Raw genomic sequence first — 115343 nt, 5'->3', positions numbered from 1 at the left:
AGCGCCAGATAGCGCTGCCGCACCCGCGCCTCCGGGTCGGTCAGGCCGCGCCGCTTGTCCGGCAGCGGGTGCAGGCACTTGCCGGTCAGCGTCCAGGAGTACGCCTCCGCGGTCGGCTCACCGCCGCGGCTGACCGTCATCTCCCCTGCGACCCGGAGCAGGTCGCCGAGGTCCACGCCCGACTCGAACTCCCGCAGACCGTCCCGTCCGAGACGATCCCTGGTCAGCATGATCTGGAGGTCGCCCGACCAGTCCCGCAGGGTCACGAAGACGACCCCGCCGTGGTCGCGCACTCGCAGCACCCGGCCCGCGACGGCCACCGCGCTGCCCGCCCCCGCCGTACGCGCCGCCGCCAGCGTGTGCGTGGGACCCGCGCTCACCGGATACGGGTCGACGCCGTCGCGCCGCATCCCCTCGACCTTGGCCAGGCGCACACGGACCTGCTCGGCGGGGCCGTGCGGGTCCACGGGGGCGTGACGGCCGCGCTCGGCCGCGGCGGCCGTCACGCTCGCCGTCGTCATCCCCGCGGCCGTCATGCTCGCCGTCGCACCGGCCACCGCCGTACCGCCCACCGCGCCCGCTCCGGTACCGCCCGCCGCGGACCGGCGGCGGCGCCGGAAGCGCAGGCTCGGGAGCTCCACGAAACCTTCGGCGATGCCCGAGGCCAGACCGATCCTGGCCATGTCCTTGCCGTCGGCGTAACACAGGAACCGCGGGTACCAGTGCGGCTGGTACTTCACGTTCGAGCGGTACATCGCCTCCAGCTGCCACCAGCGGGAGAAGAACAGCAACATCCGCCGCCACATCCGCAGGACGGGCCCCGCGCCGATCCGGGCGCCCTCCTCGAAAGCGGACCTGAACACCGCGAAGTTCAGCGAGACCCGCCGGACACCGAGCGCGCCCGCGCCCGCGGCCAGCTCGGTGACCATGAACTCCATGATCCCGTTGGGAGCCGTACGGTCCCGCCGCATCACGTCGAGCGACACCCCGTCGTGCCCCCACGGCACGAACGACAGCAGCGCGGTCACCCGCCCCTTGTCGTCCAGCGCCTCCACCAGCAGGCACTCGCCGTCCGCCGGGTCGCCGAGCCGCCCCAGCGCCATCGAGAAGCCGCGCTCGGTGTCGGTGTCCCGCCAGGCGTCCGCCAGCCGTTCGACCTCCCGCAGCTCGTCGGGCGACAGATCGTGGTGCCGCCGGATGCGGGTGGTCGCCCCGGTCCGCCGCACCCGGTGCACCGCCTGCCGGATACCGCGCATCTCGCGGCCCGCCAGGTCGAAGTCCGTCACGTCGAGAATCGCCTCGTCGCCCAGCTCCAGCGCCCCGAGCCCCGCCCGCGCGTACGCCTTCGCGCCCTCCTCGCCCGCGCCCATCACCGCCGGCACCCAGCCGTACGCCCCCGCGTGCGCCAGCCACGCGTCGATCGCCGGACCCCACGCCTCCGGGTCGCCCAGCGGATCACCGCTGGCCAGACAGACCCCCACCTCCACCCGGAACGTCACCGCGGACTTGCCGCTGGGCGAGAACACCACCGACTTGTCGCGCCGCGTCGCGAAGTAGCCCAACGAGTCCTTGTCCCCGTACCGTGCCAGCAACGCCCGGATACGGCCCTCGTCGTCACCCCGCAGCGCCGCCTCCATCCGCTGCGACCTGAACAGCGTCGCCGCCGCGCACAGCAGCGCCGCCGCGCCGAACAGGCCGAGCCAGAAATTCGTCCAGTACGGCGGCCTGCCGATGTCCGGCAGGTCGTTCACCCCGCCGACCACCTTGTTGACCGCCCACCGCAGCCGGTTCCCGCCGTCCAGCGTCCCCGGGAACAGCGTCAGCAGCCCCCACCCCAGCAGCACCCCGATCGCCAGCCCGCACCCCAGCACCAGCAGCGCCCGCCAGAACGCCCCCTTGCGCACCCGCGCCGAGAACTCGCCCCGCGCGGCGATCACCGCGCCCAGCACCGTGCCCGTGATCAGCAGCGCCGGGATCGCGCTCCAGTCGCGTACCGCGATCAGCACCAGATTCGCCACCACGGTCAGGCCGAGGAAGACCGCCACGATCCAGTACGCCACCCGTTTGCGGGCCGCCATCGCGCCGCCCAGCAGCACCAGGAACGCCGCGTACGCCAGATTCGGCGACGCCGGCACCGTCAGGATCTCCACCCACCGGCGCACCGGGTCCAGCAGGGGCCGCAACGGGGAGACGACGGCCAGGGTGGCGCAGAACAGGGCCAGGATCCCGAAGAATTCTCCGAACCAGCCCGGAATTCTGGGCGCCACCCGCCCCCACGCCACCTTCCCGGGCATCGGCTCCGCCTCTCCTCCCACGCACCTGGCGCCTTCAGCTTTCCCCAATCCGGCGGGACGCGCCTCCCCAGGCCCTAGGGGGCACCGTCCTCAGGGGTGAGGAGGGTGCCGCGGTGGCGGAGACGGGGTCCGGTGAGGAAACCCTCGGCGATGGCATTGGCGGCAGCCACCCGCGGAAGATCGGCTCTCCGCTCGAAGAGCACATAGCGGGCCTGCCAGCGCGGCGCGAACGCCGCGTAGCCCCGCTCGCGGGCGGCGACCTGCCCGAGGCGGGCCAGAAGCCGCAGCGGGGCGCGGCGCAGCCGCGAGGACAGGGCACCGCGGAAGGCGGTGAAGTTGAGGGACACGCGGGTGACCGCGTCCAGCGGAGCCGTACCGGCGGCGGCGCGCAGCAGCACCTCGGTGAGGAGGAAATCCACCGGGGCCCGCCCGGACTCCCGGTCGCGCCGGATGAGGTCGAGGGTGAGCCCGTCGGGCCCCCAGGGCACGAACGTGATCATGGCGCAGGTCCGCCCGTGCGGATCGAGGCACTCCGCCAGGAGACAGTCCCCGTCGGCCGCGTCACCGAGCCGCCCGAGCGCCACGGAGAAGCCCCGCTCGGCGGGGTGCCGCCGCCACTTGTCGGCCAGATGCGCCAGCCGCCGCAGTTCGTCCGGGGCGATCTCCCGGTGCCTGCGCAGCACCACCGAGTAGCCCGCGCCGCCGAGCACCCCGTGCGCCTGCCGCAGCGCGCTCAGCTCGGCGGAGCCCGTATCGGCGAAGACGGCGGCGAAGGAGGCCGCCTCCACCACCGCCTCGTCGCCGGACGGCAGCGCGCGGAAACCGGCCGCCTCGTACACCACGGCCGCCGCGGGCCCCGCGCTGGTGACGGCCGGGACCCAGGCGTGCCGCCGCGCCGTGTCCAGCCAGCGGTCGACGGCCCGCGGCCAGGCGGCCCGGTCGCCGACGAGGTCACCGGAGGCGAGCGCGACCCCGTTCACCACGCGGTAGAGGACGGCCGCGTCCCGCTCCGGGGTCCAGGACACCGCCTTGTCGCGGCGCAGCGCGAAGTAGCCGAGCGAGTCGCCCCGCCCGTACACCCGCAGCAGCGCCCGCAGCCGCCGCTCGTCCGCGGGCAGCAGCCGGTCCCGGCCGCGCGGCGAGCGGAAGAAGGCGAGCAGGATGAGCAGCATCAGAGCGACGCTCAGGACGTTGATCGCCAGGTCCGTCCAGCCGGGCACCCGGATCTCGGGCAGGTCGAAGAGACCGGACACCGTCAGCACCCGCACCAGCGTGTACCGCGTACTGGCCCCCCACTGGCGCGGCGGCAGCTCGTCCGTCGCGTGCACCAGCAGCGTGCCGAGGCCGATCGCCACCGCGCCGCCGACGACGAAGGTCGTCAGCCCCAGAGCCACGTTGCCCCGCTCGCCGCGCACGTTGAACACCGTCCTGGACACCAGCAGCGCGAACAGCACCAGCCCGGTCACCCCCAGCGACACCCAGTTGAACGGATGCCCGCGCGTCACCGGCAGCGCCGCCACACCGGCCAGGCACAGCAGCGTGTATCCGCCGGTCAGCACGGTCGTGACGATCCAGGCGGCCCGCTTGCGGCGGCGCAGGCTCACCGACAGCACCAGCGCGAGCACCGCGCCGGTGAAACCGGGGCTGACCAGGAAGGCGGCGAAGAACTCGCCGTTCGAGGCGGCCCGCACCCGGTTGCGGAACGGCGCGATCACCCCGGTCACCGCGTTGACCACGCACACCACCCGCAGATACCAGACGGTGAAGGCCGCCCCCGGCTGCCGCAACGGCCGCAGCACGTGGGCCAGCAGCGTCTCGATCCTGGACGGCGGCAGCTCCACGATCGTCGGCCGCCGCGCGGGTTTGCGCACGGGCGTCGCCGACGGCAGCGGCGCGCCCGCCACCGCGTCCATCATGGCCGTCTTCATCACGACCATCCGCCGGTGGATCCGGTCCTCGCGCCGCTCGGCCCTGGCCATCCGGCGCGGCCGGGAGGTGTACCGCCAGCGCGCCCACGGACTGGCCGGGCGGGCCAGCCGCAGCGCGCCGACGATCGCCAGCACCGGCACCATCACCCCGAGCAGCCCCGTCCACACCTTGCCCTTGGACAGGCACACCACCACGAAGCCGATCAGCACCCCGGCGCTCAGATACTGCTGGTACGACTCCCCGACGACGAATCCGCCCAGCGGGGCCTGGCCGATCAGCAGCAGCCCGATCACCGACACCGCGAGGATCACCGCGTCGACCGACTGGCGGCCCTGCTCGCTCCAGTAGACGTCCTTCAGGTGCAGCACCAGCGCGAACTCGTCCAGCACCAGGCCGCAGCCGATCCCGAAGACCAGCGCGAGCACGTCGTGCACCGCCGGGCCGCCGCGTACGGCGAACGACCCGATGCCGCCGATCAGCATCATCGCCTGGCCGAACACCACATGGTGGATGTGCAGGCCGCCGGGCTGCACATTGCCCGGCCACCACTTCACCCCGCGCCGGATCATCCGCACGCTGAACCGGATGAAGAGGAAGGAGCCGATCAGTCCGACCAGCAGCAGGAAGAGCGGCTCACGGCCGGTGTCCGCGATCCGCGTCCGGTACGCGTCGGCCAGCCAGTCCACCATGGCTCCAGGGTCGTCGTGGTGCGGGCCGTCGGCCACCCGGACGGCGCGTCCGCATGCCTGGACGTTCATACGAAGAAGGCCCCCCGCTTCCGCGAGGGGCCTTCGACCGTCTGTGCGCCGCCAGGGACTCGAACCCCGGACCCGCTGATTAAGAGTCAGCTGCTCTAACCAACTGAGCTAGCGGCGCCTGCTGACGTCGTAGACCTTAGCATCCGGCCACGGGGAGCGGAAATCGATATGACTCAGGCCGTTCCAGGGGTGCTGACCAGGGCGGGAACGGTCTTCGCGGGCGCCGACCTGGCCGCCCGCACACACGCCCAGAGCACCACGTCCGCGCCCGGCAGCCAGGGGTGCCGGGTGTCGGGCGCCACCAGCCAGCGGGACATCCCTGCCCCCGGATCGCAACCGGCGTCCCGGTCGGCCTCGGCGCCGTCCGGGGGCGCGTACAGCGGGGGTACGGTCACCGCGTCGCCGGTGCCGTGACAGAGCATCGGCGGCACCGCCTCGCCCCACTCCTCCCAGTCCAGCAGGTACGGGAGCCGCTGCGCCGTACCCGGCGCGACGAGCAGCAGCAGCCGCCCGCGGTGCACGGCCACCGGGCCGCTGCCGGGGCCCGACGCCCATAACTGCTCCAGAACTCTGCGGCCGAACAGCGCCGACAGGTTCACCACGTCGAACGCCGTACCGCACGGCAGCACGCTCGGCGCCGTGGGACGGGCCGACCACAGTGCCCGCACGCTGCGCGGGAAGGCGCTGGCCGAGGCCAGCCACTCGGCGCCCTCCGGGGTGACGTACGACGTGTGCCGACGCCGCTGGGCTTCGGTGACGACCTCGGTGACGGCATGCGTCACGGCCGCGATGCTTCCGGTCCCTTGCCATTCGTCCATGGCATCTACAGGTACCGGCCGCTTCCGGCGCGGTCGGCGGAATCGGACGAATTCGGGACAGGAGGGTGGGAGAGGGAGTACCTTGCCGCGACGCATATGCGGGGCACAGTTGCGGCGGCCCCCGGCGGCGTGACGGTCACGGCAGCCGCCCGGGGGGCCGGAAGCGCCCGCGGACACGCCCTAGGGGGCGCCGCCGCCCGCGATCAGGCCCTCGCCGTACTCGACCATCCGCTTCGCGTAGTCCTCGGTCCACCCCGCGCGCTCGGCCAGACCCGCGTACGTCAGCCGGTCGAAGCGGCGCGGATCGGTGAGCTGCGCGGCGGCTATCGCCTGGAAGTCCGTGGCCCGGTCGGCGGCTGTACGGAAAGCCGTCGCCAGCTCCGTCGCCCGCGCCAGCATCCGCCCCGGATCGTCCATCGACTCCAGGTCGAAGAAGTGCTCCGGATCCTCCACCGTCGCGGCAGGCTCGAAGCTCAGCGACGCGGGCCGCCTGGGCCGCGGCGCCGCCTCCCGCGACCCACCGCCCTGCGCGCTCTGAGCCGACTGCGGCTCTGACATACGGCTACCTCCGGAATCGATCACGCACACCATTGTCCCGCGCCCACGCAAGACCCCCTCCATCCGGGTGAGCGACCGCGCTCACGGCCGCCAGCTCACCCGGTGTTCCGCGAGGTGCGCCAGGACCGCGTGGTTGGCCTCCCAGCCGTCGGGGAACTTGACCGTGACACCGAGCTGGACCGGCTCGGAGGACGGGTGCTCGTCGAGGAGTTCGGCCACGCCCGCGCGGCACACCACGATGCACGCGTGCCGGTGCCGGGAGGCCAGCACGCACAGCCGCCCGGTCTCCAGATGGAACGCCGTGGCGTCGGGCCGGCCGGACAGCGGGTGCAGCACCACGGTCACGTCGAACTCGCGGCCCTGGAGACGGTTCGCGGTGTCCACCGTGACCCCGGCGACGCCGACGTCGCCCAGCGCGGCGCGCACCGCCGCCGCCTGGTCCCGGTGCGCGGTGCCGACCGCGATCCGGTCCGCGGTCAGCGGCGCCGGGCCGGGATCGGGCGCGGAGTACGTCAGACCCCCGCGGTCCAGCAGCCGCCGCACCACCACGGCCACCGCGCGTACCGCCTCAGGGTCGGTGCGCGGGGTGTGCCGGGCGGGCAGCTCCAGCAGCCCCCAGCCGCTGGCCGCCGCCTCGTCCAGGACGCGGTCGGGCCCGCCGCCGTCGCCCGGCACCCCGAACACCAGCCGCCGGTCGCCGTGGTCCGTACCGCTCCTGAACGGGGTGTACGGGTAGAAGGCGCGCGACACCAGGGGCGCCGCCGACGCGGGCAGCCGCCAGGACACCGGCAGCCGGTGCTGCGGCAGCCCCGGATTGTGCGCGAGCAGCGTCACCACCGCGCTCGCCGACGGGTCGTAGCTCAGCCCCGCCCACTGCTCCGCGCCGACCACGCTGAACGGGTCCAACTGCCCGGGGTCGCCCACGAACAGCGCCCGCTCGAAGAGCCCCGCCACTTGCAGCAGCGCGTCCGACCGCATCTGGTACGCCTCGTCCACGATGGCGTGCCGCCACGGCTCGGTGTCCTTCACGTACGCCCACTTCGCCGCGGTCGCGATCACCACCTCGCAGGCCCGCAGATCCGCCACCGAACTGGACTTCATCAGCGCCGGGTGCCGGTCGAGCGCCTTGTCCGGCGGCGACTCGGCGCCGTGCAGCCGGCCCACCGGCAGGTCGGGCTCGGCGGTGGCGAGCCGGTCCGCGAGGTCGTCGACCTGCGCGTTGGTCTGCGCGACGATCATCAACGACTCGCCCGCCGCCGCCAGTTCGCGTGCCGCGCGCACCACGAGCGTCGACTTGCCCGCGCCGGGCGGCGAGTCGACCACGACCCCGCGGGCGGTGCCGTGCAGCGTGCTCTCCAAGATGGCGGCCGTCGCCTCGGCGGCGGCCCTGCCCGCGTCGAACCCGTCCTTTCGGTCCCACCTCTCCGGTACGTGTCCGTCCGTGTCCGGGCCGTCGGCTCGCACGGGCTGCGTCACAGGTAGTCCTCCGCGGTCACGAGGTCGGGCGGGTCAGCGGTCGGCGGTGTGCCGGGCGGCGTCCCGGCGTCGGGCGGGCCGCCGTGCGTCCACGGTGTCTGCTCCGGCTCCGGCAGGCCGGGGCCGCCGCGCGGATCGTGCTCGAAGAAGGTGAAGTCCACCCGGTCACCGGCCCCCGGCACCGACCCCTCCTTCGGCGTCCGCCCGCTCCCCATCCCCCCGGTGAGCCGCACCACCACCACGAAGCGGCCTTCCGGCCCGGTCGCAGGCGCGCCGTCCGTCCCGGCGTCGACGCTGCCGTCCGCCCCGAGGCCAAGCGCGCCCCCTGGCCTGGCAGCCCTGTCGGTCTGCGCACCGGCCGCGTGGCCGCCTTCCGGCCCGGTCGGGACATGGGGTTGCGACCCGGTCGCGTGGCCGTCTTCCGGTTCGGTCGGGCCGTGGGGCCGCGCCCCGGTCGTCAGGGCGCCCCCGGCGTGCCTCGCGGGGGCGAACTCCGGGGCCACCGAGACCACTTCGGCGCTCTGCGCGGACTTGGCGCCCGGCACGGAGCGGTACGCCTTGGTGCCGGGCTCGGCCTGGGGGAGGTCGTGGGTGCGGATGGTCAGGAGGGGGCGGGGCATGGGCCGCTTGCCCTCGGAGTACGTCATCTCGACGCCGACGACCTCGCCCGCGAACGCCTCGCCCGCCAGCCGCCGGGCCGCCATCGTCAGGGGGTCGTCCAGCGCCTCCTGCGCGGAGACCCGCGCCTGGGCGGTCTCGCGGCCCGCGAGCTTCTGCGCGGCGGCGATGGCGCCGTCCCGCTTGGGCTGCGGCGGCTCACCCGCGCGCAGCCGGTCGCGGTGCCCGGTGAACGACCAGCGGTCGCGCTTCCACCGGTCGGCCACATGCGCGCCCTCGGGCAGCGCCCGCAGCAGGTCGAGGCCGCGCCACACGTCGTCCCAGGTCGGCCGGAGCTGGGAGCCGACCAGCCGCCGTACCTCCGCCTCGGCGGCGGCCAGCTCCGCGGCGGCCCCGGCCGGGTCGGCCTCCGCCGCCGTACGCGCCGCGTCGTAGCGGGCCATCGCGGGGGCCAGCACACGGTTGTCGAAGACCGGGTCGGTCGCGGGACCCGCGGGCGGGCTCAGCAGCAGCCCGTCGGCGGCGCGGTCGGTCTGCGCGCGCTCGGCGGCGACCGCCCCGTCCAGCCCGTCCGGCGGGTCGATCCAGCCGAGCAGGCCGCCCAGGTGCTGGTCCTCCATCGAGCTCTGCCCGGTCGCCCAGTGCCGGGTCAGCAACTCCGTCATGGCCACGAGCAGCGCGCTCCCCGGCGTACGCGCCCGCTCCCCGTAATGCGTCAGCCAGCGGCCGAGCAGCGGCACCGGCACCGGGACGGGGTGCGGCGCGTCCGGGTCCTCGACCGTCCGCAGGAACCGCGTGGACCGGCCGAGCAGGCGTACGTACTCCAGCGCCGCGCTGTTCGGCACCACGATCTGCGGCGCGTCCGCGCAGACCTCCGACTCCTCACGGTTGCGGGTGGCGGGCTCCACCTCGACGTCGTCCGCGTACGCGTCCATCAACGGCAGTACGGCGCCCGCGAGTCCGGCGAAGAAGCCGAAGCGCAGCTCCCGGTCCAGCGGCTGCGGCACCACCAGCAACTCGGGCGCCGCCCGGTCCGTGCCCACCATCGCGCCCAGCGGCGCGCCCGCCTCACCGGCCGTCGTCAACGGCACCAGCACCAGCGGCCGTTCGGCAAGGTGCCGGTGGCGTACGGTCGCCGCGGGCACGGCCCGGCCCGTCGCGACGGCTTCGGCCCGCGCGAGCGTGTTCATCAACGACATGCGGCACCGTCCCGTACGGCGTCGTCCGGTACGCCGTCCCGTACGGCCGCCTGGGCGGGCAGCGCGGGTGCCTCTTCCCGGGCGGACAGCGCCTCGGCCCGCAGGGCCGCCGCCCGGCGCAGCGCCGCCACCGCCGGGTCGGCCGGGTCACCGGCCTCACCGTGCGCGGCCGACAGCACAGCCTCCACCGTCGTCAGAGTGCCCAGTTCGCCGCGCAGACTGCGGCCGAGCGACTCCACGCAGCCGTCCGCCCGCGACCGGTCACGGCAGTGGTACGCCAGCTCGCAGGTCGACAGGCACTCGGGCGCGTACGCGGCGGGCACCGCGTCCACGGCGGCGGTCAGGTCGATCCGCGGCCGGGTCGGCGTACTGCCGTCCGCGCCGTACCCCAGGTCGAAGGTGGTGCCCTCGGGGAGGGCCGCCGCGATCTCCTCGATCCGGGTCAGCCGGGTCAACTGCCGCCGGGTGACCGAGAGCTGCTTGCGGACGTCGACCCACTCGGCGGTCGGCAGATTCGAGAAGTCCTTCGGGCAGACCAGCAGGACGTCGGGCCGGGTCCGGCCGGCCGCCACCTCGTCGAGCGCGAGCACGTACACCGCGGACTGCCGGGCCGCCGCGCCGACCTTCAGCGCGTCCGCGCCGCCGTCCAGGATCGGGAAGGACTTGATCTCCACCACCGTCCAGGACCCGTCGGGCCGCACCGCCACCGCGTCCGGCTCCAGATACGCCAGCGACCCCGCGACCTCAAGTGCCAGCAGCGGATGGTCGAGCAGCGTCCAGGAACCGGCCGGTGCCTCGGCGAGCGCCAGCCGCGTACGGGCCGCCCGGCCCTCGGGCCCTGCCGCCGACAGATCGGGGACTTCGGCGGACTCCGGAATCCCCGCCGCCGTCTCCGCGGCGCCCAGCAGCCGCAGCAACTCGGCGCAGCCGTCCCGTTTGACGCGGGCCTCGAAGGCGTGGCCGCGCGAGAAGGCGAAGCGGGACTGGCCGAACCGGGCGGGCGCGCCCAGCACTTCGGCGACCGCGCCCTTGTCGACCCCGGCGGCGTCCAGCAGCGCGCGGCGGCGGCAGCCGGGGTTGGCGGCCAGCGCGGCCAGCGCCCGTGCGTCGAGCGGCCGTGGCGCGGTGTCGGGGCCGCGCAGCGCGGCCAGCCGTTCCCGCAACGAGTGGTGGTGGTGCGTAGTGCTCACCCGCGAAAGTGTGGCACTCGGCTACGACATCCGGCTCTGTCCGGCGTGTTCGCCCGCCGCACGCGGGTCGTCGGCGTCGTCCGGCCCGTCCGCGCCGGGCGGTACGGACACGGTTCGCGGCTTCGGTACGGAGGCGCCGCCACCGGGTGCCGGAATGCTCGCGGCGACACCGCTGACGCCTGTGGCATGCGTGCTGTTGGACACCTGCGTGCCGTTGGACACGTGCGTGCCGTTGGAGACCTGCGCGGTATTGGCGACGTGCGCGGCGACCACCGCGGACGACGAACCGGACACCGGCTCCGTCTCCTCGGCCGTCGGCCTGCCCGTGGCTTCCTTCACGCGCGCCAGCAGCCGGTCGGCGATCCGCAGCGCGGGCTTCGCCAGCAGATAGCCCAGGCCCATCACGGCGACACCGGCCACCGCGTCCAGCAGATAGTGGTTGGCGGTGCCCATCACGACACACGCCGTCGTCACCGGGTAGAGCACGCCCAGGGTGCGCACCACCCTGTTCCGCCCGTAACGCCACAGGATGATCCCGCACCACAGCGACCAGCCCACGTGGAGGCTGGGCATTGCCGCGTACTGGTTGGTGAGATGTCCCATACCGCGCGGCGCGCTCGCGTCGGTGCCCCACCAGCCGTAGGAGCCGTACTGCGCCATCGTGTCGATGAAGCCGTGCCCGCCGCCGATCAGCCGCGGCGGCGCGGTGGGCGCCACGGTGAAGCCGACCAGACCGATCAGCGTCGAGATCATCAGCCACGTGCGCGCCACCCGGTAGTGCGTCGGGCGGCGGCGCCACAGCCAGATCAGGATGGTCGGCGTCACCACATAGTGCAGCGACGCGTACGCGAAGTCCGCGGGCACGCCCAGGAAGGCGTGCTGCGTGAAGAGCTTGTTGAACCAGCGCTCCGGATCGATGTGCAGGAGCTGCTCGAAGTGCAGGATGTCCGCGCCGTGTTCGACGGCGTCGTCCACATCCCCCCTGACCAGCAGGCGGGCGCCGGAGTAGAGCGCGTAAATCACCGCGATGAGCGGCAGCTCGGTCCACCAGCGCAGCTTGCCCCGGTAGGCGGCGGCGCGCGGCGCGGTGGCGGTGATCGTCATGCGGGCGTCTCTCCAGGTTCTCCGAAGGCCGCGGGCGGGCGGTCATGGTCTTGGCGCGTACCCTCTACCGTACGACGTACGCTAAACGCCACGTACACCGGCCCAGAACTACGGAAGAAACTCCGACATCGTACGGTGTTCAACGTTCCGTAGCAGGGGTATGTGCAGTCGAGGACGCCCGGTCCGCTCTCCGGGTTGCCTTCCTCGGCGTATTCCTCGACGTGTTGGCGACGTTCCGGCCTCGGCGTACCCCGTCGCGCGAGGCATCCAAGCGTGACTGTTGTACGACTGAAGTACGACTGAGTACGAGAAACAAGAGAATCGGATGTCCGTCACCCAGCCGGTCCGCTCCCCACGGCGCCGCGCTCCCCGCAACTCGCTCAACCCCGACCGTATCCTCGACGCCGCGATCACCCTCCTCGACCGCGACGGCGCCGAGGCGTTCACCATGCGCGCGCTCGCCCAGGAACTCGGCGTCGGCACCATGGCGGTCTACTCCCACTTCCGGGGCAAGGACGAGATCAGCGACGCCGTGGCACAGCGTCTGATGGACACGATAGAGCTTCCGCCCACCGGCACGGGCGACCCGCGAGGTGAGCTGCGGGAGGTCTGCCGCGGCGTCTACGGGCTCTTCACCGAGCACCCCTCCGCGCTCCAGCTCCTCACCATCAGGCCGCTGCGCGGCGACGACGCCATAGCCGTCATCGACCGCATGCTCGACCTGCTCAGGCGCGCCGGGCTCGGCCGCGCCGACGCGGCCCACGCGCACGTGGCCCTCATGCAGTACACCGTCGGCTCCGCCCTGTGGAACACCCGGCGGGCCCGTGCCCTGTGCGAGGACGGGGTACGCGACCGGGTCCGCGCCAAGATCGACGCCCTGCCGCCCGACGTCTACCCCGCCCTCGTGAGCCTCGCGCCCGAACTCCTCTGCGCCCAGGACCAGGGGTCCGCGCAGTACGAATTCGGCCTAGAAGGGCTGCTGGAAGGTCTGCTCGGCGGCGGCCAGGGGCTCTGAGGGCGCTCACGGCGGGGCCGTGAGCGATGATGGGGGGCCCGTTTCCTAGGAAAGGCACCGCCGCATGGCTCCGCGCATTCTTCTGGTCAGACACGGCCAGACGGAATGGTCCCTGTCCGGGCGGCACACCGGCCGTACCGACATCCCCCTCACCGAGGAGGGGCGGCGCACCGCCCGGATCCTCGGCGAGCGGCTCGCGCGCGGGCCCTGGAACGGACTTCCCGACGTCGAGGTCCGCACGAGTCCGCTGCTGCGGGCCGCCGAGACCTGTGACCTCACCGGGTTCGGCGGCGCCGCCAAGGAGTGGGACGCGCTGGTCGAATGGGACTACGGCGACTACGAGGGCCTGACGCCCGCCCAGCTCCAGGACCTGCGGCCCGGCTTCACCATCTGGCGCGACGGCGTGCCGGGCGGCGAGGCGCTGGCCGAGGTCGCCGCGCGCGCCGACCAGGTCGTCTCCTGGGCGCGGTCCGCCGAGCGCGATGTCCTCGTCTTCGCCCACGGGCACTTCCTGCGCGTCCTCGGGGCCCGCTGGCTCGACCTCGCCCCGTCCTTCGCCGGCGCCCTCCGCCTCGACCCCGCCTCCCTGTCCATCCTCGGCTGGGCCTACGGCGCCCCGGCGATCGAACGCTGGAACGACACGGGTCACTTGGCGTGAGGCCCTGACCGCGCCCCGCACCGTCCCCTCCGCGTCCCCTCCGCGTGCTCGGCCTCCTCCGCGTCCTCGGCCTCCTCGGCTCAGGAGGCGGGTGTCGGCAGGGGGCGGCCGAGGGGGAAGGACCGCAGGAGGGCGGTGTAGAGGGCGGGCTGGTCGTGGGAGATGGCGTGGCCCGCGTCCTTGACGCGCACGATGCGGGAGTCCGGGAGGGTCTGCCGGTACTCCTCGGTCACGGCGGGCTTGATGCAGTCGCAGCTTCCCCGCATGACCAGGGACGGAACGTGGATCGCGCGCAGCCTCGGGCGCGGGTCGGGGAGCTGCTCGAAGTCCTTTGACGGTCATCTGATTGCTGGAGAAGCCCTGGGGGTTGGCGTGCGCCTCCGAGGCCGCGGCGTCCGCGCAGGAGGTGGTGTCCCTGCCGAGCAGGGCCACCTCGTGCATCCAGTGGCGAGTTCGCCGCCGCCCACCAGGGCGTGCGCGGCGCGCGCGTTGATCTGGAGCAGCAGACTGGCGGCGATCAGCCGCGGCTTGCTGTCCAGCCGGTCACGGGCCGCCCGTTGGGCCGGTGTCAGGTGGTCCCAGGGGTCTCCCGCCGCGGAGCCGGGGAATTCGTGGCCCCACAGCGCCCCGGGCGAGGTGAACACGGCCTTGGCGACGTGCGTGCCGTGCGCCAGCAGGTACTGGGCGGCCGGCGAACCGGCCCACGACTGGCCGACGACGATGATCCGGTCCGCCCCGATCGTGCGGCGGATCGCGTCGAGGTCCGCGACCTGGCGCGCCACCGTGTACCCGGTGACGTCGAAGAGCCGGGTGGAGCGTCCGGCGCCCACCTGGTCGTACGAGTAGCCGGAGAGGCCGGTGGAGCGTCCGGCGCCCACCTGGTCGTACGAGTAGACGTCGAAGCCGTCCGCGGCCAACTCCCGGCCGCCGGTGGGGATGCCCTCCGACGGGGTGCCGGGGCCGCCGTGCAGGAAGACGACCGGCGTCGGCCTCGGAGTGCCGACGGCGGGTGCGTGCACATAGGCGAACCGTGAGCCGGTCGGCAGATTCCAGGATCTGACGTCCGCCGGGACCGGGCCGAGGCGGAGGTCGGCATCGGGCGGAAGACCGTACCGGCGGCGAGCGCGCAGACGCCGAGGAGCAGGACGCCGGTGAGGACGCAGGTCGCCCGGCCGCCCTTGCCGAGCAGGGCGAACGCCCCTCGGTCGAGCGCCGCGGCCGTCCCTGCGTTGACCACCAGGCCGCACAGGGCGAGCAGCGGGACGTTCGCGGTCGCGAGCGCCGCCGCGAAGAAACCGGCGGTCGCGGTGACGGGCGTCAGCGCCACCGTGACGACGAGGAGGACGCCGCCGAGTATGCGGCGCGCGAGCGGGGGAAGCGGGGGAAGCGCGGGAAGCGGGGGAAGTCTCAGTGCCATGTCGCCGAGGCTAGGTACGCGCGGGTCACCCGGTCGTCGTGCGCCCGGACGACCGGCGCGCGGCGAAATCCGCTGGTCGGCGGGGTGCCGACCCCCGCCGCGCGACGGGGGCCCCGCACGGCGTCCACGACCCGTTCCGGCTCGGCGTCCTTGAGTAGGAAGCCGACGGCCCCGGCGCGCAGCGCGGCGAAGCGTACTCGTCGAGGTCGAAGCTGGTGAGCACGATCGTGCGGGTGGCGGGGGCGCCCGCGACGATCCGGGCCGTGCCCGCCCGCCCACCCGTGCGGGTGGTTGTTCGTCTGCGGGTGCCGCTTGTGCGTGGGTCGGTGCCGGTCCGGGGTACCTCCTCGAAATGCGGCTGCCTGGTGCCTGTGTATCCGGTGCCGTTCTTGTCACCGCATTTCTGCGGGGGCACCCCGGCCCGTCCCCTTCCGGTACGTCGGCGTCCGCCTGCCGGTGGGGGTTGCCGGGGGTGGGGGGTTCTTTCGGCGGGCCGCCCTGCGCCGGTGCGCCCTCCCGGTGGGCTCCACCAAGCCCCCCGCACGCAAGGCCCGTACCCCACTCACCTGATCCACCTGGCGGACAGTCGGTCGACGCCGGGGGCCCGGACCACCTCCCTCCCTCTCGCTCCCGTCCGCGCAGGTCCCGCACCTCACCCACCCTGTCGGACGGTTGGGTGGCGCAAGGCTCGACCTTTGCCCGCGCCCCCCTTCGCCCACCCCGGAGGGCGCCCCGGGCGGCGCAGGTCCCGCACCCCCTTCCGCCACCCCGCCGGACGTCGGCGGCGCAGGTCCCGCACCTCACCCACCCACCCCCTTCCGCCACCCCGCCGGGAGGTCGGTCGCGCAGGGTCCGGCTCCCACCACCCCCCTGCGCCACCCCGCCGGAGGGGGTGGCGTGAGGGGCCCGACCCCCACCCACTCACCCCCTTTCGCCCACTCCGACTGGACGTCGGCGGCGCAGGTCCCGCACCCCACCCACCCCCTTCCGCCACCCCGCCGGGCGGTCGGGTGGCGCAAGGCCCGGCTCCCACCCACCCCCCTCCGCCACCCCCACGGACCGTCGGGCGCCGGCGGACCGGAGGGGACGGGCCGGGGTGCCCCCGCAGATTTGCGTGCCGACAGGGCGTGGATGGATGCACAGGAGCAGGCAGCACGCAGCTCGAGGAGGTGCCCCGGGCCGGGACCGACCAGGCACAGGCGGCACCCGCAGACGAAGAAAGCACCCGCACGGGTGGGCGGGTGGGCAGGGAGGAGAAACACCACAGGAGGCGAGCCGAGAGATATTCGTTGACACGAATATGCTTCGTGGGGAATACTCAAGGCATGGACGCACTCCTCACCGCCTTGGCGGACCCGGCGCGGTGGCGCCTCGTGAGCCTGCTCGCAGAGCACCCCCGCTCAGTGGGCGTGCTCGCACAGCTCGCCGAGGCCCGCCAGCCGCAGACGACAAAGCACCTCCAGACGCTGGAACGCGCAGGCGTCGTGGTGTCGCAGCGCTCCGGCCAGCGCCGGATCTACGCGCTGCGCGCGGCCCCGCTGAGGGACCTGGCGGCGGCACTGAACCTGCTGGCGCACACGGCGGATTCGGCGGACACGGCGGACACGGCGGAAGGGCAAGGACCGGCCGGGACACGGGCGACGTACGACCGGTACGGCCTGAGCCTGAGGGCGGAGCGCATGGCGGCGGAGGGAGACGGCTGGGCGGACGGAAGGACGTTCGGGTTCGAGCGGGCGCTGGCCGGCAGCCCCGAAGTGGTCTGGCGGCACCTGACGGAATCGGCGCTGCTGGCGCGGTGGTGGGCGCCGGAGGACCTCCGGGTCTCGGAGCTGGTGTTCGAGGCGCGGCCGGGCGGCCGGGTCGTCCTGGAGTACCGGGACGCCGAGGACGCGGACGGCTCCGACGGCGTGGTCGGCCGCGCGGAGGGCGCGGTCGACGACGTGCGGCCGGGCGAGCGCCTCGCGTACCAGCTCTCGCCGCTGCTGCCGGACGGCGCCACGGCGTTCACCTCGCACGTGACGCTCGACCTGCGTCCGACGCCCACCGGCACCCACCTCGACGTCGGTTACCGCATCAGCGACAGCACGACCGACTCGGCCGACTTCGTCGCGGGCGTCGAGATCGGCTTCGGACAGAGCCTCGACAAGCTCGCGGCGGCACTCGCGGCCACATCGCGGGACAACGACACAAGGAGCACGAAATGACGGAGCAGACCGCAAGCCGCAGGGTCGTCACCAATATGAGCCTGTCCCTCGACGGGCACTACGCGGGTCCGGGCGACGCCCGGGACATGGGGTGGGTGATGCCGTACGCGATCACCGATGTCGCGCGCGACCACCTGGCGAGGCTGTGGGGCTCGGCGACGACGGCCCTGCTCGGGCGGGTCAATGCCGAAGGGTTCCTGGGCTTCTGGCCCACCGTCATCGGAATGGAGGGTGCGGACCCGCGCGACGAGGGCTTCGCGAAGTGGCTGGTGGACAGCGAGAAGGTGGTCCTCTCGTCCACCCTCACGGAGTCCCCGTGGGAGCGAACGATAATCGTGGACAAGCCGACCGCCGAAGTGGTCGCGGACCTCAAGGAGACCGAGGGCGGCGACATCCTGGTGCTGTCCAGCGCGAGTGTGATCAAGGCGCTGCTCGCCGCCGACCAGGTCGACCGGCTGGCGCTCAACGTCTTCCCGGTCTTCCTCGGCGGCGGACCGCGCCTCTTCGAGGACGGGCTGCCGGCCGGGCAGTGGTCGCTGGTCAGCCAGGCGGCGGGCGAGCACGGGACGCTGTCCCTCGTCTACGACCGGGTCCGCTGAGGTGCCGCGTGCTACGCCACCAGCATCGCGCGGATGCGGGAGGAGCGGACCTGTCCGAGGAGGCGCAGCGCGCGCGAGCGTGCCGCCTGGGCCTCCTCGCGTTGGCCGGACGCGGCCAGATTGAGGGCGAGTTCGGCCTCGTACAGGGCGATGTTCCGGGTGAAGTGCGGGTCCTGGAGGCGGACGGCCTCGCGGGCGGCGGCTGCGGCGCGGGAGTGGGCGCCGAGGGCGGACCATGCCTGGGCGGCGAGGCCGGAGAGTTCGGCTTCGCCGAAGAAGGTCATCCAGGCGGGGTCGGCGTCGCGGGGGCCGGAGGCGAAGAGGGAGTGGGCGCGGGAGAGGGCGAGTTCGCAGCCGCGCCGGTCGCCGAGCCCGGCGCGTCCCCCGGCCTCGCGCAGGGCGAGCAGGGAGAGCAGCCGGGGCGAGCCGGAAAAGCGGGCGAGGAGTTGGGCGGCCTGGGCGGCGCGGACGGCCTCGCGGGGGCGTCCGGCGTCGCGGGCGAGGAAGGCGGTGTTGCAGAAGGCGTGGGCCTCCAGCGCGGAGTCCCCGGCCATCCGGGCGGTGGCCAGCGCCTCGGCGTAGTACGAGCGGGCCTCGGTGAGTCGCCCGGAGTCGTGGGCCAACCAGCCGACGGAGATGGCCAGTTCACCGGCGCCGGAGGCGAGCCCGGCGGCGACGGCGGGCCCGTGGCTGCTCTCGTCCAGGAGCCGGTAGGCGGTGCGCAGGGCGTCCCCGGCGTCGTCGTAGAGGCCGTCGGCGCCGTGCCGGTCGTCGTGCAGCCGGATCTGCCGGACGGACTCGTGGACGGCGCGTACCTCGGAGGAACCGGCGCGGCCGGTCGTACGGCCTCGGTCCCGGCCGCCCTGCGCGGGCACCAGCGTGCTGGCGAGGGCGGCGGAGCCACCGGTCATGAATGCGCGACGCAGCACGTCGCTCTCCTCGTACGTCGGATCGGGAAGGCCGGCGGAAGCCGTGGGGCCAGAAGGGCCGGTGGGGGAGGGCGGGACGGAGAGGGCGGGCGGACCGGCGGCGGCGCCGGACCCGGGGGAGCGGCGGGCGCGGCCCCGTACCGCCCGGCGGGGTGCGAAGCCCATGTCCGCCGAGGTCAGGTCGGGGAACAGATGACGGAAGACCCGCTGGTAGGCGTAGTTGGGGCAGCGGATCTCCCCGCTCTCCAGCCGCCCGATGTACCGCGCGTCGCAGCTCACGTGCTCGCCGATCTCGCGGGCGGCGCGCCGTACCGCCGCCGCGAATTCGCCCGGCGACCGGTCGCCGCGCAACTGACGGAAGGCGGTGTTGGGCGTGTACGGGGAAGCGGACGCGGCGGCGGACGACTCGGTGGTGCGGGGGAGAGGGGGCAGGGGGAACGACGTCATGACGGACTCCCGGACGGACGGTGCCGCTCGGCGGCGGGGACGACCGTACCGGGGAATCGGGACCGCGAAATACTCAATTTGCCTACAAAACGGATATCTCACGCGCTATCCGCCATGAAACGCCACCCCTTACGGCGTCATTCACGCGTAGCCGTTGACGCCGGGGCGCGTTGATACGGGTGTGGTGCCGATCCCATCGTGAGCGTGAGGAGAGTTGCCTTGTTGGACACCAGCGGGTCACACACGTCGGGTCCGAGCACGGAGAGCAGCCAACTGCCGCCGCCGTGCGACCTGGTCACCGTGCCGACCAGGCAGGGTCTCGAAGCGGTCGACATCCTGCGGCTGAGCAGCGGAGTCGGTCCCGTACTGCACGACAACTCCGGGCACAGCCTCGGCTTCCTCGTTCCGCCCGGCACCGCGGACTGCTGGGACGTCCCCGGCAGCTCGTGTACCAGCACCGACGGCCGCGGTCTGGTCATCGGTGACGAGCCGCCCGTGGAGGACACCGGCTGGCTCGTGCCGCCGCACACCGACACGGTCGTCACCGACCCGGCCGTACTGCGCGCGGCCCTCGGCATGGCGGCCCGCACCATCGAGCTGGCCGACGGCTTCTGCCCCTCCGCGGACCACCACCGCCCGGCCGAGTCGGCCCTGCGGACCGCGGACGCGACGCCGGGGTACCGCTAGGGCCTGTCCGGCAGATCAGGAACGGCCCCTCCGGCCTCCCCGCCCCTGACCCGCCCGACCGTCGGCCGTCCCCGATAATCGGGGGATGGCAGGCAAGCGGCAGAGCGGCGGCAGGGCGCGTACCCCGGACACGGTCGAGGCACAGGTGGGCGGCGGACTCGCCGCGCTCGTGCCCGACCGGGCGCGCCCCGGCGGCTGGACGCTGCTGATCGACGGCGCCCCGCAGTCGCATGTGGACCTCGCGGACCCCGCGCACCTGGACTTCTCCTACCAGCGCAGGCTCGGCCACCTGATCGACCTGGCCGCGCCGCCCGGCCGCCCGTTGCAGGTCCTGCACCTGGGCGGCGGCGCCCTGACGCTGGCCCGCTACACCGCGCACACCCGCCCGCGCTCCACCCAGCAGGTCGTGGAACTGGACACCGCGCTGGTCGAGTTGGTCCGGGCCGAACTGCCCTGGGACCGCGGCTGGCGGATCAAGGTACGCGGCGGCGACGCGCGCGCGGGCCTGGCCAAACTGCCCGACGGCTGGGCCGACCTGGTCATCGCCGACGTCTTCGGCGGCGCCCGTACCCCCGCCCACCTCACCAGCGCCGAATTCCTCACCGAGGTCCGCCGGGTGCTGCGGCCCGACGGGCACTACGCCGCCAACCTCGCCGACGGCGGGCGGCTGGACTTCCTGCGCGCGCAGATCGCCACCGTACGGGCCGCCTTCGCCGAGGTCTGCCTGGCCGCGGACCCCGCCGTGCTGCGCGGCAAGAGATTCGGCAATCTCATCCTCTACGCCGCCGACCACCCCCTGCCGGTCGCCGAACTGACCCGCAGGGTCGCCACCGACCCGCACCCCGGCCGGGTCGAACACGGCCGCGAGCTGGCGGACTTCGCGGGCGGCGCGCCCGTCGTCACGGACGCCACGGCCGCCGACTCCCCGGCGCCACCGCCCGGCGTCTTCACGTAAACCCGCGGCCTGCCCCGTACCGGCGGGCCGGGCGTCAGTCCTCGAAGGCCTGGACCGTCGGCGCGTGGCCGTTCCAGGTGCAGAAGACGGAGGACGAGCCGCTGCCGGAGGTCTCGGTGAAGGTCACCCGCAGCCAGCCGTCTTGCGTCCAGACCTGCATCTGCCAGCCCGGATTGGGCGTCGCGGAGACCAGCGACGCCGAGTCGGGGCCCAGGTCGAGGGCGACCCGGCCGCCCTCCACGGTGTAGCTGTGCACATGGCCGGTGTCGCCGCTCGCCGTGGCGGTCGCCTTCGGCGTGCCCGGCGGCGTCTTCGGCGGCACCTTGGCCTTGCCGGTGACCGGGGGCGGGGCCGTCGCCCTGGTGTGCGTGGTGGTCGGCGTCGCGGGCGGCGTCGGCTTCGGGCGGTGCGTGGAGGACACGACCGGCGGGTCCCCGTCCGAGATCGGCAGGGCGCGGGGCGGGTCGTACGCCGTACGCAGCACCGAGTGCACGCCGAACCACGACAAGGTCACGGCCGCCGCGGTCGCCAGCGCCCAGGCGCCGACATGGAACAGTCCTCTGTGCACGCGCGCCATACTGCCGCACCCGCCCGCCGCCCGGAACACGTACCGGAACGCCCGGCTCAACACCGGGCTCACCACCGGGTTCGGCACCGGGTCCGACAGCGGGCCCAGCGCCTGGCCGAAGCACCGCCGTCCGCGAGACCGTCCGCCCCGCCGCGCGTCCGATGCGCCCCTTTACGCACCCCGGTACGCACCCCGTACGCACCTCGGATCGTCGGGCGGGCCGGTGCCCGGTCCCCCGGATGGGCTAGGTTGCGGCGCATGGCAAGTGTGCTCGTGGTCGAGGACGACCAGTTCGTGCGGTCCGCCCTCATTCGGCACCTCACCGAGGCGTCCCACACGGTACGCAGCGTGGGGACGGCTCTTGAGGCGTTGCGGGAGGTCGCGCAGGTCGGCTTCGACGTGGTCATCCTCGACCTCGGCCTGCCCGACCTCGACGGGTCCGAGGCGCTGAAGATGCTGCGCGGCCTCAGCGACGTACCGGTGATCATCGCGACCGCGCGGGACGACGAGGCCGAGGTCGTACGGCTGCTCAACGCCGGGGCCGACGACTACCTGATCAAGCCGTTCTCCGTCGAGCACCTGTCGGCGCGGCTCTCCGCCGTCCTGCGGCGCGCCCGCAGCCGGTCCGCCGCGCCCACCGCGGACGCCCTGATCCACGTCGGCGGCCTGCACATCGACGTACGCCGCCGCCAAGCGGTCCTGGACGGCGCCGTCCTCGACCTGACCCGCCGCGAATTCGACCTGCTGGCCTTCCTCGCCGCCCGGCCCGGCGTCGTCGTCGCCCGCCGCGAACTGCTCGCCGAGGTCTGGCAGCAGTCGTACGGCGACGACCAGACCATCGACGTCCACCTGTCGTGGCTGCGTCGCAAGCTCGGCGAGACCGCGGCCAGCCCGCGCTATCTGCACACCCTGCGCGGCGTCGGCGTCAAACTCGAACCGCCCGCCGCCCTGCCGCCCACCGCGATACCGCCCGCCCCCGCGGTGCCGCCGTCATGAGATGGGCGCTGATCAAGGTGAGCCTGGCGGTGACGGCGATGGTCGTCATCGCCTTCGCCGTACCGCTCGGCCTGGTCGTCAAGGAACTGGCCCGCGACCGCGCGCTCACCAACGCCGAACGCCAGGCCGCCGCGATCGGGCCCGCCCTCGCCATCACCACCGACCGGGGTGAGCTGGAACGCGCCATCGCCAGCACCCAGGCGGGCGCCGAGTCCCGGATCGCGCTGCGCATACCGGCCACCGCGCAGTCCGCGGCCGTCGGCATCGGCACCCCGCACGCCACCGACGCCGCGCTGCACACCGCCTCGGCGTACGGCGAGGCCGCGACCGTACGCGTCCCCGGCGGATACGCGCTGCTCCAGCCGACCGCCGTCAGCTCGGGGACGGTCGCGGTCGTCGAGGTGTTCGTGCCCGACGACGACATCAACCGCGGTGTCCCCACCGCCTGGCTGGTGCTGGCCGCCGTCGGAATCGGCCTGATCGTCGGCTCGGTCGCCATCGCCGACCGGCTCGGCACCCGCATGGTCCGCCCCGCGGCCCGGCTCGCGGGCGCCGCGCAGCGCCTCGGTGAAGGCGACCTGGCGGTACGGGTTCCCGAGGCCGGTCCCAGCGAACTGCGGTCCGCCGCCGCCGCGTTCAACGCCATGGCCGACCAGGTGGTCGAACTCCTCGCCAGCGAAAGGGAGTTGGCGGCCGATCTGTCGCACCGGCTGCGTACCCCGCTCACCGTGCTGCGGCTCAACACCGCGTCCCTCGGTGAAGGTCCGGCCGCCGACCAGACCCGCGCGGCCGTCGCCCAGCTCGAACGCGAGGTCGACCAGATCATCCGCGCCGCCCGCGAACAGCGCGGCGCCCACACCGCGACCGGCGCCGCCGGGTGCGACGCCGCCGAGGTCATCCGCGAACGGATGGCCTTCTGGTCCGCGCTCGCCGAGGACGAGGGCCGCGAGGTCCGCTCCGCGGGGGCCGACCGGCCGGTACGGGTCCCCGTCGCCCGCGCCGAACTGGCCGCCGCCCTCGACGCCATGCTCGGCAACGTCTTCCGCCACACCCCGGAGGGCACCGCCTTCGCCGTCGACGTCCACCGCGGCGACGACGCCGTCATCGTCCTCGTCTCCGACGCCGGACCCGGCGTCGCCGACCCGGCCGCCGCCCTGCGCCGCGGCCATGGCGCGGGCGGCCAGGGCTCCACCGGCCTCGGCCTCGACATCGTCCGCCGCGTCGCCGAATCCACCGGCGGCGACCTCGCCGTCGGCCGCAGCGTCCTCGGCGGCGCCGAGATCCGCCTCTGGCTCGCCCTCTCCGCCCACACCTCCACCCCCCACCCCACCCACCGCCGCACCCCCCTCAACCGCCACCGCTGAGCCCGCAGCGCCCGGCAAACCCAGCCCGCCCGGCTGATCCGGCGTGCCAGAAGCCAAATTCAGCCCGCCGACGACTGTGGGGGCACCTCCCAGCGTGAGCTGGGGGCGACGAGCCCCGCCGGCGATGAGGCCCCACCTTTAACGGCTCCCTTGCGCTGCCTTAAGCGCGCCATAAGAACCCCGTCCGCACCCCGGACCAGCCAATTTGTCCGCGCGGGACGCGCTAGCGTGCCAACGCGTCCCCCTCCCCCCAACCCCCAAGAGGCAGGCTCGAACATGGCAACAACGCACCGCCGTCGCCCCAGCCGGAAGGTCCAACTGATTGGCGGTCTCACCGCCGTCGCCGCCGTAGCCGGAGGCGCCTTCGCACTGGCGGGATCGGCGAGTGCCGCGTCGGTCGGGGCGGTGTACTCCAAGACCAGTGGGTGGGACGGTGGTTACACCGGCCAGTACGAGATCACGAACTCCGCGAGCAGCGCCCTCACCGGCTGGACGCTGAAGTTCGACCTGCCTGCGGGAACGAAGATCAGCTCGCTGTGGAACGGCAGTTACCAGGTGTCGGGCCAGACGGTCACCGTCACCGCGGAGAGCTGGAACGGCACGATCGCCCCCAGCGGCAGAGTCGACGTCGGCTTCGTGACGAGCGCGTCCGGCGCCGCGGGCGACCCCGTCAACTGCCTGATCAACAACGCGAAGTGCTCGGTCTCCGACGGCCCCACGCAGACCCCGACGGGCCACCCGACGCAGACCGCGACCGCGACCGCGACGGCGACGCCGACCCAGAAGCCCACGCAGACCCCGACGCAGACCCCCACCCAGAGCCCGACGCCCACCGCCACCCCGACCTCGGGCGGCGGCGGAGGCGGCGGCACCACCGCGTCCAGCGGCTTCGCCCCCTACGTCGACACCTCCCTCTACCCGGCGTACGACCTCGTCGCCGCGTCGAAGGCCAATGGCGTCAAGGAGTTCAACCTCGCCTTCCTCGTGTCCGGCGGCGGCTGCGTCCCCAAGTGGGGCGGCGTCACCGACCTGGGCGGTGACGCGGTGGCCGCGCAGATCGGCGCGCTGCGGGCGGCCGGCGGCGACGTACGCGTCTCGTTCGGCGGCGCCAACGGTACGGAGCTGGCCTCGGCGTGCTCCTCGGCGTCGGACCTGGCGGCGGCGTACGGCAAAGCCATCGACCAGTTCAAGCTCACGAAGGTCGACTTCGACGTGGAGGGCGGCGCGCTGCCGGACACCGCGGCCAACACCCGCCGCGCGCAGGCCATCGCCCAACTCCAGAAAAGCCACAGCGGACTTGAGGTCTCGTACACGCTGCCCGCCATGCCGACCGGGCTCACGCAGGACGGCATCAACCTGCTGAGCAACGCCAAGAGCAACGGGGTGGACATCCACGCCGTCAACATCATGGCGATGGACTACGGCTCCTCGTTCAGCGGCGACATGGGCCAGTACGCGATCGACGGCGCGACCGCCACGCAGGCGCAGGTCAAGAGCGTGCTCGGGATCTCCGACGCCGCCGCGTGGAAGAAGATCGCGGTGACGCCGATGATCGGCGTCAACGACGTCGCCACGGAGATCTTCACCGTCGAGGACGCCACGCAGTTGGTGACCTTCGCCAAGTCCAAGGGCCTGGCGTGGCTGTCGATGTGGTCCGCGACCCGCGACAAGCAGTGCGCGGGCGGCGCGCAGAGCTGGGCCGACGCCTCGTGCAGCTCGATCGTGCAGAGCGCGGGCGCATTCTCCAAGGCGTTCGCCGCGTACACCGGCTGACGGCACGTCACCTGTGAACGCCCCCTGAATCGTGCCTCTCCCACCCCCACGGGAGAGGAGCGCGGAGCGGTACGGACAGCACCCTCGAGCTGTCCGTACCGCTCCTTTTCCGTTCCCTCAGGAAGCCCCGTCCTCCTCCGCGACTCCCTGAAGGACGTTCTCGCGGGCGACGGCCGCGTACCAGTGGGCGCTCTGCTTGGGGATGCGGCGCTGTGTGCCGAAGTCGACGTAGACCGCGCCGAACCGCTTGCTGTAGCCGTACGCCCACTCGAAGTTGTCCATCAGCGACCACAGGAAGTAGCCGCGTACGTCCACGCCGTCGGCGATCGTGCGGTGGATCGCCGCCAGGTGGCTGCGCAGATACGCGATCCGCTCCGGGTCGTTGACCGTGCCCTCGGGCGAGATGTAGTCGTCGTAGGCGGCGCCGTTCTCGGTGACCATCATCGGCAGCCCCGGGTGCTCGCGCGCCACCCGGTGGATCAGGTCGTACAGACCAGTGGCGTCCACCGCCCAGCTCATCGCGGTGGTCTCGCCGGGCGGCAGGTGGAAGGCGACGTGCTCGGAGCCGGGCCACGGCGAGTGGTCGCTGGCGCCGTGCCCGTCGTTGCGGGGCACGTCGGGTCCGTCGGCGCGCTGCTTGCCGTCCGAAACCAGCGTCGGCGTGTAGTAGTTGATGCCGAGCAGGTCGATCGGCCGGGAGATCTCCGCGAGGTCGCCCTCCCGTACCAGCGACTCCCAGTCCACCAAGTGGGCCGTGTCCGCGAGGAGATCGGCCGGGTAGTCGCCGCCGAGGATCGGGCCGAGGAAGACCCGGTTGCCGACCGCGTCGATCCGGCGGGCCGCGTCGAGGTCGCCCGGCGAGGTGGTCAGCGGGCGGATCTGGTGCAGATTGAGGGTGATCGAGGTCTGCGCGGCGGCGGGCAGCGCGGAGCGCAGGACCCCGATCGCCTTGCCGTGCGCGAGGTTGAGGTGGTGGACGGCCCGCAGCGCCGACTCCGGCTCGGTGCGGCCCGGCGCGTGCACGCCGGAACCGTAGCCGAGGAAGGCCGAGCACCAGGGCTCGTTGAGGGTCGTCCAGTACGGCACCCGGTCGCCGATCGCGCCGGCCACCAGCGCCGCGTAGTCGGCGAACCGCTCGGCGGTGTCGCGTACCGTCCAGCCGCCGACGTCCTCCAGATCCTGCGGCAGGTCCCAGTGGTAGAGGGTGGCCACCGGCGTGATGCCGCGGTCGAGCAGCTCGTCGGTGAGCGAGCGGTAGAAGTCGAGGCCGCGCTGGACGGCCGGGCCGCGCCCGGTCGGCTGCACGCGCGACCAGGAGACGGAGAACCGATAGGCGCCCAGGCCCAGGTCGGACATGAGCGCGACGTCGTCGCGGAAGCGGTGGTAGTGGTCGGCCGCGATGTCACCCGTGTCCCCGTTGTGGACGCGGCCGGGAGTGTGGCTGAAGGTGTCCCAGATCGAAGGGGTGCGGCCGTCCTCGGCCGCGGCGCCCTCGATCTGGTAGGCGGCGGTGGCCGCCCCCCAGACGAAGCCGGGGGGAAAGCGGAGCGAGGCCGAGACATTGGCGCTCTCGGCGCTCTCGGAGCGGACAGCGGTCATAACGGGGGACTCCAGGGGAATCAGGGGTAAGCGGGGGAGGGGGCCAACAGGGCGGTGTTCAGGGGGAGTTCAGGGGAGGCATGGGGGAGTTCGTGAAGGGTTCAGCTCTTGACGGCACCTGCCGTGATGCCGCCGACGATGTGCTTGCCGAGGACCGCGAAGACCAGCAGCAGCGGCAGCGTGGCGACCAGCGCGCCCGTCACCACGATCGAGTGGTCGATGGTGTGGTCGCCGGAACCCAGACCGGCCAGCGCGACCTGAACCGTCGGGTTCTGCTGGTTGAGCGCGATGAACGGCCAGAAGAAGTCGTTCCACGACTGCACGAACACCAGCATTCCCAGCACGGCCATCGCGGGCCGCGCCACCGGGAACACCACGTGCCAGATGATCCGCAGACTGTGCGCGCCGTCCACCCGCGCCGCCTCGACCAGTTCGATCGGCAGCGCCTCGGACAGGAACTGCCGCATGAAGAACACGCCGAAGGCGGCCACCAGCGACGGCAGGATGACGGACTGGATGTGCCCGACCCAGCCCAGGTTGGTGATGATCTGGTAGAGCGGGATCACGCTGAGCTGCGGCGGGATCGTCATCGTCGCGACCACCAGCATCAGCAGCGCGTTACGGCCGCGGAACTGGAGCTTGGCGAAGGCGAATCCGGCGAGCGTCGCGAACATCACCGTGCTGAACGACACGAAGCCCGCCACGATCGTGGAGTTGATCAGCGCCTTGCCCATGTCGACCTGGTCCCACACGATGTGCAGGTTGTCGATCAGATGGCTGCCGGGCAGCAGGGGCATCGGCGGCGTGACGATCTCGGCGTCCGTGCGCGACGCCGCCACCACCGTCCAGTACAGCGGGAACAGCGAGATCAGCGCCGCGACGACGAGGATCACGTACGCGACCGGGCCGGCGTGCTCCTGCTTGCCCGCCCCGCTCCCGCGCAGGAACCGGCGACGCGGGGGCCTGGGCGGCGGTACGGCGGTGGACCGCCGCGACGGCGCGGCCCCGAACGCTTGCGTTTCGGTTGTCTGTGCCATGAGGTCAGCCCCCGAGCTTCCGGCGGTTGGCCCGCACGATCAACAGTTGGACGGCGCCGATGAGCAGCAGGATCAGCAGCATCACCCAGGCCACGGCGGAGGCCTGGCCCAGCGCGCCGGTCGCCCAGCCCTTCTCGTACATGTAGAGGCTCAGCGTCTGGTACTGATGCGCGGAGCCGCCGCTGACGCCGACACCGCCGCCGTAGATCAGCGGCTCACCGAAGAGCTGCGTGGCGCCGATCGTCGAGACCACGATGGTGAAGAGAATCGTCGGCCGGATCGAGGGGATCGTGACGCTGATGAACTGCCGCCAGCGCGAGGCACCGTCGAGCGCCGCCGCCTCGTACAGGTCGGACGGCACGGCCTGCATCGCGGCCAGGTAGATCAGCGCGTTGTAGCCGGTCCAGCGCCAGGTGACGATCGCCGAAATGGCGATCTGCGCGGGCCACTTGGACGACTGCCAGTCGAGGTTGTGCACCCCGAAGTGGGCGAGGATCTGGTTGACCATCCCGTAGTCGGGATTGAAGAGCTGGACGAAGACCAGCGACGCCGCCGCGATCGAGGTGGCGTACGGCGCGAGCACCGCGACCCGGAAGAAGCCGCGCGCCCTGAGCTTGAAGTTCAGCAGGTGCGCGAGGCCGAGCGCCATCAGGAGCTGCGGCACGGTCGAGATCACCGCGAGCGAGAAGGTGTTGCGCAGCGCGTTCCAGAAGAACTCGCTGTCCCACAGACGGGTGTAGTTCCGGAAACCGACCCAACTGGCGTCGCCGCCGAGCTGCACCTGGTTGAAGGAGAGGTAGCCGGTGTAGATCAGCGGAAAGAGGCCGAAGGCCGCGAAGCAGATGAAGAACGGGGCGATGTACGCGTACGGCGACGCCTTGGTGTCCAGCCGGTACAGCCTGGAACGCCAGCCCGGGGGGCGGTGGGCGCCCTTGCCGGGCGAGCGGGGGGCGGCGGGCCGGGACGACGGAGGACTGCCGTCGGACGTCGCCCTGACGGAGGTGGCCACGAGTGGCGTCCTTCCCGTAGGGGTTCGGGCGAGGGTTGTGCGGTGACTGGAGGAGGGCCGCGGTCGTCCGGGGTGGTCCGGCCGCGGATGCGGGGGCGGTACGAGGTGCGGGGAGACGAGGTGCGGGCCGCCCGGCAGGTGGGAGACACTGCCGGGCGGCCCCGTCCGCGCTACTGGTCGATCTTGTCCTTGACCAGCGCCTTCACGTTCGACCACGCCTTGTCGGCCGAGGTGCCGTGCTGCTCCATGTCGAGGATTCCGTTGTCGGTGATGAAGGTCTTCACCTGACCGTCGTACTGGCCGATGGGCGCGGGCTGGATGCTCTTCGCGGTGGCCGAGTAGATCTTGCCGACGGGGGTGTCACCGAAGTACGGGTTCGTCGCGTTCTGGACGGCCGGGTCGGCGAGACCCGCCTTGGTCGACGGGATGTTGCCGTTCTTCGCGAAGACCTTCGCCTGCTGGGCGGGCGCGGTCAGCCAGGCGGCCAGCGCGGTCGCCTCCGCTATGTGCTTGCCGGCCTTGGGCACCGACAGGAACGAACCGCCCCAGTTGCCGGCCTGCGGCGGCGCGGCGATGTCCCACTTGCCCTGGTTGGCGGGACCGGCCGAGTCCTTGATGATGCCGATCATCCAGCTCGGGCAGGCCACGGTCGCGAACTTGGAGTTCTTGAACGCCGCGTTCCAGGTGTTGGCGTCGAACTGCCGCAGCTTGTCGGTCAGTCCGTCCTTGACGGCCTCGGTCGCCAGGTCCCACGCCGTCTTCACACCGGGGCTGGTGTCGTAGATCAGCTTGCCGGACGCGTCGGAGTACTGCGTGGTCTGGCTGGAGACCACCGCGTTGAACAGGCCACTGCCGGAGTCGGTGAAGGCCACGCCCGAGGGCGCGTTCGCCTTGAACTCCTTGCCGACGGCCAGGAACTTCGACCAGTCGCCGGCCCACTTGGCCGCGACCGCGTCGCGGTCGTCGGGCAGACCCGCGGCCTTGAAGAGGTCCTTGCGGTAGCAGACCGCCATCGGGCCGATGTCGGTGCCGAGGCCGATCACCGAACCGTCGGTGGTGGTGGCCTGCTTCTCCTTGTAGTCCAGCCAGTCGCCGACGTTGACGCCCTTGGCCTTGCCCAGGTCCACGAACTTCGACGCCAGCGTCGGGCCGGTGGCCTCGGCGATGTAGCCGATCTCGATCGCCTGGATGTCGGAGAGGCCGCTGCCCTGGGACAGGTGGAGCTTCAGGGCGTCCCAGTACTGCTGCCCGTCGGCGACGTTGTCCTCGACGATCGTGATGTTGGGGTGCAGCTTGTGGTACTCGGAGAAGAGGGCCGCGCCCGTCTTGTCGTCGTAGCCGAACGATCCGAAGTCACCGACGTGCAGCGTGATCTTCTCGGTCGAGGAGGCGGTGCTCCCGTTGCCCGAGTCCTTGCTCTTGCTGTCGCTGCTGCATCCGGTGATCAGGGTCGCGCAGGTCGCGAGACCCGCGACCGCGATGACTGCGGCCTTGCGGGTTCTGCCGGAAGTGCGCATTCCACTCTCCTTGTCAGGGTGGGTCTGGCGTGCGGTGGTGCGAGTGAGGGTGTGGGAGCGCTCCCACTAAGCTTGCCGGAACAATCCGGCCTCGGAGGGGTCAGTGTCAAGATGTGAAGTCGATTTCGTTGCCGGAACGTGTCCGGACCGGACCGATGGTCACTTCTTGAACGGATCGGACGCCGCGGGGCGGGTACGGTGAACACAGCGTGGGAGCGCTCTCAAGAGATCCTGCTGTCCAGAGCGGGCCGGGCGCTAAGGTGGCGCCACAGTGGAGCACAGGAGGCGGAAGTGGCCATGAACGGGCGGCACAGCGGACGGCCCACCTTGGAAGAGGTGGCTGTACGCGCCGGGGTGGGACGCGGCACGGTCTCGCGCGTCATCAACGGGTCGCCGCGGGTCAGCGACCGCGCGAAGGCCGCGGTCGAGGCCGCCATCGCCGAACTGGGGTACGTGCCCAACCGCGCGGCCCGCGCGCTGGCCGGAAATCGCACCGACGCGATCGCTCTGGTCATCCCCGAGCCGGAGACGCGGCTCTTCGCCGAGCCGTACTTCTCCGACATCATCCGGGGGATCGGGGCGGAGCTGGCCGACACCGACATGCAGCTCCTGCTCACGCTGATCCGTACGCCCAAGGAGCGGGCCCGTTTCGGCCAGTACCTGGCCGCGCACCGCGTGGACGGCGTCCTGCTGGTCTCCGTCCACGAGGACGATCCGCTGCCCGACCTTCTCGAACAGCTCGACATGCCCGCCGTTCTGAACGGGCGGCGCAGTGACCTCGAGTCCGTCTCGTACGTGGACGCCGACAACGTCGGCGGCGCGCGTGCCGCCGTCGCCCACCTCTTCGCCCGCGGGCGGCGGGCGGTCGCGACGATCACCGGGCCGCCGGACATGTACGTGGCCCGGTGTCGCCTCGACGGGTATCGGCAGGCCGTGGAGGCGGCGGGGGTTTCCGCCGGGGGCTCCACTGGGGGCTCCTCGGGGGGCTCCTCGAACTCGGAGCTTGTCGCCCGGGGCGACTTCACCGAGGAGGGCGGGCGGCGGGCCATGCGCGAACTGCTCGCGCGGCGGCCGGACATCGACGCCGTTTTCGCCGCCTCCGACCTCATGGCGGCCGGCGCGCGGCAGGTGCTGCGCGAGTCCGGGCGGATTGTGCCGACCGATGTCGCGCTCGTCGGCTTCGAGGACTCGGCCATCGCACGCCACATGGATCCGGCGCTCACCAGTGTTCGGCAGCCGACGGAGGAGATGGGGCGCACGATGGCCCGGGTGCTTCTTGAGGAGATCGCCGAGCGGGATTCGGTACGACGCCATGTCGTTCTGGCCACCGAGCTCATTCAACGCGACTCCGTTTAGGGCTCGTTGTCTTGTCTTTCCCGCCCGCCCACCCGTGCGGGTGTTTTTTCGTCTGCGGGTGCCGCTTGTGCCTGGTCGGTGCCGGTCCGGGGTACCTCCTCGAAATGCGGCTGCCTGGTCCCGTGCATCCGGCACCGTTCCTGTCACCGCATTTCTGCGGGGGCACCCCGGCCCGTCCCCTTCCGGTACGTCGGCGTCCGCCTGTCCGGTGGGGGTTTCCGGGGGAGGGGGTTCTTTCGGCGGGCCGCCCTGCGCCGGTGTCCCTTCCCGGTGAGTCGGGGGCGCTCGGGTCCTTCCTCCAAGTGCCCGACGAAGCCCCTGCCAACCACCCAGCACCCGCACTCCCGCCCCTCCCGCCAGACGGTCGGGCGCCGCAGGTCCCGAACCTCACCCACCCCCTGTCGCCCGCCCGGCTGGACGTCAGGTGCCACAGGGCACGCACCCCCTCCCCCCTCCTCCGCCACCACAGCGGACCGTCGGGCGCCGACGGGCGTGGAGGGGGCGGGCCGGGGTGCCCCCGCAGGGGGACGAACGGAAAGAGGCTGGACGTTTTCGAAGTGGGTGCACGTTCGTCGCCCGAGCAGGTGCCCCGGGCCGGGACCGACCAGGCACAAGCGGCACCCGCAGACGAAGAAAGCACCCGCACGGCATGGGGGGTCCCCCCGCCGGAGGTAGGGGGAGGGCGGGAAAGACAGGACGGAGGAAGGACAGGACGTGAAGAAGCGGACGGCGGTTTACGGGGAAACGGCGCGGATTTCATGAACGACCGCGAACTGCTGCATTTCGACGCGCACTTCGAGAATATCCTGACCGACGGCCACCGCCTGTACTTCGGGGATTACGGCCTGGCGGTGTCGACAAGGTTCGAACTGTCGTCGGCGGAGGCCGAGTTCTACGAGCGGCACCGGACGTACGACCAGGATTACATCCGTACGCACTTGGTGCGCTGGCTGAAGCGCAATACGGGGAAGGTCCCGGCTCCGGTGCTGGCCCGGCACGGGCAGTTGGCCGAGGAGATGGGGGAGTGGCACAGGGCGTTGCAGACGGAGAGCCGGGAGGCGCCGTATCCGGTTCAGTCGGCGGGCCGCCATCTGACGCGGTAGTCGACGCCGTCGGGGCGGTAGCGGGGGCCGGGGGTGGAGCGCCACTGGGCGGTCAGGACGCGCGGGTCGGCGGGGGTGTCGCGGTGGGGGAGGAGCAGTGCGGTGAGTTCGTCGTAGCGGGCGTCGACGCCGCCCGTGCCGGGGTGGGTGTCGGGCTCGGCCGTACCGGCCTCGTAGCGGGCGTGCCAGGCCGCGAAGAGGGCCCACCGCTCGCGCTCCAGGGCGAGTTGGGCGGCGCCGACGGGCCACACGGCGTAGGTGTCCTCGTACACGAGCCGGAAGTAGTGCGGCTCCCCGTCGATCTCGGCGAGGCCGAAAATCGGGGCGTCGTATCGGTCCAATTCGGCAAAGACCCGCTCGAATCCTTCGCCGATCAGCTCCTGTTCATCCCAGATCTCGGCCATGAACGGAGGCTACGACCTCGGGCCGCCGAGGCGCGTACGTTTCTTGAACGCGGGTCCTCGGACGCGCTCTCAGAACGCGCTGCGGACCCCGTTCACCGTCGCCACAGGCGGCGCCACACCGGCACTTTCGGCGCGGCGCGGGAGGGCGACGACAGCACCACGCGGTCCGGTGTGGGTGGGGCGGGGACGGCCGCGTCCGGGACGTCGGGCAGCTCCAACTCCGGTACGGCGAGGTGGTGGTGAGGGCGCTCCTGGCGGTGGCCGGAGGACGCGGCGGGGCGGTCGCACCAGGCGATGAGGAGTTCGCCGTGGACGTCGGCGGCCTCCCGCACCTGGTCGCGTACGTACGCGTACAACTCGCCGAGTGTGATCAGCCCGTCGCGGTCGCCGTCCGCCTCGCCCGTCCGCAAGCCGTGGGCCAGTGCGTGGGTGAGTCCGGACGGAGCGGCGGCGCCCGAGGCGGTGATGACGGTCCGCCCCCGCCCGCCGAGGTGATCGGCGGTGTCCGCGTCGGAGCAGTCGAGCCACAGGACGATCCGCCGTGAACCGCAGCCGTCCAGCAGCCCGTTGAGGCGGCGCGCGGCGACACCGGCGATGAGCGGCTCACCGTCCGCGCCGCGCGCGCCGGGCGCCGAGACGTGCAGCAGCAGAAGGTCGTCCTCCGCGCGGTCGGCGAGGAAGGCCGTCAGGGCCTGCTCGGCGGGCTCGTCCAGGAGTGTCGTGACGTCGAAGCCGCCGATGCCGGGGTCGCGCAGCGCGTCGGCCAACGCGGCGGCCTCGGCGAGGCGTTCGGGCTCGGGGGCGCGCGGTCGGTCCTCCTCCGGGTCCTGACGCCCGGCACCGGCGATGATCAGCGCGCTCCGCCTGTTCGGCATGTGTTCCGCTCCCCTGGCCGACAAGGCTCTCAGGCTAGGGGCGCGGCCACCGCTCGGGCGCCCGCCGTGCACCGAATACGTTCAGGAATACGCTCCCGGAGACGTTTCGCGACGGCGTTCGCCGCTTTCGGCTCAGGCCGCGTCCTCGGGCGCGGTCGGGCGGACGGCGAGGATCTGGTCGACGCCCATGCGGTTCTCCCCGAAGGACAGGGCGCTGCCGATGAGGTAGAGCCGCCACACGCGGGCGGTCTCCTCGCCGACGAGGGCGACGAATTCGGCCCAGCGGTCCTCCAGCGTCCGGTGCCAGGCCAGGATGGTGCGGACGTAGTGCTCGCGCATCGCGGTGACGGACCGCACTTCGAGACCGGCCTGTTCGAGCAGGCCGACGGTCTCGCCGAGCGGGCGCATGTGCAGGTCGGCGGCGATGTAGGTCTCGATGAAGGCGCCGCCGCCCGGCGCGTTCCGGCCGCGTGACATCTGCTGGACCATCACCCGGCCGCCCGGCCTGAGCCGGTCGTGCAGGGCCGCGGCGAAGGCCGGGTACTCGGCGTCACCGACGTGCTCGCCCATCTCGATGGTGGCCACGGCGTCGTAGCCGCCGCCCGTCTGCCGGGGGCTGTCGCACGGCGGTGGCGCGGCGGCGTGCGGGCCTCGGCGGGATTGTCGTACCCCTCGGATACGTTGCCGTCATGGCTGAATTCGTACTGGTCGCAGGGGCGTGGCTCGGCGCGTGGGCGTGGGACGAGGTGGTGCCCGAGCTGCGGGCGGCCGGGCACGGCGTCCATCCGCTGACGCTGTCGGGGCTCGCCGAGAAGCGGGGCGCCGCGCCGGACGCCGGGCAGCGGACGCATGTCGAGGACATCGTGGCCGAGGTGGAACGGCTCGATTTGCGGAATGTGGTCCTGGTCGGGCACAGCTACTCGGGGATTCCGGTCGGCCAGGCCGCCGGGCGGATCGGCGACCGGCTGGCCCGTATGGTCCTGGTCGACTCCGAAGTGCCGGTCGAGGGCGGGTCGTTCGCGTCCGGCTGGTGGGAGGGGCAGGCCAGATTCGAGGCGATCCTGGCCGAGGGGGACGGCTTCTGGCCGCCGCCCGCCGCCGGGGAGTTCGAGGGCCAGGGCCTGACCGACGAGCAGATCGCCCGGCTCGTCGCGGGCGCGACCCCGCACCCGGCTCCCTCGCTCACCGAGCCCGCCGCGCTGTCCCGCCCGCTCGCCGACCTCCCGACGACGTACATCAAGTGCCTTCTGGACGGCCCGGAGCCGAACAGCGACGTGGCCGCGCTTCTGGACGGCAAGCAGTGGCGGCTGGTGGAGATGAACACCGGGCACTGGCCGATGTTCTCCGAGCCGCGCCAACTCGCCGCGATCCTCGGGGCCGAGACCGCCGCCTGATCCCTGCCGGGCGCGCGTGGGCCTCGGGCCCGCGCGTGTGTCGGGCCCGAGGCGCTGCGGGTCCGTCCTACGTCTGCGGCACCATCACGTCCGCCGGGATACGGCGGCGGACGTCCGCGAGCAGATTCCGCATCGCCATGCGGAAGACCTCGGCCTGGTGCTCGCCGAGGAACGAGGTGTGCCCGAAGACCTCCATGACCACCTGCCCGTGCAGGCGGCCCCACGCCTCCATGAGGAGAGCGACCGCCGCCGGGGGCAGCTCTCCCGGGCCCTCCGGCGGCAGCCGGCCCAGGTGCGCCAGGAGCCGGGGCGGGAGCGCGGGGACGTCGGCCGCCGCGAGCTGCGCCGTACTGAAGCCGTGGAACAGTTCGCGCTGGAAGAGCGCGCTCATCCGGCGGTTGGCCTGGGTGGTGATGCCGTCGTGCGGGGCCGCGTACCCCCGCGGCGGTGTCCCGTAGAGGAGTTGGTACCGCTCGGGGTGGGCGATGGCCCAGTGGCGGTAGCCCTCGGCCGCGACCACCAGGCGCGGCAGGTCCGGCCAGTCCGCCGCGGCTCGGTCGAGCGCGGCACGTACGGCGGCGGTCACGTTTCGCGGGCGTCGGGGTCGTCGCCGACGGGCAGGCTTCCGCCGCCGGGCCGGTCAGCGTCAACCTCGGCCGCCCCGACGGGCAGCGGATCAGCGTGACCAGCTCCCTGACGCCGAGGCCGGACGCGGCCCAGGACCTGGTCGGCGCGGTACGGGACCTCGCGCCGCCCGCCGGAACGCACCCGTTGGTGGGCGGCACCGACGCCGAACTGGTCGACACCAGGCACTCCATCCTCAGCGAGGGCGAGCCGGCCTCCGGTCCCGATCTGGACCGCGAGCCGGTCGCCTCGCAGGGGTGATCAAGCGGGCCCCGCGGCCCCGATGCGTGTGACGGACTCCGCCCCTCCCCGGGCGGGGGCCGTGACGCGTGCCCGGCCCCGTCCGCCGCCCCCTACCCGGCGGATCTGTGTGCGATGCCTTGACGCCCCCGCCGTTCCGCCCGACACTCCATTCGCACGCAGCTCTGAGAGCGCTCTCAGGAATCCTGATATGTCATGCCCGCATCACGCATATCGAGTACGGCATCACGGACGGCGGCTCACGCACGAGCACGACGGACCACGCGCCACGCACCACGGCTCACGCTTAGCTCCCCGCCCCCACGGCAGCTGTCCCCCCACGACCGAAAGGCAGCACCTGCCCATGACGACATCCCCTCCATCCGCCGCCCGCCGCTTCATCAGCGGACGTCCCACGGCCGTGCTCAGCGCCCTGCTCCTCCTTGTGACCGGCATCACCGGCCTTGTGCTGTCCGGCGGTTCGGCGTCGGCGGCCGTCCCCGGACCCGCGGCGGGCTGGACGACCGTGTTCAGCGACGACTTCAACGGGGCGGCGGGCAGCGGCCTCAACCGGTCCAACTGGCTCTACGACATCGGCACGAGCTACCCCGGCGGCGCGGGCAACTGGGGCACCGGCGAGATCGAGACCTCCACCGACTCGACGCAGAACGTCTACCAGGACGGCTCCGGCCACATGGTGATCAAGCCGATCAAGGACGCCTCGGGACACTGGACTTCGGGCCGCGTGGAGACCCAGCGCACCGACTTCGCGGCCCCCGCGGGCGGTCAGCTCGAAATCAGCGCTTCGATCCAGCAGCCCAACCCCCAGAGCGGGCTCGGCTATTGGCCCGCCTTCTGGGCGATGGGCGCCGCCGCCCGCCCGGTCAGCGCCACCAACTGGCCCAGCATCGGCGAGATCGACATCATGGAGGACGTCAACGCCCTCAGTAAGCACTCCACCACCTTCCACTGCGGGCAGTGGGCGGGTGAGTGCCACGACCCCGACGGCATCACCAGCGACCTCCAGCCGTGCGCCGGTTGCCAGACCGGCTTCCACAAGTACTCGGCCGTCATCGACCGCACCAACACCTCCGCCGAGCAGCTCCGCTTCTACCTCGACGGCAATCTCACCTTCACCGTCAACGAGAACCAGGTCTCCGTCGCCACCTGGCAGGCCGCCGTCGACCACGGCTTCTTCGCCATCTTCGACGTCGCCATCGGCGGCTCCTACCCCAACAAGGTCTGCGGCTGCACCTCCCCGTCCGCCGACATCAGCTCCGGCGCGGGCATGAGCGTCGACTGGTTCGCCGTGTACCAGACGACCGGCGGCAGCAGCGGCACGGTCGGCGGCACGAACAACGGCGGTACGTCGTCCGGTACGAGCACGGGTACGAGTTCCGGCACTAGCTCCGGCACTAGCTCCGGTACGAGTTCCGGCACCAGCTCCGGTTCGAGCGCGGGCAGCTCGGGCGGCAGCACCACCACGCCCGACTACACCGCCGGTGTCACCTCCACCAGTTCCACGCAGGCCCGCATCTCCTTCACCCCGACCACCCCGGCCGCCTACGTCGACGTCCACTACCTCGTCAACGGCGCGGGTCAGCAGAATTTCCGCATGACCAACTCCTCCGGCACCTGGACCCAGACCGTCAACGGCCTCTCCACCGGCAGCGTTCTCACGTACTGGTTCACGTACGAGAAGAACGGCCCCCAGTACGACTCGCCGCACTACACCTTCACCCAGGGGTCCTGACCCCGGCTGGCGTGTGCCTGCTTCGGCTGTGCCTGCTTCGGCGGGGCCGCCCGGACACCGTGTCCGCGCGGCCCCGCTGGCGTTCGCGGGCGAGGTGCGCCAGGCGAATATGCCAGGTCAAGGAGTGGTTGACGCGCATAGACAAGGTCGGGCAGTCTCATGAGTCTGTGAACCCCCCATGGGAGGCGTGATGTTGAGACGGTACGTCCGTGCATTACTCGCAATTGTCATGCTTGCGTCAGCTATCCTCGTCGGAACCGCCGTGACGGCGGGCAGCGCCCATGCGGCCGGCTGCTACTCCTGGGGCCGCACCCTCAGCCAGGGCGCGAGCGGTGAGGACGTCCGCCAGCTCCAGATCCGGATCGCCGGATACCCCGGCTACGGCGCGGTGCTGGCGACCGACGGCCAGTTCGGGCCGGCGACCAAGTCCGCCGTCGTGCGTTTCCAGCAGGCGTACGGCCTCACGGCGGACGGCATCGCCGGGCCGCAGACCTTCGCGAAGATCGGCGCGCTCCAGGACACCGACTGCACCCCGATCCACTTCACCTTCGGCGAGATGAACCGCTGCAACACCACCTGGGCGGGCGGCGCGGTCAGTGCGGCCACCGCCCGTGACAACGCCCTGCGGCTCATGTGGAAGCTGGAGGCGCTGCGCCACGCGCTGGGCGACCAGCCGCTCAACACGAGCAGCGGCTTCCGCTCCGCCTCGTGCAACAGCGCCGTCGGCGGGGCGGCGAACAGCAACCACATGTACGGCCGTGCCGTCGACCTGATCGGCTCGCCGAGCTACTGCCGCATCGTGCAGGAGGCCCGCTACCACGGCTTCAACGAGATCCTCGGCCCCGGCTACCCGGGCCACAGCACCCACGCCCATCTCGGCGACCAGAGCTCCCGTTACTGGAGCGCCTCCTCCTGCGGAATCTGATTCCCGCGCCCCGTGGCCGACGCTCCCCCCTCCGCCTCGGCCACGGGGTTCCGCACCGCCCGGCGAGTGTCAGTGGTCGCGTTTACGCTGACACCGAAAGAGCGGGGCAGGGGCGGGACGAAGGGGTGGGGATCGCAGATGGGCGGCGACAGTTGGAGCCGGGCCGGGGCGTATCAGCCGGATCTGGCGGCGGCGTTCCGGGCCGAGCAGGAGCGCGAACTCTCCGAGGACGACCACGGGTTCGGGACCATGACGATGGCCGAGCGCTGGGAGGACCCGGACTGGCAGGAGTACATCATGACCGGCGGTACGGCCTCCGTACTCGACCAGATCGAGGTCGTCGCACCCGACAACGACGAAGAGGGGCCGTTCATGCGCCCCTTGACCGACGCGGAGATCCGCGCCTGGTGCCCCGGCGGCCGTCCCACCGAGGCCGAGTGGACCGCCGCGCTGACGGACCGCGGCGACCTCTACCCCGACCGCGCGGCGGGCAACTGCACCGTCCTCTACGACGCCGACGGCAAGCCGGTCTCGATCGGCTACTGGGGCGTCACGGCGGACTGACCGCGGCGGGCCGTGGCGGGGCGGGGGCCGGGCCGGGGCCGGCTCGGGCAGGACGGCCTATCCGGGCAGGACGGCCTGTCCGGGCCTCCGGACGGAGAACTCGTTGCCGTCGGGGTCGAGGAGCAGGACGTCGGCTCCGGCGTCGGTCTCCGCGGCCTCGGGGCGCGTGGCGCCCAGGGCGAGGAGGCGGTCGACCTCGGCGGAGCGGTCGGCGCCGGCGGGGAGGGCCAGTTCGAAGAAGAGGCGGTTGGCGCCGGTCTTGGGGGCGACGGGCGGGCCGCCCCAGGTGATCTTCGTACCGCCCTCGGGGGACTGGATCGCGGTCTCCTCGTCCTGGTCCCAGACCAGGGGCCACCGCAGGGCCTCGCTCCAGAAGTAGCCGACCTCGCGGGTGCCGTCGCAGGCCAGGGCGCCGATGACGCCGGTGTCGGCGAGGAATGTGTTGCCTGGCTCGATGACGCAGAATTCGTTGCCGTCAGGATCGGCGAGCACGACGTGCCCCTCTTCGGGGAGTTGGCCGATGTCGATGTGCTGTCCGCCCAGTTCCAGCGCCCTGGCCACCGTCTGCCGCTGCTCCTCGGCGGAGGCGCTCGTCAGGTCGAAGTGCGCTTGATTCTGGCGGGCCTTGGGCTCCTGGCTCGGCAGGAAGCGGATACGGAAGCCGCCGGTCGCCCCGTCCGCGGCGGGCGGCACGATCGCGACACCGCCCTGCGCGTCCTCTTCCTCACCGGAGGTCACCTCCCAGCCCAGCACCCCGGACCAGAACCTCGCCAGCCCCGTCGGCCGCGTCGCGTTGAAACAGATCGCGAACAGTTCACTGCTCATACCCCGTACCTCTCCGATCCCTCGACGTCCGAGCCGCACCCTAGACACGCCCGTCCGCCCCCGCACCTGAGTTCCGCCCCGGGCGGCGACGCCGAGCCCCGGCCCGGAGGAGCCCCACCGGCCCACCGGTCCAATGGCCCACCCGCGCGTCAGGAACTCAGGTGCTCGTGCAGCATCTTCCACACCCCGTCCCGCTTCACGATCACGTTCGTGCCCCGTCCCTCCCCTGACCGGGGCTGACCGTCCACCACCCCCGTCCAGGAGAAGCGGTACCGGCACACGGCGTGGTCGGCGCCCAGCACGACCCACTCAAGATCCCTGATCGCGTACACCTCGTCCCGGATCGCCTCGAAGGTCCGCTCGACCGCCCCCGCGATTTCCTCCAGACCCCGGTACGAACCATCGGAGAACCAGTAGACGGCGTCCGGGACGATCAACGGCACCACGCGTGCGATGTCGTGACTGTTGTTGGCCTGCTCGTACCGCGCCATGAACGCCGTGAGCTCGGCTGCGGGATTCGACATGCGCCGGGCTCAGGCGGCCGGGAGGGCGGTGGCAGTGGTGTCGGCGGTGGTGTCGGCGGCGGTGTTGGCAGTGGCGGTGGCGTCGGTGTCGGCGAGCAGGATCGCGGCGACGGCGTCCGGGGCCTCGTGCATGGCGTCGTGGCCGGTCGGGAGGTCGTGGACCTGCCAGGCGGGGTCGGCCTGGAGGCGGGCGCGGAGGCCGGCGAAGGGTGTCCGGTTCTCCCAGCCCGAGCAGTAGACGAACTCGCGGCGGGGGACGCGGGCGACCGCGCCGGTGAGCCGGATCGTCTGGAGGAAGGCGGCGAGGGGATGGGGGCGGCGGCGGGGATCGCCGCCGTCCGGCGGCCGGACGGAGTAGCCGGTGGCCGCGGCGCCGGCGGCGAACACCTCCCGGAAGTGGTCGTTCGTCGACGACCAGCACGAATCACCGTCGCGCGGTACGTAGGCGTCGAGGTGCACCAGCCGGGAGATCCGGCCCTCGGCGCGGTCGGCCGCGGCGGCGACCACCATCCCGGCGTAGCTGTGGCCGACGAGCGTCGCGCCGGTGACGCTGTGGCGGTCCAGGCACCGCAGCACGTCGTCGGCGTGCGTGTCGAGACCGGCGGTCGCGACCGTCGCGCTGTCGTCGTCCGGCCGCAGACCGGTCAGGGTCAGGGCGTGCACGGTGTGCCCGGCGCGCTCCAGCAGCGGGACCACCGCCTCGAACGACCAGGAGCCCTTCCACGCGCCGGGTACGAGGACGAACGTCGCCATGTGCTTCTCCTTCGCCGGGGGACACGCGGCCCGGTCGGGCGCTCGGCGCGCCGCGGGACCACTTCGTACAGAGCCAGTCTCACGGGGTCACGCGGTGGCGTGGTACCGCTACGATGCCAAGTCATGCCCGTTCGCCGCCAACCCCGCCAGGCCGCCGGTGTGACGTCCCACGTGTGGCCGTCCGGCGGGCGCCACCTCTGGCCGTCCGGCGAGGCGAGCGAGGTGCGGTCGCACGCACGCGGGCACCTGGTGTACGCGGCCAGCGGCGTCCTGGCGGTCCACACCGAGCGCGGCACGTCGATCGTGCCCGCCGACCGGGTCGCCTGGACCCCGGCGGGGTTCACGCACCACCACCGCGCCCACGGCGTCACCGACATGCGGATCGTCTTCCTCACGCCGTCCCTCGCCCGGCTCCTGCCCGGCCACCCCGCCGTGTTCCTCGCCTCCGGCCTCGCCCGCGAGGTCCTGCTCGCCCTGACCGGACCCCGCGCGCACGACGCCGACGTGCCCGCGCACAGCCCCGCCGCGCGCTCCCGCCTTCTGCGCGTCCTCGTCGACGACCTCCAGGAAGCGCACGAACAGCCCCTGCACCTGCCGCAGCCCGCGGACGACCGGCTGCGAGCCGTCGCCCGGATCCTCTACGAGAATCCGGCGGACAACTCCACGCTGGCCGAACTCGGCAGGACGATCGGCGCCAGCCCCCGCACCCTCAGCCGGCTCTTCCACGACGAACTCGCCATGACCTTCTACGAGTGGCGCACCCAACTGCGCATCCACCACGCGCTCGTGCTCCTCGCCGACGGCCGCGACACCCTCCGCACCGCCGCCGCCTGCGGATGGGCCAACCCCAGCAGCTTCATCGCCGCCTTCACCGCCGTCCTCGGCACAACCCCCGGCCGCTACCGGACCAACCGCCCCGCCCCCAGGCCGCCTTCGGCGTCGTGAAGCGGAGACTCGTCATCGCGACCAAGGTCGTCGCCACGGCTCGATTCCGGTCCTGGCTCGTCACTCAGGCCCAGGGGCGCGCCCACGGCGGCATCGCCGTGGCCCCCGCTGTCGCGCCTGCGGCTGTCAGGGCTTGATGACGACGGAGCGCACGATCTTGTCGGCGAAGGTCTGCCGCTTTTCGTCCCACAGCGGCCACAGATAGCCGAGCCCGCAGCAGACGGCGTCGAGGATGTGCAGGAGCCAGCGGCCGAAGGCCCTCCCGAAGCCGAGGACTTGCCCGTCGGCCTCGCGTAGGAGGTGGATGCCGACGGCCTTTTTGCCGGGGGTCTGCCCGGTGGTGCCCGCCACGTAGCTCAGACCGATGGCAATCAGGAGGACGAGAAGCGCGCCCCACTGGGCGGCTGCCGGCGTGCTGCCCAGCGAGTACCAGACGATGCGTTCGGGCACGTACATGATGATGCCGTCGATCAGTGCCGCCGCTACCCGTCGGCCCCACGACGCCAGTGGCGGCATCCCGCCCGCCGGCACCTGCCCGTACACAGTCTGATCCGTAGGCCCCCCACGGGGATATTCCGGCAACCCATTTCCCGAGCCCGGTTGTTGCGGCGCAAGCACCCCGCCCACACCCGTTCCACCGCTACTTCCACCGCCCGACGGCGACGCCCCTCTGTCATCCATGGCCCGGAGTAAAGCAGATCATGCGAACGAGTGATCGCCCCCTCCGCATGGAATGACTCCCTCCGGATATGCCCGTGATCTCCATCGTCCGCCCACCCGCCAGAAGACCCCTTTATGCACCCTTGACCTGAGCATGTACATCACATGTAAGTTCTGCGAACTTGTGGGAATTCTGTGGCTCCGGGTGGGGACTTTGGGGCTGGGGTGGGGAGAGCTCTGTGGTGAGCAGACATGCGCGCAGGTCGTTGATTGCTGCCGTGGCGGCGGTAATGGTGACGGGCGGCCTCGCGCCGTTGGGTGCGGGCGGGCAGGCGTTCGCCGCTCCTCCTTCGCAGACAGCGGAGAAGTCCCCGCAGGGAAAGGCCGCTTCGGCCCTCACCGAGGACGCCGCGAAGGCACAGGCCGCGTCGTCCGGGGCAGATGTGGAGATCACGTCGCTGCGGTCGGAGTCGAGCGAGACGTACGCCACGGCCGATGGCCAGTTCGAGGTGGTGGAGCATGTCCGGCCGGTGCGTGCCCGGATTCGCGGCGGGTGGCAGCCGGTTGACAACACTCTGACCGCGACGGCGCAGGGAACGGTGGTCCCGAACGCGACGACCGTGGGGATCACCTTCTCCGGCGGCGGCAGCAGCCCGTTGGTGTCGCTGGACAACGCGGGCAAGAAGCTGGCGTACACGTGGCCCGCGCTGCTCCCCGTGCCGACGCTCGACGGTGACACGGCCACGTACAAGAACGTTTTCCCTGACGTCGATCTGCAGATGCGTGCCGATGTGGACGGCTTCCACCAGGTGCTGGTCGTGCGCACGGCCGAAGCCGCGAAGAACCCTGCACTCACTCAACTCAAGCTGGGAGTGCAGGGGCAGGGGCTGCGCCTGGCCGAATCGGTCGGCGGTGGCCTGGAAGCTACCGACGAGGCGGGCGGAGGTGTCGCATTCGAGGCCCCCCAGCCGCTGATGTGGGATTCGGCACGTCCTTCCGGCGCTCAGACACCGTCCAGGACCGCGAACGGGCGGGCTGGCGCTTCGAGTGAGGCGGGGGCAACCGACGATCTCGGTCCCGGAGACGCCTCGAACATCGCCCCGATCGATGTCGAGGTGTCTGCCGACGGGAGCGAACTGCATCTGACACCCGACCAGAACATGCTGGCCGACGCGGGCACCCGCTTCCCGGTGTTCATCGACCCGCAGACGTACACGCCGAAGGCGTCGTCGTGGACGATGGTCTCGCGGTACTGGGCGTCCTCACCGCAGTGGCGGTTCAACGGGGACTCCGACGCGGGTGTCGGCTACTGCGGCTGGGACTACTGCGCCCCGTACGACCTGAAGCGGCTGTTCTACCAGTTCTCCACGTCGAAGTTCATCGGCAAGACGATCGTCAAGGCCACTTTCGTCGGGCATGAGACGCACTCGGCGAGCTGCGACAAACGCGTGGTCGAGCTGTGGCGGACCAAGCCGATCAGCTCGTCGACGACGTGGAACACGCAGCTCGCCAGCGGATTCTGGGCAGACGCACTCGGCACGGCCGATGTCGCCAAGGGCGGCGGTTCGGGATGCCCGGCCGGTGACGTGGAGTTCGAGGCCACGGACGGTGTGAAGTACGCGGTCTCTCACGGCTCTTCCACGGCCACGTTCGGTCTCAAGGCGACGGAAGAGGGGGACAAGTACGCGTGGAAACGGTTCTCCGACGACGCGTTCCTGCGGGTGAAGTACAACAAGCCGCCGACGCAGATCAAGATGTCGCAGTTGTCGATGAATCCGGGCGGGACGTGCAATCCGCTCGGGAGCTCCACGCGGTTTGTGCCCACGGTCTCGGCGGTGAACGTCACCGACCCCGACGGAGACCACGTCGCCGTTCAGTTCGCGCTTCTGTGGGATGCGAGCAGAGGTACGAACCGGACGACGCACTGGACGTCAGCGTGGACGACGGCCAAGGCCTCGGGCTCCAGTTTCTCGATCGCCCTCCCCTCGACCATCCCGGAGAACCTCAAGATCGGGTGGACGGTACGTGTGGCGGACTACGACGAGGAAAATCGGTACAGCTACTCCCCCTGGTCGTACGACGGGGCCGCGACCGCTTGCTACTTCGTCTACGACACCAGCGCACCGGCAAGCCCGACGATCACCTCCGGCGACTACCCGCCGATCAACGTCAACGATCCGCTGGACCCGAGCTATGACGGTGTCGGCCGGTATGGCACCTTCACCATCTCCTCTCCCACCGACAGCAGCACCACGAAGTACTGGTACGGGGTGAACGAAGAGCCGTCATCGGCCAACGTGATCACCACCACCGCGGGCGCGGCCAAGACGATCAAGTTCCGCCCCACGAAATCCGGTGTCAACATCGTCTATGCCTCCACACTCGACTCGTTGGGCAACAAGCGCGCGCCGACGTCGTACATGTTCAAGGTGAAGGCCGGCCAGCCGGCCAGGGCCGCGTGGAAGTTGGACGACCCAGCCGGTGCGACCGCCGCCGAAGGCAGTGGCGGAGAGCGGACGCTCGACATCGCGGGCAACCCCACGCTGGGTGTTCCGGGCGCCGTGGGCAATGCGGTCACGTTCGACGGGATCGACGACTACCTGCACTCCGACATCCCCACGGTGAACACGTCGTACGGGTTCTCGGTCGCCGCGTGGGTGAATCTGTCCACGATGCCGGGCTCGTCGGCAGTAGTGGCCGCGCAGCCGGGCAACAAGAGTCCAGGGTTCGAGCTGTACTACAACAAGACGGCCGATCGCTGGGCGTTCAACCAGTACACGGCCGACACGACTTCAGCGACACCAGTAGAAGCGGCGCAGGCCGCCGGCGGCGGCGTCCATCCGGGTGAGTGGGTTCACCTGGCGGGTGTCTACGACTCGGCGGCCGACCTGATGACCCTCTACGTCAACGGAGTCGCGGCGGGTACGAAGGCGTACGCCACCCCATGGGACGCCCGCCGAGGACTGCAGATCGGCGCGGGCTCCCACAGCGGAAGCCCGACCTCCTTCTTCCCCGGGTCCATCGATGACGTACGGATCTACGACAAGCCCCTGGTACAGAACGACGTCACCAGGCTGGCCAACAAGCAGCCGCTGGACACCGGACGCCCAGCCCGAGCCGTCTTCTCCCTCGACGAGGGAGCGACGCAGGACGACGGCGCTGCCACCACGGTGATCAGCGGACACGCAGACGTGCAGGCCGCCACGTACAAGGGCGGGGCGACGCCCGGTCAACCAGGTGTCTACGGCAACGCACTGACGCTCGACGGAGTCGACGACTACGCGGCCACTACGTTCCCGCACGTCAACGCAGTCGACAGTATGTCCGTGGTGGCGTGGGCGAAGCTCTCGGTCAAGCCCGACCACGGCGCGGTCGTCGTGACCCAGGCAGGGTCCTCACGTCCGAGTTTCGAGATCTACTACTCCAACGCACTCGGCTGGACGTTCGGCCAGTTCACCACGGACGCTCCCAGCGCCACACTGGTCCGGGCCGCACAAGGCGACACAACGAAATCCCCGGCCGGTGTGTGGACGCAGTTGGTCGGCACCTACGACGGTGTCGCCGATGAGATGCAGTTGTACGTGAACGGCGTCCATGTGACCACCACCAGCTTCGCCACCCCCTTCTACAGCACTGGCGGCGTACAGATCGGTGCGAGTTCATTCGACCATGTCGCGGGGGACTTCTTCCCCGGACAGATCGATGACGTCCAGCTCTTCGACCGGGCGCTGTCCGGTCCCGAGGTGTCCGACCTGTACCGGTCCAGGCCGATCGTGGCAGGCCGGTGGAAGCTGGACGCCGTCTCGGGCAGCCCCGCTGTCTCTCCCGACGATCTGCCCACAGCAGCGGACCGGCACCCGCTGAATCTGGGTACCGGGGCGAGTATCGACACCAGCAGCATGGTGGGAACAGGCAGTCTGCTGCTTGACGGTTCGAGCAACGGCTACGCCTCCACCACGGCGTCACCGATCCACACCAACACCAGCTTCACCGTCAGCGCCTGGGTCAAAGGACCGCGGCCGACATCGCCACGGACCGTGCTGAGCCAGGCGGGTGTGAAGAACTCCGCCTTCGCCGTGCGCTACGTCCCTGACCCGGACGACCCGAACGCCGGGCGATGGCAGTTGGACATGGCCACCACAGACGACAGCGCCGCGAAACACTCTCTCGCAGAGCACACCAATTTCCAGGACGACGGCTGGAGCAACATCACCGTGGTCTACGACGCCTTCGCTGCGCAGATGCGCCTGTACGTCGACGGCGGACTGCGTCAGTCGGTGTGTGCGGACGACGACGGGGACGGCACGCAGAACGACCCGACGTGTACGACGAAGGTGTCCTGGAACTCCGACGCGCATCCCTTCGACGCGACCAAGGGACTGCAGATCGGACGCTCCCTGAACGGCGGCACCTTCGGCGAGAACTGGTCGGGCGCGATCGACGACGTGTGGGTCTTCCAAGGCGCCGCCAACGACGAGCAGATCGCAATCCTGGCTAATGGAAACGCGATCCCCACCAATCCCGGCCCCTGACCGGCCATGGCGGGGTGGCCGCACCAACTGTGCGGCCACCCTGCTGAGCAGTCCCAGTACCACCCTTTTGACCACGACCTTTCGGCGGACTGCCCCGAACCGGGGCGAGGGGGCATGGCTTGTGCGGCCCAGGACGGATTTCATGATGAAGCGGGCAAGGACAGCGACGACTTCTGCGGGCATGAGACGACGGATTCGCCGCAGGATCGCCGCAGTCGTCTCCGGCGCCCTGATCGCCACCCTGTTGCAAGGGGCGGTCCTCCCTGTGGCGGAAGCCGACGACATGCCGGGGATTCCGGCGTCGGAGAAGGCACTCAGCGGCCACGACGTGAAGATGGCACCCCGCCAGACCAAGGGTGCGCCTGGCATCCCCCAGTGGACGCCGAAACAGAACTGGCCGAAGGCCAGTACCGCGCAGGTGACACTCCCCGCCCCGGGAAAGACCGCCACCGCCGTCCGCGCCGGAAGCACCGCGGTGGCGCTCACCACCGCGACCGCACAGACCGCCCGGGCGAAGACGGCGAGTACGCCCCTGGAAGGCGCCGCCACCGTACGAGTGCTTGACCATCAGGCCGCCCAGCGGGCCGGCGTGGACGGCATGCTCTTCTCTGTCAGCCGCCAGAACGCAGCCCGCGGGAACGCGGTGGGACTGACCGTGGACTACAGCGCCTTCTCCCAGGCCTACGGAGGCGGTTACGCCGCCCGGGTCCGACTGGTGCAGCTCCCGGCCTGCGCGGCCACCACGCCTGAAGAGCCGTCCTGCTCCACGCGTACTCCCGTTCCGGCCCGTAACGACCCGGCTGCCCACAGCCTTACCGCGGCATCGGTAGGCGTGCCTGCCGCGGGCCAGTCGCTGCTGCTCGCCGTGGCCACCGGGACATCGAGCGATCACGGTGACTACAAGGCGACGCCGCTGTCGTCGTCCGCGACGTGGAACGCCAACCTGAACACTGGTGACTTCACCTGGTCCTATCCGATGCCCACACCGGATGTGCCAGGAAAATTCACTCCGACTGTCAAGCTCGCCTACTCCTCCGACTCTTTGGACGGACGTACGTCCAACTCCAACAATCAGGCGTCCTGGGCCGGCGACGGTTTCAACCTCTGGTCCGGTTCGATCGAGCGCAGTTACAAGCCATGCGCCGACGACAACGTGAAGAACGCCGACGGGAAGGCTCCCGGAGACCTGTGCTGGGCCTATGACAACGCGACGCTCTCCTTCAACGGGCACGCAGGAGAGCTCATCGCAACGGGAACCAACACCTTCCGTCTCAAGGGCGACGACGGCACCAAGATCGACCGCATCTACGGTGACACGAACAACGTCCGGGCCAACGGGGCTCGCAACGACGAGTACTGGAAGGTGACGACCACCGACGGTACCCGCTACTACTTCGGCTACAACCGGCTCCCCGGCTGGGCCACCGGCAACGCAGTCACCAACTCGGCCTGGACCGTGCCGGTCTACGGCGACGACTCCGGTGAGCCCTGCAACGCGGCCACATTCGCCAACTCCTGGTGCCAGCAAGGCTGGCGCTGGAATCTCGACTACGCGGTCGACGTCCACGGCAACGCCATCGCCTACTTCTACAACAAGGAGACCAACACCTACGCCCGCAACCTGAAGCCCGCCGACGAAACCGCGTACGACCGCGGCGGCAGCCTCGACCACATCGAGTACGGGCTACGGGACAGTTCCGTCTACTCCGCCAAGGCACTCGCCCGTGTCGACTTCGCCTCAGCCGAGCGCTGCATCCCCGAAACCGGCGTCACCTGCGACGCGGGCACGATCAACGACAAGTCGTTCTACTGGTACGACACCCCGTGGGACCTGAACTGCGCCGCGGGCGCGGACTGCACGAAGTCCGCGTCCCCCACGTTCTGGACCCGCAAGCGCCTCACCGACGTCACCACCCAAGTCCTCAAGCCGGACAGCAGTGGCTACAACCCCATCGACACCTGGCACCTGGACCAGGGCTGGGGCATGGCCGACATCGACTACCAACTGCTCCTCAAGTCGGTCAAGCACACCGGCAAGTCGGCCACGCCGGACATCCCGCTGCCGCCGGTCACCTTCGGATACGACCAGCGCACCAACCGCCTCAAACAACCCGGCGACGACACGGCACCGTTCATCAAGGAGCGGCTGGCCACAGTCGTCGACGAATCCGGCGGACAACTCGACGTCACCTACTCCGCGGCCACCTGCGACGCCGCCCACCTGCCGACGCCGGCGTCCAACACCACCCGCTGTTTCCCGGTCTACTTCACCAAGCAGGGCGACACGGATCCCACTCTGCAGTGGTTCAACAAATACGTCGTCGACACCGTCGTCCGGACCGACCGCACCAAATCGTCGCCGGACATGGTCACCCGCTACTCCTACCTCGACGGGGCGGCCTGGCACTACGACGACGATGAAGGGCTCACCAAGGAGAAGTACAAGACCTGGTCGACCTGGCGCGGCTACGGCCACGTCCGGGTCCAGACCGGCGGTCAGGACCCGGTCGGTATGAAGACCCAGACCGACCACTACTTCCTGCGAGGCATGGACGGCGACAAGGGCGACACCAACCCGGTCACCGTCTCCGACGACCACGGCGGCACCATCACCGACAGCGACCCCGTGGCGGGCTTCGAGTACAAGACCGAGCAGTACAGCGCGCCGGGCGGCAAGGTCTTGTCGAAGACCGTCAACACCCCCTGGTTCCACGAGACGGCCAAGCGGGTGCGGGACTGGGGCACGACCACGGCCGACCTCACCGGTACCGCGAACACTCGCACCTGGGCCTCGCTGGACAACGGCGCGGGAACCACCTGGCGGCAGACCTACAAGGTCAACAGCTTCGAGAACACCGCCGGGCGCGTCGTCAAGACCGATGACTTCGGTGACGAAAGCACTCCCGCCGACGATCAGTGCACCCGCGTCACCTACGCGGACAACACCAGCGTGTGGCTGCTCACCGCCGTCGCGCGCAGCGAGACCGTTGCCGTCAACTGCTCCGCCACCCCGAACCGGGCCAAGGACGTTCTCTCCGATGTCCGCACGGCCTACGACGGACTCGACTACGGTGTCGCGCCCACCAAGGGCGACGCCACCCACATGGCATCCCTGAAGAGCCATGACGGCAGCAAAGCTACCTACCTTGAGGCCGGCACCACATACGACAGCACCTACGGTCGGCCTCTGACCGCGACGGACCTCACCGGTACTGTCACCGCCACCGAAACCACGAGCCCGGTCCGTACCAACCGCACTGACGGTCGGACGATGACCACGGCCTACGCCCCGGCGACAGGCTTTCCGACGACCGTAACCGTGACCTCGCCGCCAGCGGTGCCAGGCACGGCATCGACCTCACAGGCGACGAAGACCACCTACGACACGCTGCGCGGCCTGGCCACAACGGTGTCGGACACCAACACCAAGCGCACCGACATGACATACGACGCGCTCGGCCGCAGCCTGAAGGTCTGGCTGCCCAACCGGTCCAAGGCCAACAGCGACATCCCGAACTACCAGTTCGTCTACACCATCACCGACACCAAACCGATCTCGGTCGCCACCAAAACGCTCAAGAGCGACGCCGGGCAGCAGACCTCCTACGCCCTCTACGACGGATTCCTGCAGCCCCGGCAGACCCAGGCGCCCGGCCCGAACGGCGGACGCCTGGTCACCGACACCTTCTATGACGAGCGCGGCCAGGCAGTCATGACCTTCGCTCCGTACTACAACACCAGCGCGCCTTCCACAGAACTGCTGAAGCTCGATGACGCTCTCGGTGTCGAGACCCAGACCCGCAACACCTACGACGGCCTGGGCCGCGTCGTCCAGACCCAGCAGGTTTCGGGCAACAGCGGCGGCGGTGGCATTCTGGCAACCACCAGCACCACGTACGGCGGCGACCGCATTACGGTCACGCCGCCGAGGGGAGCCACTCCGACCACCACGGTGGTCGACGCACGCGGCCGAACCACCGACCTGCTCCAGTACCACGCAGCCACCCCCACCGGAGCGGCCGACACGACCCATTACGGCTACACGCCCGCCGGGAAGCTGGAGAAGATCACCGACCCGTCGGGCACTGTCTGGTCCTACGGATACGACCAGCGTGGCAACCAGACCGGTGCGCACGACCCGGACAAGGGTGACACCTCCTCGGTCTTTGACGACCGCAACCAGCTCGTCTCCACCACCGATGCCAGTCACCAGACGATCACGCATGTGTACGACGGCCTGGGCCGCGAGACCGAGACCCACGACGGCGCGGCGACCGGAACCCTGCTGACCAAGCACGTCTGGGACCCGTCCGACTACAAAGGCCAGCTCGCCTCCGCCACCCGCTACGTCGGCGGAGCCACCGGGACCGCGTACACCACCACGTACAACATCTACGACTCCCTCTACCGGCCCAACCGGATCACCACCACCATCCCCTCCGTCACCGGCGAGGAAACACTGGCCGGGTCATACCAGACCAACGTCAAGTACAACGCCAACGGGACCGTTCAGTCGACCGGCTACCCCGCAGCGGGCTCGCTGCCTGCCGACACTCTGGCTCCCACGTACAACGACGTCCTACGTCCGACCAAGGTGACCGGAACCGGCGGCACGACGTACCTCACCGATGCCGTCTACAGCTTCACGGGCAAGCCGCTCCAGTACACCTACCAAAGCGGCGGCAAGAAGACCCAGGTCACCAACACCTACCAGTGGGGCACACAGCGCCTGGCCAACGCGCGCGTCGACCGTGAGGACGTGCCCGGCACCGACAAGTCCTCCACCTACGGCTACGACGAAGCCGGGAACGTCACCTCAATCAACGACATCTCGCGCGACGGCACCGACAATCAGTGCTTCACCTACGACTACCTCAGCCGTCTCACCGAGACCTGGGCCCAAACGGCCGCCACCTGCGGCGACCCCAGCGCCGCGCTTCTCGGCGGACCGGCCCCCTACTGGCAGTCGTACACCTACGACCTCAGCGGCAACCGCAAGACCGAAACACTCCACGACCCCAACGGGGTGACGGCCAACGACGTCCACCGCGCCTACATCAATCCGAGCGCGACAGCGGCGCGGCCGCACACTCTCAGCGAAGTCGACACCACCGGAGCGACTGGAACAGCGGCCGACTACTACACCTACGACGCCACAGGTAATACCGCCACCCGCACTATCGGCGGCGACAAGCAGACCTTGATCTGGGACGCCGAGGGCCACCTCACCAAGGTCACCGAGGACGACGGAAACGGCGGCACCAAGACCGTCGTCTCCTACGTCTACGACGCCGACGGCAACCGCCTGATCACTCGCACCGCCACCGACACCACCGTCTACCTCGGCTCCACCGAGATCACCCTGACCAAGGGTGCCACCAAGGCCAAGGCCACCCGCTATTACGACCTCGGCGGCGGCACCCAGGCGATCCGCACCGACGACAACAAACTCAGCTTCCTCATCGGCGACCACCTCGGCACTTCCCAACTGGCCATCTCCGCGACCGACCTGGCCATGCAGCAGCGCCGTTCCACTCCCTTCGGCGGCGCCCGCGGCACCCCGCCGGCCAACTGGCCCGGCAGCAAGGGCTTCATCGGCGGCACCATCGACCAGGGCACCGGCCTCACCCACCTAGGCGCCCGCGACTACGACCCCACCACCGGCCGCTTCATCAGCGCCGACCCCATCCTCGACACCGCCGACCCGCAGCAGATGAACGGCTACAGCTACAGCAACAACAGCCCGGTCACCTACAGCGACCCCAGCGGCCTCCGTACCGACTGCGGCAGCAGCAGCCGCGACGGCGCCGCCTGCCCCAAGAACGACCAAAACGGCAACGGCCTGCCCGACAACGGCAAACAAACCGGAAACAGCCCCGCTCCCGTAACGACGAGCGCGGACACGGACACGTCCTCCTGCGACCAGGACTGCCAGCGTATGAGGGACGCCTACAAGTGCGGTGTCCTCGGCTGCCAGGCAACACACAACCTTGGCGAATGGTGCCAGCACAACGAAGTCCTGTGCTACGCGCTCTCCAAGTCCGAAGGGTTCAACCGCACGATACAGAAAATCTGGGACACCGAGAAGGAAATACTCGGGATCTCTGGCTTTGAGTCATGCAGAAACGGAGACCTCCTAGCCTGCGCGGAACTCCAGGCGAGCGTCGTATTCCAGAGCAAGCTGAGAGTCCTTGCGGCAGCGCTTCGCGAGGGCAACAAGTACACCGGTGGCACTCTAGGATGCCTGACGAACAGCTTCTCGCCGTCCACCCTCGTGCTCATGAAAGACGGCAAACTCAAGCCGATCAAGGACATCAAGCCCGGCGACGAGGTCGAAGCGGCAGACCCGAAAACCGGAAAACACATCGGCACCCGCCGCGTAACCGCCAGACTCGTCCACCACGACGACGACCTGACCGACGTCACAGTCCAGGCCTCGACCGGCGAGACAAAGACGCTTCACACCACTTCCCGCCACCCCTTCTGGGACGACACCAGCCACACCTGGGTGGAGGCAGGTCAGCTCACACCAGGCCATGTCCTCAACACGGAGGACAACAAGCACACCCGCATCCTCTCTGTCGCCGGCCGGCCCGGCGCCGCCGCGATGTACAACCTCACCATCGAACAGCTCCACACGTACTATGTACTCGCAGGGGATACCCCGGTCCTCGTTCACAATTCCAACTGTGGCTGGGATATGACCAAGATCGACGAAAAGTATGACAAGCACGTGCTTGGGGAGGGTAAGCGGCCCGGCGAAAGCGCTGACATGCCGGAATATGAGCACCCGGTAAACGGCGTAGATGGGTTCGACCGCTATAATCAGGATGCGTGCGCATTGATGTGCGGGCCTAAGGGTGAGGGTGTGAGAGAGGTAGTGCGCTCGGGGGATGGCGCAATCCTGCGGCTCGACACGACAACCGGCAGGCTGGGAATTATGCAAAACGGAAAAATTACGAACTTCTTCCGCCCGGATGATCCTCTGAAATACATGGAGGCCGAAAGTGGGCGGTGAGATCCAGAGGTTCGACGAGTGCTTCTCGGAAGTCTTCTCTCGTCAGGGGTGGCGAATCCCCATGCTGCCTGGAGAGGCTGAAGCGCGCTGGAGTTCATTTGTAAAAGACTGTGTCGACGGATACCCCTGGGACGTTGAGGACTACTTCAATGACCTGTCGCTTAGGTCCGCGCTTGCCAAGGCACTTCCCGAGCTGGAGTCCGCAGGTCACGGGCATGCTCGTGAGCTTGGAAAGTCGATCGCAGAGTCAGATGAGATCCTCAAAGCGGTACTGGTTCGAGATTCCTTTCCAGGATTTTCGGAGGGTGATTGGTGGTTGCGGCGTACGCCAATTTACGCCGCCAGGAGATTCTGTGCAGAGTTTCACGAGTCTCATGGAGTGGAAATCGCTTCCAGGTCTAGGTATGACAATGATGTGGATGAAATGTCACGCATGGCTACTGAGGGGGCTTCCGCCTCATCGATCTGCTTCATCGTGCGAAGCGATTCCTGGTATGTATCGCTCAGGTCTGGACTCTTCCTGCGTGCGTGTCGCGATGCCTTGTCGCTAAGTCGGGACGGTCGCAAGACTGTCTGGAAATGGCTCATGGGCGAGATTTCGGACGATGAACTCCGTGAAACATTTGACAACTTCTAGCAGCGGGATTTATTCTCTGCTTCGGCCTTGCTGTGCGATATTTGATAGGGCCTCACAGTTGTTGCCATAGACTCAAGAGTCATAGCGGTTTGAGGTAATTAGAAGCCCCGCCGGGATGGTATCCGGCGGGGCTTCTTGGGGTCTTGACGGCAGTAGTTGACGGCAACGTCAGCGGACGGGTGCTGCACAAAGCGGCGGGTCGTCGTTGTCTCCTGGCCCGATCAGGGGCTCGGCGGGGTTGCGGAGGACGTGGCCGAGGAGGTCGATGGCGTCGCGTTGGAGGCGGAGTCGGACGTGGGCGTAGACGGTGGCGGTGACGCCGATGTGGGCGTGTCCCAGGAGTTCCTTGATGACGACGAGTTCGACGCCCTGTTCGAGGAGCAGGGTCGCCGTCGAGTGCCGAAGGTCATGGAAGCGGATGCGGCGGAGGCTGGCCCGGCGGAGCAGAGTGTTGAAGTGCCGGGTAAGGGTGGCTCCCTCGATCGGGTTGCCGTCGGGCCGGGTGAAGACGTAGCCGCTTGCCTTCCAGTTCGTCCCTGCCGCTTCGCGCTCGCGGGCCTGCCGGTTGCGGTGCTGTTCAAGGGAGCGCAGGCACGGCGTCGGCAGGGCGATGCGCCGTTCGGAACTCTTGGTCTTGGTCGGGAGGGCGGTCAGGCCTCCAGAGGTGGTGCGCTGGAGGGTGCGGCGGATGCTGGCGGTTCCGCCGGCCAGGTCGAGGTCTTCCCAGCGCAGGCCGAGGAGTTCGCCCTTGCGGAGCCCGGTTCGCAGGGCGAGCTCGAACAGCGCGCTCAGCCGGTGCCCGTGGGTGGCTGCGAGGAACGCGCGGGCTTCCGGGGCGGTGAGGGGTTCGAAGCGGCGGGGGCGTGGTGTGCCCATGCGGACGTTGCGAGCCACGTTTCGCGGGATCTCCTCCTCGCGCACCGCGTGCTCCAGGGCCGACTTGAGGACGGAGTGCACGTAGGCCAGCGTCAGCGGGGAGAGCCGCTTGTGGCAGCACTTCCCGAGAGCGCAGCAACGCGGCTGGCGGCTGGCCTGCGCGTCGGGCTTTCGGCGGGCGTCGATGCCGCGTACGCAGCACTGGCAGACGGTCCGAAGTCCGTTCAGCCAGGTGCGGACGTCCTTGGCGGTGAGCTTCGCGAGCTTCTTGCGGCCCAGCCCGGGGACGAGGTAGTGATCCACGACGGCGGTGTATCTGGTGTGGGTGGTCTCGCGTAGCTGGTGGACGGCGACGTTGTCCAGCCAATAGGTCAGGTATGCTGCCAGGCTGCCCTGGACGGAGACGGCGGGGACTCCGCGGTTGCTTGCCGCGATCTTCTCCGTGAGCTGAGCCAGCGCTTCCTTCCGCGTGGCGCCGTAGACGCGGATGCGCTTGCGGGTGTTGCTGGGGGCGAGGACGTATCCGGCGGCTTCCCAGCGGCCGTCCTTGCGCTGGTAGACGGTCCCGTCGCCGTTGGCGCGCACGCGGCGGGATGCGGGGGTGTCGCGGGGTGTGGTCATCAGGCGGCTTCCTGTTCGAGGCGGGTACGGATGAAGTCGGTGAGAGCGTGGGTGGGGATGCGGCGGGCGCGGCCGAGGGTGATCGAGGCGAGCTGGCCGGAGCGGAGCAGGTCATAGACGGCGGAGCGGCCGAGCTGGAGACGGGCCATGACCTGGGGCACCGTGAGCAGGTCCAGCACTGGTGCCGCCTCCGCGTGGAGGACGGCGAGCGGGGGCGAGGCCATCAACAGCCCCCTTCGGCCGAGAACTGCCGTTCCAGTTCCTTGCTGTGCCACACGTGGGCGGCGAGGAGTGCGGCGCCGGGGCTGTAGCCCGAGCCGAGGTAGTTCCAGTGGCCGACGACGAGGGTGGTCGTCGGGTCGGGTTCGGGCAGGCCGGCGTGGGCGCGGGCCTGCGTGGTGCGCCAGACGCGGCGGGCGGCGCGCAGCGCGCCGAGGGTGGTGGAGTAGCGGCGGGATTTGGTGGAGAAGTGGCCCCGGAAGCCCAGCATGTGCGCCCACTTCCAGAGCTTGAGGTCGGCGAACTCCGGGCGTTTTCCCAGCTCCCAGCAGGTGCGAATCATCTGCCGCACGTGACGTGCGACGGCGAGGCGTGGCAGCGGGCGGGCCTGCCCGGTGCCGCCACAGGCGGTGCACGGGAGTGGGGTTCCGTGGGGCAGGAGGGTGGCGCCGCGTCCCTGGCAGGGGCGGCAGAACAGGGCGCGGTCGAGGGCGCCGGAGGCATCGGCGGACTTGGTGGCGTACTTGGCCACGTAGGCGGCCACGGCCTGGTCTGTGAGTTCGGCGTCGGTGCCGAAGGAGGCGATCTCGCGTACGTCGAGCTGTTCGCCCCAGGCGAGTTCGCGTTCCCCGACCACGTCCGACTCGACCGTGACACGGACTCGGGCCGTAGCGGCCCGGATGGCGTCGGTGAGCACAGCGACAGCGGCGTACGGAGGCGGGGGCTGGGTGCTGCCATCCGGGCCGTCGAGCCGGATGACAGCGTGGAAGTGGACCAGGCCCCGCTTCTGGTACTCGGCGACCTTCGCGAAGGACACACGCAGCACGGCCCGGGCGGCCTTCTGCGTCATGCCGAGCCGGACGGCAATCTCCCGGCGCAGGTAGATCGTGAAGCGCGCCCACAGCGCGGAGGCGTGGGCGTTGAACAGCACCGCGCCCGCGTAGTCGTACGTCGCTGGGTTCAGTGGCGCCCCCAGCAGCGGGTCCGTGGGTTCGTGGAGCTTGCGGCAGCGGCACGGCCGGACATCGCCGCCCAGGGTGGTGGGGCGGTTGTGGACGGGGCCGAAGGAGGGGGCGGTCAGCGTGGCGAAGACGCGGGGGTGGGTGCGGACGGTGTCGGGTACGGTCTTGCCGCCGGTCAGGCCGACGCGGATGAGGTGGTAGGTGTCGGCGGGCAGCGGGTGGCGCGGCGATTGCCGCACGTGGTGAGCAGACTGCCCGTGGGTTCCGCGGAGGAGGCGTAGGAGCGCAGAACTTCGCCGGTCGTGGTGTCGACGGTGGCGGTGTGGCCAGTCAGGCGAACGGGTTCGGTGCAGCCGCCGAGGCGTTCGATCTGCTGCTGTACGCGGTCGAAGTCGGGCTGGTTGACCAGGTGGAGCAGGTCCCGCACGGCGGGGCTTGCCACCTGGTGCAGGTCCAGGGTGACCATCCGGGCGTGTCCCTTCAGTTCGGGTGGGTGGCCCCGAGCAGCAACCAGCCGGTTAGGGAGGCGTGTTGGTGCTGCTCGGAGCATGACGAACCAGGCCCGTGGGCGGGCGTGGTTTCAGCGAGGGGGATTCGGCCGGCGAGGGCCGGGGCTCAGAGGTGAGCGAGCGCGGCGGTGGCGACCGGCAGGGCGACGCCCATGCGGGTCCCCAGTTGGGCGGCGGTGATGGGCTGGCCGTGCTCGGCGTGGTGGGTGTCCGCGATGCGGCGGGCGGCGTTGAGCAGGGCGGCGGGCAGGGCCGGGCGGGAGGCGGTCGCGTTTGTCTTGGCGATGGCGACCGGGGCGGTGGCCTGGGCCGGAGCGGGGTTGGGCTCCAGTGCTTCGATGGTCGGGGTGACCGGAGCTGGATCAGGGGCCGGGGCGGGTTCGGTGACCGGTGCATGGGTTGGGGATGGTGCGGCAGGGGCGAAGACCCCAGCGGGCACCGCCTCAGCGGCGGGGATGTGGACGGGTTCGGTGGCGACGTTCAGGGGTGGCTGGGTGAGGGTGTGAAACTGGGCCAGGAACGAGGGGCCGACGCGGCCCCAGCCCAGCAGCAGGAGCGGTGCGACGGTGTCCAGGCAGGCGCGTCCGTAGCGTCCGGTCAGCAGTGGCTCGGCGGTGTTCAGTGCGAGGGTGAGCAGCCCGCACAGGTGCAGCAGGCGGGTACCGGCCTTCAACTCGTTCTCGGGGACGCCGTGCAGGGCGAGGAATCGCAGCGCGACCAGGAGTCCGACGACCGACAGGTCCACCATCGGCGCGACCAGTGGCGCGATCGGGTGGGGTACGCCGAGCCGCAGGGCGAGCGCCCACACGTTGCCGAAGGAGAAAACGAAGGCCAGGGCCGCGATGACCGCCATGACCACGGTCACGGTGCGCCGGGTGAACCGTTCCTCGGTCATGTGTGGGGCCTCCTTCCGGGGTGGGGGTCGGGGATGATCACGGACGGCGCTTGGCCAGGGGCACGACGGTGCCGTCCTTCGGCGCGGTGCCGGCCCAGTAGCGCGGGCCGGGGACGGATTCCAGGTACAGGGCTGGATCGATGGCAAGGTGGGCAGTCGCTTGCGCGATGCGGGCCGCGTCGGCGTCCGGCACGTAGGGGGTGCGGATGCGGGTGAAGCCGGGGCGGCCCTGCATCGCCATGACGGCGACGCCGACGTAGGCGGGGTCCTGCAAGGTGACCGGGCTGGCGTCGGGCCAGTTTCGGATGTCGTCCCCGAGTGCGGCCACGGCGGCTTCCGCCGTCTTCTGGGCGAAGGAGAGCCCGATAGGGCACACGTCGCGGATGAAGGTGGGGATCGCGTCGCCGGTCACTTTCTGGCTGACCAGGATGACCAGGAAGCCGACGCTGCGGCCCTTCTTGACCAGGTCTTCGACCAGACGCGCGTTGTCCGCCGTCAGCGCCGCCAGGCGCTTGGTCTGCGGGTCGTTGCCCTTGTAGTCGCGGAAGTAGGTGTGGGCCTCGTCGATGATCAGCACGGTCAGCGGCCAGACCTCCGAGGGACCGACGTGCCACATGTTCTTCACACCGAGCACGTCCCGGATCGCCGAGGACCGGGTACGCCGCAGCGCGACCAGGCGCTTGAACAGGGCGTTCGCCTCGTCCAGATCGTCACCGACGAACGCGAACAGACGGGTCCGCAGGTCGGCGTAGTCACCCTCATGGGCGGCCGACACCTTCCCGTCGGCCACCGCGAACTGCACCGCCCGCGAAGGCGCGAGGTCGCAGACGAGCCGGTTGATCAGCGAGGTCTTGCCCGCGCCAGGGGTACCGGCCACGGTCACACCGGGCACATTGGCCAGCGAGACGCACACGGGGGCGGCGTACTCGTCCACGCCCAGCTCCCACCGCGACAGGTCCGTGTGCGGGCGGCCGGTGGGACGGTGCTCGGTCTGCGTGACCAGCGGATCGAGGCGAACGCCCCGGATCACCACCCGGCCGGGGCCGTCCGGCAGCACGGAAACCCGCGTGCACCGCCACGAGTCGGCCAGGAACCGGGCCGCGCGCTGGAACTCCTCCAGGCCGACCTTCGGCAGGCATTTGGCCCGCACGACCACACCGAACTGATCAGCCGTCACCTTGATCTTCGGAGTCAGCACCCGCGGCGGAGGCGTCGTGCCCTTCTGTACGGTCAGTTGCCCCAGCAGGCCGGGGGTCTTGTCGGTGACGGTCAGGCCCGCCATCCGCGCCAGGCGCATCCAGCCGCAGCGCACCCGCACGGCCTGCCGGATACTGGCCCGGGTTCCCCGGTCGGCGCGCACGTAGCGCACCAGGCCCAGCAGCAGCCAGCCCGCCAGCAGCGCTATGGCGACCGGCAGTAAGTCCGGCGCGTGGGCGGTCACGGTGCCCATGTCACGCCCCCGGCTTCGCTCAGAAGACGGAAGACGTCGCACAGGTCGAGGGCCGTCGCGTCGGCCGGGCTCAAACCCAGCACGTCGAGCACGGCCCCCGACACGGAGCACGACAGAACGTTCTCGGTACCCGGAAGGGACCGCAGCGGATAGGTCTCCCGCTCCGGGACGTGGCCTTCGAAGCGGATCACTTGGCCGCCTCCGTCGCCAGCTCCAGGCGCGCGGCACGGTAGGCAACGCCGTCGGAGAGCTGCCCGTTGAAGATCCGCGCCCACGGCGTCGCGAACAACTCCACCGGCCGCACCATCGCACCCGGCTTCAGCCCGGTAGGCAGGCCCGTCTCCGGGACCGTGATCTTCAGGACCTCGGCCCGGCCGTCTTCCATCAGCATCACGGTCACCGTGTACAGCGACGCCCCGGTCTCCCGGTCGGTGGCGACCTCTCCGGTCTGCTGGTCCTTGATCTTCAGCACCGGCTCGGTGTGGCAATCTCCGAGGAGTCCACCGAGCTCCGGTTCGTGCCGCCGGACGAGATCGAGCACCGGCCGATGCACCACACCCAACGACTCAGGCTCCAGCACTTCCTGGAACAGCGTGAGAAGCCGTACCTGGGCTGAACCGTCTGACGGCAGTAGCGACGGCAACAACCCCGCACAACCACGGACGCCCACGCACTTCACCGGACCAGCAAACCGCACTTGACCTGCGAGAAAGCAGGTCGAAGGCTTCGCGTAGCACACGTACTATGTACTCGCAGGGGCGACGCCGGTTCTCGTTCACAACAGCAACTGCGCTATATCCTCTGCCTCGGAAGCCGCCTTTAAGGCTGCCGAGAATCCTGCGGGCATCTTTATCAAGAACAAGCATCTCTCGTCCTTTGAGGGGCGCTACGCCAAGTTCAATACAGATGATGTATCGGAAGCGCAATCATGGGTCGCCGAAGCGCTTAGATCCGGAGGTGCGAGCTTCAAGCCGAACGGCCTTGATGGCACCTTCAAGATGGAAGTGGACATGCAGCGCACCATCGGAACTAAAGGCCAGACGGGAATCAGGATAATTGTGGCCAACGACGGACGAGTGATCAACGCCTTACCGTTCAATGCGGGATGATTTAAATGAGGATTCTCTATGACGCGATCAATTCGAGTGATCTGAAAGGGTCGACGATCGCGGACTATCTCGTGAACATCGAGGCCTCTATTAAGGTGGTCGATGGGTGTGACGTGATCTACGAGGAGCCTTATTTCCCCGTGGCGGAGTTGGCACGCGATCTTGCCCGTTGGGTATCGCTGGGTGAGAGGCGGGCTCCGGACTTCCTCTTCGCTTCGCTATCCTTCGATGAGCTGGGTGCGGTCCGTATCCTTGGCAGCGGATCAGGCTGGACGGTGGGATCAATGTTCACGCCAGAGGTGAAGAGTTCGCCCGTTTCGTGGGACGAGCTCGCCGCGTGTATCAATGAGTTCGTTACGGATGTGCGACAGGATGTCCTTGAGTTGGGTATCAGCCCGGACTTCATTGGATTATAGAGGCTGATCAAATGGGCCACTCAAGGGGGAATCGAACTTGAGGTAAGGAAGAGATCTTGAGTTCGCGCTCGTGAATTGCAGTCCCGTCGGGCAAGTGCCTGACGGGACTGCGTAAGCCTCTGACGGCAGTAGTTGACGGCAACGTCAGCGGACGAGGGCGCGCATGATGGCGCTTCGTCACTCTGGCTCTGGGCGATGGTCGGCACGATGCGGCGTCCGCGGGCTTGGCCGCGGCTGAGCGGTGTGCCGTGTCCCTCGGTGATCAAATGGTGTTTCGATCCGATTCGGCCACGGTCGACCGGACTCGGTCCCGTCCGGCTCCCCCTTGTATGGCTCGCACGGGGCTGGAGTCGACCACGGCACGCGACCAGTCGAGACGGGCCGCCGCGTTGAGTTCGGCCAGCAGCACTTCGTGCAGCTGCTGCCAGACGCCGGCCTTGTTCCAGTCCCGCAGTCGCCGGCAGCCGGTCATGCCCGAACCGAAGGCCAACTCCCTGGGCAGGTAATCCCACTGGATGCCGGTATGCAGCACGAAGAGGATGCCGCACAGCACCTTCCGGTCCGGCAGCGGCTTGCGTCCAGGGTGCCGAAACCGGCCTTCCTTGCGCGGCAGCAGCGGCTCGATCCGCTCCCACAGGTCATCCGACACGATCCACGGCGAAGCCCCATGCGGCCCGGACAACGCCCAACCCCTGGCGCGGACACCGTCAGCAGGACCGATCCACCTCATTGTGTTAGCCGTTGTGAGCGAAGGCCATCGACCGAAAGTTGTCGCGGATCTCCGTCAGGGGGGCACGGTCGCGGGTGTAGTAGAGCTTGTTGGTGAGGAGGATGGCCCAGCGTTCGTGGGCAGGGGAGATCCATAGAGCGGTGCCCGTGAAGCCGTAGTGGACCCAGGTGTCGTCGGTGGGGGTGGTGCCGGGGGCGGGGTGCCAGAAGAGGCCGCGGGCGGGGGTGAGGGCGCCGGTGTGGAGGCGGAGGGAGTCTTTGGTCCAGGTGGGGCCGAAGGCGGCTTGGGTGGGGTTGAGCATGTGGCGGGCGAAGGCTGAGATGTCGGCGGCGGTGGAGAAGACGCCGGCGATGCCGCAGGTGCCGCCGAGGAGGCGGGCGGAGAAGTCGTGGGCGGTGCCCTTGAGGTGGCGGCCGGTTTCGTCGTCCCATTCGGTCGGGGCGCTGCGGGCGATGTTTTCCGGGGTGAGCGGGCCGAAGGTGGTCTCAGCCATGCCCAAGGGTTGCCAGACCTGGGTGGTCGCGAGCTGGTCGAGGGGCTGGCCGCTGAGGTATTCGGCGAGGTAGCCGAGGACGAGGGCGGCGCGGTCGGTGTACTCGACCGCCTCGCCGGGCGGCCGGTGGAGGGCTTCGTGGAGGACGCCGTCGCGAATGTCCTGCGGGTCGGTGCCGTAGAGGTTGCGCAGGTTGGCGCGCAGGGGAAGCCCCGCGGTGTGGGCGAGCAGGTGGTGGGCGGTGGCGTCGCCGAGCGGGTGGCCGGTGACCTCGGGCCAGAAAGTGCCGAGTGGGGCGTCGAGCTGGAGTTTGCCGCTCTCGACGAGGATGCCGGTGGTGGACCAGACGGCGAGGATCTTGGTGAGGCTGGCGATGTCGAAGACCGTGTCGAGCCGCATCGGCTGGTCCGGTTCGCCGGGGTCGAGAAGCCCGACGGCTCCGCTCGCCGTGGTGCCGTGTGGGTCACCGACGGCCCAGACGGCTCCCGGGTAGACCTTGTCGCGTACGCCGTCGTCCAGGAGCTGGTGGATGCGGCCGGTGTCGAGCGTCATGGTCTCCCCGTCGAGTGCCGGTGGTTGCCCTCCGGCCAGCGTAGTGAGGCCGTCGTGGGCGAACGGTGTGCCACGGCGGTGGTCAGCCGAGCTGGTAGCCGAGTGCGGTCAAGGCGGAGGCGGTCGTGCTCAGCGGGTAGCGGGCGGCGTTCGCGTAGCCGTCCTCGCGCAAGGCGTCGACCATCCCTGGGGTCGTACGGAGCCGGTTGATGTCGCGGGCGAGTGCGGTCGGATTCGTGAAATCGGCGGCCAGCCCTGATGCCGCCAGCGACTCGTTGAGGCCGGGCACGGGCTGGTAGATGACGGGAAGGCCGCAGGCTTGGGCCTCCAGCGCTACGAGGCCCATCGCTTCGAGCGTGGAGGAGGGCATGACGAGGGCGTCGTAGTCGGGGAAGGTTTTCCACAGTTGGGGGCGGCGGAGCCAGCCGAGGTAGGTGACGTGTACGCCGAGCTCGTGGAGGAGCGGTGCCGCGGCGCGGAACGGTGTGGGCGGTGCCGCGACGCTCAGTTCGACGTCGGGGATCACGGCGAGAGCATGGAGCAGGTTCTCCACGCCCTTCTCCGGCGTGAGACGCCCCGCGTAGAGCAGGCGTAAATGGCTCGCACGAGCCGTTCGCGGTGCCTCCGGCGGTGTGGCGAGGAGAGCGTCCGGGACACCCCACGGGCTGTGTTCGATCTTCGTCCGGGCAAAAGGGGCGAGAGTGAGCAGCCGGTCGGCCATCGCCGTGGTCGGGATCACGATCACGTCCGCCGCATCGGCACAGTGCTGGAGTACCGCGCGTTGGTCGGTGTACTTCTCCGCGTACAGGAGGTCCGTGCCGTGGACCAAGGCGACGCGCCGCGCCGTCGGGAGTGCAGCGAGCAGGGCCGGTGAGGCGCCGAAAGCGAGGTGGTGCAGGTGGAGCGTGCTGATGTCCGCAGGGTTGACAGCATCTTCGATCGCGCGACTCAGAGCCCGGACGTACGGGGAAAGCCAGGTCCTTCGACGCACTTGCCGGATACGTCCAGGCTCCGCAGTCCTTGCGGGAGCGCCGTCTCCCCAGTCCTCGCCGCCAGCATGAATGCCCGTGCCGGAATCAGAGGACGGTGCCCGGTGTAGAGGTCGAGGAAGAGCTCGCCGGACATGGAGTAGGACGCGCGAGGCGCCGGATTCTTTCCACCGCCCCCGAAAGGGCTGGGCTTCAAGAATCCGGCGCCTCACACGCCCCTAGAGGCATGGACACACGACATGCGGCCGACTCGGCCGACTCGGCCGAAGTCCTCGCCGACTTCGCACCAGGCGCAGCTGTCACGCATCACCGGGACCGCGGCGGGTCCCGTATCCGGTCAGGCGGTGACCAGGGTCAGCCCGTAGCGGCTCAGGATCGGGTTGACCGGCTGGAACCAGGTCTGGCCGCCGCTGGTGCAGTTGCCCCAGCCGCCGGAGGTGACGCCCTGGGCCTGGTCGCCGGTGATGAACGAGCCGCCGGAGTCGCCCGGTTCGGCGCAGACGTTGGTGCCGGTCAGGCTGTAGACCGCGCCCTGGGCGTAGTTGACGGTGTCGCCCTGGGACAGGACGGTGCCGCAGTGCCAGTGGGTGGTGGAGCCGGAGCGGCAGATGGACGAGCCGACCGGGGCGACGTTGGAGCCGCGGACCAGGACGTCGCTGACGGTGCCCCAGCCGAGGACGACCGGGACGGTCCACCAGCCGTTGCCGATGGAGATGTAGGAGTAGTCGTTGCCGGGGAAGGTGGAGCCGACGAAGGTGCCCATCGCCGAGCCGTCCCAGCCGGCCACGGAGCTGCCCGGCGTGCCGCAGTGCCCGGCGCTGACGAAGCCGCCGACCACCGAGAAGCCTATGGAGCAGCGGGTGTTGCCGTTGATGTAGTACGGGTCACCGCCGACGGTCCCGGCCGAGAAGGTGCTGGGCGCGGGGGAGTTGTCGGCCTTGACGGTCAGCAGCCCGGCGGCGCGGGCGGGCGCGAGGAAGGCCGCCACGTCCGCGCGGTTCTCCGCGCCCGCCTGTACGTCGGCGACGACGCGGTTGGTCGTGACGTCGACGCGCCAGCTCCGCACCGCGGCGGGCGCACCGGCCGTCGACTTGGCCGCGGTGTCGAGCCCGGCCTTGGCCGAGTCCAGCGCGGCCGCGGTGTGCGCGACCTTCACCGTCGAAGCGCCGGTCGCGCGTACGGCCTTGGTCGCGGCGCTGTCGGTCACCCCCACCACCAGCTTGCCGGAGGCGGCGTCGAACCACTCGCCGCCGAACGCCTTTCCGGCCGCGCGCCGGGCGGTGGGCGCCAGCGTGGTCGCCGTCGCCTCGGCCTTCAGCCGCGCGGTCGCCTGCGTCTGGGTCAGCCCCAGGTCCCGCTGCATGGCGCTCACCAGTCCCGGCGACAACGGTTCCGAGGCCGACGCCGAGGTCACCGGCGCCAGCCCCAACGCCCCTACTCCCAAAGCCACTACGGCGGACAGACACCAGCCCGTACGAGTCATACGTCGCATCGACGCGCTCCTTTGCACCTTCTCGCGAGCGAGAAATCGTGGGGGGACAACACACTCGAACAGCGCCCGACAGCCCAGCGCGCCCAACCGCACGAGAGCGCTCTCACCACCGGCCGTCCCCCACCATCAAACGATGTCGAGCACATGTCAACACCGCCTCAGACGTAACACCCGTTTCGTCCACGGATATCCGGAGGTAAAACATCCGCCATGGCGAGATATCCGAGTCGCAAAGAAGCCGGGCCCGCGCGCCGCCGGCCCTGACACGCCACGGGACTTGGACCCGCCGCCGACCTCGACCCGGACGCGCGTCCGGACCCGGACCTGGACCCGCCGCCGGTCCCGGACCCGGACGCGCCGCCGGGGGCGGCCGACGGCCATTAACGGCCGCCGCCCGCCCCCGGCTTGTGGGGGGAGGAGAAAAGAACGGTGAGAAGGAAGGAGCGGCAGCCGGTGCTACCAGCCCACCGCGATCTCCATCCACTGCGGGTTCTGGAGCGAGGCGTACGCGGCCTGCCCGGCCACGTCGTCGTACGGGAACCCGTAGGCGAGGTGGTTGATCGCGTGGTCGTGCCAGAACTTGGCGTACCAGTTGGCCGGGTCGCCGCCCGTGTAGAACTTGGTCGGGTCCTCCCACTGGCTGGACGGGAGGTTGGCGGTGTGCCGGTTGAGCGCGGCGCACATGCCGGGGTTGCCCGCCAGCGAGCCCGCGCAGCCGAAGATGTTGGACGTGGGCTCGTTGACACCGACCGAATTGGCGTACGCCGTGAAGTAGTTGGCGTTCGCGCCGCCCGCGCGGAAGCTCGGGTCGCTTCCCGGCGCGATGATCCGGTACGGGGCCTGGGTCTGGGCCAGCACCTTGAACTGCTGCGGTACGGCGGCCTGGAACTGCGCGAAGGTCGCCTCCCGGCTCTGGTTGAACAGATCCTGGCTGTCACCGAGCTGGACGTCCTGGCCGTCGTGCGTGTGCAGCCGGATGGCCAGCGGCAGGCCCCAGGCGTCGACCCGGGTGGTGTTCCCGTTGAAGACGTTGGCGCCGATGGTGAACTCGATGAAGTCGTAGTACTGGCTGTTCGGCGAGCCGAGGTAGAAGTACATCCGGCCCGAGGAGTTCGCCGGCATGTCGAAGTACGGCTGCTCGGCGATCGAGTGGACCGTGCCGTTGAAGCTCCAGTACACCTGGCTGTCCGGGTACTGGCCGTTGGTCCGGTTGAGGATCTTCAGTTCCATCACATTGTGCGCGGCCGGAATGTCGTCCGTCGTGCCCCAGAAGCTGTCACTGGGCGGTGTGGTGGGGGGAGTCGTGGTGCCGCCGCCCGTGGTGTTGACGGTCAGCTCCCACAGCGAGTAGCCGTACGCGGTGGCGCGGGCGGTGCCGTTGACCCGCAGGTAGCGGCCGGTGCCGGTGACGTTGAGCGCCTGGACGCCGCCGGTCCCGGTGGTGGTGGAGTAGATGTTCGTCCAGCCGCCGGTACCGCTGTCGGACACCTGGATCTGGAAGCCGGTGGCGTACGCCGCCTCCCAGTTGAGGCCGACCTTGCAGATGGTCTGCGAGGAGCCGAGGTCGACCTGGAGCCACTGCGGATCGCCGAAGGCGCTGGACCAGCGGGTGCCGGTGTTGCCGTCGACCGCCGCCGAGGCGGGGGTGGTCGCGTTCTCGGTGGAGGACGCGGTGGCCGGGTGGTTCAGCGCGGCGTTGGCCGTACCGCAGGCGGCGGGCGGCGTCGTACCGCCGTTGCCGTACACCTGGAACTCCCACAGGGAGTAGCCGTACTGGGTGGCGCGGACCGTGCCGTAGACCCTGACATAGCGCCCGGAACCGTTTACGGTCAGCGTTTGATTGCCGCCCGTGCCGGTGGTGGTGGAGTAGATGTCGGTCCAGGTCGTGCCGTTGGCCGACGTCTGGATCTTGAAGGATTTCGCGTACGCCGCCTCCCAGTTGAGGGCGACGGAGGTGATCGTCTGCGAGGAGCCGAGGTCGACCTGGAGCCACTGCGGATCGGCGGCGGCGCTCGACCAGCGGGTGCCGGTGTTGCCGTCCACGGCGGCCGACGCGGGCGTGCCCGCGTTCTCCGTCGAGGACGCGGTGGCCGGCTTGCCCTGGGAGAGCAGGGTGTCCGCGGCGCGGGCCGGGGACTGGGTCCAGACGAGCGCCAGGCTCGCCAGCAGTGCCGCGAGGACGGTGAAGATCAGTACCGGCCGGCGCCCGCCGCGCCATGGCCGCTGGCGCACCGACAGGGTAGTGCTGCCTGACATGTGTTCTCCTCAACCGGGTGGGGGTCCGTGATGGAGGCCGGAGGGAGCCGGAGTTGAGAGCGCTCTCCCGGCGAGGTGATGTTTACAAGCGCCGAACAGCCGCGTCAATGAGTTGTTCAATAATGGTCAGTTGGCCCCTTGCCCGATTTCGAGAACCGAACGCGAGCGGACGCCGAACCCGCAGCTCACACCCCGCGCGCCGTCGCTCGCGCCGCGCACTCCCGCGCGGCGCGAAGGAGCGGCCCCGCACACGCCATCCATGCGCGGGACCGCTCCGGCTCGTCACGTCACCGGGTTACCCCAGCGACGCCAGGTGATCGCGCAGCCCGATCCCGTACGCCGTCGGCGTCCCGTCGTATGCCGAGATCAGCGACGGTCCCGAGGAGCAGTCCCAGTTGTTCCAGGTCCACCCCAGGTACGACAGCTTGTGCGCGTCCAGCCAGTTCATGAACTGGTCGATGAAGCCGTGCGAGCAGGTGTTCTCGCCGATCTCACCGGCCACCAGCGGGACCTGCGCCGCGACCGGCGCGACCTGGGAGTCCCAGCAGGCCGCCGAGGAGCAGGTGTTGAAGTTGTAGACGTGGAGCGAGGCACCCAGATTTCCCGTCGGGTCCGTGGGCTTGTGCGCCAGCCAGCCGGTCAGGTCGTTGGAGTACGCCAGACCGCCCGCCAGGATCACGTTCTGCGCGCCGGTGCCGCGTACCGCGTTGATCATCGACTGCATGCCGGCCACCTGGTAGCCGATCCCCGGGCAGGTGCCGCCGTCCCGCCAGCAGGTCCACGCCTGCTCGGTGGTGGAGGTGGCACGGTCCGGGTAGGGCTCGTTGAACAGGTCGAAGACCACCGAGGTGTTGTTCTTGAACGCGTTGGCCACCCCGGTCCAGAACGGGATCGCGTACTGCGCGTCCGGCATCGGCTTCTGGCAGGTCGCGTTGACGTCCGAGCAGCCCGCCGAGTTGCCGGTGTACGTGCCGTGGCTCCAGTGCAGCTCCACGATCGGCGTGATGCCGTGCGCGACCAGCCGGTTGACCCAGCCGGTGATCGCCGAGATGTAGTTGGCGCCGCCGTACGCGGCGGGCACGTATGAAAGGCCCTGCCAGCAGTCCTCGTTGAGCGGGACGCGGACCGCTGTGACGTGCCAGCTCTTGATCGCGTCGATCGCCGCGTCGTCCACCGGGCCGTCGAAGACGCCGTAGCCCTGCGCGCACATGAACTCGGTGCCGGAGCGGTTGACGCCGTGCAGCACGACGTTCTTGCCGGTGGAGTCGACGAGCTGGTTGCCGGAGACGTGCAGCTTGGGCGGCGCGGTGTCACCACCGGGCGGAGTCGTCGGCGGTGTTGTGGGCGGTGTGGTCGGGGGCGTGGTGGGGGGAGTCGTGGGCGGGGTCGTCGGGGGCGTGGTGGGCGGCGTCGTGCCGTCCACATTGCACGTGGTCCCGTTGAGCTTGAAGACCGTCGGCGCCGGGTTGGAGCCCGACCAGTTGGCCAGGAATCCGGCGCTCACCGAACCGCCCGTGGCGATCGTCCCGTTGTACGACATCGAGGCGACGCTGACGGTCTTGCCGGACTGGGTCCAGGTGCCGTTCCAGCCCTGGGTTACCTTCTGGCTGCCGGGGAAGTCGAAGCTCAGATTCCAACTGGTCGTGGCGGCGGCGTTGTTGGTGATCACCACATCGCCCTGGAATCCGGCGTCCCACTGGCTGGTCACCGAGTAGGCCACCGAACATGCGGGGGCGGCACCCGACGCGGTAGCGCCCAGCGCGGCGGGTAGTAGCGCGGCGGCGGTCGCGGCCGTCGTGACGGCCGCGATCCCGAATGCCGCGGTGCGCGTGGGTCGTCGCATGTGCGACTCCTCGTAAGTGGGGGGATCGAGAAGTGGACGCGCTCCCACTGGTCCGCCGCAGACCATAGCGGCAAGTCGGCGAGGGCGGTAGGGGTTCGGTGACGACCGTGTCGACTTCTGTAGCGACTCCCCGGTGATAGCGGCATGAACATGCCGTTCTGCTTCACCTCTTGACAGTGCGCTCACAGCGCCTTGATTGTGGGAGCGCTCCCACTGGTTCAGATGTTTCCATCCCCCCACAGAACCGCGAGGAGGGCTTCTCGCATGCCCAGAGGAAGACCGTTCAGCAAGCGGATCCGCAGGCTGGTGACGGCTTTCGCCGTCGCGCTGTCCCTGCCGCTCGCCCTGACCGTGGCCGGCGGCGGAACCGTCGCCCACGCGGACACTCTCCAGTGCAGCGTCGACTACTCGGCCAACGACTGGGGTTCGGGCTTCACCGCCAACGCCACCATCACCAACCGCGGTACGGCCGCGATCGACGGCTGGACACTGACGTACGCCTACGCCGGCAACCAGACGCTCCAGAGCGGCTGGAACGGCACCTGGTCGCAGACCGGGAAGAACGTCACCGTCAAATCGCTCGACTGGAACAAGACGATCGCGCCGAACGCCGGTGTGACCACGAGCGCCAACTTCAACTACAGCGGTACGAACGCGGCGCCGACCGCTTTCGCCGTCAACGGCACCGTATGCGGGGGCGCTCACCAGCCACCGCTCACCGTGCTCACCAGCCCGTCGGCCGGGGCGACGTACACCGCCGGCGCCAGCATCCCGCTGGCGGCCACCGCGGTCGCGGCGGACTCGGCGACCGTCAGCAAGGTGGAGTTCTGGAGCGACACCACGCTGCTGGGCACCGACACCACCTCGCCGTACACCTTCACCTGGCCCGCGGTCGCGGCCGGTGACTACTCGGTCTACGCCAAGGCGTACGACAGTCTGGGCGCGTCCGGCGAATCGACCCCGGTGGGCGTGCACGTGGCCGCCGGGCCCTCGATCGTCGCCTCGCCCACCCAGGTCTCTGTCACGCAGGGCGGCACCGGCACCTTCGGTGTCAAGCTGTCCGGCGCGCCGTCGGCCAATGTCACGGTCGCCGTCGCGCGTACCTCGGGGAACACCTCGCTGACCGTGAAGTCCGGCGCCAGCCTGACCTTCACCCCCGCCAACTGGAGCACGGCGCAGACGGTCACCGTCGCCGCCGCGGCCACCGGCAGCGGGGCGGCGACCTTCTCCGCGACCGCCACCGGCTTCGCCAAGGCCGACGTCACGGTGACGGAGGTGACGGGCACCAGCGGCACGTACGACTCCCGCTTCCTGAACCTCTACGGCAAGATCACCGACCCGGCCAACGGCTACTTCTCCCCGCAGGGCATCCCCTACCACTCGGTGGAGACCCTGATCGTGGAGGCGCCGGACTACGGGCACGAGACGACGTCGGAGGCGTACTCGTACCTGATCTGGCTCCAGGCGATGTACGGCCGGATCACCCAGGACTGGAGCAAGTTCAACGGGGCCTGGGCGCTGATGGAGAAGTACATGATCCCCACCTCCGCCGACCAGCCCACGACCAGCTCCTACGACCCGAGCAAGCCCGCCACGTACGCGCCGGAGCACCCGCTGCCCTCGGACTACCCGTCCAAGCTCGACACGAGCGTCCCGGTCGGTCAGGACCCGATCGCGAACGAGCTGAAGTCGGCGTACGGCACGTCCGACATCTACGGCATGCACTGGCTCCAGGACGTGGACAACACCTACGGCTTCGGTGACACGCCCGGTGGCGGCTGCGAGCTGGGCCCGACGGCGGCCGGTCCCTCGTACATCAACACCTTCCAGCGCGGCGCGCAGGAGTCGGTGTGGGAGACGGTGCCGCAGCCGACCTGCGACGCCTTCAAGTACGGCGGCACCAACGGCTATCTGGACCTGTTCACCGGTGACTCGTCGTACGCCAAGCAGTGGAAGTACACCGACGCCCCGGACGCCGACGCGCGCGCGATCCAGGCCGCCTACTGGGCGGACACCTGGGCCAAGGCGCAGGGCAAGGGCGCCGATGTGGCGACCACGGTCGCCAAGGCCGGAAAGATGGGCGACTACCTGCGGTACTCGTTCTTCGACAAGTACTTCAAGAAGATCGGCAACTGCACGAGTCCGTCCTGCCCGGCGGGCACCGGCAAGGACAGCGAGCACTACCTGCTGTCCTGGTACTACGCCTGGGGCGGTTCCAGCGGTACGGGCGGCGGCTGGTCCTGGCGGATCGGTGACGGCGCCTCGCACTTCGGCTACCAGAACCCGCTGGCGGCCTACGCGTTGACCACCGACCCGGCGATGGCCCCCAAGTCGGCCACCGGCAAGCAGGACTGGTCGACCAGCCTCACCCGGCAGTTGGAGTTCTACACCTGGCTCCAGTCCAAGGAGGGCGGCATCGCGGGCGGTGCCACCAATAGCTGGGACGGCGCCTACGCCCAGCCCCCGGCCGGCACGCCGACCTTCTACGGGATGGCGTACGACTGGGAGCCCGTCTACCACGACCCGCCGTCGAACCAGTGGTTCGGCATGCAGGCGTGGTCGATGGAGCGCGTCGCCGAGTACTACCAGCAGACCGGTGACGCCAAGGCCAAGGCGGTGCTCGACAAGTGGGTGACCTGGGCGATCTCCCAGACCACCATCAACCCCGACGGCACCTTCAAGATCCCGTCCGACCTGGCCTGGACCGGCGCTCCCGACACCTGGAACGCCGCCTCGCCGGGTGCCAACGCCAACCTGCACGTCACGGTCACGGCCTACGGCAACGACCTCGGTGTCGCCGCCGCCCTGGCCAAGACCCTGTCGTACTACGGCGCCAAGTCCGGGAACGCCGCCGCCAAGACCACGGCCAAGGCGCTGCTGGACGGCATGTGGAGCAACAACCAGGACGCCCTGGGCATCGCGGTGCCGGAGACCCGTACGGACTTCTCCCGCTTCAACGACCCGGTCTACGTCCCGTCCACCTTCTCCGGCGCCATGCCGAACGGCGACAAGATCAACTCCAGCTCGACCTTCCTGGAGCTGCGTTCCTTCTACAAGAACGACCCCAACTGGTCCAAGATCGCCACCTACCTCGGCGGAGGAGCCGCCCCGACCTTCACCTACCACCGCTTCTGGGCCCAGGCGGACATCGCGCTGGCGATGGGCTCGTACGCGCTGCTCTTCAACGAGTGAGGCGGCGTACGACCACCCCTGATGTGACGTGAGTCACGCGAGAGGCCCGGACCGCTTCCGCGGACCGGGCCTCTCGTATGGGGTGAGTGACGGGACTTGAACCCGCGGCCACCTGGACCACAACCAGGTGCTCTACCAACTGAGCTACACCCACCATGTCCGGCGCTTTCAGGCGCCGACCTGAAGAAGTGTACAGGGTGCGGGGGCGTGCTCGCGCATCCCTTTTGGCGAGCTTTCGCGTCCGCTCTCCGCGGCCTTTCCCGGCCGCTCAGCAGGGCCTTCCGGCCGCGCTACTCCGCGGGCAGGACGTGCTTGGCCGCGATGGCCCGCACGGTGTCGGTGTCCGGCCCCGGCTGGGGGACGAAGACCGCCTCGCGGTAGTAGCGCAGCTCCGCGATCGACTCGCGGATGTCGGCCAGCGCCCGGTGGTTGCCGTTCTTCTCCGGGCTGTTGAAGTACGCGCGCGGGTACCAGCGGCGGGCCAGTTCCTTGATCGAGGAGACGTCCACGATCCGGTAGTGCAGGTGCTGCTCCAGGGTCCCCATGTCGCGCGCGAGGAAGCCGCGGTCGGTGGAGACCGAATTCCCGCACAGCGGCGCCTTGCGCGGCTCGGCCACATGCTCGCGCACGTACCCCAGCACGATCTTCTCGGCCTCTTCGAGCGTGATCCCGCCGGGCAGCTCCTCCAGCAGACCGGAGGAGGTGTGCATCTCCCGCACGATGTCCGGCATGGTCACGAGCGCCTCGTCGGGCGGTCGGATGACCACGTCCACCCCGTCCCCGAGCACATTCAGCTCGGAGTCCGTGACGAGCGCGGCCACCTCGATCAGCGCGTCGTGGGCCAGCGACAGCCCGGTCATCTCACAGTCGATCCACACCATCCGGTCGTTCATACGCCTCACCCTACGGGGCGATCCCGTGAGCCGGGCAGTGCGGCGCCCAGGCCGCGTGAGGCGCGCAGTCGGCCCCGGGACGCGCTCTCGGCCGCGTCGGCCCTGCTGCCGGGCTGCTCGGGCACACGGGCGGCGACGTAGGCGTCACTGTCCGTCTTGCCGGGCGCGGCCAGGATCTGGGAGACCGGGCCGCGCCGGGGCGGCGGCAGGTCGGGTGCGGGCGGCGTGCGGTCCGGCTCGTCCTGCGGCCTGCGGGCGCGGTAGGCCGCCCGGTAGGACGCGGGGGAGGAGCCGAGCTGCCGCCGGAAGTGCCCGCGCAGTGCGACGGGCGAGCGGAAGCCGCAGCGGCCCGCCACCTCGTCGACCGAGTAGTCCGACGTCTCCAGCAGCCGCTGCGCCTGGAGCACCCGTTGGGTGATCAGCCACTGCAACGGCGCGCTGCCGGTGAGCGAGCGGAACCGCCGGTCGAACGTCCGACGGCTCATGTACGCGCGCGCGGCCAGCGCCTCGACGTCGAACTGCTCGTGAAGATGCTCCAGCGCCCAGGCGACGACCTCGGCCAGCGGGTCGGCGCCGATCTCCTCGGGTAAAGACCGGTCGAGGTGTCGCTGACCGGTCTGCCAGTCCGCCCGGCGGGGCGGTACGACCAGGCGTCTGGCCAGCGCGGCCGCGGCCTCGCCGCCATGGTCGGTGCGCACCACGTGCAGGCACAGGTCGATCCCGGCGGCGGTACCCGCGGAGGTGAGGACGTCCCCGTCGTCCACGAACAGTTCCCTGGGGTCCACGTGCACCGAGGGATACCGTTTGGCGAGCGTGGGCGCGTACATCCAGTGCGTGGTGGCCGGGCGGCCGTCCAGCAGCCCGGCGGCGGCCAGCACGAAGGCGCCGGTGCACAGTCCGATGATCCGGGCACCCTCCTCGTGGGCGCGGCGGATCGCGTCCAGCGCCTCGGGCGGCGGTGCCTGGGAGATCGAGCGCCAGGTGGGCACGACGACCGTGCCGGCCCTGGAGAGTGCCTCCAGGCCGTAGGGCGCGGTCAGTTCGAGTCCGCCGGTGGTCCGCAGCGGGCCGTCCTCCCCGGCGCAGACCAGCAGCCGGTAGCGGGGCACGCCCGCGTCCTGCCGGTCTATGCCGAAGACCGAGAGCGGTATGGAGCTCTCGAAGATCGGTCCGCCGCTGAAGAGCAGCACAGCGACGACTTCCGGTCGGCGTCGCGCGGAAAGTTTACGAATGGCGCGAGGCGATGCCGATGGTGCTTGCGACGGACTGTCCGCCGCCGTAACGGAACTGGACTCCTGGCTCATGGAGCTCAAGCCCCCCTCGAATCGACGCGTCGTCCCCTCGGTCCTGCATGTTTTCCCCCATGAGGCCACCCATGATCAAATCTACTGTGTCAGGTGGGGCGTTAGTGACTAGTTCACCATCTGACGCTAAGTCGACAAGACAACGTGGCGTAAAGCATTCGATCACGAAGCGTTTCACTCGCTGAGCCCGCTGGGAAGTACGCCTCCCGCCACACGGGCCACCAAACGCCCCCTCCGCGTCTTTGGGCATCGTAGAACCGCAGGTGGTGGGGGTGTTAATGATCCGGAAGCCCAATCGGCGCGCAAGGAAGAGAAGTTGGCCGAAAAACGTCGTTCGGCGGGCCGGTGTGCGTAAAGGGCGCCGGGTGGTGCGCCCATCGCGTGCGGGGAGCGGTGCGCGGCGCGCGGCCGACCCGCGCGCCTGCCGGAGCCCGAACACGTCGTTCACGTGCGCCGGAGGTGTCCGGCGCACCGGTCCGAGGTCCCTCCGACGGGGTTCCGAGGCGTTCCGGAAGAGCCACGGACGGGTGATCCCGATGCGCCCCCACGGTGCGCCGGTGCGCTGAACCGTGCCGCCGGTTGGCGTGATGGCGTTGCGCTCTGGGCCCGGCTCCGGCATTCTTCCGGAAACTCCGGGTACCTGCCGGGTACGACAGGGCTCTGGAGCCCCGGCAAGCCTGTGCAGGCGGTCTCCGCGGCCGTACTCTGGAGTCAGTGGGACGGGAAGTGGCGAACTGGCCGAAACCGGCTGGTTCCGGCGGCCCGCCCCGCACGTACCGTCCTTGTCCGCCGCTCGGCGCGTCAGCGCCGCCCTCGCCGAGAATCCGCATCATGGCCGGTCATGAGTTTCCCGAGCCCGCCGACGGCAGGCCGCTCGCCGAGTCGGCGGCGCTGCCCGAGCAGGCCCCAGCGCTGCGGCACGCCTGCGATCCTGCCTTCCGGCACGGGGTCGTGGTGGGCTTCGACGGTTCCCTCTCCAGCGAGCGCGCCCTGTCCTACGCCATCGGCATGGCCCGCAGGACGCACTCCGCGCTGATCATCGTGCATGTCGCCAACCGGCTTCCGGCCACCGTGTGGGCGGGCTGCGAACCGCCGGTCTTCGTGGACGTGCCCGACCACCGCACCGAAGTCCTCGGCCTCGAACTGGCCTGCGCGGACCACCTCGCCGAGATCTCCTGGGTGTTGGTGGAGCGCGGCGGCGACATCTGCCACGAGTTGGAGGAGGTCGGCCGGGAGTACGAGGCCGACGCCATCGTGGTGGGCGGTACGCACGGCCTGGTCGGCCGGATCTTCGGCTCGGTCGCCGGGCGGCTCGCGCGGCGGGCGCAGCGGCCCGTGGTGGTCATTCCGTAGGGCGCGGCGGGGCGAGGCGGCCGTTCGCACGTCCCGCGCGGGATCGTTCCGTACGGGATTGTTGTGCGTGGAATCGTTCTGTGGGGAATTGTTCCGTGCGGATTCGTCCCGTGTGGAATTGCCTCGTGCGGATTCGTCCCGTGCGGACATTTACGAAGGCCCCCGCCGGGCTGGCGGGGGCCTTCGCCGTATGCGCGACCGGCGACGAGCCGATCGCTCGGCTACTCGACGGTCACGGACTTCGCCAGGTTACGCGGCTTGTCGATGTCCCGGCCCAGCGCGAGGGCCGTGTGGTACGCGAAGAGCTGGAGCGGGATGCCCATCAGGATCGGGTCCAGCTCGTTCTCGTTCTTCGGTACGACGATGGTGTCGTCGGCCTTCTCCTGCGGCTGGTGCGCCACCGCGAGGATGCGCCCGCTGCGGGCCTTGATCTCCTCCAGGGCCGCCCGGTTCTTCTCCAGCAGGTCGTCGTCCGGCACGATCGCGACCGTCGGCATGGACGGGTCGATCAGGGCCAGCGGCCCGTGCTTCAGCTCCGAGGCCGGGTACGCCTCCGCGTGGATGTACGAGACCTCCTTGAGCTTCAGCGACGCCTCGCGGGCCACCGGGTAGCCGCGTACCCGCCCGATGAACAGCATCGACTTGGCGTCCGCGTACCGCCTGGCCAGCGCCTTGATCTCCGGCTCGGTCTTCAGGATCTCGTCGATCTGGCCGGGCAGCCGGCGCAGGCCCTCGATGATCCGCTTGCCGTCGGCCACCGACAGGTCGCGGATCCGGCCCAGGTGCAGGGCGAGCAGCGCGAAGGCGACCACGGTGTTGGTGAAGCACTTGGTGGACACCACGCAGACCTCGGGCCCGGCGTGCACATAGGTGCCGCCGTCCGCCTCGCGGGCGATGGCCGAGCCGACCACGTTGACCACGCCCAGCACCCGCGCGCCCTTGCGCTTGAGCTCCTGGACGGCGGCCAGCACGTCGTACGTCTCGCCGGACTGGGAGACCGCGACATAGAGGGTGTCGGGGTCGACCACCGGGTTGCGGTAGCGGAATTCCGAGGCGGGCTCGGCGTCCGCGGGGATACGGGCCAGTTCCTCGATCAGCCCGGCGCCGATCTGCCCGGCGTGGTAGCTGGTGCCGCAGCCGAGGATCTTGATCCGGCGCACCCGGCGGGCCTCGCCCGGCTCCAGGTTCAGGCCGCCCAGGTGCACGGTGGAGAACCGGTCGTCGATCCGGCCGCGCAGCACGCGGTCGACCGCCTCCGCCTGCTCGGAGATCTCCTTGTGCATGTACGTGTCGTGGCCGCCCATGTCGTACGACTCGGCCTCCCACTCCACGGTGGTCGGCGTCGCCGTGGTCAGCGAGCCCTCGGTGGTGTACGTGCGGAAGTCGTCGGCCTTGAGGGTCGCCATCTCGCCGTCCTGCAAGGTGACCACCTGGCGGGTGTGGGCGACGAGCGCGGCGACGTCGGAGGCGACGAACATCTCCTTCTCGCCGATGCCGAGGACGACGGGGGAGCCGTTGCGGGCCACGACGATACGGTCGGCGAAGTCCCGGTGCAGGACGGCGAGGCCGTAGGTGCCCTCGACCGAGCGCAGCGCCTCGCGGACCTTCTCTTCCAGGGTCTCCGCCTGGGCGCGGCCGATCAGGTGGGCCAGCACCTCGGTGTCGGTCTCCGAGGCGAAGGTGACGCCGTCGGCGGAGAGCTTGGCGCGCAGCTCGGACGCGTTGTCGATGATCCCGTTGTGGACGATCGCGACCTTGCTGTCCCCGTCGAGGTGCGGGTGCGCGTTGTGGTCGCTCGGGGCGCCGTGGGTGGCCCAGCGGGTGTGCGCGATGCCGGTGGTGCCCGCGAAGCGCTTGGGGATGCGGGCTTCCAGCTCGCGCACCCGGCCCTTGGCCTTCACGGTCCTCAGCTCGCCGGACTTTCCGGTGATCACGACGCCCGCGGAGTCGTAACCCCGGTACTCCAGCCGCTGCAACCCTTCGAGGAGCAGCGGTGCCACGTCACGCCTGCCGATGTATCCGACGATTCCGCACATATGGTCGTCCCTCGTCCCTGTGTCTGTCCGTGTTCTGTTCTTTTTCGGCCCCGGGTGCCCTGTCCCGGGGCCGATGGTGCTCAGCCGCTCAGCCGCTCAACCGCATTGTCGGCTCGGCCGCTCAGCCGTAGACGATGCGGCGGAGCTGGCGCTGCGAGAGGGCCGAGGGGGCCACCGCGCGGTGCGGCAGCTCCTCGGCGATCCGCTCGAAGATGTCCGCGTTGACCAGGCCCTTGGCCTGGAGTTCGCGGTGTCTCTTGCGGACGAACTCCTCCGTCGTCTCGTCGAAGTACGCCAGCACGTCCAGCACCACCCGGCTCGCCTCGCCGCGGTGCAGCGGCGTGGAGCGCACCAGGTGGTCGATCAGGTCCTCGTAGGACGTCCGGCGTTCGAGCACCCGTCGATACTGATGTGATCATCTGCACTTTGCAAGATTCCTGCCCGATTTCGGGCAGGGAAAGCGGCCAAGGGGGTGAAAATTCGGCCGTTACGGACGAAGGCGGCGCTGCCGCGGGCGCGGACGGCCCGGTTACGGGTGCGGCCGGTGGGCCGCCAGAGGGTTGGGGAGGGTGCCCGCGAACTGGAGGGCGGCCGACGGGTCGGCGAGGTCGATCATCTGCTGGTTGTCACGGAGCTGGAGCCGGTTGAGGCAGGACAGGGTGAATTCCGGCGCGAAGAGGTCGTACCGCTTGAACCGGTCGCCGAGGTCGGGATGGGCGGCCTGGTAGTCGGCGACGCACTCGGCGACCGTCCGCCAGAACACCGTTTCGTCCAGGATCTCCCCGGTGTGGAGGATCGCGCTGAGGAAGCGGAAGAAGCAGTCGAAGACATCGGTGAAGACGGCGAGCACCCGCTCGTCCTCCGGGACCTCGGCCCTGATCCGCTCCACCTCGGGCGGCAGCGGCGTCTCCGGGTCCATGATCACGATCTCCTCCGCGATGTCCTTGAACACCGCCCGCCGCACCGTCCCGGTCTCGTCCAGCACCAGGATCACGTTCTCGCCGTGCGGCATGAAGGCCAGCCCGTAGGCGTAGAGGCTGTGCAGCACCGGGACGAGATACGCGTCCAGGTAGCGTCGCAGCCAGGTCTCGGCGGGGAGGCCGGAGCGGGCGATGAGGGCGCCCGCGAAGGAGGTGCCCGCGTCCGTGCCGGTGCCGGTGTCCGTGCCGGTACCCGTGCCCGTGCCCGTGCTCGTGTCGGCGTCGGTGTGCAGCAGCGACGCCATCGTGGCCAGGTGGTGGCCCGGCTCCAGGTCCACGACCGGGCTCTCCCGCCACAGCGCGGCCAGCATCTTCCGGTACGGGGAGCCGTACGCCGTGGCCGCCTCGTACTGCCGGTGGTGGTAACCGATCGCCGCCCGCTCGCGGATGATCGAGAAGCCGGCGGCGGTGAAGGTGGGGTCGGCGGCGATCAGCTCGGCGAGCCAGTCGTTGATCGCCGGGGTGGCCGCCATGTACGCGGCGGACAGGCCGCGCATGAAGCCCATGTTGAGGACGGACAGCGCCGTCTTCACATAGTGCCTGGTCGGGATGGTGGTGTTGAAGAACGTACGGACCGACTGCTGCGCCAGATACGCGTCGTCGCCGGGGCCGAGGCAGACCAGGTGCTGCCGGGCGACCTCGCCCGCGAAGGTGACCGAGAGCTTGTTCCACCACTGCCAGGGGTGGACCGGGATCAGCAGATACGCGGCCGGGTCGAGGCCCCGGCCGGTCAGCGCGGCGGCGAAGCGCTGGAGCTGCTCCCGGCCCAGTTCGGCGGTGAGGAAGTCCTCGTAGTCGATGCCCGCGCCCGCGCTGAAGGTGGTGCGGTCGCGGCGCGCGGCCAGCCAGATCAGCCGGACGGGGGAGGCGGCCTCGGGCGCGTACCGCGGGTGGTCGTCCGCGCCGAAGCCGAGTCGGCCGCTGTTGGCGACGAAGCAGGGATGGCCCTCGGTCATCCCGGTCTCGACGGCCTGGAATCCGGCGCGGCTCAGCTCCGCCGCGCTCATTGGCGCGCGGTCGCGGGCGGCGAGCCTGAAGGCGGCGGCCGAGAGGGTCGCGCTGATCTCCTCCAGGTAGACGGGCAGGACGCTGTCGCTGATGGCGAGGGTGGTGCGCAGTTCGGTGATGAAGTCGAGCGCGTCGAGGGAGAGTTCGGCCTCCTGCCGATGGCGGGTGATGCTCGCCGGGTCGATCCGCCAGTGGTCGAGGGCCAGGCGGCGGGCGGCGAAACGGTACGTCGTGGCACCGTCGTCGCTGCGGACGAGGTAGCTGTCGTGGTCCTTCTGACCGTGCCGGGCGTCCGTGGCGTCCTGGGCGTGCTGACGGTCCTGGCCGTGCTGGCCGTCCTGGCTCGAGGGCTCCGGGGTGAGCAGGCGTTCGTGGGTGAATTCGGCGAGGGCCTTGGCCATCAGGTTGCGGGTGGCCCGCTCCCACAGCTCCGGGGTGAGGTGGTCGACGTCGGTCATCGGGTGGCCTCGAAGCGCTCGCGGGTGCAGATGCTCAAGAAGGCGTCCTTCTCCGGCTTCTTGATCCGCTCGATGATCTCGAAGCCGACCGTCTCGTTGAGTACGTGCACCGCCGTGTTGCGGACGTCGGGCTCCACGATCACCCTGCGGGTCGCGGGATCGGCGAAGAGTTCGGCCATCACGGCCCTGATCACCGCGCGGGTGAAGCCGTGCACGGGGGTGTCGCAGGGCGCGACCAGGAAGTGCATGCCGACGTCACCGGGCCGCGCCGGGTAGAGCCCGACGAGTTCGACCCGCGCGGGGTCGTACCGTTCCATCAGGAAGACGGGCCGTCCGTCCTGGAGGCCGAGGAACGCCGCCTCGTACGGGGCCTGCGCGATCTCGGCGTACGCGCGCTCGACGTCGTAACGGCTCGCGTCGCCCATCAGCCAGAAACCGGCTTTCGGGTGTGTCACCCAGGTGTGCAGCAGGTCGGCGTCGGCGAGGGGGTCGACCGGGCGGAAGGTGAAGTCGAGGTCTGTGCCCGTGCTGCCCGTGCTGTTCTCGGTGCTTGCGGTGTTTGCGGTGCTTGCGCCGCTCATGCTGTTCGTGCTGCTCATGCGGTGAACTCCTGGAAGGCGATGGCCTTTTCCACGCGGTAGTGCTCGCGGCCCAGCAGCTCCCGGATGATGCGGGAGTTGCGGTAGGCGGCCATGCCGAGGTCGGGGGAGACGAAGCCGTGCGTGTGCAGTTCGGCGTTCTGCACGTAGATCGCGCGCTCGGTGACGTCGATGGCGTAGTCGCGGGTGACGTCGTAACGGCCCTGCTCGTCCCAGCGGATGCGGTCCCGGACGGGGGCGAGGAATTCCGGCACCTGGTAGCGGTAGCCGGTGGCGAGGACCAGGCCCTCGGTGTCGATCGTGAACTCCCCGCCCTGCTCGCGCCGGCACAGCCCGAGGGTGTACGTGCCGCTGTCGGCGTCGTACCGCGCGCTGTCGAGCGAGGTGTTGGTGAGCAGCCGGGTCGGGACCTTGCCGCGCCGGTTCTTCAGATAGAGCAGGTCGAAGATGTCGTTGATCAGCTCCGAATTGATCCCCTTGTAGAGGTTCTTCTGCGAGACGTTGAGCGAGTCGCGGACCGGGGACGGCAGGGAATGGAAGTAGTCGACGTATTCGGGCGACGTCATTTCCAGCGTGAGCTTGGTGTATTCGAGCGGGAAGAAGCGCGGCGAGCGGGTCACCCAGTTCAGCGCGTAACTGTACGCGTCGATGTCCTGGAGCAGGTCGTGGTAGATCTCGGCGGCGCTCTGCCCGCTGCCGACGACCGTGATGCTGCGCTTGCGCTGGAGGTCGCTCTTGGCCGCCAGATAGCGGGAGTTGTGGATGAGGTCGCCGCCGAGCCCTTCGCAGGCGGCGGGGACGTACGGCGGTGTGCCGGTGCCGAGGACCAGTCGGCGCGTACGGTGCGCCGCGCCGCTCGCGGTCCGTACGACGTAGGTCCCGCCGTGCGTGCTCTCGTGCGTGCCGTCGTACGTTGCGCCGTCCTCGTAGGTCACCTCGGTGACCGTCTGTCCGAAGCGGACCGACGGGATGCGGGCGGCGGCCCAGCGGCAGTAGTCGTTGTACTCCTCGCGCAGCGGATAGAAGCTCTCGCGTATGTAGAAGGAGTACAACCGCCCCGATTCCTTGAGGTAGTTGAGGAAGCTGAAGGGTGAGGTGGGGTCGGCGAGGGTCACCAGGTCCGACATGAACGGCGTCTGGAGGGTGCTGCCCTCCAGGAACATGCCGGAGTGCCAGTCGAAGTCCGGTTTGGCTTCCAGGAAGAGGCCGTTGAGGTCGTCGATCGGCTCGGTCAGGCAGGCCAGGCCCAGATTGAACGGGCCGAGGCCGATCGCGATGAAGTCGAACTCCGGTTCCGGCGCGGTGGGTTCGGATGCCGAGTCCGGGTCACGAGGCGTGGACAAGTGCGTCTCCCAGGTACTGGTCCGCGTGCTCGGCGAGCAGGTCGAGGACGGTGGCGATGTCGGCGGGGGTGGTGCGCGGGTTGAGCAGGGTGAACTTCAGGTAGTGGCTGCCGCGTACCTTCGTGCCCGCGACGACGGCCTCGCCCGAGGCGAACAGCGCCTTGCGGGCGTGCAGGTTGGCGCGGTCGATCAGCGCCGGGCTGGTGACGGCGGCCGGGATCCAGCGGAAGACCAGCGTGGACAGGGTCGGCGGGGCGACCACTTCGAAGCGCGGGTCGGCGTCGAGCAGCTTCCAGCCCTCTGCGGCCAGGTCCACGACCTCGTCGAAGAGCTCGCCGACGCCGTCGGCGCCCATCACGCGCAGCGTCATCCACAGCTTGAGGGCGTCGAACCGCCGTGTGGTCTGGAGCGACTTGTCCACCTGGTTGGGGATGCGCTCGGTGGTGGTGCGGCGCGGGTTGAGGTAGTCGGCGTAGTACGTGGCGTGCCGCAGCGTGGTGCGGTCGCGGACCAGGAGGGCGCTCGAACTGACGGGCTGGAAGAAGGACTTGTGGTAGTCGACGGTCACCGAGTCGGCGCGCTCGATGCCGTCGAGCAGGTGGCGGCGGGTGGGGGAGACCAGCAGGCCGCAGCCGTACGCGGCGTCCACGTGCAGCCACACGCGGTGGCGCTCGCACAGGTCGGCGATGGCGGGCAGCGGGTCGATGGAGCCGAAGTCGGTGGTGCCCGCGGTGGCGACGACGGCCATCGGGGTCAGGCCCTCGCGGGCGCAGCGGTCCAACTCGCGGGCGAGCGCGAGGCTCTGCATCCGCTTGTTCTGGTCGCAGGGGACGGCGATGACGGCGTCGGCGCCGAGGCCGAGCAGCTTCGCGGACTTCTGGACGCTGAAGTGGCCGCACTCGGAGGCGAGGATGCGCAGCCGCGAGGAGGCGGCGCCGCGGGTGACGGCCTCCTCGCGGGCGAGCAGCAGCGCCTGGAGGTTGGACTGGGTGCCGCCGCTGGTGAAGACGCCGTCGGCCGTCGGGCCGAGGCCCGCGCGCTCGGCCGTCCAGTCGATCATGCGGCGCTCGATGAGGGTGGCGCCGGCGCTCTGGTCCCAGGTGTCGAGGGAGGAGTTGACGGCGCTGAGCACGGCCTCGGCGGCGACGGCCGGTATGACGACCGGGCAGTTGAGGTGCGCGAGGTAGCGGGGGTGGTGGAAGTAGACGGCGTCGCGCAGATAGACGGCTTCGAGTTCGTCCAGCGCGGCGGCGGTGTCGCCGAGCGGCTGGGCGAGGTCGATCGCGTCGATCCGGGGCGCGAGGGCTTCCGGGGTGATGCCGGTGAAAGGCCGGTCGGTCGCGGCGAGGGCGGCCGCCACCCGCTCGACTCCCTGGGAGACGGAGCGCAGATAGTGCTCCGCCGTGGTGTCGTTGAGCAGGTGTGAGCGCATGGGCAGACCTCTCGTTGAGCGGCTGAGTTAGGTTAGCCTAACCTAACTCACCGCTTCAACGGTCATGCGCCCCAGTTGTCTCAGGGATCACTCTTCCCCGCAGGCGGGTGTTCTAGCCCACCAGCCCCAACTCCCGTGCGATCAGCATGCGCTGCACCTCGCTGGTGCCTTCGCCGATCTCCAGGATTTTGGAGTCCCGCCACATACGGGCCACCGGATATTCGTTCATGAAGCCGTAGCCGCCGTGGATCTGCGTGGCCTCACGGGCGTTGGTGACCGCGATCTCGGAGGAGTAGAGCTTGGCCAGCGCCGCCTCCTTCTTGAACTCGTCGCCGTGCACCAGCCGCGACGCCGCGTCCCGCCACGCCAGCCGCGCCGTGTGGGCCCGCATCTCCATGTCCGCGATCTTGAACTGGATCGCCTGGTTGTCACCGATCGGACGCCCGAAGGCGTGCCGGGTCTTGGCGTATGACAGCGACTCGTCCACACAACCCTGCGCCAGGCCGGTGGACAGCGCCGAGATCGCGATCCGCCCCTCGTCCAGGATGCGCAGGAACTGCGCGTAGCCCCGGCCCTCCTCGCCCAGCAGATTCGCCGCGGGCACCCGGCAGTCGGCGAAGGACAGCTCACGGGTGTCCGACGCGTTCCACCCGACCTTGCTGTACTTCTTCGACACCGTGAAGCCGGGCGTCCCCGACGGCACGATGATCGAGGAGATCCGCGGCCTGCCGTCGTCCTTGCGGCCGGTCACCGCCGTCACCGTGACCAGCCCGGTGATGTCGGTGCCCGAGTTGGTGATGAAGCACTTGGTGCCGTTGATCACCCACTCGTCGGTCGCCTCGTCCAGCCGCGCGGTGGTACGGGTGCCGCCCGCGTCGGAACCGCACTCCGGCTCCGTCAGCCCGAACGCGCCCAGCATCTCGCCCGAGCAGAGCTTCGGCAGCCAGGTGCGCTTCTGCTCCTCGGTGCCGAACCTGAACACCGGCATCGCGCCCAGCGACACCCCGGCCTCCAGGGTGATCGCCACCGAGGAGTCCACGCGGGCCAGCTCCTCCAGCGCGATGCACAGCGCGAAGTAGTCACCGCCCATCCCGCCGTACTCCTCGGGGAACGGCAGCCCGAACAGGCCCATCCGCCCCATCTCCCGCACGATCTCGTACGGGAACTCCTGCTGCTCGTAGAACTCGCCGATCTTCGGCGCGATCACGTCCTTGGCGAACTCCGCGACCGTGGCGCGCAGTTCCTCGTACTCGGCGGACAGACGGTGGTCGATCGACATGGCTACTGCTCCTGGTGGGTCAGGGCGCGGACGGTACGGGACGGGCTCGGCCGTCCCAGGTGCTCCGCCATCCACACGCTTGTGGCGCTGAGGCGGTCCAGATCGACCCCGGTGCGGATGCCGAGGCCGTGCAGCATCCAGACGAGGTCTTCGGTGGCGAGGTTTCCGGTGGCGCTCTTGGCGTACGGGCAGCCGCCGAGGCCGCCCGCGGAGGCGTCCACGACAGTGACGCCCCGCTGGAGCGCGGCCAGCGTGTTGGACAGCGCCTGGCCGTAGGTGTCGTGGAAGTGCACGGCGAGCTTGTCGACCGGGACGCCGTTGCTGCCGGAGCCGCCGGTCAGTTCGTCCAGCAGCGCCGTGACATGGCCGGGCGTGGCCACCCCGATCGTGTCGCCGAGGCTCAGCTCGGTGCAGCCCAGTTCGTACAGCCGCCGGGCCGCGGCGGCGACCTGCCCGATCGGGACCGGGCCCTCCCAGGGGTCGCCGAAGCACATCGACAGATAGCCGCGGACGGTGGCGCCCGCTTCCCTGGCCCTGGTCACCACCGGGGCGAACATCGCCAGCGACTCCTCCACCGTCCGGTTGAGGTTGGCGCGGGCGAAGGACTCGGTGGCGCTGCCGAAGACCGCGATCTCCCGGACGCCCAGCTCCAGCGCCCGCTCCAGACCCCGCTCGTTCGGCACCAGCACCGGCAGCCGCACCGTCGGGTCCAGGTCCGCGAGCAGCGGCATCAGCTCGGCCGCGTCGGCCAGTTGGGGCACCCACTTGGGGTGGACGAAGCTGGTCGCCTCGATCGTGCCGAGCCCGGCCGCGGCGAGCCGGTGCACGAACTCCGCCTTCACGGCGGTCGGCACGGTCACCTTCTCGTTCTGCAAGCCGTCCCGCGCGCCGACCTCGTGGATCCGCACGGCCGTTGGCAGCCCGGCCGCGGGTACGGCCATCGGCAGCCCGGCGGGCAGCGCGTCGCCGGTCGCGTCCGTCGTCGTACCCGCGGCGGCGCCGGTGGGTGTCCCGGACGCGGCCGGACTCCGGTCGGCGGCGCTCATGACGCCTCCCCAGCAGTCGGCGCGGAAGCCGGCGCGGTGGTCTGACCGGCAGCGGGTGCGGTGGTCCGCGCCGCGGTCGATCCGGCGGCCGGCTCGGGCGCTGTTCCGGCGGCTGCCGCGGGTGTTGCCGCCTCGGCCGGGTCCTGCGCGGCCGACGGGGTGACCACCGCCAGCACCTGGTCCATCGCCACGGTGCTGCCCGCGGTGACGTCGATCTCGGACACCGTCCCGTCGTGCGGGGCGGTGATCACGTGCTCCATCTTCATGGCCTCCACCACCAGCAGGCTCTGGCCCGCCACGACCTCGTCCCCCTTGCCGACCTTCACCACCGTGACCGTCCCGGGCATCGGCGCGGTCAGCGCGCCGCCCGCACCACCGCCCGCGGCGCCGCGCAGGGCCGCGGCCACCGGGTCGTACGCCCGTACCCACCAGCCGTCGCCGTCCCGGCCCAGCCACCCGCCCGCGTGCCGGAAAGCGGTCACCGTGCCCTCGCGGTGCAGCAGCGCTCGGGGTCCGTCCTGCGTCAACCGGGCCGCCGTGGCCGGTCCTTCGCCGATCCGCACCAGGCCGTCGCGGACCCGTACCGTCACCGGCTCCCGGCCGGGGACCCGCAGGTGGTGCACCGTCCAGGCCGCCTCGCCGCCCAGCCGCCAGCCGCTCGGCACCGAGAAGGGGTCGGTCCAGCCGCCCGCGTCCGGCGCCGGGGCCAGCGCGGCCTGCCGCAGCAGCGCCGCCGCCGCGTACACCTCGTCCGGCACATCGGGCGGCAGCAGTTCGGCGGCGTCCCGGTCGATCAGCCCGGTGTCCAGCTCGCCCGCGACCACCGCCGGGTGGGCCAGCAGCCTGCGCAGGAAACCGGTGTTGGTGTCCAGGCCCAGCACGACGGTGTCCGCCAGCGCGGCCCGCAGCCGCCGCAGCGCCGTGGCTCGGTCGGGGCCGTAGGCGATCACCTTGGCCAGCATCGGGTCGTAGGCGGTGCCCACCTCGGTGCCGACCGCGAGACCCGAATCGACGCGCACTCCGGGGCCGGTCGGTTCGGCCAGCGCCACGACGGTGCCCGCGGACGGCAGGAAGTCCACCCGGCCGTCGCCCGCTCTGGCGGTCTCCGCGCAGATCCGCGCCTCTATGGCGTGGCCGGTCATGGCGATGGCCCGCTGTCCGAAGCCCAGTCGCTCGCCGCACGCCACCCGGAGCTGCCACTCGACCAGGTCGAGCCCGGTGACCAGCTCCGTCACCGGGTGCTCCACCTGGAGGCGGGTGTTCATCTCCATGAAGAAGTACGCGCCGGGGTCGGCGCCGGGGACGATGAACTCCACCGTGCCCGCGCCGGTGTAGCCGCAGGAGCGGGCGGCCTGCACCGCGGCCTCGCCCATCGCCTGCCGGGTCGCCTCGTCGAGCAGGACCGAGGGGGCCTCCTCGATCACCTTCTGGTGCCGTCGTTGCAGCGAGCACTCGCGCTCGCCGAGGTGCACCACCGAGCCGTGGCCGTCGGCCAGGACTTGGATCTCGATGTGCCGCGGCCGGTCGATCCACCGCTCCACCAGCAGCGTGTCGTCACCGAAGGAGCCGCGCGCCTCGCGCCGGGCCGCCGCGATCTCCTCGGCCAGCAGGGCCTCGTCGCGCACCAGCCGCATGCCCTTGCCGCCGCCGCCCGCCGAGGGCTTGAGCAGCACCGGCAGGCCGATCTCCCGTGCCGCGTCGGCCAGTTGGGCGTCGGTGAGTCCGCTGCCCGTGCTGCCGGGCACGACCGGGACGCCCGCGGCCCGGACCGTCTCCTTGGCGCGGATCTTGTCGCCCATCAGCTCGATGGCCTCGGCGGGCGGTCCGATGAAGACCAGGCCCGCCTCGGCGCAGGCGCGGGCGAAGGCCGCGTTCTCCGCCAGGAAGCCGTATCCGGGGTGGACCGCCTGGGCACCCGCCTCGACGGCCGCCCGTACCTGCTCAGCGGCCGACAGGTAGTTCTCGATCCGTACCGCGGTGTCCGCCTCGCGGACGTGCCGGGCGTCGGCGTCGGCGTCGGTGAAGACGGCGGCCGAGCGGACGCCCAGCTCCCGCAGGGTCCGCAGCACGCGGACGGCGATCTCGCCGCGGTTGGCGACCAGCACGGTGTCGAACATGGGGCTCGCGCTCCCGGCGGTTGAGGTGTTCATGGTCGGCACGCCCCTCACATCCGGAAGACGCCGTAGCCGGGCGCACCCGGATCGGCGGTCGGAAGGGGGGCGTTGGCGCAGGCGGTGAGGGCCAGGCCGACGACGGTACGGGTCTCCAGCGGGTCGATCACACCGTCGTCCCAGAGCCTGGCGGTGGCGTAGTAGGCGTTGCCCTGCGTCTCGTACTGCTCGCGGACCGGGGCCTTGAACGCCTCCTCCGCCTCCTCGCTCCACTTCTCGCCCGCCGCGGCGAGCTGGTCGCGCTTGACGGTGGCCAGCACGGACGCGGCCTGCTCGCCGCCCATCACCGAGATCTTGGCGTTGGGCCACATCCACAGGAAGCGCGGGCTGTAGGCCCGGCCGCACATCGAGTAGTTGCCCGCGCCGTAGGAGCCGCCGATCACCACGGTCAGCTTGGGCACGCGCGCGCAGGCGACCGCCGTGACCATCTTCGCGCCGTGCTTGGCGATGCCGCCCGCCTCGTACTGGCGGCCGACCATGAAGCCGGAGATGTTCTGGAGGAACAGCAGCGGGATGCCGCGCTGGTCGCACAGTTCGATGAAGTGCGCGCCCTTGAGGGCGGATTCGGCGAACAGGATGCCGTTGTTGGCCACGATGCCGACCGGGTGGCCCTGGATGTGAGCGAAGCCGGTGACCAGCGTGGTGCCGTACTCCGCCTTGAACTCGGCGAAGCGGCTGCCGTCCACCAGCCGCGCGATGACCTCGCGAACGTCGTACGGGGTGCGGGAGTCGACCGGCACCGCGCCGGTCAGCCCGGCCGGGTCCACGGCGGGCGGCTCCGCGGGCCGTACCGTCCACGGCGGCGCGCCGCGCGCGGGCAGGGTGGCGACGATGTCGCGGACGATGTCCAGCGCGTGGGCGTCGTCCTCGGCGAGGTGGTCGGTGACGCCGGAGACCCGGGAATGCACCTCGCCGCCGCCCAGTTCCTCCGCGGTGACGACCTCGCCGGTGGCCGCCTTCACCAGCGGCGGACCGCCGAGGAAGATCGTGCCCTGATTCCGTACGATCACCGCCTCGTCGCTCATCGCCGGGACGTAGGCGCCGCCCGCAGTGCACGAGCCCATGACGGCGGCGATCTGCGGGATGCCGCGCGCGGACATGGTGGCCTGGTTGTAGAAGATCCGGCCGAAGTGGTCGCGGTCGGGGAAGACCTCGTCCTGCCGGGGGAGGAAGGCGCCGCCGGAGTCGACCAGATAGACGCAGGGCAGCCGGTTGTCCAGGGCGATCTCCTGGGCGCGCAGATGCTTCTTGACCGTCATCGGGTAATAGGTGCCGCCCTTGACCGTGGCGTCATTGGCGACGACCACGACCTCACGCCCCGCGACGCGGCCGATCCCGGCGATCACCCCGGCGGCCGGTGCCTGCCCGTCGTACATCCCGTCCGCGGCCAGCGGTGCCAGCTCCAGGAAGGGCGAGCCGGGGTCGAGCAGCCCGTCCACCCGGTCTCTGGGCAGCAGCTTTCCGCGCGCGGTGTGGCGGGCGCGGGCTCTCTCGCCGCCGCCGAGCCGCGCGGCGGCCAGTTTGTCGCGCAGGTCCGCGGTCAATGCGGCATGAGCCTGCGCATTGGCCTGATACGCCTCCGACGCCGGATCTGCGGCGCTGGACAGGGCGGGTGCTGCCATGGTTCGGCCCCCCGGATGTTAGCGAGCGTTAACGTGATGACTCCAGGTTAACGCTCGCTAACTCGGTTGTCTAGACTCGATCTCATGAACCCGACGAAGACGGCGGAGAACCGTCGCGAGCAGATTCTCCGAGAGGCCGCCCGGCTCTTCGCCGAGCGCGGCTTCCACGGGGTCGGTGTCGACGAGATAGGCGCCGCGGTCGGCATCAGCGGCCCGGGTCTCTACCGGCATTTCGCGGGCAAGGACGCCATGCTCGCCGAGCTGCTGGTGGGCATCAGCGGCCGGCTGCTGACCGCGGGCAAGATGCGGGTCGCCGAGGCGACCGGGCCCGTCGAGGCGCTGGACGCGCTGGTCCGCGGTCATATCGACTTCGCGATCGACGACCGGCCACTGATCACGCTGCACGACCGCGAGCTGGACCGGCTGCGCGACTCCGACCGCAAGCTGGTCCGCCAGCTCCAGCGGCAGTACGTCGAGGAGTGGGTCGCGGTCGTGCGGCTGGTGCATCCGGGCGCCACCGAGCTGGAGGTGCGCGCGGCCGTGCACGCCGTCTTCGGTCTGCTCAACTCCACCCCGCACCTCGGCGAGCGCGGCGGACTGCCCGGCAGGACCGCGATGGCGGCCCTGCTGCACCGGCTCGCCCTCGGGGCGCTGGACGCGCTGGACGGTCTGGACAGCACGGCCGACTGGCGGGTAACTTACTGAGCGCTTGCTTAATGCTCGATTGTCGATCGCCCCGGCAGCGGACCCGGTCGCGGATGGGAGGCGCGCTGTGCGTCGTACGGTGTTCAACGAGGACCACGAAGCGTTCCGCGAGACGATACGTGCCTTCATCGAGGCCGAGGTCGTCCCCGTCCACGACGAGTGGCTGGCGGCGGGCCTGGTCCCGCGCGACTTCTACTACAAGCTCGGCGAGCTGGGCGTCTTCGGCATCGAGGTGCCCGAGGAGTTCGGCGGCGCGGGTGAGCACAGCTTCAAATTCCAGGCCGTCATCAGCGAGGAGTGCGCCCGCGCGGGCGTCAGCTTCGGCGGCAGCGGGGTCCACGTCGGCCTCTGCCTGCCCTACGTGATGGCCTACGCCACCGACGAGCAGAAGAAGCGCTGGCTGCCCGGCTTCGTCAGCGGCGAGGCGATGTTCGCCATCGCCATGACAGAACCCGGCACCGGTTCCGACCTCGCGGGCATGAAGACGACCGCCAAGCTCTCCGCCGACGGCACGCATTACGTGCTCAACGGCGCCAAGACCTTCATCACCGGCGGCGTCCACGCCGACCGCGTCATCGTCTGCGCCCGCACCGCCCCCGCCACGCCCGAGGACCGCCGCGCGGGCATCTCCCTGTTCGTCGTGGACACCAAGGCCGACGGATACGCGGTCGGCCGCAAGCTCGACAAGCTCGGCCTGCGCACCTCCGACACCGCGGAACTCTCCTTCTCCGACGTCAAGGTCCCGCTCGAGGACCTGCTCGGCGAGGAGGGCAAGGGCTTCTCCTACCTCGGACAGAATCTCCCGCAGGAGCGGCTGGGCATCGCCGTCGGCGCGTACGCCCAGGCCGCCGCCGCGATCCGCTTCGCCCAGGCGTACGTCCAGGACCGGACCGTCTTCGGCCAGACCGTCGCGTCCTTCCAGAACACCAAGTTCGAACTGGCCGCCTGCAAGGCCGAGGTGGACGCCGCGCAGGCCGTCGTCGACCGCGCCCTCGAAGCGCACGACAAGAAGGAGCTGTCGGCCGCGGACGCCGCCTCCGCCAAGCTCTTCTGCACCGAGGTCGCCGCCCGCGTCATCGACCGCTGCCTCCAGCTCCACGGCGGCTACGGCTACATGAACGAGTACCCGATCGCCCGGCTGTACGCCGACAACCGCGTCAACCGGATCTACGGCGGCACGAGCGAGGTCATGAAGTCCATCATCGCCAAGTCGATGGGCCTGTGACCGTAGACCCATCCGTGAGAAAGCCGGCGGACGCGTGAATGCCGAAGGACCCGTGAACGACTCCCAGGATCCGCTCCAGTCCCTGCTCGATCTGCTCGACCTGGAGCGGATCGAGCGGGACATCTTCCGCGGCGTCAGCCGGTCGGCCGTGGTGCCCCGGGTCTTCGGCGGCCAGGTCGCCGCACAGGCCCTGGTCGCCGCGGGCCGCACGGCGCCCGAGGATCGCGGCGCGCACTCGCTGCACGCCTATTTCCTGCGGCCCGGCGACCCCGGCGCGCCGATCGTCTACCAGGTCGACCGGATCCGCGACGGCCGCTCCTTCACCACCCGGCGGGTCGTCGCGATCCAGCACGGCCAGCCGATCTTCCATCTCTCGGCCTCATTTCAGGTCCACGAGGAGGGCCTGGAACACCAGGAGCCGATGCCCTACGCGCCCGACCCGGAGACGCTGCCGACGGCCGAGGAGATGCTGCCCGTACACGCCGCGCGGTTCCCCGACCCCACCGTGGTCGACCGGATACTCGAGACCCGCGCGGCCGTCGACCTGCGTTACGTCGAGGACCCGCCGTTCCTCACCGCGGGTGTCATCCGCGAACCGCGCTCCCAGGTCTGGTTCCGCGCCCGCGGCAAACTGGCCGACGACCCGCTGCTCCACGTCTGCCTCGCCACCTATGTGTCGGACATGACCCTGCTCGACTCGGTCCTGCTCGCCCACGGCCGCGGCGGCTGGACCGTAGGCGACGTGGTCGGCGCGAGCCTGGACCACGCCATGTGGTTCCACCGGCCCTTCCGCGCCGACGAATGGCTGCTCTACGACCAGCAGAGCCCGTCCGCCTCCGGCGGTCGCGGCCTCGGCACCGCCCGGATCTACACCCGCGACGGGCAGCTCGCCGTCTCGGTGATCCAGGAGGGCCTGGTGCGGGTGCCGCGCGACTGACGCTTTCGGGTGAGCGAGGATTTCCGCTCCTGGATGCGAGAGGCGCGGGGCATTTCGGCTCGGCGGCTCCCGAGGCGCGCCCCGACTCTGATCGCGCCGCTCCGCCTACGCCGCCTCGACCGCCGGTCCGACCGGCAGCGTCGCCCGTACGAGAAAGCCCCCGGTCGCCGCGGGCGACGCGATGAATTCGCCGCCGAGCTGCACCGCCCGCTCGCGCAGCCCGGCGAGACCGTGGCCGCCCGAGGGCAGGGCCGGTCCCGGCGCCGCGGACGCGGGGCCGTTGCGCACCTCCACCATCAGCACATCGCCGCTGTGCCGCACCAGGACGCGGGTTTCCGCGCCGGGCGCGTGCTTGCGAATGTTGGTGAGCGCTTCCTGCACGATGCGGTATGCGGCGTGCTGGACGTCCGACGGCAGGCGGGCGGCGTCGGCCGGGGCCATGGCGCCGGGCAGTTCGCCGTGCGTGCCGGGTCCCGCGGCGGCGACCAGCGCGGGGATGCCCGCGAGGCCGGGGCCCGCGTTCAGCGGCTGCCCCGACGTCACCGGCAGCCGCAGCAGCCCCACCATCCGGCGCAGCTCGTCCAGCGCGTCCCGGCTCAGCTCGCGCACCGCCCCGGCCGCCGCCCGTGCCTGCGGTCCCCGCGCGGTCGCCTCCAGGGCGCCGGACTGCACGGCGATCAGGCTGATGTGGTGCGCCACGGTGTCGTGCATCTCGCGGGCGAGCCGGGCCCGCTCCCGTACCACCGCCTGTTCCGCGGCCAGCTCTCTCTCCCGTTCCCTGCTGGCCGCCAGCTCCTCCAGCCGCCCGGCCAGCTCGCGCCGCGAGGCGGCGAACAGGCCCAGCGCGGTCGGCGCCAGGGCCAGCAGCGAGGACAGCATCACGGCGAGGATCGTGTCCGACAGCCCCCAGGGCGCCGGGGCGCGGAACGGCCAGGGCACGCAGGAGACCGTCGCCGCGAGCAGCGCGCAGCCACCGATCAGCACGGCGCGGCGAGATATCACGCGCTCACCCGAACGGGTGAGCGCGGCCGGAGATGTGACGGACATCGTCCCCGGTGGTACGAGAGCCGCCCGAGCAGAGGAACCGGCGGGCGGCGTACCGGAAGGCGCGCTCTTCGAGGGCCGGGCCGGAGAAAACGGCCACCCTTGTGCGCGATGACGGTCGGGGCCGCCTGCGGCGATCTCGTAGAGCGCGCCCATCGGCGAGAACCAGATGTAGCCGAGCGAGAGGGCGGGCAGGGTCGCGGCGAAGGCGATCAGCGGGAAGCGGTGCCGGAACAGCAGCGCCAGCGTGCCCAGGGTCGCGAAGGTGAACGAGACCGGGCCGCCGAAGGAGCGCGTCGCCCACACCTCGGTCGCGGAGAGGGCGAACAGTGCGGCGTCCGGCAGGGCGACACGTGGCTTCACGATCACTTCGGCACCCGTACCAGCCCGGCCTGATGCGCGATGACGGCGGCGGCCACCCGGTTGGGCGCGGCCAGCTTCCGCAGCGCGCGCACATGGTCCTTGACGGTGCCGACCGAGATCCCCAGCTCCGCCGCTATCCGGGCGTTCGGCAGCCCGGTCGCCAGCAGCCGCAGCACCTCGGTCTCGCGGTCGGTCAGCGGTGCCAGGGCCGCGGCGTGGGCGGACGCCTCGGGCGTACCGGGCCCCTTCGCGCCGTCGGAGCCGAGCGGATCGCCCAGGAAGCCTTCGACGACCGCGCGGCCCACGGTGGGGGTGAAGACGGTGCCGCCGCGCGCCATGACGCGTACCGCGTCGATCAGGGTGCCGACCGCGGTGTCCTTGAGCAGGAAGCCGGTGGCGCCCGCCGCCATCGCCGCGCGCAGATGGGCGCTGGTGTCGAAGGCGGTCAGCATGGCGACGGCGGGCGGCGAGGGCAGTGCCCGCAGGGCGCGCAGGACGGTCAGTCCGTCGTCGGGCGGCGGCATCACCGCGTCCAGCAGGACGAGGCGGGGACGCGTCGCAGCCACCGTCTCGACGGCGTCGTGCCCGTCGCAGTCCGCGACCACCCGGATGTCGCCGGAGGATTCGAGGATGCTTCGCAGGGCGGCCCTGACCAGTGCTTCGTCATCGACGATCACGACCTGGACCACTGCGCCTGCCTTCCTCGCCCCCCTATTGATCCTGATGTTCCTTTTGTTCCCTCATTGATGGTAGCGAGCGTAGCGACGGACCGGGACCGCGTCAGTTCCGCGCGGCCTGACCTGCGGCGGTCAGATCGGCGGTCGCCAGCAGATACGCGGTCAGCGGCGCGTAGTGCTGCGGCGGCACATTGTCGTCCAGCGGGACGGTCACCAGCAGGCTGCCCTCCGCCTCGCCGACGAACAGCGCCGGGTCGTTGCAGTCCGCGAAGCCGACCGTGTCGATGCCGCGCTCGCCCGCGTACCCCGCCCAGCCGTGGTCGGCGATCACCAGATCGGGCAGCGGCTCGCCGTCGCGCTCCAGCGCGTCCAGGATCTCCCGCATCGGGTCGGGCGAGTGGGTGTGCACCAGACCGCCCGCCCGGTGGACCATGGAAACGGACGCCAGGTGCCGGATCTCACCGCCGTCCGCGTACAGGCGCTCCGACGGGGTGATCAGCGTGCAGCCCGCCTCGCGCAGCGCGGCGGCCAGCTCCCAGTGGACGGCGAACAGACCCGCCGGGTGCCCGGTGGCCACCAGCACCCTGGAGCCGTTTTCCGCCGCCTTGTGCAGCACACCGGCCATCCGGTCGAGCGCGTCGATCGTCAGCTCGGGATCGATGGTGTCCTGCCCGTGCCGGTGCCCGGGATCGGCGACGACACCGCACCGCTCGGCCATCAGCTCCAGCACCGCCGCCTGGTCGTCCCAGCGGTCACCCAGCTCCAGGCCGAACCAGTAGTAGCGATTTCCCTCGGCCAGCGCCCGGAAGTGGTCGAGGTTGTTCTCGCGGCTGGTCGCCACGTCGCCGGCTATCCGGGTGCTGGTCAGATGGGCGACGAGGGCCTGGCGGGTGGGTGCTGCGGCAGCTGGATCCATGGGCATGCGCACATTGTCCCGCTCCGCCGCTCGGACGTGCGTCGGGCCGGGGATCGACGCCGAGGCGTAATCGGGACCGCCGATTGGAGGAAACGTACATTCCGGTGGCTTCCGGCGGCCACGTAGGGTCGGCCTCGCCCCTCAGGCGGGCGATCCCCAACGAAAGAGGCAGCCACCCATGAGCAGCGCAGAGCCGCGCGGCCCCGTCGACTCCTCGCGTATCCCGCGCTACGCGGGACCGGCCACCTTCGCGCGCCTGCCGCGCCTGGACGAGGTCGGCGCCGCCGACGTCGCGGTCGTCGGTGTGCCCTTCGACTCCGGTGTCTCCTACCGGCCCGGCGCGAGGTTCGGCGGCAACGCGATCCGCGAGGCGTCACGGCTGCTGCGCCCGTACAACCCGGCACAGGACGCGTCGCCCTTCGCGCTCGCCCAGGTCGCGGACGCGGGCGACATCGCCGCCAACCCGTTCGACATCAACGAGGCCGTGGAGACCGTCCAGGCCGCGGCGGACGACCTGCTGGACACCGGTGCCCGGCTGATGACGCTCGGCGGCGACCACACCATCGCGCTGCCCCTGCTGCGCGCCGTCGCGCGCAGACACGGCCCGGTGGCGCTGCTGCACTTCGACGCGCACCTGGACACCTGGGACACCTACTTCGGCGCCGAGTACACCCACGGCACGCCCTTCCGGCGCGCGGTCGAGGAGGGCATTCTCGACACCTCGGCGCTGTCGCACGTCGGCACGCGCGGCCCGCTGTACGGCAGGAAGGACCTGGACGACGACGAGAAGATGGGCTTCGGGATCGTGACGTCCGCCGACGTCATGCGGCGCGGTGTCGACGAGGTCGCGCAGCAGCTCAGGGAGCGCGTCGGGAACCGCCCGCTGTACATCTCCGTCGACATCGACGTGCTCGACCCGGCGCACGCGCCCGGCACCGGCACCCCGGAGGCCGGCGGGCTCACCTCCCGCGAGCTGCTGGAGATCCTGCGCGGCCTGGCCGATTGCCACCTGGTGTCGGCCGATGTCGTCGAGGTCGCCCCGGCCTACGACCACGCCGAGATCACCTCGGTCGCGGCCTCGCACACCGCGTACGAGCTGACGACGATCATGGCCCGGCAGGTCGCGGCGGCCCGCTGACGGCCCCTCCAGGGCCGTCCTGCGGGTCTGTTCACGCCCCTCGGCGGCCTGGCCGGCGTCGCCCCGGGGACTACGACCAAGGTCGCACCGCCCCGCGACCTTGGTCTCCCATTTGTTGCGGGAGGATGAAACGCGCACGCCGGAGCGTTGCAGCCTCCGGCGGCAACGGGTGGACGGACGGGCTGGAGGACACGGGTGGCAAGGTCGTTGACCAGGGCGAGGACGACGAAGGAAGGTCCTGTCCCCGGTGAGGGGGCGGCGGCGCGGACGCCGAAGGAGCGGGGCTGGCTGTGGCGGCTGACCACGTACTGCTGGCGCTACCGCCGCAATGTGCTGCTCGCGATGGGCGCGTCGCTCGGCGGCATGGCGGTGACCGCGCTGGTCCCGCTGGTGCCGAAGCTGATCATCGACGACGTGATCGTCAAGCACGACAAGCCGCTCGCGCCCTGGGCGTTCACCTTGATCGCGGCGGCCGTCGTCGTCTATGTGCTTACCTATGTGCGGCGCTACTACGGCGGACGGCTCGCCCTGGACGTCCAGTACGACCTGCGCAATGAGATGTTCCGCTCGATCATGCGCCTGGACGGCCGTCGCCAGGACGAGTTGAGCACCGGCCAGGTCGTCGGCCGCGCCACCAGCGACCTTCAGCTCATCCAGGGTCTGCTGTTCATGCTGCCGATGATGATCGGCAATCTGCTGCTGTTCGTGCTCTCGCTCGTGGTGATGCTCACGCTGTCGCCGCTGCTCACCCTGGTCGCGCTCGCGGTCGCCCCTGCTCTGTGGTTTATCGCCGACCGGTCGCGTAAGCGGCTGTTTCCCGCGACCTGGTACGCGCAAGGTCAGGCGGCGGCCGTCGCGGGCATCGTCGACGGCTCGGTCACCGGCGTGCGCGTGGTGAAGGGCTTCGGCCAGGAGCAGCAGGAGATGGACAAGCTGGAGACGGTCAGCCGCAAGCTGTTCGCGGGCCGCCTCCGTACCATCCGTCTCACCGCCCGCTACAGCCCCGCGCTCCAAGCGGTGCCCTCCCTCGGCCAGATCGGCATGCTGGCGCTCGGCGGCTGGATGGCGACCCGCGGCCAGATCACCCTCGGCACCTTCGTAGCCTTCTCCACCTACCTGGCGCAGCTCACCGGCCCGGTCCGGATGCTGACGATGATGCTCACCGTCGGCCAGCAGGCGCGGGCCGGGGTCGAGCGGGTCTACGAACTGATCGACACCGAGCCCACCCTGTCCGACGGCACCAGGACGCTGCCCGCGGACGCCCCCGCCACCGTCGACTTCGACCACGTCACCTTCGGCTACACCGAGGACCGGCCGGTCCTCGACGGCTTCGACCTGCGCGTCGAGCCCGGCGAGACCGTCGCCGTCGTCGGCTCCTCGGGCTCCGGCAAGTCCACGGTCTCGCTGCTGCTGCCGCGGCTGTACGACGTGACCGGCGGCGCCGTACGCGTCGGCGGCGTGGACGTACGGGAGCTGACCTTCGAATCGCTGCGGTCCGCGATCGGCATGGTCCCCGAGGACAGCTTCCTGTTCTCCGACAGCGTGCGGGCGAACATCCTCTACGGCCACCCTGACGCCACCGAGGAGGAGATGCTCGCCGCCACCCGCGCCGCACAGGCGGACGGCTTCATCTCCGAGCTGCCCGACGGATACGACACGGTCGTCGGCGAGCAGGGCCTGACCCTGTCCGGCGGCCAGCGCCAGCGGGTCGCCCTGGCCCGCGCGATTCTCACCGACCCCCGGCTGCTGCTGCTCGACGACGCCACCTCGGCGGTCGACGCCCGGGTGGAGGCGGAGATCTTCGACGCGCTGCGCGAGGTGATGCGCGGCCGTACGACGCTGCTGATCGCCCACCGCCGCTCCACGCTGGCGCTCGCCGACCGGATCGCCGTGCTGGACGCGGGACGCCTGGCGGACGTCGGCACGCACGAGGAGTTGCAGGAGCGCTGCCCGCTCTACCGCGCGCTGCTCACCGATCCGGACGCGCTCGGCGCCGACGTGGTCGACCTCGACCCGGCGGGGCGGATCGAGTTGGAGGCGGCGCAGACGGACATGGCCGCGGCGCAGGCCGAACTGGCGGGTGCACGGACCGAGGGGTGTACGGACGGCCTCGACGGCTTCGAGTGCCCGCTCGACGAGGACGACCTGGCGCGGGGCGACGGCGCTTCTCCCGAGCCTGTGACTCCCGAGCCTGTGACTCCGGGGGCTGTGACTCCGGAGCTGTGGCCTGCCGACCGGCGGGCCGAGGACGACGACCGGCGGAGCGCCGGAGCGGGCGCCTCCGGGCCGCCGCGGGTCGCCCCCGTCCAGGGCGGCATGGCGGGCGCGCTGGCGGGCATGCCCGCCACTCCCGACCTGCTCGCCAAGGTCGCCGCGCTGCCGCCCGCCCTGGACACCCCGGAGGTGGACGAGGACCGGGCGCGGACCGCCGAGGAGAAGTTCGGCCTCGGCAGCCTGCTGCGCGGCTTCCGCACCCCGCTGCTGCTCAGCCTCGCGCTGGTGGCCGTGGACGCCATCGCGGGACTGCTGCTGCCGGTACTGATCCGGCACGGCATCGACGCGGGCGTCCGGCAGGCCGCGCTCGGCGCGGTCTGGGTGGCGTCGCTGCTCGGCCTGGCCCTGGTGATCGCGCAGTGGGCGGCGGAGTGGGGCTCGACCCGGCTGACCGGCCGCACCGGCGAACGCGTCCTCTACACCCTGCGCGTGAAGATCTTCGCGCACCTGCACCGGCTCGGCCTCGACTACTACGAGCGCGAGCTGACCGGCCGCATCATGACGCGGATGACCACGGACGTGGACGCGCTGTCGACGTTCCTCCAGACCGGGCTGGTCACGGCGCTGGTCAGCGTCCTCACCTTCCTCGGCATCCTGGTGGCACTGCTCGCCATCGACGTCCAGCTCGCCCTGATGGTCTTCGCCACGCTGCCGATCCTGATCGTCGCCACCTGGGTCTTCCGCCGTAAGTCGGTGAAGGCGTACGAGCTGGCGCGCGAGCGGATCGCCGTCGTCAACGCCGACCTCCAGGAGCACGTCGCGGGTCTGCGGATCGTGCAGGCGTTCCGGGGGGAGCGGCGCGGGGCGGAACGATTCGCCGAGCGCGGTGACGACTACCGGACGGCGCGGGTGCGCGGCCAGTTCCTGATCTCCGTCTACTTCCCCTTCGTTCAACTGCTGTCCAGCGTGGCGGCGGCGCTCGTCCTGATCGTGGGCGCGCACCGGATCAGCGCGGGGACGCTCACGGCGGGCGCGCTGGTGGCGTATCTGCTCTACATCGACCTGTTCTTCTCGCCCGTGCAGCAGCTCTCGCAGGTCTTCGACGGCTACCAGCAGGCGTCGGTGTCGCTCGGCCGGATCCGTGAGCTGCTGCACGAGCCGACCGCCACCCCGGCCGCCGCCCGGCCGCGTGAGGTCGGAAGGCTGCGCGGCGAGATCGCCTTCCGCGACCTGCGCTTCAGGTACGGCGGCGAGGGGGCCGAGGGCGCGGAGGCGCTCAGCGGCGTGAATCTGCGCATCCCCGCCGGACAGACCGTCGCCTTCGTCGGCGAGACCGGCGCGGGCAAGTCCACCCTGGTCAAGATGGTCGCGCGGTTCTACGACCCGACCGACGGCGCGGTGCTGGTCGACGGCACCGACATCCGCGAACTCGACCTCACCGCCTACCGGCAGCGCCTCGGCGTCGTCCCCCAGGAGCCGTACCTCTTCGCGGGCACGGTGCGCGACGCCATCGCGTACGGGCGGATGGGCGCGACCGACGCCGAGGTCGAGGCGGCGGCGCGGGCGGTCGGCGCGCACGCGATGATCGCGACGCTGGAGGGCGGCTATCTCCACCAGGTCGCCGAGCGGGGCCGCAATCTGTCGGCGGGACAGCGGCAGTTGATCGCCCTGGCCCGCGCCGAACTGGTCGACCCCGCCGTCCTGCTCCTCGACGAGGCGACCGCGGCCCTCGACCTGGCCACCGAAGCCCTCGTCAACCAGGCCGCCGACCGGCTCGCCACCCGGCGTACGACTCTGGTCGTCGCGCACCGGCTGAGCACGGCGGCCCGCGCGGACCGGGTCGTCGTCCTCGACCACGGGCGGGTCATCGAGGACGGCACCCACGCGGCGCTGCTGGCCCGCGACGGCCGCTACGCCGAGCTGTGGCGCACCTTCACCGGCGAGGTGCGCGCGGTGGCGTGACGGGAGGACCCGTCGCCCGTGCGACGGAACCGGCGGGTCCCGCCTTCCTGGCCTTCTGGCCTTCTGGCGTCCCGCCTTCGGTCAGCCGAAGGCGGGCCGCGCCGGGATCCGGTCCTTCGGCACCTCGAACAGCACCGTCACGCGGAAGTCCGTCAGGCACTCCGCCGTCGGCGTCGGCTGCTCGACGCGCAGCTTCAGCGAGTTGCCCGCCACGCCGAGCGTCGCCGACGTGGCCGCGCTGCACCCGGTCGACTCGGTCCAGCCGACCAGCACGTACCGCCCGAAGTCCGTCGCCGCCCCGCCCGCCGAGATCTCCGCCGCCGTCCTCCCGTCGTTGTGCGCCGCGGTGGTGGCGAAACGGTCCAACTCGCCCCGGTCGCGCAGCACCTCGTGCGTCCCCGCGACGGCCCGCACCGACGACGAGAAGTACACGACGCGACTGGCGATCGACCCCGCTCCCGGCGTCGCCCCGCCCGTGGTGGGGCCACCGGTCGTCGGCGGCGCGGTCGTCGCGGTGGTCGTGTCGCCGCTCGGCGTCACGGGCCCGGTTGTGCTGGACGGCGCGCCGTCCGCCGCGTCCGAGGTGCCGCTCCCGCAGGCGACGGCACCCAAGGTCAGCGAAACGGCCAGGGCCACGGCCCAGGTCGCTCCGCGCTGATTCACCTTCACGGTCAGCATGCCGGTGTGACGGCCCCCGACCCCGCACGGTTCCGCGATGGCCTCAGGGCCATGGCCACCGCCCGGCTGCGGGCGCGGCGGACGGTGCGGAAATCCTGGGCGCATGCCCCGATCATCCGTCCTCGGCGGCCGATCCGGGCCCAGCCGACCAATGCGACCTCAACGTGTCGACCGCCGCGACGATCGAGGGCCTGCGCGCGGCCCCCGTCCGCCACAGCGCGTACAGCCGCCGCACCGGAGCGGGCTCCAGCGGTACGACCGCGACGCCCTCGGGCACCGGGCCCCGCCCCAGCCTCGGCACCAACGCGATACCGAGGCCCGCCCCCACCAGCGCCAACTGCGTCCCGTACTCGCCGACCCGGAAGGCCATGTCCGGCTCCGTCCCGGCCTCCCGCAACGTCCGCACCAGCCAGTCGTGGCACACCGACCCCGGCGGCTGGCAGATCCACCGCTCGTGCGCCACATCCGCCCGCGTCAGCGACGCCCGCTCGGCCAAACGGTGCCCGGCAGGGACCAGTACGTCGCACCGGTCGTCCCCGATGACCGCCCGCTCCAAGCCCGGCGGCGCGGGCAGCGGCGCGATGTCCCAGTCGTGCGCCACGGCCAGGTCCACCGCCCCGCGTGCCACCAGGTCCACCGACAGATGCGCGTCAACCTCCAGCAGCCGTAGCTCCAACGCGGGGTGCGCCGCGGTCAGTTCCGCCAGCACTCCGGGCAGCAGCCCGCAGGCCGCCGTCGGGAACGCCGCCAGCGTCAGTCGTCCCGTGGGCCGTCCGCGCTGCTCCTCCAGCGTGACCTCGGCCGCCTCCACGATCGACATCAGCCGTTGCGCGGTCTCCACCAGCAGATGGGCCGCGTCCGTGAGCGCCACCCCGCGCCCGTGCCGCTCCAGCAGCACGGACCTGGTCTCCCGCTCCAGCTTGGAGATCTGCTGCGAGACCGCCGACGGCGTGTAGCCGAGAGCTTCGGCCGCCGCGCCCACCGACCCGTGAACGTGCACCGCGTGCAGCGCCCTCAGCCGCGCCAGATCGAGCATGCCGTTCAGGCCGAGTCAGCCAGCAACCGGGACAGGTGCTCACGCGCCGGGCCGAGGAGCCCCGCCAACTCCGGCACCTGCGGATACCAGCGCTTCTCGTACTCCCAGCACAGCCAGCCGTCCCAGTCCGCCCGGCTCAGCACCTCGACGGTCTCCGCCAGCGGCAGCACCCCGGCCCCCAGCGCCAGCGGCGTGGTGTCCGCCGCCGAAGCGATGTCCTTGACCTGGACATAGCCCAGGTACGGGGCCAGTGCCGGATAGGTCGTGGACGGCTGCTCACCCGCCAGCCAGGTGTGCATCACGTCCCAGATCGTGCCGACCGCCTGGTGTCCGACCAGGCCCAGGATCCGCGCGACATCGGCGCCGCCGCGGTGCGAGTCATGGGTCTCCAGCAGCACTCGCACCCCGAGGTCGGCGGCGACCGGCGCCACCGCTGCGAGCCGGCGCGCGGCGACCGCGTCCGCCTCCTGCGACTCGGTGTCGCCTCCGCCGGGGAACACCCGCACATAGGAGGCCCCCAGATCGGCCGCGAGGGTCATCGCCGCGCCGATCTCGTCGAGCACCGACTGGTCGTCCCCGGGCGCGGCCACCTTGGCGTAGGCGGCCACGGTGAGGATCTCGACCCCGGCCTTGCCGAACTGCTCCACCACGTCAGCGCGTTCACCGGCCGAGAGACCGGGGTGGACCGGTTCCTCGTCGCTGGCGCGCAATTCGACGCCGTGGAAGCCGTTTTCCGTCGCGAGCCGCACCACCTGCTCGATGGGCAGGGCCGGGACGCCGAGAGTGGAGAAGGCGAGTTTCATTCGCCGGACATTAGGCACCGCTTCCTGCCGGGTCAACCGCGTTCGGCCCCGCCCGACCCGTGTTCAGCCCCTGCTCGGCACCTGTTCAGCCGCGGACGATGCCCTGCGCGCGGGCCGCCGCCAGCCAGTCGGGGAACTCCGCCATGAGCTGGTCGTACAGCACCGCGTCCGATATCGATCGCGGGTCCTTGCCCGCGGGGAAGAACCCCGCGTTGTCCACCACCCGTTTGGCGGGTACCGGCAGTTCGTCCAGCCGCCGCAGGAAGCGGAATTCGTCGTCCCCGAATCCCACGAACTGCCAGAAGATCGGCAGCTTCGCCGCCTTGCACAGCACCTCGATGGTCGCGCCCTTGTTGATCGGCCCGCCGTCGGTCTGGAACACCACGAACGCGGGCGCCGTCGCCCCCGACCGCTGATAGTGCTCGATGACCGCTTCCATGGCGGCCGCGTAATTGGTGCGACCCATGTGGCCGTATGCCTCATTGAGCTTGTTGATCCGCCCGCCGTACCGCGTCAGCGACACCTCGTCCACACCGTCGACCTCGGTGGAGAAGAACACGACGGGGACGATGCCGTCGTCGTCGAAATGCGCGGCCAGGCCGAGTGTCTGCTCGGCGAGATGCTGGACGGTGCCGTCGTTGTAGAACTCCCGCATGCTGCCCGAGCGGTCGAGCACCAGATAGACCGCGGCGCTTTCGCCCGACAGTCGGTGCTTGCCCAGGCTGACGGCCGCCTGCTTGTAGAGGCTGACCAGGCCGGGCGCGGTCTGCTCCACCTTCTGCATCGAAATCGCCATGGAATCCCCCCTATACCGTGTCTGACATGTCGTGTCGGCCCCGTGGCGCTGTCCCCTACAGCGCCAAGTGCCAGTCCTGCCCCACGAGTTCGCGGCCGAAGCTGTGATGCCGCTGCTCCGCGACGAGTTCGAATCCCGCGCGCTGATAGATCGTTCGGGCGCCGGCCAGTATGTCATTGGTCCACAGGACCAGATCGGTGTAGCCGGCGGAGCGGGCGAAGGCGATGCATTCGTCCACCAACAACTTGCCTATGCCGTGTCCACGGGCGGCAGGATCGACCAGCAGCAGCCGTAGCCGCGCGGTGTCCGGCTCCTTGTCGCGTACACAGAAGACGCAGCCCGCCCGCTGTCCGTCGAGTTCGGCGATCCACACCTCGTCGCGTTCCGGATCGCGATGGGCGGCGAAGTCCGCGACGATCTGGGCGACCAGCGCCTCGTACTCCTCGTTCCACCCGAACTCCGTCGCGTAGACCTCCGCGTTGCGCTCGATGGACCACCCCAGATCGCCGGGGCGCGCGCCGCGCAGCACGACCCGCGACCCGGACGGCTCGCCGCCGGTGGCCGGGGCGGGGCCGTCGCCACCGCTGTTGCCGCTGACGGTGTTGTCGCGCAGTATTTCCCGAACCGTCCGCATCGCCTCGGACAGCCGCGGCCGGTCCTGCGGACGTATGCGGTCCACCAGCGAGCCGACGGCTTCCTCCGACCGCTCCTCCAGCAACGACGCGGCCTGCCTCCCGTGCGTGGTCAGCTCTATCCGCTGCCGCCTGGCGTCCTGTTCTGACGGGCCGCGGGTGACCAGTTGCCGCTCCTCGAATTTGGCCAGCATCCGGCTGAGATGGCCCGCGTCCAGCGACAACTCCACCCGCAGGTCGGCCGCGTCGGTCCGCGGGGCGTGCGCCAGCTCGTACAGCACGCGCGCTTCGGTGAGGGTGAACGGTGTGTGCAGGTGACGGCTGTAGTCGAGCGCGCCGATCAGGTTGGTGTAGAAGCGGTTGAACTCGCGGATCTCCCGGACGGCCATGATCAATCCCCTATTTCCTTTGCCTGAGTCAAAGGTAGGCGGATGCGGTGCCGGGCGGAAGACCCCTCCGAAACCTGTGGATAACTTCAGTCGGACCGGCCAGACGGCGGCGCGGTCGACCCGCGGACCATGAGTTCCGTACGGATCGTGGCGACCCCGCCCGGCGGCGGGGACAGCCGCCCCATCACCAACCGCCCGGCTCGCGCGCCCGCCTCCTGCAAGGGAATGCGGACCGTCGTCAGGGCCGGGGAGACATCGGCGCTGAACGGAAGATCGTCGAATCCGGCGACCGACACGTCACCGGGAATGCTCAGTCCCTGGTCCCGCAGCGCCGCGCACACGCCGAGCGCGACCGTGTCGTTCGCGGCCACGATCGCGGTCAGACCCTTGTCCCGCCGCAGCAGTTCCAGTGCGGCGTCGTAGCCCGACGCCCGGTCGTACGTCCCGTGCACCGTCAGCCGCTCCGCGTACGCCTCCGGATCCGAGGTGATCCGGTTGCCGCTCGCGGCCAGGGCCGCTCGGTGGCCCTCCAGTCGGTGCCGGGAGGTGCTGCGCTCGACCGGCCCCGTCACATAACCGATTCTGCGGTGGCCGAGGGACAGCAGGTGCTCGGTCAGTCGCCGCGCGCCGCCGCGGTTGTCGAAGGCGACGGTGGCCGCGACGAGCCCGCTGTCCGGCAGGGTCAGCGGGGGACGGCCGCACAGCACGACATTGGCGCCGGACGCGGCGAGCCGGGTGAGCCGTGCCGTGACCGCCGCCGTGTGCTCCTCGCTCTCCACGGCGCCCCCGGTGAGGACCACGCCCGCCGCGCGCTGGCGTTCGAGCAGCGTGAGATAGGTGAGTTCGGCCTCGGGGGATCCACCGGTGTTGCACACGACGGCGAGCTTGCCGCCGCCCGGCGCCGCGCCCGCGCTGATCTCGGCCTGGACGGCGCTCGCGATGAGCCCGAAGAAGGGGTCGGCGACATCGTTGACGAGGACGCCGACCAGGTCGGAGGTGGCGGCGGCGAGGGCCCGCGCCTGGCCGTTGACGACGTAGTCCAGTTCGGCGACGGCGCGCCTGACCCGCTCCCGAGTGCTTCCCGCGACCGGGTAGTTGCCGTTCAGAACACGGGATACGGTCGCCGACGACACTCCGGCGCGCGCCGCCACATCGGCCAGAGTCACTGCCATCTCGGTCCGGTCTTTCTGCAGGGGGCGGTGGGCGCGAGGGGCGCCGTGAGGTGCGCGTTCCCGCTCGCAGGGGCACATGATCTCACTTCGTGGACGCGAGGGGGAGCGGTGGCGCATGTGAGAGAAAGCGCTTACATCAGACACCAGGAGACTCTTGTCGAACGCAGGCCGTGGCGGCTAGCGTGAACCGGGAGAAAGCGCTTGCTATTTCATTGCCAGTGACCGTGGGCGCGTTCCCTGCACCCGGCAGCGACGAGAGGACTTGTCACGTGACACGCAGGACAGTGCGGATCGCCATGAACGGCGTCACCGGGCGGATGGGATACCGGCAGCACCTGGTCCGCTCCATCCTGAGCCTGCGTGAGCAGGGCGGACTCGACCTCGGCGACGGCACCACGCTGTGGCCCGAGCCGATCCTGCTGGGCCGGCGCGAGCACGCGCTGCGGGCCATGGCCGAGCGGCACGGCATCGAGCACTGGTCGACCGACCTCGACGCCGTCCTCGCCGAGCCCTCCGTCGACATCTACTTCGACTCGCAGGTGACCGCGGCCCGCGAGACCGCGCTGAAGGCGGCCATCGCCGCGGGCAAGCACATCTACTGCGAGAAGCCCACCGCCACCTCACTCGACGGAGCGCTGGACCTCGCCCGGCTCGCCACATCCGCGGGCGTCAAGCACGGTGTCGTGCAGGACAAGCTCTTCCTGCCGGGCCTGCTGAAGCTCAAGCGGCTCATCGACGGCGGTTTCTTCGGCCGGATCCTGTCCGTCCGCGGCGAATTCGGCTACTGGGTCTTCGAAGGCGACTGGCAGAGCGCCCAACGCCCCTCCTGGAACTACCGCTCGGAGGACGGCGGCGGCATCGTGGCCGACATGTTCCCGCACTGGGAGTACCTGCTGCACGAACTGTTCGGCCGGGTCCGTACCGTCCAGGCGCTGGCCACCACCCATATCCCGCAGCGTTGGGACGAGAAGGACAAGCCGTACGACGCCACCGCGGACGATGCCGCCTACGGTGTCTTCGAACTGGATGGCGGCGCCGTCGCACAGATCAACTCCTCCTGGGCGGTGCGCGTCAACCGCGACGAATTGGTGGAGTTCCAGGTCGACGGCACGCACGGCTCCGCGGTCGCCGGGCTGCGCAACTGCCGCGTGCAGCACCGGTCCGCCACGCCGAAGCCGGTGTGGAATCCGGACCTGCCCGCCACCGAGTCCTTCAGGGACCAGTGGCAGGAGGTCCCGGACAACGGCGACTTCGACAACGGATTCAAGGTCCAGTGGGAGCTGTTCCTGCGGCACGTCGCGCTCGACGAGCCCTGGCAGTGGGACCTGCTGGCCGGTGCCCGGGGCGTTCAGCTCGCCGAACTCGGCCTGGCCTCCTCCGCGCAGGGCCGCCGCTTCGAGGTTCCGGAGCTGGCCCTGTGAGCATCCTGCTGCCCGACGCGTCCGGTGAAACGCGCACCTATGTGCCGCGTTCGGAATCCGTCACCTATAGCGCGGATCTTCCGCTGCGCAGCCGTGTCGTGTACTCCGCCGCCCATGTCGTGGCCGACCCGCTGCGTACGGCGGCGGACGAGCCGGCGGCCGTCGACTGGGACGCCACTCTCGCCTTCCGTCGCCATCTGTGGTCGCACGGGCTGGGCGTGGCCGAGGCCATGGACACCGCGCAGCGCGGCATGGGGCTCGACTGGGCGGGCGCGGCGGAGCTGATCCGCAGGTCGGCGGCCGAGGCGCGCGCCGTCGGCGGCCGGATCGCCTGCGGTGTCGGCACCGACCAGCTCACCGGTCCCGCCGCCACACTGGACGAGGTCGTCGCCGCGTACGAGGAGCAGTTGGCGCTCGTCGAGGCGACCGGTTCGCAGGCCATCCTCATGGCGTCCCGCGCCCTCGTCGGGGTCGCGAAGGGCCCTGAGGACTATCTGGAGGTGTACGGGCGGCTGCTGCGTCAAGCCGGCGACCCGGTGATCCTGCACTGGCTCGGCCCGATGTTCGACCCGGCGCTCGCCGGGTACTGGGGCAGCGGCGACCTGGACGCGGCGACCGACATTTTCCTCGATGTCATCAAGGCCCACCCGGACAAGATCGACGGCGTGAAGATCTCGCTGCTCGACGCGCGGCGCGAGGTCGAACTGCGCCGCCGCCTGCCGCAGGGCGTGCACTGCTACACCGGCGACGACTTCAACTACCCCGAGCTGATCGAGGGCGACGAACAGGGCTTCAGCCACGCGCTGCTCGGCATCTTCGACCCGCTCGCGCCCCTGGCGTCGGCGGCCGTGAGCGCCCTCGACACCGGGAACGCCGCCGGTTTCCGCCGCGTCCTCGACCCCACCGTCGAGTTGTCCCGGCACCTGTTCCAGACACCGACACGCTTCTACAAGACCGGTGTCGTCCTGCTCGCCTGGCTGGCCGGGCACCAGTCGCACTTCAGCATGGTCGGCGGTCTCCAGTCGGCCCGTTCCCTGCCGCATCTCGCCCGCGCCTACGAACTGGCCGACCGGATCGGCCTGTTCCCCGACCCCGGACTCGCCGAGGCACGGATGCGCTGCCTGCTCGCCGTATACGGAGTGGACGCATGACCGTACCGACGTCGCCCGACCCCGCGTCCTCCGCATCCGCCTCTCACGACGACGTGTACGGCGACGTGACCGGCGACCTCTCGCGGCTGAGCATCAACCAGGAGACCGTCAAGCAGTGGTCGCTGCCCGAGCTGGCCAAGGGCTGTGTGGCGGCCGGGATCGGCTCGGTGGGGCTGTGGCGGGCACCGGTGCGGGAGTACGGCGTCGAGCGTGCCACGGACCTGATGCGGGACAGCGGGCTCACCGTGACGTCGCTGTGCCGCGGCGGATTCTTCACCGCGACCGACGCGGCGGAGCGCGTGACCGCGCTGGACGACAACCGCGCGGCGATCGACGAGGCGGCGACGCTGGGAACGGCCACCTTGGTACTGGTCTCCGGCGGCCTGCCCGCGGGCGACCGCGACATCGTCGCCGCCAGGGAGCGGGTCGCCGACGCGATCGGCGAGCTGGCGCCCTACGCTGCGGAGCGCGGGGTACGGCTCGCGATCGAGCCCCTGCACCCGATGTACGCCTCCGACCGGTGTGTGGTCTCCACGCTCGGCCAGGCACTGGACATCGCCGAGCACTTCCCCGCGGACCAGGTGGGTGTCGTGGTCGACACCTATCACCTGTGGTGGGACGACCTGGCGCCCGCGCAGATCGTCCGGGCCGGAGCGGGCGGCAGGATCGCCTCCTTCCAGGTCGCCGACTGGGTGACGCCGCTGCCGGAGGGGGTGCTGCTGGGGCGGGGACAGCTCGGTGACGGCTGCGTTGACCTGCGGGGACTGCGTGAGCAGGTGGACGCGACGGGCTTTCGCGGACCGGTCGAGGTGGAGATCTTCAACCCCGCTCTGTGGGCCAGGGACGGCACTGAACTGGTCGCCGAAATCGCCGATCGGTACCTCCGGCACGTTCTCTGAAAAAAACTTGAGAGATTACGCATCCGTCGTACAACCCTTCCGGGGGGTCGGTGGTCTTACTGGGCATCAAGGCTCCTGGGAGGGGTTTCACGGAGCCAAGAGGGAAATGCGCCCGAGGGGGGCTTCGGGGGTAGTAGGGGGGAAAACGAAAGAGGTCCGGCCTTGTGCCGGACCTCTTTCGTATCTCTGTGCGGACGCTGTGACCGCCGGGGCGGCTCGCCGCGTCGCTTCACTTCGCCCGGCGGGCCCGCTGCGCCAGCACCGTCGCCACCACGGGAATGAGCATCTCCAGCGCCCCCGTGACGGCCGTCACTGGAAGGCCCGTCCGCTTCGACACCGCGCGGGCCGTCGGGGCGGTCGCCTTGCGCAGCACCGTGGTGAGCAGGCCGCCGCCCACGCCCGTGCCGAGCCCCGCGAAACCGGCGACCTCGGTGAGCGGCTCCGGCTCCGAGGCGGCCTGCTCCAGCGCCTGGCTCAACTCCGCGGTCCCGCCCGGTGTCACCGCCTCGTCCGTGACCACACCGGTCAGCGAACCGACCGAGGCGCCCACGACCTGCCGAGCCGCGTCCGTGTCCGTGCCGAGCCGCTCGGCCATCTCCTGAAGCCGCTCGTCACCCAGCTCGGTCAGCACTTCGTCCTGCAGCGGTCGGTCGCTCATGTGCCGCACGCTACGCGGGCGCGCGAGCGGCGGCCCCCGGACTTCGGCCGAACGCGTGAAGGGCCGCCGCCGGGTGGCCCGAGCGGCGTTGTCCACAGGGGGATTTGCTGCCGGAGAGTTATCCACAGGGCGGGAGCGGGGTGTCCGAGCCAACCGGTACCTTCGGAACAGATCACCAACGGGAGGGCCGGGAAGGGAGGCCGGGCATGGGCGAGTCGGGGCTGGCCGTGCTGGACGGCGTCCTGGAACGGATCACGTACGCCAACGAGGACACCGGGTACACGGTCGCGCGGGTGGACACCGGCCGTGGCTCGGGGGATCTGCTGACGGTCGTCGGCGCGCTGCTGGGGGCGCAGCCGGGGGAGTCGCTGCGGATGCACGGCCGCTGGGGCTCGCATCCGCAGTACGGCAAGCAGTTCAGTGTCGAGAATTACACGACGGTGCTGCCGGCCACGATCCAGGGAATACGCCGCTACCTGGGATCGGGGTTGATCAAGGGCATCGGGCCGAGGATCGCGGAGCGGATCGTCGACCACTTCGGCACCGGCACGCTGGAGATCATCGAGGGCGAGCCGAAGCGGCTGATCGAGGTGCCGGGGCTTGGCCCCAAGCGCACCAAGCTGATCGCCGCCGCGTGGGAGGAGCAGAAGGCGATCAAGGAGGTGATGGTCTTCCTCCAGGGAGTGGGGGTGTCCACTTCCATCGCCGTGCGGATTTACAAGGGCTACGGGGACGCGTCGATCTCCGTGGTGAAGAACCAGCCGTACCGGCTGGCCGCCGAGGTCTGGGGGATCGGCTTCCTGACCGCGGACCGGATCGCGCAGGCGGTCGGGATACCCCACGACAGCCCGGAGCGGGTCAAGGCCGGATTGCAGTACGCCCTGTCGCAGGCCACTGACGGCGGCAACTGCTACCTGCCCCAGGAACGGCTGATCGCGGACTCGGTGAAGCTGCTCCAGGTCGACACGGGGTTGGTGATCGACTGCCTGGGCGAGCTGGCCGAGGAGGAGGGCGTGGTCCGGGAGAGCGTGCCCTCGCCGGACGGGCACGAGGAACAGGTGAAGGCCGTCTATCTGGTCCCCTTCCACCGGGCCGAGATATCGCTCGCCGCCCAGTTGCTACGGCTGCTGCGCGCGCCGGAGGACCGGCTGCCCGCCTTCCGGGACGTGGAGTGGGACAAGGCGCTGGCCTGGCTGGCGACCAGGACGGGGGCCGATCTCGCACCGGAACAGCAGGAGGCGGTGCGGCTGGCGCTGACCGAGAAGGTCGCCGTGCTCACCGGCGGCCCCGGCTGCGGCAAGTCGTTCACCGTCCGCTCGGTGGTGGAGTTGGCGCGCGCGAAGAAGGCCAAGGTGGTGCTGGCCGCCCCGACCGGCCGCGCCGCCAAGCGGCTGGCCGAGCTGACCGGCGCCGAGGCCTCGACCGTGCACCGGCTTCTGGAGCTGAAGCCGGGCGGCGACGCGGCGTACGACAAGGACCGGCCGCTGGACGCGGATCTGGTGGTGGTCGACGAGGCGTCGATGCTGGACCTGCTGCTGGCGAACAAGCTGGTGAAGGCGGTGCCGCCGGGCGCGCACCTGCTGTTCGTCGGCGATGTGGACCAGTTGCCGAGCGTCGGCGCAGGTGAGGTGCTGCGTGACCTGCTCGCGGCGGACGGCCCCGTGCCCGCCGTGCGGCTCACGCGAATCTTCCGGCAGGCGCAGCAGTCTGGGGTGGTGACAAACGCGCACCGGATCAACTCCGGTGTCCCGCCGCTCACTCAGGGCCTGCCCGACTTCTTCCTCTTCGCCGAGGAGGACTCGGAGGAGGTGGCCAGGCTGACCGTGGACGTGGTGGCCCGCCGCATCCCGGGCCGCTTCGGGCTCGACCCGCGCCGGGACGTCCAGGTGCTCGCGCCGATGCACCGGGGCCCCGCGGGCGCGGGCGTGCTCAACGGACTGCTCCAGCAGGCCGTCACCCCGGCGCGGCCCGACCTGCCCGAGCGCCGGTTCGGCGGCCGGACCTTCCGGGTCGGCGACAAGGTCACGCAGATCAGGAACAACTACGACAAGGGCGTGAACGGCGTCTTCAACGGCACGGTCGGCGTGGTCACCGGGCTGGACACCGTCGAGCAGCGCCTCACCGTGCACACCGACGAGGACGAGGAGATCCCGTACGACTTCGACGAGCTGGACGAGCTGGCCCACGCGTACGCGGTGACGATCCACCGCTCGCAGGGCAGCGAGTACCCGGCGGTGGTGATCCCTGTCACCACCAGTGCCTGGATGATGCTGCAGCGCAATCTGCTCTACACCGCTGTGACCAGGGCGAAGCGGCTCGTCGTGCTGGTCGGATCGCGTCGCGCCATCGGTCAGGCGGTGCGGACGGTGTCGGCGGGAAAGCGCTTCACGGCTCTCGACCACCGGCTGTCCAGGGGCGCAAAATAGGCACTGAGTGCCACCTTTCGGCCCGATGGCCGACCCCGAGTGCACACGCCAGTGCCAAATGGGGGACAGTGGACCTCGTCAGGGCACCTCGAAGAAGAGGCAACACCGTCGGTGAGGGAATGA

Annotated in this window: 86 protein-coding genes, 2 tRNA genes and 6 pseudogenes (1 of these 94 running past the window's edge); 33 read left to right on the top strand and 61 right to left on the bottom strand. The window is 70.7% G+C overall.

Features of this window, described 5'->3' with window-relative positions:
- The 9 genes from lysX to ACFZBB_RS03150 all read right to left on the bottom strand — a co-directional run.
- Positions 1-2294, bottom strand: the 5' portion of a protein-coding gene (gene lysX / locus ACFZBB_RS03190; RefSeq protein WP_391117204.1) for a bifunctional lysylphosphatidylglycerol synthetase/lysine--tRNA ligase LysX. The gene continues 991 nt to the left of window position 1, outside the view; only the first 2294 of its 3285 coding nucleotides appear in the window; its start codon is at positions 2292-2294; the stop codon falls past the left edge of the window.
- Between the two features lie 74 nt (positions 2295-2368).
- Positions 2369-4981, bottom strand: coding sequence for a phosphatidylglycerol lysyltransferase domain-containing protein (locus tag ACFZBB_RS03185; protein WP_391117202.1), 2613 nt, complete (start codon positions 4979-4981; stop codon positions 2369-2371).
- A 44-nt stretch (positions 4982-5025) separates the two neighbouring features.
- Positions 5026-5099, bottom strand: a tRNA-Lys gene (locus ACFZBB_RS03180).
- A 55-nt stretch (positions 5100-5154) separates the two neighbouring features.
- Positions 5155-5895, bottom strand: coding sequence for a bifunctional DNA primase/polymerase (locus ACFZBB_RS03175; protein WP_391117200.1), 741 nt, complete (start codon positions 5893-5895; stop codon positions 5155-5157).
- Between the two features lie 84 nt (positions 5896-5979).
- Positions 5980-6357, bottom strand: a complete 378-nt coding sequence (locus ACFZBB_RS03170; protein WP_391117198.1) for a hypothetical protein — start codon at positions 6355-6357, stop codon at positions 5980-5982.
- A gap of 81 nt (positions 6358-6438) precedes the next feature.
- Positions 6439-7719 carry an AAA family ATPase gene (locus ACFZBB_RS03165; RefSeq protein WP_391117516.1) on the bottom strand — a complete coding sequence of 427 codons (1281 nt, stop codon included), beginning with the start codon at positions 7717-7719 and terminating at the stop codon, positions 6439-6441.
- A gap of 110 nt (positions 7720-7829) precedes the next feature.
- Entirely contained in the window at positions 7830-9650 is a 1821-nt protein-coding gene (locus ACFZBB_RS03160; protein ID WP_391117196.1) for a hypothetical protein, read from the bottom strand.
- Positions 9641-10840 (bottom strand): hypothetical protein, encoded by a 1200-nt coding sequence (locus tag ACFZBB_RS03155; protein WP_391117194.1) that lies wholly within the window; start codon positions 10838-10840, stop codon positions 9641-9643. Before ACFZBB_RS03155 ends, ACFZBB_RS03160 begins: the two co-directional genes overlap by 10 nt.
- Before the next feature lie 21 nt (positions 10841-10861).
- Positions 10862-11944: a phosphatase PAP2 family protein gene (locus ACFZBB_RS03150; RefSeq protein ID WP_391117191.1), complete on the bottom strand. Its 1083-nt coding sequence runs from the start codon at positions 11942-11944 to the stop codon at positions 10862-10864.
- A 325-nt stretch (positions 11945-12269) separates the two neighbouring features.
- Here ACFZBB_RS03150 and ACFZBB_RS03145 point away from each other — a divergent pair, with 325 nt between their 5' ends.
- Both ACFZBB_RS03145 and ACFZBB_RS03140 read left to right on the top strand, forming a co-directional pair.
- A complete protein-coding gene (locus tag ACFZBB_RS03145) occupies positions 12270-12959 on the top strand; it encodes a TetR/AcrR family transcriptional regulator C-terminal domain-containing protein (RefSeq protein WP_391117189.1) in 690 nt (229 codons plus the stop codon).
- Between the two features lie 64 nt (positions 12960-13023).
- Positions 13024-13617, top strand: a complete 594-nt coding sequence (locus ACFZBB_RS03140) for a histidine phosphatase family protein (protein WP_391047011.1) — start codon at positions 13024-13026, stop codon at positions 13615-13617.
- Positions 13618-13697: 80 nt separating this feature from the next.
- On the opposite strand, the gene ACFZBB_RS03135 is transcribed toward ACFZBB_RS03140, so the two are convergent.
- Positions 13698-13883, bottom strand: coding sequence for an alpha/beta fold hydrolase (locus tag ACFZBB_RS03135; RefSeq protein ID WP_391117187.1), 186 nt, complete (start codon positions 13881-13883; stop codon positions 13698-13700).
- 72 nt (positions 13884-13955) lie between these two features.
- Positions 13956-14636: an alpha/beta fold hydrolase gene (locus ACFZBB_RS03130; protein ID WP_391117184.1), complete on the bottom strand. Its 681-nt coding sequence runs from the start codon at positions 14634-14636 to the stop codon at positions 13956-13958.
- A gap of 1723 nt (positions 14637-16359) precedes the next feature.
- Between ACFZBB_RS03130 and ACFZBB_RS03125 the strand changes: the two genes are divergently transcribed.
- Together ACFZBB_RS03125 and ACFZBB_RS03120 are read left to right on the top strand one after the other, a co-directional pair.
- Entirely contained in the window at positions 16360-17238 is an 879-nt protein-coding gene (locus ACFZBB_RS03125; RefSeq protein WP_391117182.1) for a metalloregulator ArsR/SmtB family transcription factor, read from the top strand.
- Positions 17235-17837 (top strand): dihydrofolate reductase family protein, encoded by a 603-nt coding sequence (locus ACFZBB_RS03120; protein WP_391117180.1) that lies wholly within the window; start codon positions 17235-17237, stop codon positions 17835-17837. Before ACFZBB_RS03125 ends, ACFZBB_RS03120 begins: the two co-directional genes overlap by 4 nt.
- Positions 17838-17848: 11 nt before the next feature.
- Here the strand turns inward: ACFZBB_RS03120 and ACFZBB_RS03115 are convergent, their stop codons facing one another.
- Positions 17849-19213 (bottom strand): tetratricopeptide repeat protein, encoded by a 1365-nt coding sequence (locus tag ACFZBB_RS03115; RefSeq protein ID WP_391117177.1) that lies wholly within the window; start codon positions 19211-19213, stop codon positions 17849-17851.
- Positions 19214-19432: 219 nt separating this feature from the next.
- On the opposite strand from ACFZBB_RS03115, the gene ACFZBB_RS03110 reads away from it, so the two are divergent.
- Together ACFZBB_RS03110 and ACFZBB_RS03105 are read left to right on the top strand one after the other, a co-directional pair.
- Entirely contained in the window at positions 19433-19900 is a 468-nt protein-coding gene (locus ACFZBB_RS03110; RefSeq protein WP_391117175.1) for a hypothetical protein, read from the top strand.
- An 85-nt stretch (positions 19901-19985) separates the two neighbouring features.
- Entirely contained in the window at positions 19986-20855 is an 870-nt protein-coding gene (locus ACFZBB_RS03105; RefSeq protein ID WP_391117173.1) for a fused MFS/spermidine synthase, read from the top strand.
- Positions 20856-20889: 34 nt separating this feature from the next.
- Here ACFZBB_RS03105 and ACFZBB_RS03100 read toward each other — a convergent pair whose 3' ends face one another.
- Positions 20890-21432, bottom strand: coding sequence for a hypothetical protein (locus tag ACFZBB_RS03100; RefSeq protein WP_391117171.1), 543 nt, complete (start codon positions 21430-21432; stop codon positions 20890-20892).
- Positions 21433-21681: 249 nt separating this feature from the next.
- Here ACFZBB_RS03100 and ACFZBB_RS03095 point away from each other — a divergent pair, with 249 nt between their 5' ends.
- From ACFZBB_RS03095 to ACFZBB_RS03085, 3 genes are all read left to right on the top strand, one after another.
- The gene (locus ACFZBB_RS03095; protein ID WP_188280265.1) at positions 21682-22419 is read left to right on the top strand and encodes a response regulator transcription factor; all 738 of its coding nucleotides are present in this window, start codon (positions 21682-21684) and stop codon (positions 22417-22419) included.
- Positions 22416-23783 (top strand): HAMP domain-containing protein, encoded by a 1368-nt coding sequence (locus tag ACFZBB_RS03090; protein WP_391117168.1) that lies wholly within the window; start codon positions 22416-22418, stop codon positions 23781-23783. Before ACFZBB_RS03095 ends, ACFZBB_RS03090 begins: the two co-directional genes overlap by 4 nt.
- A 276-nt stretch (positions 23784-24059) precedes the next feature.
- Complete coding sequence (locus ACFZBB_RS03085) at positions 24060-25556, top strand: cellulose binding domain-containing protein (RefSeq protein WP_391117166.1); 1497 nt, start codon at positions 24060-24062, stop codon at positions 25554-25556.
- Between the two features lie 117 nt (positions 25557-25673).
- On the opposite strand, the gene ACFZBB_RS03080 is transcribed toward ACFZBB_RS03085, so the two are convergent.
- The 4 genes from ACFZBB_RS03080 to ACFZBB_RS03065 form a co-directional block, all read right to left on the bottom strand.
- The gene (locus ACFZBB_RS03080) at positions 25674-27155 is read right to left on the bottom strand and encodes a family 1 glycosylhydrolase (RefSeq protein ID WP_391117163.1); all 1482 of its coding nucleotides are present in this window, start codon (positions 27153-27155) and stop codon (positions 25674-25676) included.
- A gap of 101 nt (positions 27156-27256) precedes the next feature.
- Positions 27257-28192: an ABC transporter permease subunit gene (locus ACFZBB_RS03075; protein ID WP_391117161.1), complete on the bottom strand. Its 936-nt coding sequence runs from the start codon at positions 28190-28192 to the stop codon at positions 27257-27259.
- A 4-nt stretch (positions 28193-28196) separates the two neighbouring features.
- Positions 28197-29201: a sugar ABC transporter permease gene (locus ACFZBB_RS03070; RefSeq protein ID WP_355336942.1), complete on the bottom strand. Its 1005-nt coding sequence runs from the start codon at positions 29199-29201 to the stop codon at positions 28197-28199.
- A gap of 170 nt (positions 29202-29371) precedes the next feature.
- Complete coding sequence (locus tag ACFZBB_RS03065; protein WP_391117159.1) at positions 29372-30718, bottom strand: extracellular solute-binding protein; 1347 nt, start codon at positions 30716-30718, stop codon at positions 29372-29374.
- A gap of 297 nt (positions 30719-31015) precedes the next feature.
- Here ACFZBB_RS03065 and ACFZBB_RS03060 point away from each other — a divergent pair, with 297 nt between their 5' ends.
- Together ACFZBB_RS03060 and ACFZBB_RS03055 are read left to right on the top strand one after the other, a co-directional pair.
- On the top strand, positions 31016-32074 hold the full coding sequence (locus tag ACFZBB_RS03060) for a substrate-binding domain-containing protein (protein WP_391117514.1): 1059 nt from the start codon (positions 31016-31018) through the stop codon (positions 32072-32074).
- 758 nt (positions 32075-32832) lie between these two features.
- Complete coding sequence (locus ACFZBB_RS03055; protein WP_391117157.1) at positions 32833-33177, top strand: hypothetical protein; 345 nt, start codon at positions 32833-32835, stop codon at positions 33175-33177.
- Here ACFZBB_RS03055 and ACFZBB_RS03050 read toward each other — a convergent pair.
- The 3 genes and pseudogenes from ACFZBB_RS03050 to ACFZBB_RS03040 all read right to left on the bottom strand — a co-directional run.
- On the bottom strand, positions 33147-33581 hold the full coding sequence (locus tag ACFZBB_RS03050) for a hypothetical protein (protein ID WP_391117155.1): 435 nt from the start codon (positions 33579-33581) through the stop codon (positions 33147-33149). The genes ACFZBB_RS03055 and ACFZBB_RS03050 overlap by 31 nt on opposite strands.
- A 92-nt stretch (positions 33582-33673) precedes the next feature.
- A complete protein-coding gene (locus ACFZBB_RS03045; RefSeq protein WP_391117152.1) occupies positions 33674-34456 on the bottom strand; it encodes a hypothetical protein in 783 nt (260 codons plus the stop codon).
- Between the two features lie 132 nt (positions 34457-34588).
- Positions 34589-35059, bottom strand: a pseudogene (locus ACFZBB_RS03040) (class I SAM-dependent methyltransferase); the annotation flags it as partial.
- A gap of 86 nt (positions 35060-35145) precedes the next feature.
- Between ACFZBB_RS03040 and ACFZBB_RS03035 the strand changes: the two are divergent.
- Positions 35146-35850: an alpha/beta fold hydrolase gene (locus tag ACFZBB_RS03035; RefSeq protein WP_391117150.1), complete on the top strand. Its 705-nt coding sequence runs from the start codon at positions 35146-35148 to the stop codon at positions 35848-35850.
- Between the two features lie 67 nt (positions 35851-35917).
- Here ACFZBB_RS03035 and ACFZBB_RS03030 read toward each other — a convergent pair.
- A pseudogene (locus ACFZBB_RS03030) lies at positions 35918-36439 on the bottom strand (TetR-like C-terminal domain-containing protein); the annotation flags it as partial.
- 92 nt (positions 36440-36531) lie between these two features.
- On the opposite strand from ACFZBB_RS03030, the gene ACFZBB_RS03025 reads away from it, so the two are divergent.
- From ACFZBB_RS03025 to ACFZBB_RS03010, 4 genes are all read left to right on the top strand, one after another.
- On the top strand, positions 36532-36735 hold the full coding sequence (locus ACFZBB_RS03025) for a hypothetical protein (RefSeq protein ID WP_391117148.1): 204 nt from the start codon (positions 36532-36534) through the stop codon (positions 36733-36735).
- Positions 36736-37078: 343 nt separating this feature from the next.
- On the top strand, positions 37079-38467 hold the full coding sequence (locus tag ACFZBB_RS03020) for a glycoside hydrolase family 16 protein (RefSeq protein ID WP_391117146.1): 1389 nt from the start codon (positions 37079-37081) through the stop codon (positions 38465-38467).
- A 190-nt stretch (positions 38468-38657) separates the two neighbouring features.
- A complete protein-coding gene (locus tag ACFZBB_RS03015; RefSeq protein WP_391117144.1) occupies positions 38658-39392 on the top strand; it encodes a D-Ala-D-Ala carboxypeptidase family metallohydrolase in 735 nt (244 codons plus the stop codon).
- 138 nt (positions 39393-39530) lie between these two features.
- Positions 39531-39956 (top strand): hypothetical protein, encoded by a 426-nt coding sequence (locus ACFZBB_RS03010; protein WP_391117142.1) that lies wholly within the window; start codon positions 39531-39533, stop codon positions 39954-39956.
- 57 nt (positions 39957-40013) lie between these two features.
- Here ACFZBB_RS03010 and ACFZBB_RS03005 read toward each other — a convergent pair whose 3' ends face one another.
- The 3 genes from ACFZBB_RS03005 to ACFZBB_RS02995 form a co-directional block, all read right to left on the bottom strand.
- Complete coding sequence (locus tag ACFZBB_RS03005; protein ID WP_391117140.1) at positions 40014-40781, bottom strand: VOC family protein; 768 nt, start codon at positions 40779-40781, stop codon at positions 40014-40016.
- A gap of 149 nt (positions 40782-40930) precedes the next feature.
- The gene (locus ACFZBB_RS03000) at positions 40931-41305 is read right to left on the bottom strand and encodes a DUF4440 domain-containing protein (protein WP_391117138.1); all 375 of its coding nucleotides are present in this window, start codon (positions 41303-41305) and stop codon (positions 40931-40933) included.
- A 9-nt stretch (positions 41306-41314) separates the two neighbouring features.
- Positions 41315-42058 carry an alpha/beta fold hydrolase gene (locus ACFZBB_RS02995; protein WP_391117136.1) on the bottom strand — a complete coding sequence of 248 codons (744 nt, stop codon included), beginning with the start codon at positions 42056-42058 and terminating at the stop codon, positions 41315-41317.
- Positions 42059-42181: 123 nt separating this feature from the next.
- Between ACFZBB_RS02995 and ACFZBB_RS02990 the strand changes: the two genes are divergently transcribed.
- Positions 42182-43003, top strand: a complete 822-nt coding sequence (locus tag ACFZBB_RS02990) for a helix-turn-helix domain-containing protein (protein ID WP_391117134.1) — start codon at positions 42182-42184, stop codon at positions 43001-43003.
- A 126-nt stretch (positions 43004-43129) separates the two neighbouring features.
- On the opposite strand, the gene ACFZBB_RS02985 is transcribed toward ACFZBB_RS02990, so the two are convergent.
- A complete protein-coding gene (locus ACFZBB_RS02985; RefSeq protein ID WP_391117131.1) occupies positions 43130-43546 on the bottom strand; it encodes an RDD family protein in 417 nt (138 codons plus the stop codon).
- A gap of 359 nt (positions 43547-43905) precedes the next feature.
- On the opposite strand from ACFZBB_RS02985, the gene ACFZBB_RS02980 reads away from it, so the two are divergent.
- From ACFZBB_RS02980 to ACFZBB_RS02970, 3 genes are all read left to right on the top strand, one after another.
- Positions 43906-48195: a LamG-like jellyroll fold domain-containing protein gene (locus tag ACFZBB_RS02980; RefSeq protein ID WP_391117129.1), complete on the top strand. Its 4290-nt coding sequence runs from the start codon at positions 43906-43908 to the stop codon at positions 48193-48195.
- Between the two features lie 181 nt (positions 48196-48376).
- Positions 48377-55213, top strand: a complete 6837-nt coding sequence (locus tag ACFZBB_RS02975; RefSeq protein WP_391117127.1) for a polymorphic toxin-type HINT domain-containing protein — start codon at positions 48377-48379, stop codon at positions 55211-55213.
- A complete protein-coding gene (locus tag ACFZBB_RS02970; RefSeq protein ID WP_391117124.1) occupies positions 55203-55850 on the top strand; it encodes a hypothetical protein in 648 nt (215 codons plus the stop codon). The genes ACFZBB_RS02975 and ACFZBB_RS02970 overlap by 11 nt, the downstream gene beginning before the upstream one ends.
- Before the next feature lie 168 nt (positions 55851-56018).
- Here the strand turns inward: ACFZBB_RS02970 and ACFZBB_RS02965 are convergent, their stop codons facing one another.
- The 7 genes and pseudogenes from ACFZBB_RS02965 to ACFZBB_RS02935 form a co-directional block, all read right to left on the bottom strand.
- Positions 56019-57347 (bottom strand): tyrosine-type recombinase/integrase, encoded by a 1329-nt coding sequence (locus ACFZBB_RS02965; RefSeq protein WP_391117122.1) that lies wholly within the window; start codon positions 57345-57347, stop codon positions 56019-56021.
- On the bottom strand, positions 57347-57571 hold the full coding sequence (locus tag ACFZBB_RS02960; protein WP_391117120.1) for a helix-turn-helix domain-containing protein: 225 nt from the start codon (positions 57569-57571) through the stop codon (positions 57347-57349). The genes ACFZBB_RS02965 and ACFZBB_RS02960 overlap by 1 nt, the downstream gene beginning before the upstream one ends.
- Positions 57571-58994 (bottom strand): annotated as a pseudogene (locus tag ACFZBB_RS02955) (replication initiator). Before ACFZBB_RS02955 ends, ACFZBB_RS02960 begins: the two are co-directional and overlap by 1 nt.
- A gap of 149 nt (positions 58995-59143) precedes the next feature.
- Positions 59144-59932, bottom strand: a complete 789-nt coding sequence (locus tag ACFZBB_RS02950; protein WP_391117118.1) for a DUF2637 domain-containing protein — start codon at positions 59930-59932, stop codon at positions 59144-59146.
- Positions 59933-59969: 37 nt separating this feature from the next.
- Positions 59970-61382 (bottom strand): FtsK/SpoIIIE domain-containing protein, encoded by a 1413-nt coding sequence (locus ACFZBB_RS02945; RefSeq protein WP_391117116.1) that lies wholly within the window; start codon positions 61380-61382, stop codon positions 59970-59972.
- Positions 61370-61573 carry a hypothetical protein gene (locus tag ACFZBB_RS02940; RefSeq protein WP_391117114.1) on the bottom strand — a complete coding sequence of 68 codons (204 nt, stop codon included), beginning with the start codon at positions 61571-61573 and terminating at the stop codon, positions 61370-61372. The genes ACFZBB_RS02945 and ACFZBB_RS02940 overlap by 13 nt, the downstream gene beginning before the upstream one ends.
- A complete protein-coding gene (locus ACFZBB_RS02935; protein ID WP_391117112.1) occupies positions 61570-61854 on the bottom strand; it encodes a hypothetical protein in 285 nt (94 codons plus the stop codon). Before ACFZBB_RS02935 ends, ACFZBB_RS02940 begins: the two co-directional genes overlap by 4 nt.
- 15 nt (positions 61855-61869) lie before the next feature.
- On the opposite strand from ACFZBB_RS02935, the pseudogene ACFZBB_RS02930 reads away from it, so the two are divergent.
- Together ACFZBB_RS02930 and ACFZBB_RS02925 are read left to right on the top strand one after the other, a co-directional pair.
- Positions 61870-61998 (top strand): annotated as a pseudogene (locus ACFZBB_RS02930) (DNA mismatch repair protein MutT); the annotation flags it as partial.
- Between the two features lie 498 nt (positions 61999-62496).
- Positions 62497-62907, top strand: a complete 411-nt coding sequence (locus ACFZBB_RS02925; protein WP_391117110.1) for a hypothetical protein — start codon at positions 62497-62499, stop codon at positions 62905-62907.
- A 209-nt stretch (positions 62908-63116) separates the two neighbouring features.
- Here the strand turns inward: ACFZBB_RS02925 and ACFZBB_RS02920 are convergent.
- The 6 genes and pseudogenes from ACFZBB_RS02920 to ACFZBB_RS02895 form a co-directional block, all read right to left on the bottom strand.
- Positions 63117-63589 (bottom strand): annotated as a pseudogene (locus ACFZBB_RS02920) (IS5 family transposase); the annotation flags it as partial.
- Between the two features lie 52 nt (positions 63590-63641).
- Positions 63642-64682: a serine hydrolase gene (locus ACFZBB_RS02915; RefSeq protein WP_391117107.1), complete on the bottom strand. Its 1041-nt coding sequence runs from the start codon at positions 64680-64682 to the stop codon at positions 63642-63644.
- Between the two features lie 82 nt (positions 64683-64764).
- A pseudogene (locus ACFZBB_RS02910) lies at positions 64765-65807 on the bottom strand (glycosyltransferase family 4 protein).
- A gap of 201 nt (positions 65808-66008) precedes the next feature.
- Positions 66009-67163 carry an alpha-lytic protease prodomain-containing protein gene (locus ACFZBB_RS02905; protein WP_391117105.1) on the bottom strand — a complete coding sequence of 385 codons (1155 nt, stop codon included), beginning with the start codon at positions 67161-67163 and terminating at the stop codon, positions 66009-66011.
- A gap of 456 nt (positions 67164-67619) precedes the next feature.
- Complete coding sequence (locus tag ACFZBB_RS02900; protein WP_391046937.1) at positions 67620-69419, bottom strand: discoidin domain-containing protein; 1800 nt, start codon at positions 69417-69419, stop codon at positions 67620-67622.
- Between the two features lie 295 nt (positions 69420-69714).
- Complete coding sequence (locus ACFZBB_RS02895; RefSeq protein ID WP_391117103.1) at positions 69715-71262, bottom strand: cellulose binding domain-containing protein; 1548 nt, start codon at positions 71260-71262, stop codon at positions 69715-69717.
- Positions 71263-71526: 264 nt separating this feature from the next.
- Between ACFZBB_RS02895 and ACFZBB_RS02890 the strand changes: the two genes are divergently transcribed.
- The gene (locus ACFZBB_RS02890) at positions 71527-74454 is read left to right on the top strand and encodes a glycoside hydrolase family 48 protein (protein WP_391117101.1); all 2928 of its coding nucleotides are present in this window, start codon (positions 71527-71529) and stop codon (positions 74452-74454) included.
- 78 nt (positions 74455-74532) lie between these two features.
- Here ACFZBB_RS02890 and ACFZBB_RS02885 read toward each other — a convergent pair.
- The 3 genes from ACFZBB_RS02885 to ACFZBB_RS02875 form a co-directional block, all read right to left on the bottom strand.
- Positions 74533-74608: transfer RNA gene (locus ACFZBB_RS02885), tRNA-His, on the bottom strand.
- A 136-nt stretch (positions 74609-74744) separates the two neighbouring features.
- A complete protein-coding gene (gene orn, locus ACFZBB_RS02880) occupies positions 74745-75347 on the bottom strand; it encodes an oligoribonuclease (RefSeq protein ID WP_355336979.1) in 603 nt (200 codons plus the stop codon).
- A 5-nt stretch (positions 75348-75352) separates the two neighbouring features.
- Positions 75353-76651 (bottom strand): helix-turn-helix domain-containing protein, encoded by a 1299-nt coding sequence (locus ACFZBB_RS02875; protein WP_391117099.1) that lies wholly within the window; start codon positions 76649-76651, stop codon positions 75353-75355.
- A gap of 831 nt (positions 76652-77482) precedes the next feature.
- Between ACFZBB_RS02875 and ACFZBB_RS02870 the strand changes: the two genes are divergently transcribed.
- Positions 77483-78004 (top strand): universal stress protein, encoded by a 522-nt coding sequence (locus ACFZBB_RS02870; protein ID WP_355336983.1) that lies wholly within the window; start codon positions 77483-77485, stop codon positions 78002-78004.
- Between the two features lie 221 nt (positions 78005-78225).
- Here ACFZBB_RS02870 and glmS read toward each other — a convergent pair whose 3' ends face one another.
- The 10 genes from glmS to ACFZBB_RS02820 all read right to left on the bottom strand — a co-directional run bounded on the left by glmS (position 78226) and on the right by ACFZBB_RS02820 (position 91978).
- Complete coding sequence (gene glmS / locus ACFZBB_RS02865) at positions 78226-80040, bottom strand: glutamine--fructose-6-phosphate transaminase (isomerizing) (protein ID WP_355336985.1); 1815 nt, start codon at positions 80038-80040, stop codon at positions 78226-78228.
- Positions 80041-80161: 121 nt separating this feature from the next.
- Positions 80162-80437, bottom strand: coding sequence for a hypothetical protein (locus ACFZBB_RS02860; RefSeq protein WP_391117097.1), 276 nt, complete (start codon positions 80435-80437; stop codon positions 80162-80164).
- 132 nt (positions 80438-80569) lie between these two features.
- Entirely contained in the window at positions 80570-82486 is a 1917-nt protein-coding gene (locus ACFZBB_RS02855) for an IucA/IucC family protein (protein ID WP_391117095.1), read from the bottom strand.
- The gene (locus ACFZBB_RS02850) at positions 82483-83085 is read right to left on the bottom strand and encodes a GNAT family N-acetyltransferase (protein WP_391117093.1); all 603 of its coding nucleotides are present in this window, start codon (positions 83083-83085) and stop codon (positions 82483-82485) included. Before ACFZBB_RS02850 ends, ACFZBB_RS02855 begins: the two co-directional genes overlap by 4 nt.
- Positions 83082-84428 carry a SidA/IucD/PvdA family monooxygenase gene (locus ACFZBB_RS02845; protein ID WP_391117091.1) on the bottom strand — a complete coding sequence of 449 codons (1347 nt, stop codon included), beginning with the start codon at positions 84426-84428 and terminating at the stop codon, positions 83082-83084. The genes ACFZBB_RS02850 and ACFZBB_RS02845 overlap by 4 nt, the downstream gene beginning before the upstream one ends.
- Complete coding sequence (locus ACFZBB_RS02840; protein ID WP_391117089.1) at positions 84412-85860, bottom strand: pyridoxal-dependent decarboxylase; 1449 nt, start codon at positions 85858-85860, stop codon at positions 84412-84414. The genes ACFZBB_RS02845 and ACFZBB_RS02840 overlap by 17 nt, the downstream gene beginning before the upstream one ends.
- A gap of 112 nt (positions 85861-85972) precedes the next feature.
- Entirely contained in the window at positions 85973-87139 is a 1167-nt protein-coding gene (locus ACFZBB_RS02835) for an acyl-CoA dehydrogenase family protein (RefSeq protein ID WP_355336996.1), read from the bottom strand.
- A 2-nt stretch (positions 87140-87141) separates the two neighbouring features.
- Entirely contained in the window at positions 87142-88080 is a 939-nt protein-coding gene (locus tag ACFZBB_RS02830) for a hydroxymethylglutaryl-CoA lyase (RefSeq protein WP_391117512.1), read from the bottom strand.
- 101 nt (positions 88081-88181) lie between these two features.
- The gene (locus tag ACFZBB_RS02825; RefSeq protein ID WP_391117510.1) at positions 88182-90302 is read right to left on the bottom strand and encodes a biotin carboxylase N-terminal domain-containing protein; all 2121 of its coding nucleotides are present in this window, start codon (positions 90300-90302) and stop codon (positions 88182-88184) included.
- 47 nt (positions 90303-90349) lie between these two features.
- The gene (locus tag ACFZBB_RS02820) at positions 90350-91978 is read right to left on the bottom strand and encodes a carboxyl transferase domain-containing protein (protein ID WP_391117086.1); all 1629 of its coding nucleotides are present in this window, start codon (positions 91976-91978) and stop codon (positions 90350-90352) included.
- A gap of 84 nt (positions 91979-92062) precedes the next feature.
- Here ACFZBB_RS02820 and ACFZBB_RS02815 point away from each other — a divergent pair, with 84 nt between their 5' ends.
- The 3 genes from ACFZBB_RS02815 (at position 92063) to ACFZBB_RS02805 (ending at position 94845) form a co-directional block, all read left to right on the top strand.
- Complete coding sequence (locus tag ACFZBB_RS02815; RefSeq protein ID WP_355337000.1) at positions 92063-92683, top strand: TetR/AcrR family transcriptional regulator; 621 nt, start codon at positions 92063-92065, stop codon at positions 92681-92683.
- Between the two features lie 67 nt (positions 92684-92750).
- Positions 92751-93908: an acyl-CoA dehydrogenase family protein gene (locus tag ACFZBB_RS02810; RefSeq protein ID WP_391117084.1), complete on the top strand. Its 1158-nt coding sequence runs from the start codon at positions 92751-92753 to the stop codon at positions 93906-93908.
- Between the two features lie 52 nt (positions 93909-93960).
- Complete coding sequence (locus ACFZBB_RS02805; protein ID WP_391117082.1) at positions 93961-94845, top strand: acyl-CoA thioesterase domain-containing protein; 885 nt, start codon at positions 93961-93963, stop codon at positions 94843-94845.
- 105 nt (positions 94846-94950) lie between these two features.
- On the opposite strand, the gene ACFZBB_RS02800 is transcribed toward ACFZBB_RS02805, so the two are convergent.
- The 3 genes from ACFZBB_RS02800 to ACFZBB_RS02790 form a co-directional block, all read right to left on the bottom strand.
- Complete coding sequence (locus ACFZBB_RS02800; RefSeq protein ID WP_391117080.1) at positions 94951-96252, bottom strand: histidine kinase; 1302 nt, start codon at positions 96250-96252, stop codon at positions 94951-94953.
- 2 nt (positions 96253-96254) lie between these two features.
- Positions 96255-96941, bottom strand: coding sequence for a response regulator (locus tag ACFZBB_RS02795; RefSeq protein ID WP_391117077.1), 687 nt, complete (start codon positions 96939-96941; stop codon positions 96255-96257).
- Between the two features lie 91 nt (positions 96942-97032).
- Positions 97033-97851 (bottom strand): phosphatase, encoded by an 819-nt coding sequence (locus tag ACFZBB_RS02790; protein ID WP_391117075.1) that lies wholly within the window; start codon positions 97849-97851, stop codon positions 97033-97035.
- 172 nt (positions 97852-98023) lie between these two features.
- Between ACFZBB_RS02790 and speB the strand changes: the two genes are divergently transcribed.
- Together speB and ACFZBB_RS02780 are read left to right on the top strand one after the other, a co-directional pair.
- On the top strand, positions 98024-98983 hold the full coding sequence (gene speB, locus ACFZBB_RS02785; protein WP_391117073.1) for an agmatinase: 960 nt from the start codon (positions 98024-98026) through the stop codon (positions 98981-98983).
- A 342-nt stretch (positions 98984-99325) separates the two neighbouring features.
- A complete protein-coding gene (locus ACFZBB_RS02780) occupies positions 99326-103159 on the top strand; it encodes an ABC transporter transmembrane domain-containing protein (protein ID WP_391117508.1) in 3834 nt (1277 codons plus the stop codon).
- A gap of 81 nt (positions 103160-103240) precedes the next feature.
- Here the strand turns inward: ACFZBB_RS02780 and ACFZBB_RS02775 are convergent, their stop codons facing one another.
- The 6 genes from ACFZBB_RS02775 to ACFZBB_RS02750 all read right to left on the bottom strand — a co-directional run bounded on the left by ACFZBB_RS02775 (position 103241) and on the right by ACFZBB_RS02750 (position 108665).
- On the bottom strand, positions 103241-103837 hold the full coding sequence (locus ACFZBB_RS02775; RefSeq protein WP_391117071.1) for a hypothetical protein: 597 nt from the start codon (positions 103835-103837) through the stop codon (positions 103241-103243).
- A 112-nt stretch (positions 103838-103949) separates the two neighbouring features.
- The gene (locus ACFZBB_RS02770; RefSeq protein WP_391117069.1) at positions 103950-104873 is read right to left on the bottom strand and encodes a LysR substrate-binding domain-containing protein; all 924 of its coding nucleotides are present in this window, start codon (positions 104871-104873) and stop codon (positions 103950-103952) included.
- A gap of 5 nt (positions 104874-104878) precedes the next feature.
- Complete coding sequence (locus tag ACFZBB_RS02765; protein WP_391117067.1) at positions 104879-105676, bottom strand: TIM barrel protein; 798 nt, start codon at positions 105674-105676, stop codon at positions 104879-104881.
- An 85-nt stretch (positions 105677-105761) separates the two neighbouring features.
- Positions 105762-106472, bottom strand: a complete 711-nt coding sequence (locus ACFZBB_RS02760; RefSeq protein ID WP_391117064.1) for a VWA domain-containing protein — start codon at positions 106470-106472, stop codon at positions 105762-105764.
- Between the two features lie 55 nt (positions 106473-106527).
- Positions 106528-107493 carry a GNAT family N-acetyltransferase gene (locus ACFZBB_RS02755; RefSeq protein ID WP_391117062.1) on the bottom strand — a complete coding sequence of 322 codons (966 nt, stop codon included), beginning with the start codon at positions 107491-107493 and terminating at the stop codon, positions 106528-106530.
- A gap of 86 nt (positions 107494-107579) precedes the next feature.
- Positions 107580-108665 (bottom strand): substrate-binding domain-containing protein, encoded by a 1086-nt coding sequence (locus tag ACFZBB_RS02750; RefSeq protein WP_391117060.1) that lies wholly within the window; start codon positions 108663-108665, stop codon positions 107580-107582.
- A gap of 269 nt (positions 108666-108934) precedes the next feature.
- On the opposite strand from ACFZBB_RS02750, the gene ACFZBB_RS02745 reads away from it, so the two are divergent.
- From ACFZBB_RS02745 to ACFZBB_RS02735, 3 genes are all read left to right on the top strand, one after another.
- Positions 108935-110086 (top strand): Gfo/Idh/MocA family oxidoreductase, encoded by a 1152-nt coding sequence (locus ACFZBB_RS02745; RefSeq protein ID WP_391117058.1) that lies wholly within the window; start codon positions 108935-108937, stop codon positions 110084-110086.
- On the top strand, positions 110083-111237 hold the full coding sequence (locus tag ACFZBB_RS02740; protein WP_391117056.1) for a DUF993 family protein: 1155 nt from the start codon (positions 110083-110085) through the stop codon (positions 111235-111237). Before ACFZBB_RS02745 ends, ACFZBB_RS02740 begins: the two co-directional genes overlap by 4 nt.
- A gap of 65 nt (positions 111238-111302) precedes the next feature.
- On the top strand, positions 111303-112136 hold the full coding sequence (locus tag ACFZBB_RS02735; protein WP_391117506.1) for a TIM barrel protein: 834 nt from the start codon (positions 111303-111305) through the stop codon (positions 112134-112136).
- A gap of 229 nt (positions 112137-112365) precedes the next feature.
- Here ACFZBB_RS02735 and ACFZBB_RS02730 read toward each other — a convergent pair whose 3' ends face one another.
- On the bottom strand, positions 112366-112794 hold the full coding sequence (locus tag ACFZBB_RS02730; protein ID WP_391117054.1) for a DUF937 domain-containing protein: 429 nt from the start codon (positions 112792-112794) through the stop codon (positions 112366-112368).
- 206 nt (positions 112795-113000) lie between these two features.
- On the opposite strand from ACFZBB_RS02730, the gene ACFZBB_RS02725 reads away from it, so the two are divergent.
- The gene (locus ACFZBB_RS02725) at positions 113001-115220 is read left to right on the top strand and encodes an ATP-dependent RecD-like DNA helicase (RefSeq protein WP_391117052.1); all 2220 of its coding nucleotides are present in this window, start codon (positions 113001-113003) and stop codon (positions 115218-115220) included.
- Positions 115221-115343: the final 123 nt, after the last annotated feature.

Origin of the sequence: Streptomyces sp. NPDC008139, from assembly GCF_042957025.1 — a bacterium.
GTDB lineage: Bacteria > Actinomycetota > Actinomycetes > Streptomycetales > Streptomycetaceae > Actinacidiphila.
Note: the sequence above shows the minus strand (reverse complement) of the source record. Positions and strands in the feature narration are given on the sequence as shown.

Bases quoted from the DNA above. Each gene is read 5' to 3' on its own strand.
- ACFZBB_RS03135 (WP_391117187.1), bottom strand. From the start codon at position 13,883: ATGCGGGGAAGCTGCGACTGCATCAAGCCCGCCGTGACCGAGGAGTAC.
- ACFZBB_RS02725 (WP_391117052.1), top strand. From the start codon at position 113,001: ATGGGCGAGTCGGGGCTGGCCGTGCTGGACGGCGTCCTGGAACGGATC.
- ACFZBB_RS03010 (WP_391117142.1), top strand. From the start codon at position 39,531: ATGGGCGGCGACAGTTGGAGCCGGGCCGGGGCGTATCAGCCGGATCTG.
- ACFZBB_RS02990 (WP_391117134.1), top strand. From the start codon at position 42,182: ATGCCCGTTCGCCGCCAACCCCGCCAGGCCGCCGGTGTGACGTCCCAC.
- ACFZBB_RS02925 (WP_391117110.1), top strand. From the start codon at position 62,497: ATGAGGATTCTCTATGACGCGATCAATTCGAGTGATCTGAAAGGGTCG.
- ACFZBB_RS03065 (WP_391117159.1), bottom strand. From the start codon at position 30,718: ATGCGCACTTCCGGCAGAACCCGCAAGGCCGCAGTCATCGCGGTCGCG.
- ACFZBB_RS03095 (WP_188280265.1), top strand. From the start codon at position 21,682: ATGGCAAGTGTGCTCGTGGTCGAGGACGACCAGTTCGTGCGGTCCGCC.
- ACFZBB_RS02790 (WP_391117075.1), bottom strand. From the start codon at position 97,851: ATGCCCATGGATCCAGCTGCCGCAGCACCCACCCGCCAGGCCCTCGTC.
- ACFZBB_RS02960 (WP_391117120.1), bottom strand. From the start codon at position 57,571: ATGGCCTCGCCCCCGCTCGCCGTCCTCCACGCGGAGGCGGCACCAGTG.
- ACFZBB_RS02760 (WP_391117064.1), bottom strand. From the start codon at position 106,472: ATGGCGATTTCGATGCAGAAGGTGGAGCAGACCGCGCCCGGCCTGGTC.
- ACFZBB_RS03140 (WP_391047011.1), top strand. From the start codon at position 13,024: ATGGCTCCGCGCATTCTTCTGGTCAGACACGGCCAGACGGAATGGTCC.
- ACFZBB_RS02855 (WP_391117095.1), bottom strand. From the start codon at position 82,486: ATGACCGACGTCGACCACCTCACCCCGGAGCTGTGGGAGCGGGCCACC.
- ACFZBB_RS02830 (WP_391117512.1), bottom strand. From the start codon at position 88,080: ATGGCCGTACCCGCGGCCGGGCTGCCAACGGCCGTGCGGATCCACGAG.
- ACFZBB_RS03055 (WP_391117157.1), top strand. From the start codon at position 32,833: ATGAACGACCGCGAACTGCTGCATTTCGACGCGCACTTCGAGAATATC.
- ACFZBB_RS03005 (WP_391117140.1), bottom strand. From the start codon at position 40,781: ATGAGCAGTGAACTGTTCGCGATCTGTTTCAACGCGACGCGGCCGACG.
- ACFZBB_RS02950 (WP_391117118.1), bottom strand. From the start codon at position 59,932: ATGACCGAGGAACGGTTCACCCGGCGCACCGTGACCGTGGTCATGGCG.
- ACFZBB_RS03000 (WP_391117138.1), bottom strand. From the start codon at position 41,305: ATGTCGAATCCCGCAGCCGAGCTCACGGCGTTCATGGCGCGGTACGAG.
- ACFZBB_RS03085 (WP_391117166.1), top strand. From the start codon at position 24,060: ATGGCAACAACGCACCGCCGTCGCCCCAGCCGGAAGGTCCAACTGATT.
- ACFZBB_RS03150 (WP_391117191.1), bottom strand. From the start codon at position 11,944: ATGACGATCACCGCCACCGCGCCGCGCGCCGCCGCCTACCGGGGCAAG.
- speB (WP_391117073.1), top strand. From the start codon at position 98,024: ATGAGCAGCGCAGAGCCGCGCGGCCCCGTCGACTCCTCGCGTATCCCG.
- ACFZBB_RS03145 (WP_391117189.1), top strand. From the start codon at position 12,270: ATGTCCGTCACCCAGCCGGTCCGCTCCCCACGGCGCCGCGCTCCCCGC.
- ACFZBB_RS02900 (WP_391046937.1), bottom strand. From the start codon at position 69,419: ATGTCAGGCAGCACTACCCTGTCGGTGCGCCAGCGGCCATGGCGCGGC.
- ACFZBB_RS02770 (WP_391117069.1), bottom strand. From the start codon at position 104,873: ATGCTCGATCTGGCGCGGCTGAGGGCGCTGCACGCGGTGCACGTTCAC.
- ACFZBB_RS02750 (WP_391117060.1), bottom strand. From the start codon at position 108,665: ATGGCAGTGACTCTGGCCGATGTGGCGGCGCGCGCCGGAGTGTCGTCG.
- ACFZBB_RS03035 (WP_391117150.1), top strand. From the start codon at position 35,146: ATGGCTGAATTCGTACTGGTCGCAGGGGCGTGGCTCGGCGCGTGGGCG.
- ACFZBB_RS03090 (WP_391117168.1), top strand. From the start codon at position 22,416: ATGAGATGGGCGCTGATCAAGGTGAGCCTGGCGGTGACGGCGATGGTC.
- ACFZBB_RS02895 (WP_391117103.1), bottom strand. From the start codon at position 71,262: ATGCGACGACCCACGCGCACCGCGGCATTCGGGATCGCGGCCGTCACG.
- ACFZBB_RS02755 (WP_391117062.1), bottom strand. From the start codon at position 107,493: ATGGCCGTCCGGGAGATCCGCGAGTTCAACCGCTTCTACACCAACCTG.
- ACFZBB_RS02820 (WP_391117086.1), bottom strand. From the start codon at position 91,978: ATGGCAGCACCCGCCCTGTCCAGCGCCGCAGATCCGGCGTCGGAGGCG.
- ACFZBB_RS03105 (WP_391117173.1), top strand. From the start codon at position 19,986: ATGGCAGGCAAGCGGCAGAGCGGCGGCAGGGCGCGTACCCCGGACACG.
- ACFZBB_RS02825 (WP_391117510.1), bottom strand. From the start codon at position 90,302: ATGTTCGACACCGTGCTGGTCGCCAACCGCGGCGAGATCGCCGTCCGC.
- ACFZBB_RS03120 (WP_391117180.1), top strand. From the start codon at position 17,235: ATGACGGAGCAGACCGCAAGCCGCAGGGTCGTCACCAATATGAGCCTG.
- ACFZBB_RS03170 (WP_391117198.1), bottom strand. From the start codon at position 6,357: ATGTCAGAGCCGCAGTCGGCTCAGAGCGCGCAGGGCGGTGGGTCGCGG.
- ACFZBB_RS03020 (WP_391117146.1), top strand. From the start codon at position 37,079: ATGACGACATCCCCTCCATCCGCCGCCCGCCGCTTCATCAGCGGACGT.
- ACFZBB_RS02835 (WP_355336996.1), bottom strand. From the start codon at position 87,139: ATGTCGATCGACCACCGTCTGTCCGCCGAGTACGAGGAACTGCGCGCC.
- ACFZBB_RS02890 (WP_391117101.1), top strand. From the start codon at position 71,527: ATGCCCAGAGGAAGACCGTTCAGCAAGCGGATCCGCAGGCTGGTGACG.
- ACFZBB_RS02965 (WP_391117122.1), bottom strand. From the start codon at position 57,347: ATGACCACACCCCGCGACACCCCCGCATCCCGCCGCGTGCGCGCCAAC.
- ACFZBB_RS02815 (WP_355337000.1), top strand. From the start codon at position 92,063: ATGAACCCGACGAAGACGGCGGAGAACCGTCGCGAGCAGATTCTCCGA.
- ACFZBB_RS02945 (WP_391117116.1), bottom strand. From the start codon at position 61,382: ATGGGCACCGTGACCGCCCACGCGCCGGACTTACTGCCGGTCGCCATA.
- ACFZBB_RS03175 (WP_391117200.1), bottom strand. From the start codon at position 5,895: ATGCGTCGCGGCAAGGTACTCCCTCTCCCACCCTCCTGTCCCGAATTC.
- ACFZBB_RS03045 (WP_391117152.1), bottom strand. From the start codon at position 34,456: ATGCCGAACAGGCGGAGCGCGCTGATCATCGCCGGTGCCGGGCGTCAG.
- ACFZBB_RS03060 (WP_391117514.1), top strand. From the start codon at position 31,016: ATGAACGGGCGGCACAGCGGACGGCCCACCTTGGAAGAGGTGGCTGTA.
- ACFZBB_RS02870 (WP_355336983.1), top strand. From the start codon at position 77,483: ATGGCCGGTCATGAGTTTCCCGAGCCCGCCGACGGCAGGCCGCTCGCC.
- ACFZBB_RS02780 (WP_391117508.1), top strand. From the start codon at position 99,326: ATGGGCGCGTCGCTCGGCGGCATGGCGGTGACCGCGCTGGTCCCGCTG.
- ACFZBB_RS03160 (WP_391117196.1), bottom strand. From the start codon at position 9,650: ATGTCGTTGATGAACACGCTCGCGCGGGCCGAAGCCGTCGCGACGGGC.
- ACFZBB_RS02995 (WP_391117136.1), bottom strand. From the start codon at position 42,058: ATGGCGACGTTCGTCCTCGTACCCGGCGCGTGGAAGGGCTCCTGGTCG.
- ACFZBB_RS02840 (WP_391117089.1), bottom strand. From the start codon at position 85,860: ATGCGCTCACACCTGCTCAACGACACCACGGCGGAGCACTATCTGCGC.
- glmS (WP_355336985.1), bottom strand. From the start codon at position 80,040: ATGTGCGGAATCGTCGGATACATCGGCAGGCGTGACGTGGCACCGCTG.
- ACFZBB_RS03080 (WP_391117163.1), bottom strand. From the start codon at position 27,155: ATGACCGCTGTCCGCTCCGAGAGCGCCGAGAGCGCCAATGTCTCGGCC.
- orn (WP_355336979.1), bottom strand. From the start codon at position 75,347: ATGAACGACCGGATGGTGTGGATCGACTGTGAGATGACCGGGCTGTCG.
- ACFZBB_RS02775 (WP_391117071.1), bottom strand. From the start codon at position 103,837: ATGCTGACCGTGAAGGTGAATCAGCGCGGAGCGACCTGGGCCGTGGCC.
- ACFZBB_RS03050 (WP_391117155.1), bottom strand. From the start codon at position 33,581: ATGGCCGAGATCTGGGATGAACAGGAGCTGATCGGCGAAGGATTCGAG.
- ACFZBB_RS03075 (WP_391117161.1), bottom strand. From the start codon at position 28,192: ATGGCACAGACAACCGAAACGCAAGCGTTCGGGGCCGCGCCGTCGCGG.
- ACFZBB_RS02975 (WP_391117127.1), top strand. From the start codon at position 48,377: ATGAGACGACGGATTCGCCGCAGGATCGCCGCAGTCGTCTCCGGCGCC.
- ACFZBB_RS02875 (WP_391117099.1), bottom strand. From the start codon at position 76,651: ATGAGCCAGGAGTCCAGTTCCGTTACGGCGGCGGACAGTCCGTCGCAA.
- ACFZBB_RS02765 (WP_391117067.1), bottom strand. From the start codon at position 105,676: ATGAAACTCGCCTTCTCCACTCTCGGCGTCCCGGCCCTGCCCATCGAG.
- ACFZBB_RS03125 (WP_391117182.1), top strand. From the start codon at position 16,360: ATGGACGCACTCCTCACCGCCTTGGCGGACCCGGCGCGGTGGCGCCTC.
- ACFZBB_RS02730 (WP_391117054.1), bottom strand. From the start codon at position 112,794: ATGAGCGACCGACCGCTGCAGGACGAAGTGCTGACCGAGCTGGGTGAC.
- ACFZBB_RS03115 (WP_391117177.1), bottom strand. From the start codon at position 19,213: ATGACGTCGTTCCCCCTGCCCCCTCTCCCCCGCACCACCGAGTCGTCC.
- ACFZBB_RS02850 (WP_391117093.1), bottom strand. From the start codon at position 83,085: ATGAGCAGCACGAACAGCATGAGCGGCGCAAGCACCGCAAACACCGCA.
- ACFZBB_RS03015 (WP_391117144.1), top strand. From the start codon at position 38,658: ATGTTGAGACGGTACGTCCGTGCATTACTCGCAATTGTCATGCTTGCG.
- ACFZBB_RS03185 (WP_391117202.1), bottom strand. From the start codon at position 4,981: ATGAACGTCCAGGCATGCGGACGCGCCGTCCGGGTGGCCGACGGCCCG.
- ACFZBB_RS03100 (WP_391117171.1), bottom strand. From the start codon at position 21,432: ATGGCGCGCGTGCACAGAGGACTGTTCCATGTCGGCGCCTGGGCGCTG.
- ACFZBB_RS02905 (WP_391117105.1), bottom strand. From the start codon at position 67,163: ATGCGACGTATGACTCGTACGGGCTGGTGTCTGTCCGCCGTAGTGGCT.
- ACFZBB_RS02915 (WP_391117107.1), bottom strand. From the start codon at position 64,682: ATGACGCTCGACACCGGCCGCATCCACCAGCTCCTGGACGACGGCGTA.